At 64.4% G+C, this 98,140-nt stretch carries 112 protein-coding genes and 2 tRNA genes (1 of these 114 running past the window's edge); 77 read left to right on the top strand and 37 right to left on the bottom strand.

The window, feature by feature from the left end; translation table 11 throughout:
* Nucleotides 1-395 precede the first annotated feature (395 nt).
* Genes AC1Q64_RS21350 through AC1Q64_RS21340 form a run of 3 tightly spaced genes read right to left on the bottom strand, consistent with a single transcriptional unit; the run spans nt 396 to nt 2,602 of the window.
* Nucleotides 396-1,259, bottom strand: coding sequence for a hypothetical protein (locus tag AC1Q64_RS21350; RefSeq protein WP_492252736.1), 864 nt, complete (start codon nt 1,257-1,259; stop codon nt 396-398).
* Nucleotides 1,231-2,076, bottom strand: coding sequence for a hypothetical protein (locus AC1Q64_RS21345; RefSeq protein ID WP_492252735.1), 846 nt, complete (start codon nt 2,074-2,076; stop codon nt 1,231-1,233). The genes AC1Q64_RS21350 and AC1Q64_RS21345 overlap by 29 nt, the downstream gene beginning before the upstream one ends.
* Entirely contained in the window at nt 2,027-2,602 is a 576-nt protein-coding gene (locus AC1Q64_RS21340) for a hypothetical protein (RefSeq protein WP_492252734.1), read from the bottom strand. The genes AC1Q64_RS21345 and AC1Q64_RS21340 overlap by 50 nt, the downstream gene beginning before the upstream one ends.
* A 61-nt stretch (nt 2,603-2,663) precedes the next feature.
* Here AC1Q64_RS21340 and AC1Q64_RS21335 point away from each other — a divergent pair, with 61 nt between their 5' ends.
* The 50 genes from AC1Q64_RS21335 to AC1Q64_RS21090 all read left to right on the top strand — a co-directional run bounded on the left by AC1Q64_RS21335 (nt 2,664) and on the right by AC1Q64_RS21090 (nt 36,258).
* Nucleotides 2,664-2,882, top strand: a complete 219-nt coding sequence (locus tag AC1Q64_RS21335; protein WP_492252733.1) for a hypothetical protein — start codon at nt 2,664-2,666, stop codon at nt 2,880-2,882.
* A 5-nt stretch (nt 2,883-2,887) separates the two neighbouring features.
* The gene (locus tag AC1Q64_RS21330; protein WP_492252732.1) at nt 2,888-3,580 is read left to right on the top strand and encodes an antA/AntB antirepressor family protein; all 693 of its coding nucleotides are present in this window, start codon (nt 2,888-2,890) and stop codon (nt 3,578-3,580) included.
* Nucleotides 3,581-3,853: a hypothetical protein gene (locus tag AC1Q64_RS21325; RefSeq protein ID WP_492252731.1), complete on the top strand. Its 273-nt coding sequence runs from the start codon at nt 3,581-3,583 to the stop codon at nt 3,851-3,853.
* Nucleotides 3,854-4,115: 262 nt separating this feature from the next.
* On the top strand, nt 4,116-4,466 hold the full coding sequence (locus AC1Q64_RS21320) for a hypothetical protein (protein ID WP_492252730.1): 351 nt from the start codon (nt 4,116-4,118) through the stop codon (nt 4,464-4,466).
* Nucleotides 4,463-4,729: a hypothetical protein gene (locus AC1Q64_RS21315; protein WP_492252729.1), complete on the top strand. Its 267-nt coding sequence runs from the start codon at nt 4,463-4,465 to the stop codon at nt 4,727-4,729. Before AC1Q64_RS21320 ends, AC1Q64_RS21315 begins: the two co-directional genes overlap by 4 nt.
* Nucleotides 4,729-5,019, top strand: a complete 291-nt coding sequence (locus tag AC1Q64_RS21310; RefSeq protein WP_492252728.1) for a hypothetical protein — start codon at nt 4,729-4,731, stop codon at nt 5,017-5,019. The genes AC1Q64_RS21315 and AC1Q64_RS21310 overlap by 1 nt, the downstream gene beginning before the upstream one ends.
* Nucleotides 5,016-5,966: a DUF1376 domain-containing protein gene (locus AC1Q64_RS21305; protein ID WP_492252727.1), complete on the top strand. Its 951-nt coding sequence runs from the start codon at nt 5,016-5,018 to the stop codon at nt 5,964-5,966. Before AC1Q64_RS21310 ends, AC1Q64_RS21305 begins: the two co-directional genes overlap by 4 nt.
* Nucleotides 5,950-6,810: an ATP-binding protein gene (locus AC1Q64_RS21300; RefSeq protein WP_492252726.1), complete on the top strand. Its 861-nt coding sequence runs from the start codon at nt 5,950-5,952 to the stop codon at nt 6,808-6,810. The genes AC1Q64_RS21305 and AC1Q64_RS21300 overlap by 17 nt, the downstream gene beginning before the upstream one ends.
* Nucleotides 6,807-7,025 (top strand): hypothetical protein, encoded by a 219-nt coding sequence (locus AC1Q64_RS21295; protein ID WP_492252725.1) that lies wholly within the window; start codon nt 6,807-6,809, stop codon nt 7,023-7,025. Before AC1Q64_RS21300 ends, AC1Q64_RS21295 begins: the two co-directional genes overlap by 4 nt.
* Nucleotides 7,022-7,213 (top strand): hypothetical protein, encoded by a 192-nt coding sequence (locus AC1Q64_RS21290; RefSeq protein ID WP_492252724.1) that lies wholly within the window; start codon nt 7,022-7,024, stop codon nt 7,211-7,213. The genes AC1Q64_RS21295 and AC1Q64_RS21290 overlap by 4 nt, the downstream gene beginning before the upstream one ends.
* A 44-nt stretch (nt 7,214-7,257) precedes the next feature.
* A complete protein-coding gene (locus AC1Q64_RS21285) occupies nt 7,258-7,416 on the top strand; it encodes a hypothetical protein (RefSeq protein ID WP_492252723.1) in 159 nt (52 codons plus the stop codon).
* Nucleotides 7,413-7,685: a hypothetical protein gene (locus AC1Q64_RS21280; protein WP_492252722.1), complete on the top strand. Its 273-nt coding sequence runs from the start codon at nt 7,413-7,415 to the stop codon at nt 7,683-7,685. The genes AC1Q64_RS21285 and AC1Q64_RS21280 overlap by 4 nt, the downstream gene beginning before the upstream one ends.
* Nucleotides 7,682-8,029, top strand: a complete 348-nt coding sequence (locus AC1Q64_RS21275) for a RusA family crossover junction endodeoxyribonuclease (protein WP_492252721.1) — start codon at nt 7,682-7,684, stop codon at nt 8,027-8,029. Before AC1Q64_RS21280 ends, AC1Q64_RS21275 begins: the two co-directional genes overlap by 4 nt.
* A 5-nt stretch (nt 8,030-8,034) precedes the next feature.
* The gene (locus AC1Q64_RS21270) at nt 8,035-8,478 is read left to right on the top strand and encodes a DUF1367 family protein (protein WP_488845060.1); all 444 of its coding nucleotides are present in this window, start codon (nt 8,035-8,037) and stop codon (nt 8,476-8,478) included.
* Complete coding sequence (locus AC1Q64_RS21265) at nt 8,475-8,990, top strand: nuclease domain-containing protein (RefSeq protein WP_492252720.1); 516 nt, start codon at nt 8,475-8,477, stop codon at nt 8,988-8,990. Before AC1Q64_RS21270 ends, AC1Q64_RS21265 begins: the two co-directional genes overlap by 4 nt.
* A 57-nt stretch (nt 8,991-9,047) precedes the next feature.
* A complete protein-coding gene (locus AC1Q64_RS21260) occupies nt 9,048-9,491 on the top strand; it encodes a hypothetical protein (RefSeq protein ID WP_492252719.1) in 444 nt (147 codons plus the stop codon).
* 15 nt (nt 9,492-9,506) lie between these two features.
* The gene (locus tag AC1Q64_RS21255) at nt 9,507-10,175 is read left to right on the top strand and encodes a hypothetical protein (protein ID WP_492252718.1); all 669 of its coding nucleotides are present in this window, start codon (nt 9,507-9,509) and stop codon (nt 10,173-10,175) included.
* Nucleotides 10,172-10,792 carry an HNH endonuclease signature motif containing protein gene (locus AC1Q64_RS21250; protein ID WP_492252717.1) on the top strand — a complete coding sequence of 207 codons (621 nt, stop codon included), beginning with the start codon at nt 10,172-10,174 and terminating at the stop codon, nt 10,790-10,792. Before AC1Q64_RS21255 ends, AC1Q64_RS21250 begins: the two co-directional genes overlap by 4 nt.
* Nucleotides 10,793-10,873: 81 nt before the next feature.
* Nucleotides 10,874-10,950 (top strand) — tRNA-Met (locus AC1Q64_RS21245).
* 324 nt (nt 10,951-11,274) lie between these two features.
* On the top strand, nt 11,275-11,481 hold the full coding sequence (locus tag AC1Q64_RS21240) for a hypothetical protein (protein WP_492252716.1): 207 nt from the start codon (nt 11,275-11,277) through the stop codon (nt 11,479-11,481).
* A 2-nt stretch (nt 11,482-11,483) separates the two neighbouring features.
* A complete protein-coding gene (locus tag AC1Q64_RS21235) occupies nt 11,484-11,720 on the top strand; it encodes a hypothetical protein (protein ID WP_492252715.1) in 237 nt (78 codons plus the stop codon).
* Between the two features lie 43 nt (nt 11,721-11,763).
* Entirely contained in the window at nt 11,764-12,042 is a 279-nt protein-coding gene (locus AC1Q64_RS21230; protein WP_492252714.1) for a hypothetical protein, read from the top strand.
* Between the two features lie 61 nt (nt 12,043-12,103).
* Nucleotides 12,104-12,652: a terminase small subunit gene (locus AC1Q64_RS21225; protein WP_492252713.1), complete on the top strand. Its 549-nt coding sequence runs from the start codon at nt 12,104-12,106 to the stop codon at nt 12,650-12,652.
* A complete protein-coding gene (locus AC1Q64_RS21220; RefSeq protein WP_492252712.1) occupies nt 12,621-14,036 on the top strand; it encodes a terminase large subunit domain-containing protein in 1,416 nt (471 codons plus the stop codon). Before AC1Q64_RS21225 ends, AC1Q64_RS21220 begins: the two co-directional genes overlap by 32 nt.
* A gap of 2 nt (nt 14,037-14,038) precedes the next feature.
* Nucleotides 14,039-15,607, top strand: coding sequence for a DUF4055 domain-containing protein (locus AC1Q64_RS21215; RefSeq protein WP_492252711.1), 1,569 nt, complete (start codon nt 14,039-14,041; stop codon nt 15,605-15,607).
* 78 nt (nt 15,608-15,685) lie between these two features.
* Entirely contained in the window at nt 15,686-16,795 is a 1,110-nt protein-coding gene (locus tag AC1Q64_RS21210; protein ID WP_492252710.1) for a phage minor head protein, read from the top strand.
* 198 nt (nt 16,796-16,993) lie between these two features.
* Nucleotides 16,994-17,302, top strand: coding sequence for a hypothetical protein (locus tag AC1Q64_RS21205; RefSeq protein WP_492252709.1), 309 nt, complete (start codon nt 16,994-16,996; stop codon nt 17,300-17,302).
* Between the two features lie 149 nt (nt 17,303-17,451).
* The gene (locus AC1Q64_RS21200; RefSeq protein ID WP_492252708.1) at nt 17,452-18,231 is read left to right on the top strand and encodes a DUF6651 domain-containing protein; all 780 of its coding nucleotides are present in this window, start codon (nt 17,452-17,454) and stop codon (nt 18,229-18,231) included.
* Between the two features lie 65 nt (nt 18,232-18,296).
* Nucleotides 18,297-19,601, top strand: a complete 1,305-nt coding sequence (locus AC1Q64_RS21195; RefSeq protein ID WP_492252707.1) for a major capsid protein — start codon at nt 18,297-18,299, stop codon at nt 19,599-19,601.
* A gap of 54 nt (nt 19,602-19,655) precedes the next feature.
* Entirely contained in the window at nt 19,656-19,979 is a 324-nt protein-coding gene (locus AC1Q64_RS21190; protein WP_492252706.1) for a HeH/LEM domain-containing protein, read from the top strand.
* 3 nt (nt 19,980-19,982) lie between these two features.
* The gene (locus AC1Q64_RS21185; protein WP_492252705.1) at nt 19,983-20,468 is read left to right on the top strand and encodes a DnaT-like ssDNA-binding protein; all 486 of its coding nucleotides are present in this window, start codon (nt 19,983-19,985) and stop codon (nt 20,466-20,468) included.
* Nucleotides 20,465-20,845 carry a hypothetical protein gene (locus AC1Q64_RS21180; protein WP_492252704.1) on the top strand — a complete coding sequence of 127 codons (381 nt, stop codon included), beginning with the start codon at nt 20,465-20,467 and terminating at the stop codon, nt 20,843-20,845. The genes AC1Q64_RS21185 and AC1Q64_RS21180 overlap by 4 nt, the downstream gene beginning before the upstream one ends.
* Entirely contained in the window at nt 20,842-21,201 is a 360-nt protein-coding gene (locus tag AC1Q64_RS21175; protein WP_492252703.1) for a hypothetical protein, read from the top strand. The genes AC1Q64_RS21180 and AC1Q64_RS21175 overlap by 4 nt, the downstream gene beginning before the upstream one ends.
* Before the next feature lies 1 nt (nt 21,202).
* Nucleotides 21,203-21,598 carry an HK97 gp10 family phage protein gene (locus AC1Q64_RS21170; RefSeq protein WP_492252702.1) on the top strand — a complete coding sequence of 132 codons (396 nt, stop codon included), beginning with the start codon at nt 21,203-21,205 and terminating at the stop codon, nt 21,596-21,598.
* Nucleotides 21,595-22,002, top strand: coding sequence for a phage tail terminator-like protein (locus AC1Q64_RS21165; protein ID WP_492252701.1), 408 nt, complete (start codon nt 21,595-21,597; stop codon nt 22,000-22,002). Before AC1Q64_RS21170 ends, AC1Q64_RS21165 begins: the two co-directional genes overlap by 4 nt.
* A gap of 74 nt (nt 22,003-22,076) precedes the next feature.
* On the top strand, nt 22,077-22,589 hold the full coding sequence (locus AC1Q64_RS21160) for a Rha family transcriptional regulator (protein ID WP_492252700.1): 513 nt from the start codon (nt 22,077-22,079) through the stop codon (nt 22,587-22,589).
* A 137-nt stretch (nt 22,590-22,726) separates the two neighbouring features.
* Nucleotides 22,727-23,368: a phage tail protein gene (locus AC1Q64_RS21155; RefSeq protein WP_492252699.1), complete on the top strand. Its 642-nt coding sequence runs from the start codon at nt 22,727-22,729 to the stop codon at nt 23,366-23,368.
* A gap of 118 nt (nt 23,369-23,486) precedes the next feature.
* Nucleotides 23,487-23,981, top strand: coding sequence for a phage tail assembly chaperone (locus AC1Q64_RS21150; protein ID WP_492252698.1), 495 nt, complete (start codon nt 23,487-23,489; stop codon nt 23,979-23,981).
* The gene (locus AC1Q64_RS21145; RefSeq protein WP_492252697.1) at nt 23,900-24,301 is read left to right on the top strand and encodes a DUF1799 domain-containing protein; all 402 of its coding nucleotides are present in this window, start codon (nt 23,900-23,902) and stop codon (nt 24,299-24,301) included. The genes AC1Q64_RS21150 and AC1Q64_RS21145 overlap by 82 nt, the downstream gene beginning before the upstream one ends.
* Before the next feature lie 34 nt (nt 24,302-24,335).
* Nucleotides 24,336-24,824 carry a hypothetical protein gene (locus AC1Q64_RS21140; RefSeq protein ID WP_492252696.1) on the top strand — a complete coding sequence of 163 codons (489 nt, stop codon included), beginning with the start codon at nt 24,336-24,338 and terminating at the stop codon, nt 24,822-24,824.
* Between the two features lie 91 nt (nt 24,825-24,915).
* Nucleotides 24,916-30,792: a tape measure protein gene (locus AC1Q64_RS21135; protein WP_492252695.1), complete on the top strand. Its 5,877-nt coding sequence runs from the start codon at nt 24,916-24,918 to the stop codon at nt 30,790-30,792.
* Nucleotides 30,789-31,742, top strand: a complete 954-nt coding sequence (locus tag AC1Q64_RS21130) for a hypothetical protein (RefSeq protein WP_492252694.1) — start codon at nt 30,789-30,791, stop codon at nt 31,740-31,742. Before AC1Q64_RS21135 ends, AC1Q64_RS21130 begins: the two co-directional genes overlap by 4 nt.
* A complete protein-coding gene (locus AC1Q64_RS21125) occupies nt 31,739-32,407 on the top strand; it encodes a hypothetical protein (RefSeq protein ID WP_492252693.1) in 669 nt (222 codons plus the stop codon). The genes AC1Q64_RS21130 and AC1Q64_RS21125 overlap by 4 nt, the downstream gene beginning before the upstream one ends.
* Entirely contained in the window at nt 32,404-33,543 is a 1,140-nt protein-coding gene (locus AC1Q64_RS21120; protein ID WP_492252692.1) for a hypothetical protein, read from the top strand. Before AC1Q64_RS21125 ends, AC1Q64_RS21120 begins: the two co-directional genes overlap by 4 nt.
* Nucleotides 33,544-33,545: 2 nt before the next feature.
* On the top strand, nt 33,546-34,034 hold the full coding sequence (locus AC1Q64_RS21115) for a hypothetical protein (protein WP_492252691.1): 489 nt from the start codon (nt 33,546-33,548) through the stop codon (nt 34,032-34,034).
* 2 nt (nt 34,035-34,036) lie between these two features.
* Entirely contained in the window at nt 34,037-34,654 is a 618-nt protein-coding gene (locus AC1Q64_RS21110) for a hypothetical protein (protein ID WP_492252690.1), read from the top strand.
* 35 nt (nt 34,655-34,689) lie between these two features.
* A complete protein-coding gene (locus tag AC1Q64_RS21105) occupies nt 34,690-35,076 on the top strand; it encodes a hypothetical protein (RefSeq protein WP_492252689.1) in 387 nt (128 codons plus the stop codon).
* Complete coding sequence (locus tag AC1Q64_RS21100; RefSeq protein ID WP_492252688.1) at nt 35,073-35,357, top strand: hypothetical protein; 285 nt, start codon at nt 35,073-35,075, stop codon at nt 35,355-35,357. The genes AC1Q64_RS21105 and AC1Q64_RS21100 overlap by 4 nt, the downstream gene beginning before the upstream one ends.
* Nucleotides 35,351-35,899, top strand: a complete 549-nt coding sequence (locus tag AC1Q64_RS21095) for a glycoside hydrolase family 19 protein (RefSeq protein WP_492252687.1) — start codon at nt 35,351-35,353, stop codon at nt 35,897-35,899. The genes AC1Q64_RS21100 and AC1Q64_RS21095 overlap by 7 nt, the downstream gene beginning before the upstream one ends.
* A complete protein-coding gene (locus tag AC1Q64_RS21090) occupies nt 35,896-36,258 on the top strand; it encodes a hypothetical protein (protein ID WP_492252686.1) in 363 nt (120 codons plus the stop codon). The genes AC1Q64_RS21095 and AC1Q64_RS21090 overlap by 4 nt, the downstream gene beginning before the upstream one ends.
* Nucleotides 36,259-36,485: 227 nt before the next feature.
* Here AC1Q64_RS21090 and AC1Q64_RS21085 read toward each other — a convergent pair.
* Nucleotides 36,486-36,570: transfer RNA gene (locus tag AC1Q64_RS21085), tRNA-Leu, on the bottom strand.
* A gap of 39 nt (nt 36,571-36,609) precedes the next feature.
* On the opposite strand from AC1Q64_RS21085, the gene cysM reads away from it, so the two are divergent.
* From cysM to AC1Q64_RS21070, 3 genes are all read left to right on the top strand, one after another.
* Nucleotides 36,610-37,512, top strand: a complete 903-nt coding sequence (cysM, locus tag AC1Q64_RS21080) for a cysteine synthase CysM (protein WP_291436889.1) — start codon at nt 36,610-36,612, stop codon at nt 37,510-37,512.
* Nucleotides 37,513-37,635: 123 nt separating this feature from the next.
* Nucleotides 37,636-38,220, top strand: a complete 585-nt coding sequence (locus AC1Q64_RS21075) for an NUDIX hydrolase (RefSeq protein WP_492252685.1) — start codon at nt 37,636-37,638, stop codon at nt 38,218-38,220.
* Between the two features lie 5 nt (nt 38,221-38,225).
* A complete protein-coding gene (locus AC1Q64_RS21070; protein WP_056067086.1) occupies nt 38,226-38,453 on the top strand; it encodes a sulfurtransferase TusA family protein in 228 nt (75 codons plus the stop codon).
* A gap of 84 nt (nt 38,454-38,537) precedes the next feature.
* Here AC1Q64_RS21070 and galU read toward each other — a convergent pair whose 3' ends face one another.
* Together galU and AC1Q64_RS21060 are read right to left on the bottom strand one after the other, a co-directional pair.
* A complete protein-coding gene (galU, locus tag AC1Q64_RS21065) occupies nt 38,538-39,425 on the bottom strand; it encodes a UTP--glucose-1-phosphate uridylyltransferase GalU (protein ID WP_492252684.1) in 888 nt (295 codons plus the stop codon).
* A 133-nt stretch (nt 39,426-39,558) separates the two neighbouring features.
* On the bottom strand, nt 39,559-42,456 hold the full coding sequence (locus tag AC1Q64_RS21060) for a valine--tRNA ligase (RefSeq protein ID WP_492252683.1): 2,898 nt from the start codon (nt 42,454-42,456) through the stop codon (nt 39,559-39,561).
* A 352-nt stretch (nt 42,457-42,808) separates the two neighbouring features.
* Here AC1Q64_RS21060 and AC1Q64_RS21055 point away from each other — a divergent pair, with 352 nt between their 5' ends.
* Entirely contained in the window at nt 42,809-44,668 is a 1,860-nt protein-coding gene (locus AC1Q64_RS21055) for a M48 family metallopeptidase (protein WP_492252682.1), read from the top strand.
* A 246-nt stretch (nt 44,669-44,914) separates the two neighbouring features.
* Here the strand turns inward: AC1Q64_RS21055 and AC1Q64_RS21050 are convergent, their stop codons facing one another.
* The 8 genes from AC1Q64_RS21050 to hemC all read right to left on the bottom strand — a co-directional run bounded on the left by AC1Q64_RS21050 (nt 44,915) and on the right by hemC (nt 52,426).
* A complete protein-coding gene (locus tag AC1Q64_RS21050; protein WP_116747718.1) occupies nt 44,915-45,538 on the bottom strand; it encodes a VOC family protein in 624 nt (207 codons plus the stop codon).
* A 206-nt stretch (nt 45,539-45,744) separates the two neighbouring features.
* Nucleotides 45,745-46,320 (bottom strand): YceI family protein, encoded by a 576-nt coding sequence (locus AC1Q64_RS21045; protein WP_099730932.1) that lies wholly within the window; start codon nt 46,318-46,320, stop codon nt 45,745-45,747.
* A 117-nt stretch (nt 46,321-46,437) separates the two neighbouring features.
* Nucleotides 46,438-47,013, bottom strand: coding sequence for a YceI family protein (locus tag AC1Q64_RS21040; protein WP_492252681.1), 576 nt, complete (start codon nt 47,011-47,013; stop codon nt 46,438-46,440).
* A gap of 162 nt (nt 47,014-47,175) precedes the next feature.
* Entirely contained in the window at nt 47,176-47,748 is a 573-nt protein-coding gene (locus AC1Q64_RS21035; protein ID WP_492252680.1) for a cytochrome b, read from the bottom strand.
* A 373-nt stretch (nt 47,749-48,121) separates the two neighbouring features.
* The gene (locus AC1Q64_RS21030) at nt 48,122-49,399 is read right to left on the bottom strand and encodes a heme biosynthesis protein HemY (RefSeq protein ID WP_492252679.1); all 1,278 of its coding nucleotides are present in this window, start codon (nt 49,397-49,399) and stop codon (nt 48,122-48,124) included.
* Nucleotides 49,400-49,543: 144 nt separating this feature from the next.
* Nucleotides 49,544-50,668, bottom strand: coding sequence for a uroporphyrinogen-III C-methyltransferase (locus AC1Q64_RS21025; RefSeq protein ID WP_291436871.1), 1,125 nt, complete (start codon nt 50,666-50,668; stop codon nt 49,544-49,546).
* On the bottom strand, nt 50,665-51,492 hold the full coding sequence (locus tag AC1Q64_RS21020) for a uroporphyrinogen-III synthase (RefSeq protein WP_492252678.1): 828 nt from the start codon (nt 51,490-51,492) through the stop codon (nt 50,665-50,667). Before AC1Q64_RS21020 ends, AC1Q64_RS21025 begins: the two co-directional genes overlap by 4 nt.
* A 1-nt stretch (nt 51,493) precedes the next feature.
* A complete protein-coding gene (hemC, locus tag AC1Q64_RS21015) occupies nt 51,494-52,426 on the bottom strand; it encodes a hydroxymethylbilane synthase (protein WP_492252677.1) in 933 nt (310 codons plus the stop codon).
* 128 nt (nt 52,427-52,554) lie between these two features.
* Here hemC and ppc point away from each other — a divergent pair, with 128 nt between their 5' ends.
* Nucleotides 52,555-55,344, top strand: coding sequence for a phosphoenolpyruvate carboxylase (gene ppc, locus AC1Q64_RS21010; RefSeq protein ID WP_492252676.1), 2,790 nt, complete (start codon nt 52,555-52,557; stop codon nt 55,342-55,344).
* 209 nt (nt 55,345-55,553) lie between these two features.
* On the opposite strand, the gene AC1Q64_RS21005 is transcribed toward ppc, so the two are convergent.
* From AC1Q64_RS21005 to AC1Q64_RS20995, 3 genes are all read right to left on the bottom strand, one after another.
* A complete protein-coding gene (locus AC1Q64_RS21005; protein WP_492252675.1) occupies nt 55,554-55,847 on the bottom strand; it encodes a DUF4148 domain-containing protein in 294 nt (97 codons plus the stop codon).
* A 302-nt stretch (nt 55,848-56,149) separates the two neighbouring features.
* Complete coding sequence (locus AC1Q64_RS21000; protein ID WP_492252674.1) at nt 56,150-57,247, bottom strand: AI-2E family transporter; 1,098 nt, start codon at nt 57,245-57,247, stop codon at nt 56,150-56,152.
* A 233-nt stretch (nt 57,248-57,480) separates the two neighbouring features.
* A complete protein-coding gene (locus AC1Q64_RS20995; RefSeq protein WP_291433960.1) occupies nt 57,481-58,731 on the bottom strand; it encodes a spherulation-specific family 4 protein in 1,251 nt (416 codons plus the stop codon).
* Nucleotides 58,732-58,871: 140 nt separating this feature from the next.
* On the opposite strand from AC1Q64_RS20995, the gene AC1Q64_RS20990 reads away from it, so the two are divergent.
* On the top strand, nt 58,872-59,606 hold the full coding sequence (locus tag AC1Q64_RS20990; RefSeq protein WP_492252673.1) for a hypothetical protein: 735 nt from the start codon (nt 58,872-58,874) through the stop codon (nt 59,604-59,606).
* On the top strand, nt 59,603-60,184 hold the full coding sequence (locus tag AC1Q64_RS20985; protein WP_492252672.1) for a FlgO family outer membrane protein: 582 nt from the start codon (nt 59,603-59,605) through the stop codon (nt 60,182-60,184). Before AC1Q64_RS20990 ends, AC1Q64_RS20985 begins: the two co-directional genes overlap by 4 nt.
* 211 nt (nt 60,185-60,395) lie before the next feature.
* On the opposite strand, the gene flhC is transcribed toward AC1Q64_RS20985, so the two are convergent.
* From flhC to AC1Q64_RS20960, 5 genes are all read right to left on the bottom strand, one after another.
* Nucleotides 60,396-60,956: a flagellar transcriptional regulator FlhC gene (flhC, locus tag AC1Q64_RS20980; protein WP_056639495.1), complete on the bottom strand. Its 561-nt coding sequence runs from the start codon at nt 60,954-60,956 to the stop codon at nt 60,396-60,398.
* 44 nt (nt 60,957-61,000) lie between these two features.
* Complete coding sequence (gene flhD / locus AC1Q64_RS20975; RefSeq protein WP_015015270.1) at nt 61,001-61,327, bottom strand: flagellar transcriptional regulator FlhD; 327 nt, start codon at nt 61,325-61,327, stop codon at nt 61,001-61,003.
* A gap of 326 nt (nt 61,328-61,653) precedes the next feature.
* Nucleotides 61,654-62,556, bottom strand: coding sequence for a sulfurtransferase (locus AC1Q64_RS20970; RefSeq protein WP_492252671.1), 903 nt, complete (start codon nt 62,554-62,556; stop codon nt 61,654-61,656).
* A 101-nt stretch (nt 62,557-62,657) separates the two neighbouring features.
* Nucleotides 62,658-63,569 (bottom strand): DMT family transporter, encoded by a 912-nt coding sequence (locus tag AC1Q64_RS20965; RefSeq protein ID WP_492252670.1) that lies wholly within the window; start codon nt 63,567-63,569, stop codon nt 62,658-62,660.
* A gap of 140 nt (nt 63,570-63,709) precedes the next feature.
* Complete coding sequence (locus tag AC1Q64_RS20960) at nt 63,710-64,864, bottom strand: aromatic ring-hydroxylating oxygenase subunit alpha (RefSeq protein WP_492252669.1); 1,155 nt, start codon at nt 64,862-64,864, stop codon at nt 63,710-63,712.
* Nucleotides 64,865-65,139: 275 nt separating this feature from the next.
* Here AC1Q64_RS20960 and xseB point away from each other — a divergent pair, with 275 nt between their 5' ends.
* The 4 genes from xseB (at nt 65,140) to AC1Q64_RS20940 (ending at nt 69,669) form a co-directional block, all read left to right on the top strand.
* Entirely contained in the window at nt 65,140-65,382 is a 243-nt protein-coding gene (xseB, locus tag AC1Q64_RS20955) for an exodeoxyribonuclease VII small subunit (protein WP_056639486.1), read from the top strand.
* Nucleotides 65,379-66,353 (top strand): polyprenyl synthetase family protein, encoded by a 975-nt coding sequence (locus tag AC1Q64_RS20950; protein ID WP_492252668.1) that lies wholly within the window; start codon nt 65,379-65,381, stop codon nt 66,351-66,353. Before xseB ends, AC1Q64_RS20950 begins: the two co-directional genes overlap by 4 nt.
* Nucleotides 66,354-66,444: 91 nt before the next feature.
* Nucleotides 66,445-68,340 carry a 1-deoxy-D-xylulose-5-phosphate synthase gene (gene dxs, locus AC1Q64_RS20945; protein ID WP_291433944.1) on the top strand — a complete coding sequence of 632 codons (1,896 nt, stop codon included), beginning with the start codon at nt 66,445-66,447 and terminating at the stop codon, nt 68,338-68,340.
* A gap of 246 nt (nt 68,341-68,586) precedes the next feature.
* Complete coding sequence (locus tag AC1Q64_RS20940) at nt 68,587-69,669, top strand: TRAP transporter substrate-binding protein (RefSeq protein WP_015015263.1); 1,083 nt, start codon at nt 68,587-68,589, stop codon at nt 69,667-69,669.
* Nucleotides 69,670-70,198: 529 nt separating this feature from the next.
* Here AC1Q64_RS20940 and AC1Q64_RS20935 read toward each other — a convergent pair.
* The 3 genes from AC1Q64_RS20935 to AC1Q64_RS20925 all read right to left on the bottom strand — a co-directional run bounded on the left by AC1Q64_RS20935 (nt 70,199) and on the right by AC1Q64_RS20925 (nt 73,931).
* Nucleotides 70,199-71,986 carry a TRAP transporter large permease gene (locus AC1Q64_RS20935; protein WP_492252667.1) on the bottom strand — a complete coding sequence of 596 codons (1,788 nt, stop codon included), beginning with the start codon at nt 71,984-71,986 and terminating at the stop codon, nt 70,199-70,201.
* Between the two features lie 14 nt (nt 71,987-72,000).
* The gene (locus tag AC1Q64_RS20930) at nt 72,001-72,621 is read right to left on the bottom strand and encodes a TRAP transporter small permease subunit (protein ID WP_291433938.1); all 621 of its coding nucleotides are present in this window, start codon (nt 72,619-72,621) and stop codon (nt 72,001-72,003) included.
* A 182-nt stretch (nt 72,622-72,803) separates the two neighbouring features.
* Nucleotides 72,804-73,931, bottom strand: a complete 1,128-nt coding sequence (locus tag AC1Q64_RS20925; protein ID WP_291433936.1) for a substrate-binding domain-containing protein — start codon at nt 73,929-73,931, stop codon at nt 72,804-72,806.
* A 63-nt stretch (nt 73,932-73,994) separates the two neighbouring features.
* On the opposite strand from AC1Q64_RS20925, the gene AC1Q64_RS20920 reads away from it, so the two are divergent.
* The 4 genes from AC1Q64_RS20920 (at nt 73,995) to AC1Q64_RS20905 (ending at nt 77,217) form a co-directional block, all read left to right on the top strand.
* A complete protein-coding gene (locus AC1Q64_RS20920; protein WP_492252666.1) occupies nt 73,995-74,732 on the top strand; it encodes an ABC transporter permease in 738 nt (245 codons plus the stop codon).
* On the top strand, nt 74,729-75,457 hold the full coding sequence (locus AC1Q64_RS20915) for an ABC transporter ATP-binding protein (protein ID WP_492252665.1): 729 nt from the start codon (nt 74,729-74,731) through the stop codon (nt 75,455-75,457). The genes AC1Q64_RS20920 and AC1Q64_RS20915 overlap by 4 nt, the downstream gene beginning before the upstream one ends.
* Before the next feature lie 80 nt (nt 75,458-75,537).
* A complete protein-coding gene (locus tag AC1Q64_RS20910) occupies nt 75,538-76,374 on the top strand; it encodes an ABC transporter substrate-binding protein (RefSeq protein ID WP_492252740.1) in 837 nt (278 codons plus the stop codon).
* 9 nt (nt 76,375-76,383) lie between these two features.
* Nucleotides 76,384-77,217 carry a molybdate ABC transporter substrate-binding protein gene (locus tag AC1Q64_RS20905; protein WP_492252664.1) on the top strand — a complete coding sequence of 278 codons (834 nt, stop codon included), beginning with the start codon at nt 76,384-76,386 and terminating at the stop codon, nt 77,215-77,217.
* An 87-nt stretch (nt 77,218-77,304) separates the two neighbouring features.
* Here the strand turns inward: AC1Q64_RS20905 and AC1Q64_RS20900 are convergent, their stop codons facing one another.
* The 5 genes from AC1Q64_RS20900 to AC1Q64_RS20880 are packed head-to-tail and all read right to left on the bottom strand — an operon-like array spanning nt 77,305 to nt 82,725.
* Nucleotides 77,305-79,002, bottom strand: a complete 1,698-nt coding sequence (locus tag AC1Q64_RS20900) for an ABC1 kinase family protein (protein ID WP_492252663.1) — start codon at nt 79,000-79,002, stop codon at nt 77,305-77,307.
* A gap of 15 nt (nt 79,003-79,017) precedes the next feature.
* Nucleotides 79,018-79,512, bottom strand: coding sequence for a DUF2269 family protein (locus AC1Q64_RS20895; protein WP_492252662.1), 495 nt, complete (start codon nt 79,510-79,512; stop codon nt 79,018-79,020).
* On the bottom strand, nt 79,509-79,898 hold the full coding sequence (locus AC1Q64_RS20890; protein ID WP_291433923.1) for a DoxX-like family protein: 390 nt from the start codon (nt 79,896-79,898) through the stop codon (nt 79,509-79,511). Before AC1Q64_RS20890 ends, AC1Q64_RS20895 begins: the two co-directional genes overlap by 4 nt.
* Entirely contained in the window at nt 79,895-81,022 is a 1,128-nt protein-coding gene (locus AC1Q64_RS20885; protein WP_492252661.1) for a saccharopine dehydrogenase family protein, read from the bottom strand. The genes AC1Q64_RS20890 and AC1Q64_RS20885 overlap by 4 nt, the downstream gene beginning before the upstream one ends.
* A 5-nt stretch (nt 81,023-81,027) precedes the next feature.
* Nucleotides 81,028-82,725 (bottom strand): EAL domain-containing protein, encoded by a 1,698-nt coding sequence (locus AC1Q64_RS20880; RefSeq protein WP_492252660.1) that lies wholly within the window; start codon nt 82,723-82,725, stop codon nt 81,028-81,030.
* A gap of 200 nt (nt 82,726-82,925) precedes the next feature.
* On the opposite strand from AC1Q64_RS20880, the gene AC1Q64_RS20875 reads away from it, so the two are divergent.
* Genes AC1Q64_RS20875 through arsB form a run of 4 tightly spaced genes read left to right on the top strand, consistent with a single transcriptional unit; the run spans nt 82,926 to nt 85,365 of the window.
* Nucleotides 82,926-83,252 (top strand): ArsR/SmtB family transcription factor, encoded by a 327-nt coding sequence (locus tag AC1Q64_RS20875; RefSeq protein ID WP_291433916.1) that lies wholly within the window; start codon nt 82,926-82,928, stop codon nt 83,250-83,252.
* Between the two features lie 32 nt (nt 83,253-83,284).
* Nucleotides 83,285-83,788 (top strand): ArsI/CadI family heavy metal resistance metalloenzyme, encoded by a 504-nt coding sequence (locus tag AC1Q64_RS20870; RefSeq protein ID WP_291433915.1) that lies wholly within the window; start codon nt 83,285-83,287, stop codon nt 83,786-83,788.
* A 9-nt stretch (nt 83,789-83,797) separates the two neighbouring features.
* Entirely contained in the window at nt 83,798-84,304 is a 507-nt protein-coding gene (locus tag AC1Q64_RS20865) for an arsenate reductase ArsC (protein ID WP_291433914.1), read from the top strand.
* Entirely contained in the window at nt 84,301-85,365 is a 1,065-nt protein-coding gene (gene arsB / locus AC1Q64_RS20860) for an ACR3 family arsenite efflux transporter (protein WP_291433913.1), read from the top strand. Before AC1Q64_RS20865 ends, arsB begins: the two co-directional genes overlap by 4 nt.
* Before the next feature lie 4 nt (nt 85,366-85,369).
* Here the strand turns inward: arsB and AC1Q64_RS20855 are convergent, their stop codons facing one another.
* The 3 genes from AC1Q64_RS20855 to AC1Q64_RS20845 are packed head-to-tail and all read right to left on the bottom strand — an operon-like array spanning nt 85,370 to nt 86,712.
* Nucleotides 85,370-85,603 carry a DUF2798 domain-containing protein gene (locus AC1Q64_RS20855; RefSeq protein ID WP_291433912.1) on the bottom strand — a complete coding sequence of 78 codons (234 nt, stop codon included), beginning with the start codon at nt 85,601-85,603 and terminating at the stop codon, nt 85,370-85,372.
* Nucleotides 85,600-86,199 (bottom strand): flavodoxin family protein, encoded by a 600-nt coding sequence (locus AC1Q64_RS20850; RefSeq protein ID WP_492252659.1) that lies wholly within the window; start codon nt 86,197-86,199, stop codon nt 85,600-85,602. The genes AC1Q64_RS20855 and AC1Q64_RS20850 overlap by 4 nt, the downstream gene beginning before the upstream one ends.
* Before the next feature lie 48 nt (nt 86,200-86,247).
* Entirely contained in the window at nt 86,248-86,712 is a 465-nt protein-coding gene (locus tag AC1Q64_RS20845; protein WP_082565140.1) for a DUF2938 domain-containing protein, read from the bottom strand.
* A 115-nt stretch (nt 86,713-86,827) separates the two neighbouring features.
* On the opposite strand from AC1Q64_RS20845, the gene AC1Q64_RS20840 reads away from it, so the two are divergent.
* Nucleotides 86,828-87,274 (top strand): helix-turn-helix domain-containing protein, encoded by a 447-nt coding sequence (locus AC1Q64_RS20840; RefSeq protein ID WP_492252658.1) that lies wholly within the window; start codon nt 86,828-86,830, stop codon nt 87,272-87,274.
* Nucleotides 87,275-87,423: 149 nt separating this feature from the next.
* On the opposite strand, the gene AC1Q64_RS20835 is transcribed toward AC1Q64_RS20840, so the two are convergent.
* Nucleotides 87,424-88,572: a helix-turn-helix domain-containing protein gene (locus AC1Q64_RS20835; RefSeq protein ID WP_492252657.1), complete on the bottom strand. Its 1,149-nt coding sequence runs from the start codon at nt 88,570-88,572 to the stop codon at nt 87,424-87,426.
* A 177-nt stretch (nt 88,573-88,749) separates the two neighbouring features.
* Here AC1Q64_RS20835 and AC1Q64_RS20830 point away from each other — a divergent pair, with 177 nt between their 5' ends.
* From AC1Q64_RS20830 to AC1Q64_RS20800, 7 genes are all read left to right on the top strand, one after another.
* Nucleotides 88,750-89,220: a (2Fe-2S)-binding protein gene (locus AC1Q64_RS20830; RefSeq protein ID WP_056748178.1), complete on the top strand. Its 471-nt coding sequence runs from the start codon at nt 88,750-88,752 to the stop codon at nt 89,218-89,220.
* A gap of 46 nt (nt 89,221-89,266) precedes the next feature.
* Nucleotides 89,267-91,654, top strand: a complete 2,388-nt coding sequence (locus AC1Q64_RS20825) for a xanthine dehydrogenase family protein molybdopterin-binding subunit (protein ID WP_492252656.1) — start codon at nt 89,267-89,269, stop codon at nt 91,652-91,654.
* An 11-nt stretch (nt 91,655-91,665) separates the two neighbouring features.
* Nucleotides 91,666-92,457, top strand: a complete 792-nt coding sequence (locus AC1Q64_RS20820) for an FAD binding domain-containing protein (protein ID WP_291433900.1) — start codon at nt 91,666-91,668, stop codon at nt 92,455-92,457.
* A 109-nt stretch (nt 92,458-92,566) separates the two neighbouring features.
* On the top strand, nt 92,567-93,493 hold the full coding sequence (locus AC1Q64_RS20815; protein WP_492252655.1) for an AAA family ATPase: 927 nt from the start codon (nt 92,567-92,569) through the stop codon (nt 93,491-93,493).
* Nucleotides 93,494-93,503: 10 nt separating this feature from the next.
* A complete protein-coding gene (locus AC1Q64_RS20810) occupies nt 93,504-94,718 on the top strand; it encodes a vWA domain-containing protein (RefSeq protein ID WP_492252739.1) in 1,215 nt (404 codons plus the stop codon).
* Nucleotides 94,719-94,812: 94 nt separating this feature from the next.
* Nucleotides 94,813-95,445, top strand: coding sequence for an SRPBCC family protein (locus tag AC1Q64_RS20805; RefSeq protein WP_492252654.1), 633 nt, complete (start codon nt 94,813-94,815; stop codon nt 95,443-95,445).
* A 29-nt stretch (nt 95,446-95,474) separates the two neighbouring features.
* Nucleotides 95,475-96,548, top strand: a complete 1,074-nt coding sequence (locus AC1Q64_RS20800) for an XdhC family protein (protein WP_291433896.1) — start codon at nt 95,475-95,477, stop codon at nt 96,546-96,548.
* A gap of 18 nt (nt 96,549-96,566) precedes the next feature.
* On the opposite strand, the gene AC1Q64_RS20795 is transcribed toward AC1Q64_RS20800, so the two are convergent.
* The 3 genes from AC1Q64_RS20795 to AC1Q64_RS20785 all read right to left on the bottom strand — a co-directional run.
* Complete coding sequence (locus tag AC1Q64_RS20795) at nt 96,567-97,070, bottom strand: low molecular weight protein-tyrosine-phosphatase (RefSeq protein ID WP_492252653.1); 504 nt, start codon at nt 97,068-97,070, stop codon at nt 96,567-96,569.
* 24 nt (nt 97,071-97,094) lie between these two features.
* Nucleotides 97,095-97,784, bottom strand: coding sequence for a glutathione S-transferase family protein (locus AC1Q64_RS20790; RefSeq protein ID WP_492252652.1), 690 nt, complete (start codon nt 97,782-97,784; stop codon nt 97,095-97,097).
* 73 nt (nt 97,785-97,857) lie between these two features.
* On the bottom strand, nt 97,858-98,140 hold the final stretch of the coding sequence (locus tag AC1Q64_RS20785) for an MHYT domain-containing protein (protein ID WP_291433891.1). The gene runs 485 nt beyond the window's last position; the window shows 283 of its 768 coding nt (coding positions 486-768); its start codon lies beyond the right edge, outside the window — the gene reads right to left on this strand; the stop codon is at nt 97,858-97,860.

Below are 98,140 nucleotides of genomic sequence, written 5' to 3'. Positions count from 1 at the left end.
GCGCCCAGAACAGCGCCCGCTCTTTTTGATCTCGCTGGATACGGCACCCAGCGCGCGACGTTGAAAGCGTCTATGTGCATCAAGGCTGTTGAGGCCAGGGTGGTCCACTGAGTTAGCTCCATCGTCTAGGCCCACGCCTACGATCCCCGGACTCACGCCCACTACACACCGGTTCACCCGGCACCTGCGTTGGTCTGCATGTCGGTGCGCGGCTCGATCACTTGGCACCCGTCGCGGCTTTGGGGCTGCGATGGGTGAATTATTCCCAAATTTGGGAGAAGTGCAACCCAAATTTAGGATGTTTTGAAATTGTTTTATGACCCGTTGGTCAGTAAGTGGTGCGCAGGCGTAAAAAAACCGCCTCGGTGGCGGTTTGGTGGACTGGCGTTGAAGTGCTATGCGGCTTTTGCCATTTCGTAGAGATGGTTCGCTGCTTCCACTGCGTTGATGCAGCGTACTGCGACCACATCGCGGGCTTTGGCTTCTGATTCGATGTAGCGCCATGATTCCGCCAGCGCCTCGACCTGGCGCGCGGTGTATGTGTCTGCGGGGGACTGGTAGCCCACCAGGATTTCGGCCTTGCGGATGGGTAGCAGTTGCTCGCGCCGGAGGGTGTCGAAGTCAAAGAGCTTGAGTTTTAGTGCTCGCACATCTGCCGATACGCTGCGCCCTGGCCGCAGGACGCCGAACTGGGCGACATAGCTGCCGTACTGAAAACCCAGGTTGACCTTTTTCCTGGATGACACCTTCACTGGGATGTTGAACGAAGATTTCAGGGCTTCTTGCCACTCTGCAGTAAGAACCTGGAGGCGAACTTTCTCCGCCCATTCCGCAAAGGCGCGGCGCGCCTCATGATCGGTCTTGTCTTCGAACTGCACACCAAACATAGATAGCGAAAACGCGGAGCTGAGTCGCATCGCTATGTCGAAAACCTCGTTCAAGTCCCGGGCAAGGCAATCTCTCACCGGCCCTATGTTCGAATTGCCAAAGGGCATTTCAAGATGCTGGGCCTCGACCTGGTTCTCAATTTGCCGATGCAAAGATAGCACCGTCTTACCGATCAGAAATTGCATCCCCTTTCCGGCCTGGCCGAAGATGGTCTGAATGGTCGCTGGGGGGATTGCTTGCCGCACTGAAGTTTGCCCGGTTCTACCTCGGACAATGATGGCGATGGTCAGAGATTCACCAGATCCTGGAACAGTCTCTATCTGGACGGGCCACCATTGCGCCTCAAAGGTTGGGATGTCGATGGGTTTCATCGTTTTGAGCGGTGACAGGTGCAGTGTCTATCAGGTATTTCTGGTCGGGAATCACTCTCAGACTGAGCAGCCGGTCTAAGTGCATGAGTCGATTTTGCAGGAACTGTAGCACTTCGTCGTAACAGCCGGTAGCTCCATTCAAAGGCTCTAGCTCAGCGGGGCATCCTCGCAGCTGGAGCTTGTGCACCCTCACTGCAGCTGCGCGAAGAGCTGTCAGCAAAGCGTCTCGGTGATGGGGTTCTGTTTCTTCTCTCAGTCGGTCCCCAAGCCAATTTGTGACAGCTTCATCGGGTGGGATGCCTTTTGCCAATGCAGCCTCATGGTCAATGAGCCACACCGCGCCATAGGGGTCAAACACCACGTCACCCGGCCCGCGCACGTCGTTCACAACAAACTCGTCAAGCACGGCGGCTGCATCCGCTGCCTTTACCTTGCGCAGCATCTCCAGCATCAGGCTGCGGTCGCGAACAGGCGTAGCCATTCCGCGCGGGCCGACCTGTTCGCAGCCAAAGGCCATGATGGCTGGACCCCGTGGCCTACCAACGGTATGCGGTGCTACGCTGACAATGTACGGTTGCGGACAGGGAAGCCCAGAGGCTATCGCCACCTGGGCCACGACCAACTCCGCCACCAGTTGCCGCAGCGTCAGGTTGGGCTTTACGTACAGCATGACATCTGAGGCACCGCTGTATGCAGGGCAAAGCCAAACCTCGTTTCTTGAGCCGTTCAGCCGCTGGCCTGGCGAATGCACAGACCCCGCCTGAATATCAGGCAGAGTGTTTTTTGGGAGGTGAACGACTGTGCTTTTGTTGCTCATGTTGCTCCTGTGCAGCGATCACCCTTGCATCAATCTCTGCTTGGTGGTCTGGAAGAATTTGAGGCGGCATATCCTGCGGGTCTGGCGTCTTCCTGGCTGAATCTGTGGCCTTCCCCAGCAACTCGCCCAGCCGTGCCCGATAGGCCGCAGCATTCGTTTCTACGAGCATAGGCAGCAACTGCTTCAGTTCGGCCTTGGCTGTGGATTGCGCCATCGCATCGAGTACCACCTCCAGCGCCTGGGCAAGGGTGGGGGTGCTTCTTGCGGAGGATTCTGGGTGCAAAAGCTCCCAGACACTGACCCCGAAATAGGCTGCAACGTCTTCCAACTTGTCGAGATGGGCTCCTTCCCCAGTCAGCATGCGCTGAAGCGTGCTGTGTGTTATCGACAAATTTCGACGGGCGGCGTCTTTTTCTATCCGCATCGGCGCACCACGTAGGTTGGACTCCCCGATCAGGCTTTTCAGCCTAACCGAAAGAATTTCACCGGCTGCCTTTGATGTCGTAACCATATTTGGGATTGTCATTGGCAAACAGTCTCAAATTCGGGATTGCAAATTCCCAAATTTGGGCATAACATGCGCTCCTATGAGCAGCATTCTTCAGCCCGTTATTGATCGTCTCCGTGCCGCCGGGCCGGCATCGTGGGAGCAAATCGCAGCGGAGGCTGGTGTTGCCAAGACACTTCCCCGCAAGTTGGTCTATGGCGACCGTGACAACCCAGGTGTTCTGACGATCCAACCTTTGGTGGATTACTTCAGCGCGGTTGATCGTGGCGAGCGTCATTTGCCATCCGTCGCAAAGTAGGCGGCATGACCTCCATCGCCATCCCCCTGGAACTCAACACCATCGGTGCCGAGTCCGTGAAGACCTGCAATGCGCGCAGCGTGTATGCCGAGTTGGGCGTGAAGAAAGACTTCTCCGACTGGATCAAGGTGCAGATCAAGCGCGCCATGCTGGTGGAGAACGTGGACTTCATCACCGTCCCCCAAAAAGGGGAGGGCGGGAAATTCGCCCCGATTGAGTACCACCTGACCATCGAGGCGGGCAAGCACATTGCCATGCTCTCCGGCACGGCCAAAGGCCGCAAGGTGCGCGAGTATTTCCTGGAGTGCGAGCGCCAAGCCAAAGAAGCCGCTGTGGCCCTGACGCCCATGCAGACGCTCCTGCTGGCTGCTCAGCGCCTGGTTGAACTGGAACAGTTGCAGCAGCGCCAAGCCATCGAAATCGCCCAGTTGCAAGAAACCGTGGCCGTGGTTGAGGCCCGCACGCAGCCAGAAAACAAGCACTTCACTGTGCTGGGCTACTGCAACTTGATCGGAAAGCCGGTGGACTTCCGCACCGCATCCGCCTTGGGCCGCAAGTGCGCCGTTCTCTCGCGCGAACAAGGCCTGCAGATTGGCGATGTGCGTGATCCCCGCTTTGGCACGGTGCACAGCTACCACGAGTCTGTACTGCAGGCGGTTCTCGCGTCTGCGCTGCCAGCCTCCAAGGAGGCGGCGTAGATGGCCCCCGACTTCATCTCCCCGCTGCGCCGCGCCTTCGGCTTCAAGTTGCATCCGCTCGTTCTTCCAGACGGTGGCTTGGCATTCGTGCGCTTCCTCCAGTTCGCATCCGGTAACTCGGGCGAAGCCCAGTCCCTGCAAAACGCATGGGCCCGCGAGGTCGGAAAGACCAAGTGGGAGCTGGTCGCCTCCACAGAAGACACCGCAAGTTTCATCGACTGGCTGATCCGCACCCAGTGGGGTGAAGAGTCCACCAACGCTGTTCTGCACTGATTTGTGCAAGCCGCCCACGCCATGGCCCCCGTCCACCCCCTCATCGCCGCTGCAACGGCTTGCTCCTGCACCAGCAGGGGCCTTTTTGATGCATCCCCCCTCATGGCCAAGCGCCAACCGGCTGCCCTCCGTGGCTCTGGTTGTGTGGGTTGGGTGCATCAAAAAGGCGATGTGTTTCGTGTCCTGCATGAAACAAATTTTTGCCCCACCGCAACCGGTAACTCAACCGGTAATCCGTTGATTTCTTTCTATCGAGGCAGCGATGGAACAACTTGCACTCCCTCTCATGGGCCGCTTGGACGGGCCGTCCACTGCTCCCTTTTCGCTAGTGACCATGGCCGGAACGTACCGCGAGGCCGTCAGGCTTGCTTGGCGTCTGCGCCGGGTGCATTACGCGACTCAGCGCCAGCTAGCGGCCGAGGCCGGGCTGTATGCCCCGCATGTGTCGGACTACCTCTGCGCGGACGACAAGCCGTCGCGGCGCAGCTTGCCTGCGGAGCACATCCCGGCATTCGAGGCGTTCGTGGGCAACACGCTGGTGACGCAGTGGATCGCTTCGAAGGCCAAGCTGACCGTGTTGGAGGAACTGCAGGCAACCAAGGCAGCCGCATGAACCACAGCCTCCCCCTCAACGCCTTCCAGTCGGTGCGCCCCCGTGGCCCCGACATGGACATCCCCGCAGCCCCCCCCCGCAAGACCAATCACATCCGCGCACCCATTGAGGGCAATGTGCAGCGTGCTTTGGACTCCAAGGGCCGCCCCACGGTAACCATGCCGCCGCGGGCCACGGGTGCGATTTCGATCAACACCCGCCGCGTCAGCGCCGCCACCTTGGCGAAGCAGGCGCGCACGGATCAAACCGGAGGTGCCGAGTAATGCGCACCAGCCAGCACGACCTCTTCGGCGCGGCACCAGCTCCGCGCAACTTCGACCAGGACGCATTGGGCTTCTTGATCGCCTATGCGCGCAAGCACAAGGGCCAGGCATTCAGCGCTGAGCACGTCACGCTGGCGGCCCAGGAAAAGGGCATTGCGCCCGACGACCTGCGTGCATGGGGCGCTGTGTTCACCCAGGCAGCGCGCGATGGGCATATCCGCCGCAGCGAGGTGCTTTTCTCGCGCTCCATGGGCAATGGCTCGCTGGCGCCCGGGTGGATTGCTGCATGAGCAACATCCCCGAACCGCTGACCCCAGCGGAATGCGACCTGACTGACTTCCAGTACATGGAGTTGGACGTTCGCCGCCTGCGCGATTCCAAGTTCGCAGCCACACCCAAGGGCGATGCCTTCCGCGCCGGAATCATGCTGTGGTGCGCTGCTTGGCACCAGGTCCCGGCCGCATCGCTGCCTGACGACGACGTGGAGCTGGCCAACCTCGCCGGGTATGGACGCATGCCTATTTCCGTGAAGGAATGGAAGAAGGTGCGCACCGATGCCCTGCATGGGTTCGTGAAGTGCACCGACGGGCGCCTCTATCACCCGGTCATCGCAGAGAAGGCGATTGCCGCCTTCGAGTCCAAGCGCAAGTACGCCTACGAGAAGTATTGCGACCGCCTGCGGAAAGAGAACGCCAAGCGCGCCAAAGAAGGCAAGCCGCTGTTTGGAATTCCTTCGCGCGAGCTGTGGAATTCCGGCGCGTACCCACATGGAATTCCGCCAGAACAAGAGCAAATTCCGGCGGAAAACGCTCAAGGTTCCGCAGGAGTTCCAGACGAAAACGCTCTTAGAGGGAACAGAACAGAACAGAACGGAGAGGGAACAGAACCTTATTCCGTTACTGACGTAACGGGCGGCGCCGCCGCCAAGTCCGCCGCCGAGCTGACGAAGGACGAGCTGTGGAAGGCGGGCAAGTCCCTGCTGAGCCAATCCGGCCTGCCGCCTGCGCAGTGCGGCTCGTTCGTCGGAAAGCTGGTCAAGGACTACGGCGACCAGATCGTGGTGGACGCCGTGCGCGCCGCCGTGACCACCCGGCCCGCCGACCCTGTGGAATACCTCAAGGCCACCTGCATGCACGCCGCCAAACAGCGCGGCACCAAATCGAAGCCGTCTGCGCACACCGGACTGGCCAACCTCAACTACTCCGAAGGCGTGAACGAAGATGGAACATTTGCCTGAACCCTCGGCGACGCCCGTTGCCGCGAAACCGAACATCGGTAAGCATGATCTGGGCGAAATCGCCAGCACCTGCGAGAAGCACGGTGAGTACACCTCGACTGGTGTCCGCTACCTGCTTGGCCGGGTCCAGCGCGAGGTGTGGACTCCCTGCCCGGATTGCGAAGAGGCTCGCATTGCTGCCGAGCGCAAGGCGGAGGCGGAGAAGGCTGCGACAGCCGCCCGCCAGCGCCTGGAAGCCATGCTGCATGAGGCCGCGATTCCCGCCCGGTTTGCAGGACGCACCTTGGCGTCATTCAACGCTGAAACGCAGGAGCAACAGCGCGCGCTGCGCGTGGCCACCGACTTCGCGACGAATTTCGATGACCGTTTGCGTCGCGGCGAATCCCTGATCCTGCTGGGCGCACCAGGGACAGGGAAGAGCCACATCGCGGCGGCCATCCTGCAGGCGATCATGCCCGAGCACTGCGGGCTGTACACGACCTGCGCCGGCCTGATCCGCGCCGTGCGCAACACATGGCGCAAGGACTCGGAGCGCTCCGAAGGGCAGGTGTTGGCCATCCTCGCCGAAGTCCCTCTGCTGGTCATCGATGAGGTGGGGGTGCAGTACGGAACCGACAGCGAACAGAACATCCTGTTCGAGGTGCTGGACCGTCGCTACCGCGACATGATGCCCACCATCCTGCTGGCGAACCTGAAGCTCAAGCGGGAGAAGCCCGAAGACCCAGCAGGGCTGCGGGAAGTGCTGGGTGATCGCGTTTATGACCGTCTGACGGAAACAGCGCGCATCGTCACCTTTGAGGGAGAGAGCTACCGGGCGAGGGCTCGCAAGGAGGCCTCATCGTGACCCGCGCCGAAGCCCTCCGCAAGCTTCTGGCCATCGGTGCCCTGTGCCGCCAGGAGATCGAGAACGTCATGGGCGGCGAGCCCGCCGAGGTGGCCGGAGCCATCAGCACCCTGCGTGCCCGTGGTGAGCTGGTCTACGTCCGCGACGGCCGCCAGCAGACGTTCTACCGCCTGACCGACGAGGCCCGCGCCCGTGCGTTCGGGAGCCCGGCATGACTCAGAAATTGCACTGCGCCCGCTGCGGCCGCGTCACCCTGCACCCTGCCGTTGTCATCGGCGCCCAGCCCTTTGGCCGCGTTTGCGCTCGCAAGGCCGGTCTGATCCAGCCCAAGCGCCGGGGCAGGGCATCCGAGGCATGCCGGGACAACCGCACTCTCGATCTGTTTGGAGGTGCCCATGCATGACATGCGCCACCTGTACCCACTGGTCCCCAAAGCAGGCCGGAGCTATGGCAAAGCACCGCATGTGCCCGTGTGCCCTGGGCAAACCGTGGACGTTCTTTGGACCCGAGCACCTGTGCGCCAAGCACAAGGAGGCGGAGCCGGATGTGGTGGCCGCGCGCGTGGCCTGGGTCAACAAATCGACCGCCAAGGGGAGCCGCACATGACGGAAGCCACAAAGCGCTACACATTGCGCCAGCGAAAGGTCATGGACCTGCTCAGCTCAGGCCAGCCGGTCAGCCCCACGGACTTGCGCCGCGCCTGCGGCCTGGGTGTCAACGCACTGCACCGCGTCCTGATCCAGCTCACGGAGGCCGAGCGCATCCATGTGGTGCTGGTGGAAGGGGAGCAGTGGTACGCCAAGTCAGAGGGGCCGCTGCCGACGCTGGCGACGGCGTGGGCCAATGCGCCGGCCAGCGAAGGAGCGAGCGCATGACCACGCTGCAGCTCACCCTGCCATGGCCGCCCACAGCCCTGAGCCCAAACACCCGCCAGCACTGGTCCGCACTCTCGCGCGCCAAGAAGGCCTACCGCCACGCCTGCGCCATCACCGCCCGCCAGCAGGGCGCGGCCCGTTCCGAGGCGAAGAAGCTGCACGTCTCCCTGGTGTTCGTGCCGCCAACGCGCCGCGCCTACGACCTGGACAACCTGCTGGCCCGGATGAAGTCTGGCCTGGATGGGCTCGCCGACGTGCTGGGGGTGGATGACCGCCATTGGAAGCTGGAGATCGACCGGTCCGACGAGATCGGCGGATTCGTGCGCGTGGAGGTCACAGCGTGAAAGCCATGCTCATCAAGTCCCCCAAGGGCCTGGTCGGCAGCACGCCCGCCGATCAGGACGCATGGGCCAAGTTCAAGCGCCGCCTGGAAACCATGAAGCCCGGCACCTGGCTGCGGATGGAGTGGAGCCGGCCGCGCAACGGGGCGCACCACCGCAAGATGTTCGCGCTGCTGCAGCTGGTGGCCGAGAACAGCGAAACCTACAACACGCCCGAAAAGGCGCTGGTGGCCGTGAAGCTGGCTGCGGGCTACTTCGATCCAGTGCCCGACCCGCGCACGGGCGAAATCGTGCCGGTGCTGCACAGCGTCAGCTACGACGCCATGGACCAGGACGCTTTCGAGGCTTTCTACAGCGCTGCCCTGGACGGAGTGCTGCAGGTCATCTTGCCGACGATGCCGCGCGAGATGGCCGACCACCTGATGGAGATGATAGTGGAGGGCTGGGCGTGAAAAGAACCGGCTTCCGCCCCCGCGCTCCCCGCCGCGAGCAGCGCGACCCAGACCGCGTGCGCGCCATGCCAGCCGTTACGCCCGGGGCCTTCCGCGCGCCGCAGCCGGTGGTGGCCGCGCCCGCCGCAGCGCCGAAGTCGGCCGCCCAGCGCAACGCCCACCTCCGCGACATGGCCCGGGGCATGCCCTGCCTGCTTCGCGTTCCCGGCGTGTGCACCCAGGACCGCGCCACAGTGGTGTGCTGCCACAGCAACCTGAGCATCCACGGCAAGGCAGGCGCACGCAAGGCAGACGACCACTACAGCGTGTGGGGCTGTTCCGCTTGCCACCAGTGGCTGGATCAGGGCCCAGCGCCGCGCGCGCAGAAGGCCTCCGCATTTATGGCCGCCCATCTGGCCCAGGTGCTGGAGTGGCGCGCCATCGCGTTCGACAGCCGCAGCCAGGCGCGGGACCGGGCCGCCGCCGAATGGGCGCTGGAGCGGCTGAATGCCACCGCCGTGCAACCAATCTGAACTGGTCGAAAGGGAAACGTGATCTCACAAAGCAAATTCCGGGTAATCCACCAATCCATGAGCGGGATTGCTCAAAAGGTGTACGCCGCAGTGCCGTGCGCAGCGCCTTGGTCGGTTTCCTACATCCACTCCGAAATGCAGCGCCTTGGCAGTTCAACCCGCGATGTGCGCATCGTTCAGGGCTGCCTGAATAGCCTGAAAGACGCGGGCCTGATCCAAGAGGCGTCGAAAGGCCTTTTTGTTCGCACCCAGATCAAACCCAATCCAGCAGCAAATTCAACACCACAGGAGCAGCCAGTGACCCAGCAGCAGCAAATCCCCGCGAAACAGAAGCCTCTTCGGACGCCATTGGCCATCCTCAATGACCTGGCAGCCAAGTGTAAAGCGCTCCAAGACGAAATCGAGATGGCCGCATTGGAGATCGATGAATACGTGACCGCCAAGGATGGTGACGCCGCCAAGCTGAAGCAGCTGCAGACCCTTTTGAAGAGCCTGAGCTGAACTGAAAGGGAGACCATGTACCAAGACGACCGCCGCACCATTGAGGAAAGCTACGCATCGGCCACGGCCAGCTCGGACCTGCGCTGTGACACCCGCGAGGGTGCACCGCGCTCCGATACCGACCTGCTGATCGCCGCCGGTTGGTCACCCAGCCGCATCGGGGCCGCACTGCTGCGCCTGCACACCGAGTGGGATGGCGCCGAGCACCTGCGGCCAACCACCGGCGCCGACTTCGCCCAGGCGGCCCGCGCGCGCCAGCCTGTAGCTCTCTCGCAAACGCCGTCCATGGCCCGTGCAGTGGCCGACAAGCTGGCCGCAGAATTCAACCACCAGCAGGCCAAAGCTCTGATGTCGCACCTGAAGACCATGCCCGTGGTCTGCGAGCAGCTGACCCTGCAGCTCCTGAAGTGGAAGGTGGAAGACGCCGAGCAAGTGGCCGGCGCGCTGCTGCGCTGGTGGCTGGCCCCCAACTGCCACGCTTGCAACGGCCGCAAGTTCGAGGTGATTCCGGACACCGGCCGCCTGTCGAGCAAGCACTGCAAGCCCTGCGGCGCTACGGGAAAGTTACGGATTCCGCACGGGGAGGCGGGGCGCAGGCTGGCGAACTGGATGGATGAAGCTGTTTCGCTGGCGCGGGCTGGCATTTCTCGCCGCCTCAGGGATTCCATGGGGCGTGCGTCATGACTTTGATTTCTCTGGAGCGCTTGAAAGAGCTTCTGCACTATGACCCAGATACCGGCTTGTTCACCAGGAAGGTGAGGAGGGGAAATAACACCAAGGAAGGTGATATCTGCGGGTCTGTTGATGCCGATGGCTATTTGCGGATGATGCTAGACGGTAGGGTTTATCGCCTCCAGCGCCTGGCTTGGTTCTATTGCTATGGAGTCTGGCCGAATGGGGTTGTGGATCACAAAAACAGAATTCGCGATGACAACCGAATTGACAACCTCAGGGACGTCACGCAATCCGTGAACATGGAAAACCAGACCAACTCCCGAAGCGTTCGCGGCACAGGGTTCCTTGGCGTGACCGTTTGCCAATCAAAGTATCAAGCGCGCATTCAGAAGGAGGGAAAGCCATTTTTCATCGGAAGCTTTGCAACGCCCGAAGAAGCAAGCCGGGCCTATTGGGATGCGAAAAAACGGCTTCATGAGATTCCTGCGCAACTCGATCAGAAAGCGCTTGCACACCACAATGGGGCGCAATTAGAATTGCAACCGTCGATTGCAGAGGGCGCTGACCCTCTCGCCCGGCGACTCTCCGCTGAATGTCACCACGCAACAGCCTGGCACCGCCTGTAGCGACGTGGGAAGACCTCGATAGGAGAACTCGCCCTCGATTTTTGAAGCCCGCTGGTTCGCCCTGCGGGCTTTTTCATTTGTCGCGGTGTAGCTCAGCCTGGTAGAGCAGCGGGTTCATACCCCGCGCGTCGTCGGATCGAAGCCGACCACCGCAACCATTTCCGCCGTGTGCCCGAGAGGCCGAAGGGTGACCAAGCTAAAGGGATTGGCGTGGCGCCTGGGCCAATACGCCGGTCTCCCTGGGTTCGAATCCCAGCGCGGCACCACGTTCGCTCAGCCAGGCCCCGCCAGACACATCCTCGATTGCCCTGGATCGTCCTGCGCTGAGCAACCTACACAACCACCCCGGAAGCTGGACGGGAGCGCCCTGACCAGGCGCTGAACTCCTGCGGCTGCCCAGCCGTCACCAGCAGAGGTAGCGAACGGCAAGCCCTGCGGCCCATGCGGGTCGTTGCCCGAAGGGCTCTTAACTGGGGATGTACATGAACGAGGCAAGCATGAACGGCGGTGGAAGCCGTTGCATTGAAGTGGATGGTCCGCAGGGCGTCGAGCGCAGGCCTATCGACCATGTGCGCATTGACGCCCGCGACCGTGCCGCCCAGGTGGTGCCGCAGTTGCGCGCTGGTGAAGAGGTTTTCCAGACGGTTGACGGTCGCTGCGCTGTTGTGCAGACCGGGTATGGGCGTTGACCATGGAACTGGAATACACCCGCGTCGAGTCCTTCGAAGTGAAGGGCATCCGCTTCACATGCGTTTCCAAGTGGAACGGCATGGAGGAATGGAAGGACGACAAGGGCCGCAAGATGATCGTTGCGCGCGGCGTTCAGGCTGGTTTCTTTGGCGCGTTCAATGAATTGTTTGCTCCATCGGCCGGGAAGCTCCAAGTGATTTCTGCAGCGCCTGACCTGGTTGCGCTGCTGAAGGCATGACCATGGGAAGCGACGCAAGCATTGAAGGCTGGGACGACTGACCATGGCATCTACCCGAACAATCCGCAGGCGCGCGCTGAAGAAGGTGCGTGATGGCAACGTCATGAAGTGGACATGCAAGCGGTTTGAAGATGCAACCGACTGGGGTAGATCCATTCGCATGATTGCTGAGGGCTTCCGGATGATCGAAAGCCAACTCAAGGCCATGGCATTGGGCGCCCACCGTGTCAGCCCAGGCGATGGCGACTGCTACGGCAAATGCCGGGGTGGTATTGGCAACGTGCCCGGCACCGCTGAGGCCCTGAGCCGATTGACGGCATGAAACTCCAGCGCATCCCCAACAGGCTGACATCCATAGCCACCACATCAACCTGAGAGAAACCATGGCACTGACCGCAAAGCAGCAACGCTTTGTAGCCGAGTACCTGATTGACCTGAACGCAACCCAGGCCGCAATCCGGGCCGGGTACAGCGAAAAGACGGCAGCCGAGCAGGCGAGCCGCCTGTTAACAAATGTCAAGGTTGCGGAGGCCATCCAAGCAGCGATGAAAGCCCGCAGCGAGCGGACCGAAATCAATGCCGACTGGGTGCTCAAGCGCCTGGCGCGCGATGCAACTGCCGACCTCGCGGACCTGTACACGGAGCACGGAACCCTGAAGCCTGTACACGAATGGCCTATTGCCTGGCGCACCGGGCTGGTGGCCGGCATTGAGACCGTGCAGGAGCGCGATGGCGAGGACGCAGAAGGCAAGCCGGTGTACGCCACCGTGCGCAAGGTTAAGCTGCTGGACCGCACAAAGCTTGTCGAGCTGATCGGCAAGCATGTGGAAGTCGGCGCCTTCAAGGAGAAGGTCGAGCACAGCGGCGAGATCAAGACGCCCGAATTGAAGCTGGTGCTCCATGGAACTAAGCCTTCACCCGCAGCAAACTGAGGCGTTTCTTTCCACTGCGACGGAGATCCTGTACGGCGGCGCGGCCGGAGGGGGCAAGAGCCACCTGATGCGCGTGGCGGCCATCTCCTGGTGCACGGACATTCCCGGGCTGCAGGTGTATATCTTCCGGCGCCTGTCGGACGACCTGGCCAAGAACCACATGGAGGGGCCGACCGGGTTCCCAGCGCTGCTGAGCGAGTGGATCGATGCAGGGTATGTGAAGACGAACGACTCGAAGAACTTCATTGAGTTCTGGAACGGGTCGAAGATCCACCTCTGCCACTGCCAGTACGAGAAGAACGTGACCAAGTACCAGGGTGCCGAGATTCACGTCCTGATGATGGACGAGCTGACCCACTTCACGGACAAGATTTACCGCTACCTGCGCGGCCGGTGCCGACTGGGCGGGCTGAAGCTGCCAAAGAAATACGTTGGCCTGTTTCCCCGCGTAGTGGCCGGCTCGAATCCCGGCGGCGTGGGCCACAACTGGGTGAAGGCGACTTTCATCGACCCTGCGGCCCCGATGCAGATCGTGCAGCAAGCGAAGTCGGAAGGCGGCATGCGGCGGCAGTACATTCCCGCCAAGCTCAGCGACAACCCGACGCTGCAGGAGAACGATCCTGACTATGTTGACCGGCTGGAAGGCCTGGGCAACGCTGCGCTGGTCAAGGCCATGCGTGATGGCGACTGGAACATCGTCGCCGGAGGCATGTTCGATGACGTGTGGGAAGAGGGCCGGCATGTGCTGGTGCCCTTCGCCATCCCCAAGAGCTGGCGCATCGATCGCGCATTCGACTGGGGCAGCAGCAAGCCCTTCAGCGTGGGTTGGTGGGCAGAGTCGGACGGTACAGAAGCCATCATGGCGGACGGCACGAAGCGCACGTTCCCGCGCGGCACGCTGTTCCGCATCGCGGAGTGGTACGGCTGGAACGGTCGCCCGAATGAGGGCCTGAAGCTGAGCGACGCCGGGATTGCCGATGGCATCGTGAAGCACCAGACCGACCTTGGGATTGCCGACCGCGTGCGCCCCGGGCCAGCCGACAGCAGCATTTTTGACGAGACCAACGGCGACAGCCCGGCCAAGATCCAGGAGCGCCACAAGGTGCGGTGGGAGAAGGCCGACAAGTCGCCCGGCAGCCGCAAGCGTGGCTGGCAGCTGATGCGAGGCCGATTGATGGCGTCCAAGGCGCCAAGGATGGAAGAGCCGGGCCTGTTCGTGTTCAACACCTGCAGGCAGTTCATCCGTACTTTTCCCGTCCTGCCACGCAGCGACAAAGACCCCGACGACATCGACACCGATGCAGAAGACCACGTTGCTGACGAATCGCGTTACCGCGTCCTGGCCGTGAAGCGCACGGTTTCTGTTGCTCCACTTCGCATGTAGCCATGGCCCACAAAGTTCAACACCAATCCAGCGAAGTGCAGGCATTGAGCCAAAACTGGCCCATCGCCGAAGCCCTGCTGGGTGGCACGCGGGCCATGCGGGCGGCTGGAACCGCCTTCCTGCCGAAGTGGCCCGGCGAGGATAAGGAAAGCTACGACGCCCGCCTGGCAACCGCCACGCTGTTCCCCGCCTTTGGCCGCACGCTGGGCGTGATGTCCGGGAAGCCCTTCAGCAAGCAGATCACGCTGGGGGAAGACACACCGGCCAAGATCAAGACCTGGTGCGATGACGTGGACATGCAGGGCAACAGCCTGCACACCTTCGCCGCCATGATGATGGACGAGGCCCTGGGCTTCGGGCTGGCGGGCATTCTGGTGGACTACCCCCGCGTGTCGAATGCCCGCACCATGGCCGACGAGCGAGCCATTGGCGCCCGCCCGTACATGGTGGCCATCCGGCACGGCCAGATTCTTGGCTGGAAGGCTCAGCGCAGCAACGGCGCCACGGTGCTGACGCAGCTGCGCCTGGCCGAGAGCAAAGAAGAGGACGACGGCGAATTCGGCGTGAAGCAGGTGCCGCGCGTGCGGGTGCTGACGCCGGGCGCATGGGCCGTCTACATGCCCGGGTCCAAGCAGGAGGACGACTGGGTGCTGGAAGAGCGGGGCACCACGACTCTGAAGGCCATCCCCTTCGCGCCGGTCTACGGCCGCAAGCGCGGGTTCATGGATGGCGTCTCCCCGCTGCTGGACCTGGCCTACCTGAACGTCAAGCACTGGCAGAGCCAGAGCGACCAGGACACCATCCTGCATGTCGCCCGGGTGCCCATCCTGGCGTTGATCGGCGGCGACGACCCAGGGGTGGACGGGACTGGCGGCACCCAACTCACTGTCGGCGCATCTGCTGCAGTTCGGCTGCCAAAGGACGGCGACCTGAAGTTCGTGGAGCACACGGGCGCAGCCATTGATGCCGGCGCCAAGTCCCTGGAAGCGCTGGAAGATCAGATGATCCAGACAGGCGCCGAGCTGCTGGTGCAGAAGCCCGGGCAGCGCAGCGCCACGGAGGCGAGCAACGACGCTGAGGCCAACAAGTCGGAGCTGCAGCGCATCACCGAGGGGTTCGAGGACTCGCTGGACCAGGCGCTGCAGTTCATGGCGGCCTGGGTGAATGAGAAGCAGGGCGGACATACGTCGCTCTACAAGGACTTCTCAGCGTCCACCCTGACCGACGCAAGTGCACAGCTGGTGCTGTCGCTGCAGCAGGGCGGCCTGATCAGCAAAACCACAGCGCTGAAGGAATACCAGCGGCGCGGAACACTCTCGCCAGACTTGGACCCAGCCACTGAGATTGACGCCGTGCAGGAGGAAGGCCCGGCACTTGGATCAATGGAAGGCGGGGCTGATATTGGGAGTGCAATGTCAAAGCTTGATTCGGCAATCGCGCTGCATGAAAAGCACATGAATGGCACTGCACCAACTACCGGGCCTGAAGGCGAAAAGTCACAACAGAAAATGATGGATCAAATGGTTGCTGCTCGCACTGCTCTTGGCGGAAGCCCCATGGCTGGGATGTAAAATGTATGGAGGACTAGCATGAAAAATGGAATGAAAATGCCAAAGAAGCCGAAGCCACCGAAGAAGAAATAATCGCCAGTGGCAAACACAGTCAACGACCTGCTGCAGTCCGAGGCGATCCGCCACCAAGTGGCGCTGCAGGGGCTGAGCAATAACGTGGTGACGCGAATAATCGCCACGCTCAACAGGTCTGATAAGCGCATCTTTGCGGAACTGGCCGACCGGCTGGAGCGCATGGACGCCACCAGCTTCTCCATCGAGCGTCTGGAGTCCATGCTGACCAGCGTGCGCAGCATGAACACCCAGGCATTCGCCGAGGTGGAGCGAGAGCTGACGCAGACGTTGCGGGAATTCGTAGCCTATGAGGCGGCGTACCAGAACCAGGTGCTGGTGGCCCATGTGCCCGTGGTGGTGCAGGTGGCCAGCGTGGCGCCAGAGGCTGTGTATGCGGCGGCCATGGCCCGTCCGTTCCAAGGCGTGATGCTGCGCGAGGTGTGGAAAGAGCTGGACGCCAAGAAGATGCGCCAGGTGCGCCAAGCCATCGCCAGCGGGTTTGTGGAAGGAAAGACCACTGACCAGATCATCCGGGAGCTGCGCGGCACCCGGGCGAAGGGGTTTGCGGACGGCCTGATTGAGGTGACGCGGCGCGATGCGGAGGCCGTGACCCGCACGGCTCTGGGCCACATGGCGCGGTTCGCCCAGGACATGACGGTAGAGGCGAACACCGACCTGATCAAGGCGCTGGTGTGGTCATCGACCATTGACCTGCGGACCTCGCCGCCGTGCCGGGCCCGCGACGGCAAGCAGTACACGACGGCGCACAAGCCCATCGGGCACGCTCTGCCATGGCTGGGTGGCCCAGGTGCGCTGCACTGGCGGTGCCGCAGCCATGCGACCTACGTGCTGAAAAGCTACCGCGAGCTGGGCATAGATGTGCCCGAGGTCGTGGTGGTGGGCAAGACCCGTGCGAGCCTGGACGGCCAGGTGCCGGCAGAGACAACCTATGCTGAGTGGCTGAAAGAGCAGTCGTCGGCGCGGCAGATCGAGGTGCTGGGCCCGACGCGGGCGCGGCTGATGAGCGAAGGCAACCTGCCGCTGGAGCGGATGTACTCGCAGAACGGGCGGTATCTGACGCTGGACCAGCTACGGGAGAAGGACGCGGAGGCTTTCAAGCGGGCGGGGTTGTAGGCAAAATGGCGGTATGACCGTCAATGAACTGATCGCATGGCTATCGCGGCTGAGCGCCGAAGAGCGTGAGTTGCATGTGTACGCAGGGTGCAACTCTCAGGACGACCCGAACCCAGTAGTTGAGCCACAGATTCAGGTTGACGACAGGCCTCGATACGATGGCTGTGGCGACCAGATGGCGAGCAAGTGGATCGCGCTTTGAGTTCGCTTCGCATAGTCCCACCCACAGAACCCGACGCCAAACAGGCCGCCATCGAGCGCGTCAAGGCCATGAAGCGCGCGCCGGGCATGTTGCAGTGTTCGAAGTGCGGCGGCCGGGACACCATGACGGTGGTCACTGGCTCCTACATCGGCCAGGATGGCAAGATCAAGCGCGGCACGGTGACGGCGGACAAGGTCTGCTACCACTGCGACAAGCGCGGCATTCTCAGCTTCATGGTGCAAGACCCGCCGAAGCTGGTGAAGGAGCCGAAGCCCAGGCGGACGAAGCCGAAGGCTGTGAAGTAACGAATTCAGGTCACAAGACCAACCCAACAACCCGCCCAGGCGCAAGTCTCGGCGGGTTTTTTCATGCCCAGACGCCGGATGGCTGAGGGCGCATCGGGTCCGGATGGACTCACCCGTACTGAGGGCGGATGCCCAAGGAAACAGCAACCATGCCATTTAAATTCGACGCCAACGGCGCAATCGTTCTCCAAGAAGTCAACGGCCAGAAGCTGCCTGTGTTCGTGCATGCCGACGGCAAGGAAACGGCCTTCGATGGTGACAGCACCATCGCCACCATTTCCCGCCTCAACGGTGAAGCCAAGAGCCACCGCGAGCGCGCAGAAGCCGCTGAAGGCGCGCTGAAGCCATTCAAGGATGCCGGGATTGAAGACCCCGTGGCAGCCGCGAAGGCTCTGAGCACCATCAAGAACCTGGACGACAAGAAGCTGGTGGATGCCGGCGAAGTCGAAAAGGTGAAGGCCGAAGCCATCAAGGCAGTGGAGGACAAGTACGCCCCAGTGGTGAAGAAAGCGACCGAGCTGGAACAAGCCCTGTACGGCGAAAAGATCGGCGGTGCGTTCGCGCGCTCCAAGGTCATCGCCGACAAGTTCGCCATCCCGGCGGACCTGGTGCAAGCCCGCTTCGGCAACGCTTTCAAGATCGAAGAAGGCAAGACCGTCGCCTACGACGCCCAGGGCAACAAGATTTTCAGCCGTGCTCGCCCCGGTGAGCTGGCCGACTTCGAAGAAGCCCTGGAAACCCTGGTGGACCAGTACCCCTACAAGGACCAGATCCTGAAGGGCACCGGCGCATCCGGCGGTGGCGCCCATGGCGGCAATCAAGGTGCTGGCGGGAAGAAGACCATGACCCGCGCGCAGTTCGATGCTCTGGACCCGACGGCCAAGGCCGCTGCGGTCACCGGCAAGGATGCCGTGCAGATCACCGACTGACCACGTTTCAACCATCCCCCAATCGGGCCGCCATGTGCGGCCTTTTTCATTTCCGAAAGGCCATCATGAAAGCCACTCTCTCCAAATTGCGCTTCGTCGCTCTCGCCCTGGTCGCGGTTGTCGCGGCCATCCTGCCCATGGCAACCGTCGCCGCTGCTGCGGCCCGCGTGTTCGAGTTCACGCACTCCTGGGTGACCCAGAAGAAGCAGGACTTCGCCCTCGGTGCCAACACCTTGACCGGCCTGATTCCCACGCTCTACGAGGCGCTGAATGTGGTTTCCCGTGAAATGGTGGGTTTCATCCCCGCCGTTCGTCGTGACAGCAACGCAGAGCGCGCGGCCGTGGGCCAGACGGTTCGCATTCCCCTGGGTGAATCCGGCGCGCTGGAAGACATCACGCCTGGCGCGACCCCTGCCAACAGCGGCGACACCACCGTGGGCTTTGCCGACATCACGATCAGCAAGTCCAAGGCTGCGCCCATCCGCTGGAACGGTGAAGAGCAGAAGGCCGTGGGTTCCACTGGCACCTACAACCAGATCCTGGCCGACCAGTTCGCTGACGGCATGCGCAAGATTGTGAACGCCATGGAAATCGACCTGGCTGTGTCCGCGAAGACCGGCGCATCCCGCGCCTACGGCACTGCTGGCACCACGCCCCTGGGCACTGCTGGCGACCTGTCCGACCTGGCTGGCGTTGCGAAGATCCTGGACGACAACGGCGCCCCGGTGGTCAACCGCCAGCTGGTGCTGAACTCGGCATCCATCGCCAACCTGCGCGGCAAGCAGTCGGTTCTGTTCAAGGTCAACGAAGCTGGCTCCAGCGACATGCTGCGCACCGGCATGACCGACCTGCTGCAGAACATGGCCGTGCGCTACTCGGCTGGCATCCAGCAGCACGTCAAGGGCACTGGCGCCAGCTACGTGACCAACGGTTCCACTGCTGCTGGCGTGCGCGACATCGCGCTGATCACCGGCACCGGCACGGTGCTGGCTGGTGATGTGGTGACCTTCGCCGCTGACTCTGCCAACAAGTACGTGGTCGGCACTGGTGTGGCTGCTCCCGGAACGATCAGCCTGAACCGCCCTGGCGCGCTGATGACCATCCCGACGGCCAACGCGCTGACCGTGGGCAACAGCTACACCGGCAACTTCGCGTTCAGCCGCAATGCCCTGGTGCTGGCCTGCCGCGCTCCTGCCGTGCCAGAAGGTGGCGACTCTGCCGACGACTCCATGATGATCACGGACCCCGTGACCGGCCTCACCTTCGAGGTGCGCGTGTACCGCCAGTACCGCCAGGTCAAGTTCGAGATCTGCATGGCCTGGGGCACTGGCGTGACCAAGCCTGAGCACATCGCCACTCTGCTGGGCTGATGAGCTGCTGGGGGCTTAGGCCCCCGGCCTATTTCCTGCGAACCGGAGAACACCATGACCGACAACGAACTGATCCCTGTGACCAAGCACGGCGAGTACATCGAAGTGCACCCCGTGGCCCTCTCGCAGCATGAGGCCCTTGGCTGGGTGAAATGCGCCCGCCAGGAGTCTTCCGACAACGAGCCCGACGGCGCCAAGAAGGCCCCCACGGTGCCCGAGATCAAGGCCACCTTGGAAGCCGCTGGCGTGCCGGTGCCCGAAGGCGCCAAGAAGGCCGACCTGCAGGCCCTGCTGACCGCCTTTGAGCGCTCGGGCCTGTCCGGCGCCGAGTGGAACAACCTGGCCGACGAAGACCGCGCCGCCCGCATCGCCCAGTAAGCCATGGCCCTGATCGTCGCCCCCGCCACGGGCGCGGAGTCCTACATCTCCGTCGCCAATGCAGACGCCTGGCACGTAGCCCGTGGCAATGCTGCCTGGGCGCTCCTGACCACCGAGGCCAAGGAGCAGGCCCTGCGCAAGGCCACCGACTACATGGGCCGGTACTCTGGCCGCTGGAAAGGTGAGCGCTTGAACGCTGGGCAGGTGCTGGACTGGCCCCGCGCTGGCGTGGTGGTGGACGGCTACGAAATCAACTGGGAGACGGTCCCGGCTGCCATTGCCAACGCCTGCGCGCTGCTGGCGCTGAAGGCATCGGCCGGCGACATCGCCCCCGACATGGGCCCGCAGAAGCAGAGCGTGAAGGTGGGGCCGATTGAGACCACCTATGCGTCCGGCACTCGGCAGGCTACGCGGTATCAGTCTGCCGAAACCCTTCTGGCTCCGTATCTGGCTGGCAGTGCAGGGCAGGTGAGAGTGGTGCGGTCGTGAAGCCAAAATGGCTTGATCGCCGCGTGGCCGCCCCCGGGCCGTTCCTCTGCCTGGTGCTGAGCCAAGCCGAGTGTGACGCCGCCATGAAGGCCTGCAAGCTGCCCGCGACGCCGTACCTCGCATCACCACGCGCCGACGCCACAACGCACCTGTTGACCAATGGCAAGGGCGAGTCGGTCGCCATCGTGGCTCTGGGCGACACATTGGGCCGCTCCAGCATCGAGATCGCGGGCCTACTGGTCCATGAGGCCGTGCACGTCTGGCAAGAGCACTGCGCGAACATCGGCGAGCGCCGCTGCGGTTCGGAGCAAGAGGCCTACGGCATTCAGGGCATCGCCCAGACGTTGCTGGAAGAGTACGCCCGGAGGATCGCATGACCTTCTACGCCGAAATGGCCCAGGTGGCCGACGAGATCCTGCGCGAGTTCGGCGCCACTGGCACGCTCACCTACAAGACCCGCAGCGGTCAATACGACCCAGACCTAGGCGATTACCCAGAAGTCGAGGTGACGCAGGATTGCACCGCCGCGGTGTTCCCCGTTGACCAGAAGCTGGTGGACGGCACCACGGTGCTGGCTACCGACGAGCAAGCGTACCTGTCGGCCGTCGGCCTGAGCATGCCCGAGCCCACGCACGTCCTGACGCTGGGCGGCGTGGCCCGCACGGTGGTCCGCGCGAAGAACCTTGCCCCGGCTGGCACCTCGGTGCTGGTGGAACTCATCGTGAGGCGCTGATATGGGATTCGCTGCCGACCTGAACAAGCTCTGCGAGCGCGCTGGCGAGAAGGCCGCACTGGTGGTCCGCCGCGCCGCGCTGGAGCTGCAGAGCGGGATGATTGAAAAGAGCCCGGTGGACACGGGGCGCTTCCGCTCAAATTTCCAGTGCGGCATCGGCGCCATGAACACGGACACGTCCGCCGCGCCAGAAAAGAGCGGTTCGTCTGCCCTGGGCCGCACAGAAACCACCCTGCAAGGCTGGAAGCCTGGGCAGACCATCTGGCTCACAAATTCATTGCCCTATGCGGCGCGAATTGAGCGAGGGTGGTCGCAGCAGGCGCCAACCGGAGTTGTCCGCCTCACCGTGCAGGCCTATAGCGACGCCGTGAAGAAGGCTGTGGAGAGCATCAAGTGACCATCGCCCTGATCGAAGCCGCGCTGGAAGAGCGCCTGCTGGCCATCACGCCCGCCATCGCCACCGCGTTCGAGAACAAGACCTACACGCCCGTGGCCGGCACGGAATACCAGCGCATCAACCACCTGACCAATACCCCGGTGGATCACGCCGTCACGCTGGATGTGACCGAGGACCGGGGAATCCTGCAGGTGTCGCTGTTCTACCCACTGGACAATGGCCGGGTGCCCGCCAAGACGCGGGCCCAGTTGATCCGCGACCAGTTCAAGCCTCCGCTGACGCTCACCAAGGGCGCGGTGAAGGTCGAAATCACCAAGACGCCAAGCATTGGCAGCGGCTACCCGGATGGGGACCGCTACATGGTGCCAGTGTCCATTTACTGGCGTTCGTTCCAGACCTCATAACCGGCGCAAGACCGGCCCCAGCAAACCGCCCATTGAGGCGGTTTTTTCATTTGTGCATCACGAAAGGACACACCATGCACACCATTGAAAGCCTCGTTGTCGTTGTGAATGGCGAACCGCTCGCCAGCTCGGATGTCATTGCCAAAGGCATGAAGACCAAGCACAAGAACGTGATGGAGTTGCTGCGCCGCCACGCGGGCACCTTGACGCAATTCGGCCCTTTGGCGTTTGAAACGCGAAAGGGTAAGGCGCTGGCCCATGGTGGTTTTGCGAAGGCGACTGAGGTAGCCATGCTCAACGAGCGCCAGGCCGCGCTGCTGATTTCGCTCATGCGCAACAGCGACGAGGTGGTCGCATTCAAGGCGGGCCTGATTGCTGAGTTCTACCGCATGCGCGATGCGCTGCAGCAGCGCACCAACAACCTCTGGCAACAGATGCACGCGCTGATCGCACAGGAAGTCGAGTCCAAGGTCCGCGCCTCGTTCGGCTCACACCTGATGCTGGAGCGCAAGAAAGAGATTCCCGAATTCCGCGAGCAGTTCGCGCGGCTGGAGAGCGAGATCCAGCCAGCGCTGCCGCTTCACTGAACCCTCCACGGTCCTTTCGTGGTTGCCCGCTTCGGCGGGCTTTTTTATTTCCCCGCCCGAAAGGGCATTCCCAAGCCCGATGAGGGCGCAACCAACCGCTGAAAGGCGGTTTTTTTTCGTCCAAAGAAAGGCCCACCATGTCGGCATTCCTCCCTGACGGCGCAACCGTCGCCCTCGCAACCGCCTACGGCTCTTCGAAGACCGTCTCGGCGGCCACCAATGCAAACCCTGGCGTCTTGACCGCCACCGCTCACGGGATGGCCAACGGCGCGTTCTACGAGCTGAAATCCGGCTGGCAGAAAGTCAACGACCGCATTTTCAAGGCCGCCAACGTGGCCGCGAATGCGGTTGACCTGACTGGTATTGACACCACGGATACCAGCCGCTTTCCGGCAGGCTCCGGCACTGGCAGCCTGCGCGAAATCACGGCATTCACGCAGATCGCGCAGATCCTGGAATTCACAACCAACGGCGGTGACCAGCAGTTCTCCAACTTCTCGTTCCTCGAAGAGGATTACGAGCGCCAACTGCCCACGGTGACCAGTGCCCAGTCGATCCAGATCGGCATTGCCGATGACCCGACGCTGGCCGGCTACATCGCCCTGAAGGCCGCCGGCGAGGCGCGTGCTATCCGTGCGCTGAAGGTCACCCTGCCGAACGGTTCTGTGCTGCTCTACAACGGCTATGTCTCTTTCAACGAGACACCCACCCTGACGAAAGGCAGCGTGATGCAGGTCAACGCGACGATCTCTCTGCAAGGCCGCCCAACCCGCTACTAAGCGGCATCCATCCACGGCCTACGGCCACCCCAGCACCGACGCATCCGGCTTCTTTCCTTCGCAGGGAAGGGCCGGGTGTGCACGGGCATGTTCAAACCTGCGAAGAAAGTAATTCACCATGACAACCAAACTCGTCATCGGCAAGTCCGCCCCCAAGTCGTTTCCCATGAAGGTCGAAGTTCCGACCCCACACGGGCCATGCGAGATCAATTTCGAGGCGAAGTACCTCCCATCCACCGAATGGGCGAAGTTGCGCGAGGCGCATGCTGAAGCGATCAGCAAGGCCACCCAGGAGTTGTTCGACGCCGCCAAAGTTGAGGCTACGCGTGCCTACACCATCGCCTCGCAGAATGCCCCCAAGGTCGCCACCACCGACGAAGAGCGCGAGAAGGAAATCCTGGCGCTGATGAAGCCCATCAAGGACAGCGAGTTTGAATCGCTGAAAGCCAAGTTCAGCGGCGAGCTGATCTCCAAGATCGTGACCCACTGGGACTTGGACGACACCCTCTCCGTTGCCAGTCTCACAGAAATGTGCGACCAATACGCCGGATCGGCGGAAGCGGTGTTCAAGGCCTACAACGAGACGCGCGAGGGCACCCGCACAAAAAACTGAAGGGCATCGGGCGGGCCATCTACGAGAAACCGCCCGATGCCAAGAAGCTGGCAGTCTGGGGGCTGAAGCCCTCGGACTACCCTGACAAGATCGTAGAAATTTGGCCTGAGCACGAAGACGCATACCGGTCGTTCGTGGCGGTTTCCACCCAGTGGCGGGTCGGCGGAATGGGCGGCGCGCCAGGGCTGGACTACCAGGCGGTGTTCGCCACGCTGGCCAGCCTGCACCGCAACAAGACAGAAGCTGAGCGTGACGCCATCTTTGCGGAGCTGCAGGTGATTGAGCGCGCGGCCCTGGACGAGATGAACCGGGAAGACTGATTCGCTACCATGTGGGCTTCTACATGGAGGGGATATGCGCAACCTGATTTTCCTGGGAGTCTTACTTGGCGGCGTTGCCAGCGCGATGGCCCAAACGCCTGCTCAGTTTTCTGAAAACGCAAAGAAAGCTGCGTTGGAGCTGCGCCAGGTGATAGCGGAAACGAAGGAAAGCCCACCTGGCAAGTTCTACAAGGTGACATACAACCTCGATAGTGCCAAGTGGGATGTGAAGAAAACCGACTCGATGCTTCACCCCGTGCAGGCAGTCGTGAGCGCCGAAATCGTCGGGGCCGCATCCAATGCGGCTGCTACGAAAGAGGAAGCCAACATTGCCGAGGTCCAGCCTGCTGGGGCAACCAAAATCGAATTGACTTACGTGCCAACGGCCTCAGGATGGAAATATCTTGAGGGGCGGCTCTATGCAGATGTGATGCGTAAATGGCTTCCTGTCGAGTACGAGAAGTGTCCGGACAAGAAAGCATTTACCTGCACTGTGATTGATGCGTTCAGCGTGAAACGGTAGAGACAGCAGATTTTATGGCCCGCAGATTGCGGGCCTTTTCATTTCAAGGCCTCGCGGCTTATGTCGCGGGGCCTTTTTCTTTGGGCGCTACATGACATCACCAGACGTTGCAGCAATTGGCCTGGCCATGGAGACGGACGGGATTGATCGAGGTATCAATCGCTTGGAAGTCCTGGCCGCAACGGGTCCAAAGGTCGAGCGCGCCATGGGTGGTGTTGAAGGCGCCGCCGCCAAGACCGGCAAGACGCTCGAAAATCTAGGTCAGGGCCGCGCTGCGACCAGCCTCAACAAAGTGGGCGAGGCCGCTGGTGGGGCAGCGCGCGAAATGGGGCGCGTCAACCAGGCGTCCGACCAAGTCTCGCGCGGCCTATCTGGCATGGCCTCCAATGCCGATCTGGCCGCCAAGGCCATTGCGAGCATCGGGATTGCAGCATCTGTGCAGCAGTACCTGCGCGTGGCTGATGCGGTCACTGCACTGAATAACAGTCTCAAGCTCTCCACAGGCAGCGTTCAGTCTGCTTCCGCTGCTTATGAAGACTTGTTCCAGATCGCCCAGCGGTCGCGCGTTGGGTTTCTGCAGTTGGGGGAAACCTACTCCAGCATCTCGCGTGCAACGGGTGAGTTGGGTGTCAGCCAGGCCCGCATGCTCAAGGTCACGGAGAGCATTGCCAACGCAATGACTATTGGCGGCGGCAGTGCGCAGAGCATGAACGCGGCGCTCGTGCAGTTGGGCCAGGGCCTTGCGTCCGGCACCCTGCGCGGCGAAGAACTGAACTCAATCCTTGAACAGGCCCCACGCCTTGCAAAGGCGCTGGCCGATGGATTGGGTGTGCCAATCGGCAAGTTGCGCGAACTTGGCGCCGCTGGAGAAATCACATCGCAGCAGATCGTGAAAGCGCTGGAGTCTCAGTCGGCAGTGTTGGCCAAGGAAGTAGCTGGCGCAACTCTCACACTAGGGCAGGCCTTCACGCAGCTCACCAACTCCGGAAGCAAGGCAGTCGGTGAGTTCGACAAGGCTTCTGGCGCATCTGCAACTCTGGCGCAGGCCATCAGCTCCGTGGCTACGGCAGTTGACTCAATGGGGGCGGCGTTCAAGAACAACGCTGGAACCATTCAAACCGTAATGGGGGCTGTTGCGAGCGTTGCCGCTGTCGCATCGCTCGGGGCCGTGGCCAAGGGAATTGGAACGGTGGGCACTGCAGTCGGCACACTGGGGGCTGTGTTGGCGGCCCATCCAGCCGTGGCTGTGCTCCTGGGGGTAACTGCCGCAGTGGGGGCTGGCGTTGGCGCTGTCAGCGCTTACAAAAAGACCGCTGAAGGCATCAGCGCGACCATTGATGCTCTGGAGCGTGAGAACGCACGGGCTCAAAAGTCGTTGGACTTTACCGCAGGCATGGGCGCTAACTACCAGCGCGGAGACGACGCCACTCGCGTCAAGATCGAAGAGCGAACCAGGGCCATCAAAGATCTCCGGGCAGAACTCGCTCTGATGTCTAGCGCTGGCTTGGACAACCGCGCGGAAGAAGCGCGTCTGGCCGCTGGCACCGAGCAGATGCAGACGCAGAAGCGGGCGGCCGAGGAACTCGCGGGCATTAAACAGAAGCTCAGCGGTGTGGACAAGGACTACCTGCCCACGTTGAACAAACTGTTCAAGCAGTACCAGGACGGCAACATTGAGTTGGGCGAGTACCAGCGTCTTGTTGCCAAGCTGGCCAAGGACAACTACAAGACGGATTCCGGCGCCAGCTCTGCGCTGTCCGACGCACTGGATGCGAAGCTCCAAGCCTACAAGAACAACGACAAGGCCATTCTGGACAGCCGCAAGGCGTTTTACGATGCGCAGGCCTTGCTGGTGAAGCTGGGCGGCAAGTCCGAGCTGGACGCCATCGACGAGAGCCTGGCCAAGGAAGAAGAGGTCTGGGCGAAGCGTAAGGCCAACTTCGAAGCCGAACTGGCCCAGGCTGCCAAAAAGAAGACTTCGCAAGCCGAGGTTGCGCGCATCACCGGCCAGATGCAGGACGCCGAGCGCGACTACGAGCAGAACGTGGCGAAGCTGCGCGCCGAATCAGCGCTTGCTGACGCCAAGGCGCTAGATGCGCTGGAAGCCAAGGTCGCCGGCCAGGAGAAGGCCGCCCGCGCCGCCGTGGAGCAGGTGCGCCTTGCTGGTGTTGAGGGGCAGGCCATCGGCCTCACGGGAGACGCCCTGCGCGCGTTCAACAAGGAGCAGCTGGAAAACAGCATCCCCCTGGCGCTGAAGATGCAAGCCGCGTGGGCAGATCAAGCCGGCGCGCTGGGCGACCTGGGCCGCGCCGCGCGCGATCAGATCCAGGCCATGCGCGACCTTGCCAAAGCGCAGGGTGAGAACCGTGCTGCCCAGATGGTCTACGAATACGCCAAAGGCATCGAGGACAGCAACCGCTTGCTGCAGGCCGAGATCGGCCTCATGGGCATGTCGGAGCAGGCACGCACGACCGCTCTGGAGCAGCTGCGCATTCAGCTCGACATGGAGCAGAAGATTGCATTCGTGAAGGCCAACGTGGCCGATACCGACAAGCAGGCGGCCGACATCGCAAAGCTGCAGGCAAGCGCATCCATCGCCAAGGCCAACGCAGCGAACAAGGCGTTCCTGGACGAATGGAAGACCTCCGTCGGCAAATACGACGACATCTTCCGTCAGGGCTTCGCCGACATGCTGAACAACGGCAAGGATGGATGGAAGAGTTTCACGAAGAGCCTTGCTACCACGTTCAAGACCACGGTTGCCGACCAGCTCTACAAGGCCTTCGCGCAACCATTCGTGGTGAACATCGTCGGTAACCTGCTGGGCCTGGTTGGAGGCGGTGCGGCCCAGGCAGTGGCAGGCGCTGCGTCTGGCGGTTCTGCTCTCGGCACCATCGGTAACGCAGCCAGCGGCCTGTCTGCTCTGACCGGCACATTCGGCATGGGCCTGCGTGCTGGCCTGTCCGGCTTGTTCGGAGAGGCTGGGCTGGCAGGGACGATCAGCGCAGGCACAACCGCTATCGGGGCGGGCAACATCGCTGGCGGCCTTGGCACGCTGGCGGGTCCGCTCGCCTTGGTCGGCGGTGGTTTGCTGGTGCTCAACTCCCTGCTCAAAAGCACCAAGGGCGAAACCCGTACCGGCGGCCAGTTCGGCGTGGCCTTCGACGGCAGCGTGACCAACCAGCGCCGGGGCCAGACCTACACCATCGAGGGCCAGCAGTTCGACCGCGACTTCACGAACGGCCTGCAGACCGCGCTGAAGGACGGCATTGCCTACCGTCTGGAGGGCGACCCCGTGGCGCAGGAATCGGCGATCCGTGAAGCGGTGGCGGGCACGGCCAGCGGTATCAATGGGTTCTTGAAGGCCCTGGGCAGCGCTGCAACCCTCACCGGGTTCTCTGCTGGCCTTGAAACCTCTGGCAAGGGCCGTGGCGGCGTGTTTGCGGGTGGACTGCTGTCCACTGGTCAAGGATTCGGCGAATCCGGCAAGGGCGACAACTACGCAGGCACGCTTTACGAGGCCTTCAGCACCAACAGCCCCGACTTCAAGACCGCTCTCGAGAACTTCACGCTCGACCTGAAACAGGCCACCATTCAGGCGCTGCAAACCGTGTCGGATATCCCCCAGGCGGTGCAAAAGCTGCTCAAGGGCGTGGACGCCGAGGGCCTGACCGAAGACGCAGCCAACAAGCTCCTGGAAACCATCAACGCCCAGATCGTCGGCGTGAACCAGTTCAAGGACGCGCTCAAGGGCATGGGCCTGGACACGCTGGCCACACTGAGCTTTGACGCAGCCGCAGGGCTGGCTGAAGTGTCCGGTGGGTTCGACAAGCTGCTGGGCAACCTGCAGACCTACTACACGAACTTCTTCACAGGCGAAGAGCAGCGCGCCAACCTGCAGCGCTCGCTGGCAGAGCAGTTGTCCACCCTGGGCCTGCAGCTGCCCGACATCAACGCCAGCAACGCGCGCGACCAGTTCAAGGCTCTGGTGTCTGCAGCTGAGAAGGACATGAGCGAGGCGGGCCGCAAGACCTACGCCACCCTGCTGTCGCTGTCCGGTGCCTTCGCGTCCATCACCGATGCCGCGCAGACCACCACGCAGACGCTTGAGCAGCAGCGCCAGGCCTACTACGGCGCCCTGCAAGATGCGGTGTCGGCCCGCAACAAGTCCTTGCAGAACCAGCTCGGTGCCGCGCAGGAGGTAGCCAGCGCGCTGGGAGACATTTTCGACACCCTGCGCAGCAACGTGCGGGAGCTGTACGGAGAGGTGGACGGCACGCGCGGCATGCTCGCCGCACAGGGCAATTCCTTCATCGACCAGGCGCTGGCCACTGCCAAGGCCTCGGGTTACCTGCCCGACCCCGAGAAGCTGGCGGAGGCCATCTCGGCAGCCCGTGGCGGCTTGGACGGTGGCGCCTACACCACCCAGTTCGCGGCCGACCGTGACCGCCTGGTGCTGGCTGGCAAGCTGTCCGGGCTGCAGGAGATTGCGGACAAGCAACTCACCGACGCTCAAAAGACGGTGCGCGCGCTCGAAACACAGATCGAGCAGAACGAGCAGACGCTGGACTACTGGAAGCAGCAGATCGACATCGCCAGCGGCACCTACCAGGGCATCCTGAGTGTGGAGTCCGCTATCCAGCAACTGAGCGGCTTCTTGGGTGGCACTGGCAGCACCCGACCCACCGCCGCCACCGGCAGCCTGGGCGGCGACGTGTCGGGCCCCGCCTATCGCGACCGGGGCACTGTGGCGCGCGCTGAATACGGCGCAGACGTGGCCTTGTCCAGTTTCGACAAGTTCAAGGCCTGGTATCAGGGCCTGGCCACAAACGCCAACGTGGGCGCGCTGCAAAGCGCTGGCTACCAGGTGCCCGACTGGATGCGCGTGGGTGGCATGGCGGGAGACAGCACCGACAAGGAACTGTTCGGGTCTTACCTGTACTTCAAGAACAACCCGCAGTTCGCCAAAGACTTCGAGCAGGTCATGACCACCGGCCGTTCCAGCCTGCCTACGGATGGCAGCACCCTGGTGCGCAGCGACCTCTCGAAGATGCCCGCCGACGTGGCTGCGTATTTTCAGAACGACCGCAACAGCCTGCTCAGCTATGAGAGCTTCGGCCTCGACCCCGTGCTGGCCTACAAGCTCTACAAGGACGGGCCCGAGCAGTTCGGCTTGAACCTCTCGCGCGAAAACTTCACCGAGTGGCTGCGCACCCACAAGTGGACGGATGGCGGTGTCGTCTCGGCCAACAACACGCTGGACACGGCCAAGCCCTACGCAGGCTACAACCTGGCCCGCTACGACAACGGCACCGGCAACATCGTCAACCTGGACGGCTCCATCTACTCGCCAGACGGCAAGTACCTGGGCATGGCCGGGCGCGACCTGATGGCCAGCGTGTATGGCTCGGCCTTCCTGGGAACCTCGGGCGGCAGCTACGGCGACGCCACGCGCTCGGCTCTTTACAACAGCCAGGTGCAGGGCGGGGCCACAGAGGCCGACTACTACGGCGCCATCAAGAGCAATCTTGACTCGGCCATCGCTGGCGGCATGTCTGCCCAAGGCATTGCCGATGCCATCACGCAGACGGGTGCCTCCATGGCCGACGTGGCTGCGGCCTACGGCATCAGCGTGGCCCAGCTCGAAGAAAACCTGCGCGCGGGCGGTGCAACCAACATCCCCAAGTTTGCTGTTGGCACCAACTATGTGCCGCGCGACATGCTGGCCTACATCCATGAGGGTGAAGCCGTAGTGCCAAAGGCCTACAACCCAGCGGCCAATGGCGGCGGGGCTGGAGGAAATGCCGAGCTGGTGGCCGAGGTGCGCGCGCTGCGCGAGGCCGTGGCAGCGCTTGAGGCCGCCGCAAACGAAACCGCTGTCAACACACGGCTGATGCCGCAGATGGGGCGCCAGTTTGACGCGTACAGCAATGGCGGGACGTTCAGCCGCCAGAAGGTCGTCGCATGAACATCCTTCTCCCCAAGACCATTACGACAGCCATGTTCGGCGCCGGGACCAACATCCCGGAGGTGGACTCATCGATCACTCCCGCAGAGGTGCAGTGGGTCTCTGGTGGGTCATTCGCCAAAGGTGCGCGGCGCACCCTGAATGGCTACTGGTATGAGGCAGTCCAGGACATGACCACCAACCCTGCCAATACGATCCAGCCTGGCACAGCCGCAGCGGAGGGGTACTGGTTGAAGGACGAAGGCGCCCCCACCAACCGCATGGCCCCCTTCGACAAGTACCTGTTCACCAAGGCGCGCCGCGCCGGAAATGTCACGTATGAGCTGACGCCAGGGTTCATCAATGGTGTGGCCATCTACGAGATTGAGGCCGACCACCTCAACATCACGGTGAAGGATGGCGCGACCAACCTGATCACGCCCGTGGACATTGAGTTGTGGGAGCAGGCGCCAGGCCTTTGGGAGTACCTGTTCGGCGAACTTGCACGCGGCACTTACTACGCGCTCAAGGACATCCCGATCAACCCGAACGCGAAGGTCACGATCACGATCAGCCGCAACAACCCAGCCGTCGAGGCGGCCGTCGGCTTCATCAGCGTCGGCAACTGGAAGACGCTGCTTGCTCCGCTCACGCAGGCCAGCGGCGTGCAGTACGGCGTCGAGGCCACCACGCGGGATTACTCGTACAGCCAAGAATACAAGGATGGCACGTATATCGATGTTGAGGGCCGCAAGGCTACCGACATCAACCTGTCATGCGTGATTGACGCAGCAGAAGCCCCATCCACAAAGCTGCTGCTTGAACAGATTTTGGGCAAAGCCGTCGCCATCGAGGTGAGCGAGCTTCCCAAGTATTCCCACCTGGCCACGGTGGGCAAAGTCACCGGCTCCGTCCGGTCCGTCAACTGGCCCACCGCTCAGGTGGACCTGCAAATCAAGGGCAATGTATGACCAGTCCTGTCGCGCCAGATACGGCGCCGTCCGTGCCGGAGTTCCCGGCGCTTGGCGATCCTTCATTCAACGCAAAGGCCTACACCTGGGGTAGCTGGGTGCCGACGCTGGTGACATGGATCACTGGCGCGGTGTCGAAGGCGTATCAGAACGCGTTGAGCGCCTTCGAGAGTGCCACGGCATCGGCTGCCAGCGCCGCAGCATCGGAGGCCTCGGCCGTCACCTCACTGGCGGGCTCCAACTTCAAGGGGGACTGGTCCGGGCTGACTGGGACACTGAACAAACCCGCCTCTGCGGCGCATGCAGGCCGCGTCTGGCTGTTGTTGGACAACCTGGCCGATGTGACGGCGGCGGTGCCCGGTGTGTCTGCCAGCTGGCGGGCGTATGACGTAGTGCTGCCGCTGGTGCATGTCACCACGGCCACGTTCACTGCGGTCGCTGGCTACCACTACTCGATTGAGTACGCGGGCCAGTGCACCGGCACCATGCCCGCCTACGTTGAAGGGTCGGTGGTCATGGTGACTGTCGCCAATGACCGATACGACACGGTACTTCTTCGAGCAAATCCGGCCGACTCATTCATGGGCGTCGTTGACGACCTGACGCTCGTACAGCCAACCACTTACAGCCTGCGCGGCATCAAAAATTCTTGGAGGGGCTTATGATTTTTTCCACCCAGTTTGGCGGCGGTGCTGCCCTCGGCACCATCGTCCAAGGCATCGGCTTGGCCGAGCCGCAGTACGTGGCCTGTGACGGCCGCCCACTGGCACGCGCCACCTATCCGCGCCTGTCTACCCTGTTCCCCGTCGGCAGGTTCACGGGCACAGTGCGCACGCTGGCCGTGAGCCCACCGCTGTGCCAGCTTGCTGCCAGCCCCAACTACTTTGTGGCGAGCACGACCAGCGGCGTGTCAACCACGGCCATCCAGTATTCGGCAGACGGTGCTGCCTGGTCGCAAACGTCTGTTGTCACGCCGTCCATGACGGTCAACAGCCTGATCTTTGCAGGCTCACGCTGGGTAGCGTCTGGCGCATCGGGCGGCGCGCTGGCAGTCACTACGGGCGATAGCCCCAACTCCACTTGGGTCGCCACCACGGGCGGCGTGACGGGTGGCGTAAGCCGCTACGGGCTGGCTTACAGCGTAGCTCTTGGACGCGTGATTTCGATCACCACCGGCAGCACTACGGCCCTGCAGGCGCTGGACAACGGATCGACCACGCTGGTGGCAAAGACCGCGCCTACTGCCAAGACGCGCGTTGGCATCTGCCATACGGGCACCAAGTTCATCATCCTCAATACCGACGGCACCATCACCACGTCGTCAGACGCAGCGTCATCAGTCTGGGTGGATGAGCCTCTGCCAGAGGTGGCGGCGAGCACGGGAGGCATCGCAAGCAACGGTGCGGGCGTTGTCGTGATCACTGGTGTCCCTTCTGGCATGCTGGTCAGTACAGACCACGGCGCAACCTTCGTGAGGGTTGCCATCCCCGGCGTGCCCCCGTCCACCACTTGGCTTGTGCAGTATTCGGGCGACCGGTTCTTTGTGCCCACCGCACTGGGCGTGGCCATGTCGCTCGACGGCAAAGCCTGGTTTCTGGAGCCTCAGCTCATCCAGGCGCGGGTGGAGGCATCGGCTTTTGCCAAAAAGGGTGCCACGTTCATGCAGATTCAGGCATCTGCCACGGCGTATTCGTTCACCGAGTCCGCAACCCACTTCAACGCGCCGCTGATCCAGGCCTACGCGCCCGTGGCATCCGGTAACCCCATCCCGCTGGCCCCCAGTTTCATCAAGGCGATGTGATCATGACCACGACCATCCTGCATTACTACGACATCTACGGCTGGTACACGTCCACCGTGATTCCCGACCGCAGCACCGAGGTGGGCCCCAGCAACGTGCCCGCCGAGCGCGTGGTGGGCCAGCCGTGGCCCAACTGGACGGGGGAGGGCTGGGCCATGCTCGACTACATCGAGCCTCCGGCCATTGAGCTGCCCACCCCGCCTGCAGCACCTCGCAAGATCACGCTGGGTGCTCTGCAAAAGCGCCTGGGGCCCATGCGCGTGTTTGCCATCGACACCAGCACGCACCCCGTGTGCGTGGCCCTGCGCAGCTACCTCAGCCGCCTGACGCACATCGATCTGGATGACCCCGATTTGCCGCCCATGCTGGGCATGCTGGTGGCGGCAGAGCAGCCTGCCGCCAACCCGGTGTTTCCCGGGTCTGGGCCGCTGACTGCTGCAGATGCGGCCGAGATCATCGCCGCCCCTGTTCAACCCCAAGAGGTGCCTTAACCATGATCGGACAACTGAGCCTGCAGTCCAACGACCTGGACTTTCGTTACCTGCCCGCCAAGCACCAGAGCGCAGCGCCCAGCTTCGCAGAGCTGCGCGCCGTGGTGGACGTGTCGCGGTACTACTCCAACGGTGGCCACCACGTCGTCTTTGCACTCGACTGCGAAGGCGGGCAGGGGGCCAACAACCCGCACTGCGGGCCCATCTACCGCCACGGCGAGAACCTGTTTGCCACCGCGCGCGGCGTCATCGTGCTGGGCGACGGCACGGTGCTCTATGAGGGCTGGAACGGCACGTTCTCTCCCGATCTGGTGCCCATCATCAACAACGCGCCGGGCGCATTCGACCCCAACGCCCACCAATGTCTCACCGTGCGCGTGCGTTGCCACTACGCGGGCGGTGTGTCGGTGCGCATTCGCAGCGGCATTGGTGGGGCAGTTGTGTTTGATGGCCTGCTGTCCACCGCTCCGTGGCTGTGGCCAGGCCACATGCACGCCTGCATTGCAGCAATCGCCCTGGGCTTCGTGGCCCCGAAGGACACCGGCTGCGTGGAGCAGATCCTGCCGCGCAGCGCACCCGACGCAGTGCTGGGCTTTGCGGCCTTCTCGCGGGTGGTGTGAGGCTTAGAAAACGAAAAGAACAACCGAGGGAGCCCATGCCAGAACCATTGACCACATCCACTTCAGCGGGCATCAGCCTGGCTACTTTGGCCGTAGCGCTGCTCGGACCAATGGCTGGTCCCTATGCACTCATCGTATTTGCCGCGCTGGCCGGTGCGTTGTGGCCGCTCAGCGCTGCCGACACCATGACCCGCACGGCTGGATTCTGGTTGTTGCTGCGGTGCACGCTCACTGCCGTGGCGCTCACGTCGGCCATGTCGCTGGTGCTGCAGAGTCAGTGGCAGATTCCGGCCAATGAGGCGCTGGCGCCTGTGGCTTTTGCCATTGGCGCACTAGGCAACGGATGGCGCCCGGTGTTTGAAGCGGTAGGCGCAGCGCTGCAGGCTGTGCTCACCCGTGTTGGTGGGGGTGCTAAGCCATGAGCCATCTGCTGATCGCGCACGAGGCGGCGTGCCTGCTGCTTTTCATCACCGTTTTTTGCCGAATGCAGAAAACCAACCGACGCACGCGCGCCGCCATCCGCCTTTCGTTCTGGGCCCTGGGCACCGTGGCCGCCCTTGGCATGGCGTGGCCCTTGATGGGCTGGCCGCTGCCATGGTTTGGGGTGCTGCTGGCCCTGGCCATCGTGCAGGTGCAGTGGGTCACATCGCATTACTGGTCGGGCGGTGTGCCCGGGCAGTTCAACAAGGGGAATTCATGCTGACTGCATCCCAACTGCGCGCCGCCACCGGCTGCACCGCCGCCAGGGCCGATGACTGGCTGCCGCACATCACCAAGGCCTGCGAAACCTTCGCCATCAACACGCCCGGCCGGCTGGCTGCCTTCCTGGCCCAGATCGGGCACGAATCTGGCCGCCTGGCTTACGTGCGCGAAATCTGGGGCCCCACGCCCGCCCAGCAGCGGTACGAGGGCAGGGCAGACCTGGGCAACACCCAGCCAGGGGATGGCAAACGCTACATGGGGCGCGGCCTCATCCAGACCACCGGCCGCGCCAACTACTGCGCCACCCGCGACGGCCTGGCCGCCTACGTGCCCAACGTGCCAGACTTCGAGGCCGTGCCCGCACTGCTGGAGCGCCCCGATCTGGCCGCTATGAGCGCCGCCTGGTTCTGGCACAGCAAGGAGCTGAACACCTTGGCCGACTTGGGCGACTTCATCCGCATCACCAAGCGCATCAACGGCGGGACCAACGGGCTGGCCGATCGGCAGGCGCTGTATGAGGCTGCGAAGGCGGTGCTGGTGTGATCGCAGGCCTCTACACCTACGCAGCCACCGCACTTGTGGCCCTTGCTGTTGGCTTCGGCGGCGGGTGGAAGACGCAGGGCTGGCGCTGGGACGCGGCAGAGAAACAGCGCATCGAGCAAGAGGCCAAAGAGCGTCAACGGCAACTGGAACGCGCCCACGAGGCCAGCGCCACTTTCGAGGACAAGAGGACAACCAATGAAACACGATACCGCACTGTCACTGTCACGCTGGAAAAGGTTGTGGAGCGTCCTGTGTATTTGCAGTCTTGCCTTGATGATGACGGCTTGCGCGGCCTCAACGATCAAATCACCCGCGCCGTCGATCCCGGCCAACCTGGCCTCAAGCTGTCCAAACCTTGAGCCCATCCCCGGCACGACAGGCCGGGTTATCGCACCTTGGATTGCTCGTGTGATTCGGCAGTATCAGGACTGCCAGGACAAGGTGCAGGGGCTGCAGCAGGCGTGGCCGAAGTGACAAAGAAAAAAGCCCCGCCACGCGATGTGACAGGGCCTTGATTTTCAGTCTTTGCGGAAACGACTGCGGAAACGATGCGGAAAACGCTATTGTTTCAGTAGCTGCAAAGCCTTGGTGCCCGGGGCCGGAATCGAACCGGCACGCCTTGCGGCGGGGGATTTTGAGTCCCCTGCGTCTACCAATTTCACCACCCGGGCGGAATATGTGAAGCCCTGAATTATGGCACAGTAGGGCGTATGAAATATCCGACGATTGAAGACGCGGTAGGCAACACGCCGCTGGTGGCGCTGCAGCGCATTGGGGCCCAGAGCAACGCGGCGCGGGGCAATGTGGTGCTCGGCAAGCTGGAAGGCAACAACCCGGCGGGGTCCGTCAAGGACCGGCCCGCGCTGTCGATGATCCGCCGCGCCGAAGAGCGTGGCGACATCCGCCCTGGCGACACGCTGATCGAGGCCACGTCGGGCAACACCGGCATCGCTTTGGCGATGGCCGCGGCCATCAAGGGCTACCGCATGGTGCTGGTGATGCCCGAAGATTTGTCCATCGAGCGCGCGCAGACCATGAAGGCCTTTGGGGCCGAACTGGTGCTCACGCCCAAGAGCGGCGGCATGGAACACGCCCGCGACCTGGCCGAGGCCATGCAAAAGCGTGGTGAGGGCAAGGTGCTGGACCAGTTTGGCAACCCCGACAACCCCCGCATTCACTACGAAACCACGGGCCCCGAGATCTGGGAGCAGACCGGCGGGCGCATCACCCACTTTGTGAGCGCCATGGGCACCACGGGCACCATCACGGGCGTGTCGCGGTTCCTCAAGGAGAAGAACCCCGGCATTCAGATCATCGGTGCACAGCCCGAAGAAGGCTCGCGCATCCCGGGCATCCGCAAATGGCCACAGGAGTACCTGCCCAAGATTTATGACGCCAGCACCGTGGATGAGCTGGTGTACGTGAGCCAGGACAGTGCCGAAGACATGTGCCGTCGCCTTGCGCGCGAGGAGGGCATTTTTGCAGGCATCTCGGCCGCCGGAGCCTGCTGGGTGGCACAGCAGATCGCCGCGCGCGACAGCAATGCCACCATCGTCTTCATCGTGTGCGATCGGGGCGACCGGTACTTGTCGACGGGCGTGTTCCCTGCCTGATAGGTGAAGGGGGCGGCGCGAAGGCCTTCACGCTCATCCCGCGCACCCCTGTGTTGATTATTGGTAAAAAATGGCTGCTGGCGCTGGTTAAATAAGCATCGGCAGCTACAAAAAACATAGCATATGCCCTACGAAGTCCGTTTTTGCACCCATTGTGCAACCCCTCTGCAGTCCATCACGCAGGCCGAGGATGGTGGCGACAAGGAGCGGCTGCGCTGTCCCGCCTGTGGCTGGACCCACTGGAACAACCCCACCCCCGTGCTGGCCGCCATCGTGGAGATCGACGGCAAGGTGCTCTTGGCGCGCAACGCGGCTTGGCCGGGCAAGATGTTTGCGCTGATCACCGGCTTCATGGAGGCGGGCGAGTCGCCCCAGGAGGGCATTGCGCGCGAGGTCAAGGAGGAGACCAACCTCGATGTGCAGTCCACAACCCTGGTGGGGGCCTACGAGTTCTTGCGCATGAACCAGGTCATCATTGCCTACCACGTGGTGGCCACCGGGCAGGTGCAACTGTCGCCGGAGCTGGTGGACTACCGGCTGTACGATCTGCCAGACCTCAAATGCTGGCCTGCGGGCACGGGCTACGCGCTGGCCGACTGGCTGCGCTCACGGGGCCACGAGCCCGTGTTTTTCACGGCCGAAGAAAATGCAGAACGCCGCCGTGGGCTGGATGAACAAGCGCCGGCTGCGACGCCGCCAAAGGATTGATGACCATGGACATTCACAAAGAAATCGACACCCGGGGCCTGAACTGCCCCCTGCCCATCCTCAAGGCCAAGAAGGCGCTGTCGGACATGGCCAGCGGCCAGTTGCTCAAGGTGGTAGCCACCGACAACGGATCGCTGCGCGACTTTCAGGCGTTTGCCAAGCAGACTGGCAACGAGCTGGTGGAGCAACAGACCGTGGGCGAGGAGTTCATCCACATCCTGCGCCGCCGTTGAACGTGAAAATAGCTGCCAGCGCTTATTCAATAAGCGCTGGCAGCTATCGATTTTGCAGTTCCAGACGGGCTTTGACGGCTGCAGCTACAGCGTCAGGTTCTTCAAATATTCCCGGAACTGTGCGCCCACCTGCGGGTGTTGCAAGGCCAGTTCCACCGTGGCTTCCAAGAAACCTTCCTTGCTGCCGCAGTCGTAGCGCTTGCCTTCGTACTGAAAGGCGTACACGGCCTCGTTGTGCATCAGACGGGCGATGCCGTCGGTGAGCTGGATTTCGCCGCCCACGCCTCGCGGCTGGTTGCGGATCTCGTCAAACACGCCGGGCGTCAGGATGTAGCGGCCCGCCACACCCATGCGCGAGGGGGCGTCGGCCGCCTTGGGCTTTTCCACAATGCGCTGGATGCGGATCAGCGGGCCACCAGCGGGCTCGCCCGCCACGATGCCGTATTTGTGCACCTGGTCCTCGGGTACCTCTTGCACGGCGATCACCGAGCGGCCCTGCTGGCGGAACGCGGTGGCCATCTGGGCCAGCACGGGCTGACCGCCCTGGGGGCCCACCATCAGGTCATCGGCCAGCAACACGGCAAAGGGCTCCTTGCCCACCAGGGGCTCGGCGCACAACACGGCATGGCCCAGGCCCAGTGAGCGGGGCTGGCGTACAAAGGCGCAGTCCATGTCGCTCGGCTGAATGGAGCGCACCAGCTCCAACAGTTCCTTCTTGCCTGCAGCTTCGAGTTCGGCCTCCAGTTCGTAGGCAGTATCAAAGTGGTCTTCAATCGCGCGCTTGCTGCGGCCGGTCACAAAAATCATGTGGCGGATGCCTGCGGCGTAGGCCTCCTCCACGGCGTACTGGATCAGCGGCTTGTCCACCACGGGCAGCATCTCCTTGGGGCTGGCTTTGGTGGCGGGCAGAAAACGCGTGCCCAGTCCGGCAACGGGGAAAACGGCTTTGCGAACGGTCGTGGCAACAGTCATGGGGCTCCTCTGGACGGATGGGTGACGGTGTGCCCGGGCTGCACTGCAGCCCGCAACCCACACCGGCAGAACATGAAAACGAGGCGGGCAGCCCCTACGGGGCGTGCTGCCATGGCGCAGTATGGCCCGGGTTTTAGCCCAGCCGTGTCAGCTGATCGCGCAATCTGCCCAGCGTGGCGCCGAAGTCGGCAATGCGCTTTTTCTCCTGCTCGATCACCGCCACAGGGGCCTTGGCCACAAAGGCTTCGTTGGACAGCTTGTTGTTGGCCTTGGTGATCTCGCCGTCGATGCGGGCGATTTCCTTGGACAAACGCGCTTTCTCGGCCGCCACGTCAATTTCCATATACAGGCACATGCGGGCTTCGCCCACCACGGCCACGGGCGCTGCCTGCGCGGCGGCGGCCCAGGCGGACTCGTCGTCAAACACCTTGACCTCGCTGAGCTTGGCCAGGGCCTGCAGCACCGGGCCCACGCCACGCATGAACTCGGTGTCGCCCACCACATACAGGGGCAGGCGGGTGGAGGGGGACACGTTCATCTCGCCCCGCAGCGCGCGGCATGCGTCCACCAGGCCCTTCACGCGGCCCATGTGGGCAATCGCGGCCTCGTCGATCTTCTCGGGCTGGGCCTGGGGGTAGCGCGCAATGCTGACCGACTCGCCCGGGATGCCGGCCACAGGTGCCACCACCTGCCACAGGGCTTCGGTGATGAACGGGATGATGGGGTGGGCCAGGCGCAGGATGGCTTCGAGCGTGCGGATCAGCGTGCGTCGCGTGGCGCGTTGCTGGGCTTCGGTCCCGTTCTGGATCTGCACCTTGGCGATCTCCAGGTACCAGTCGCAGTACTCGTTCCAGACAAAGTCATAGATCGTGTTGGCCACGTTGTCCAGGCGGTATTCCTCAAAGCCCTTGGCGACTTCGGCCTCGGTCTTCTGCAGCAGCGAGCTGATCCAGCGGTCGGCCTGGCTGAACTGCATGTAGCCGTGGGCCGGGCCGCCGGGTTGGCACTCTTCCTTGGTGTGCTCCTTCAAGCCACAGTCCTGGCCTTCGCAGTTCATCAGCACAAAGCGGCTGGCGTTCCAGAGCTTGTTGCAGAAGTTGCGGTAGCCCTCGCAGCGCTTGCTGTCGAAGTTGATGCTGCGACCCAGCGATGCCAGCGCGGCAAAGGTAAAGCGCAGCGCGTCAGCGCCATAGGCTGGAATGCCCTCGGGGAATTCCTTTTGCGTGTTCTTGCGCACGGTGGGCGCGGTCTCGGGCTTGCGCAGGCCGGTGGTGCGCTTGTCCAGCAGCGGCTCCAGCGCAATGCCGTCGATCAGGTCCACCGGGTCGAGCACGTTGCCTTCGGACTTGGACATCTTCTTGCCCTGCGCGTCGCGCACCAGGCCGTGGATGTACACGTGCTTGAACGGCACGCGGCCCGTGAAGTGCGTGGTCATCATGATCATCCGGGCGACCCAGAAGAAGATGATGTCGTAGCCCGTGACCAGCACGGTGCTGGGCAGGTACAGGTTGAAGTCGTCGGTGGCGCTGTCGCCCTGGTTGGGCCAGCCCATGGTGCTGAAGGGCACGAGGGCGGACGAGTACCAGGTGTCCAGCACGTCCTCGTCACGGCGCAGCTTTTTGCCGGGCGCCTTGGCCTGGGCCTCGGCTTCGTCGCGGGCCACGATCACGTTGCCCTCTTCGTCGTACCAGGCCGGAATCTGGTGGCCCCACCACAGCTGGCGGCTGATGCACCAGTCCTGGATGTTGTTCATCCACTGGTTGTAGGTGTTCACCCAGTTCTCGGGCACAAAGGTCACCTCGCCGGTGGCCACCGCGTCGATGGCCTTTTGCGCAATGCTCTTGCTCGTGGGGTCCTGGTCGCTGACCTTGCTCATGGCCACGAACCACTGGTCGGTCAGCATGGGCTCAATCACCTGGCCGGTGCGGGTGCAGATCGGCACCATGAGCTTGTGCTTCTTCACCTCGACCAGCGCGCCGATGGCTTCGAGGTCGGCCACCACAGCCTTGCGGGCCACGAAGCGGTCCATGCCCTGGTACTTGGCGGGGGCGTTCTCGTTGATGGTGGACTGCAGCGTCAGCACCACGATCATGGGCAGCTTGTGGCGCTGGCCCACGGCGTAGTCGTTCTGGTCGTGCGCGGGGGTCACCTTGACCACGCCCGTGCCGAATTCCTTGTCCACGTACTCGTCGGCGATCACCGGGATCTGGCGGTCGCACAGCGGCAGGTTGACCATCTTTCCGATCAGGTGCGTGTAGCGGGCATCCTCGGGGTGCACCATCAGCGCCACGTCGCCCAGCATGGTTTCAGGCCGGGTGGTGGCCACCGTCAGGCTGCCCGATCCATCGGCCAGCGGGTAGGCGATGTGCCACAGCGAGCCGTCTTTTTCTTCGCTCTCGACTTCCAGGTCGGACACGGCGGACTGCAGCTTCGGGTCCCAGTTCACCAGGCGCTTGCCGCGGTAGATCAGGCCCTGCTCGTAGAGCTTCACGAAGGTGTCGGTGACCACCTTGGAGAGCTTGTCGTCCATGGTGAAGTATTCACGGCTCCAGTCCACGCTGTCGCCCATGCGGCGCATCTGCGTGGTGATGGTGTTGCCGGACTTTTCCTTCCACTCCCACACCTTGCTCACGAAGTTCTTGCGCGCCTCGGGCGGGGTGGGGCCCATGTCGTAGCGGCTGATGCCTTGCTCCTGCAGCTGGCGCTCCACCACGATCTGCGTGGCGATGCCCGCGTGGTCGGTGCCCGGCACCCACACCGTGTTGAAGCCACGCATGCGGTGGTAGCGCGTGAGGCTGTCCATGATCGTCTGGTTGAACGCATGGCCCATGTGCAGCGTGCCCGTCACGTTGGGGGGCGGCAGCTGGATGGAAAACGCCGGCTCGCCTGCCTGGGGCTGGCCCGTGCCACGGTGGCCTGCGGTGCCATAGCCGCGCTTTTCCCATTCGGGGCCCCAATGGGCTTCCAGCGCGGCAGGTTCAAACGACTTGGACAGGCTTTCGAGGCCGGGTTGTGGTTGGGGCGTGCTCATGGGGTGTCGCAGTGGGGGCAGTGGGGCGGAGCGGCCGCAGGGGGCGCTCCGACGAACAAGAGGGTGAACTACACATTTTAAGGGACCGCCACCCCGGCGCTGGCCCCGCGGGGGCTTGGGCGGTTTGGCAATTGCGCGCCGTCTGTCGGCCGATTCTTTCCAATGGTTACCTTGAGCCTGGGTGCGCGGGTGAATGCGTCCTGATAATCCCGCCCGACAGAGCGAGGAGGGCGCGGCAACGCGGACCAAGTTCTACGGATCACGAATTACAACAAGGACTGGTGCGGTGGCTTGCGGGGGGCGTTCAGCCTTCCGGTGCCACGGTGCCGGGCCGTCACAACCATCCGAACCTATGACGTTTCAATCTGCCTGGCGCCTGGGCCTGGTCAAGGTCTTTGTCTATGCGCTGCTTGCGCTGTTTCTGGTGCCTGCGGTGACCTACGTGTTCACCCGCCATGTCCAGACCGACCAGGACACCCGTTTTGTGGCAGGCATCAGCCAGCGCATCGATGCCGAAAAGGGCCTGCCCGCCGACGAGAAACAGGCGCGCAAGGACTACTACCGCAGCAACCCGCCGTCCACCATCTGCAGCAATGCAGACCCTGAGGCCCGCGAATACCGCGAGGCGCTGTGCGACACCTTCTCCGATGTCTGGCAGTTCCACATGGCGCGCAAGCTGTCGCTGTGGACGCTGGTGGCCAGTGCGGCGCTGCTGCTGGCGGTGCTGGGGCTGGGGGCGCTGGCGTTTGCCGACCGTACGCTGCAGTACGCGAGCTTTGTGGCGGGCTGGCGCCTGACCTCCTGGGCCAGCGCCACGGCGCTGGTGGTGCAAGGGGCGATGGCCGTGTGGCTGTCGTTCTGGGTCACGGCGTTTTTCTTCCATCAGTACTCGCCCAAGCTGGTGCTGTTTGTGGGGTTTGCCGTGGCGGCGGGGGTGCTGGTGGCGGTGGCGGGCATCTTCAAGCGGGTGCAGTCCAGCAACCAGGTGGTGGGCGAGCTGGTGGCCGAGGCCGATGCGCCGCTGCTGTGGCAGCGCATCCGCCACCTGGCGCAGCGCCTGAAGACAGAGCCGCCCCGGCACATCGTGGCGGGCATTGATGCCAACTTCTTCGTGACGGAGGCCCCGATCACCGTGGGCCAACAGACCCTCACGGGCCGCACGCTGTTTGTGAGCCTGCCGCTGCTGCGCATCCTGGACCAGACCGAGGCCGACGCCGTGCTGGGCCATGAACTGGCCCACCTGCGCGGGGGCGATACGCGGCGCAGCGCGCAGCTGGGGCCCAAGCTGGTGCAGTTTGACCACTACCGCCATGCCGTCCGCACGGGCGGGCTGTCGGCCATGGCGTCGCCGCTGCTGGACCTGTACCGCACCATCTTCGAGATCGCCCTGGCCAGTGACAGCCGGGAGCGCGAGTTCAAGGCCGACCGCCTGGCTGCCAAACTGGTGAGCCCTGCAGCGATTGCGCAGTCGCTGGTCAAGATCGCGGCCTACGCCCAGTACCGCTACCGCATCGAGGATGAACTGTTTGGCCGCAACGAGCGGCACGACAACAGCACGCTGGGCATTGCCAGTTTTGTGGCCCAGGGCCTGGCGCCCTACGCGGCATCGCCCGACTTTGTGGATGCGATGAAGACGGCCAATGTGCCGCACCCCTTCGACTCACACCCCGCCATGCCCGAGCGCCTGCGCAACGTGGGCATGGCCCTGAAAGAGCGCGACTACGGCGCGATTGCCCTGCGGGTGCCCGCCACCACCTGGGTGCAGGAGATATTGACCGCCGAGGCGATCGAGCAGCGGCTGTGGAGCGCCTACGAGCAGCAGTTTGCGCAAGACCACGAGCGCAGCCTGGCCTACCGCTATGAGCCCGCCAACGACGAGGAACGGGCCCTGGTGCTGCAGTACTTCCCGCCCGTGGTGTTTGCCCTCAAGGGCAATGCGACGGTGGAGGTGAGCATTGACGGTATCCGCACCTCGGCCGATGAGACCACGGTGTTCTGGGACGCTATCAAGGCGCTGCAATTCAAGGAAAGCAGCTTCGGCAACGCGCTGATCGTGACCCACCCCGAAAAGAACGCCCTGGGCCTGGGCGCCAAGACCAGCAAGATCAAGCTGCCCGGTCTCAAGAAGGACAAGGACCAGTTCAACGCCGTGGTCAGCCACTACTGGCAGCGCCACCAGATCATGCGTGCGCAGCAACAGGCAGCGGGATGATTGCTATATTTTGTATAGCTGCTGAGGCAATAGAATGTAGCGCTTCAGCGCTGTAGGGGCAAAAAATCCCATGCAAGGCGGTGGGATGGCGGTTGGACGGGGCCGCGCACCACCTCAACGGCAGCCAGCCCCGTGGACCGTGGGGTGCCGCACCACCACAGGCTTGGCATGCACCCCCAGGCCCGCCCATAGGCCCCCAAGAGATCCCTGGCCCGTGGGGTGGTGCGTGGGGGTGGGCAGGTCGGCTTACTTGCGCACAAATTCCGGCCGGTCGTTTTGCTGGGGCTTGAGCGGCGCATCCACCTTGCCTTCGGCGCGTTCCTTGCGCCATTGCTCCTTGCGCGCCGTCCACTCGCGCAGGCGGGCATGGGCCACAGTGCTGTCTTTTTCCATTTGCTCGTCGTTGGCCAGCTGGGCCGACAGCTCCAGGCGAATGCCGTTGGGATCGAAGAAATAGATGCTCTTGAAGATGTGGTGGTCCGTCACACCCAGCACTTCCACGCCATGCGCCTCCAGGCGCTGCTTGGTGTTCTCCAGCTCCTGCACGGTGTTCACGCGGAACGCGATGTGGTTGACCCACAGGGGGGTGTTGGGCGAGGGCTCGGCCTTCACGTCGTCGCCCAGGTCGAAAAAGGCGATGAACGAGCCGTCCTGCAGGCGAAAGAAGAAGTGGGTGTAGGGGCAGTACTCGCCGGTGCTGGGCACATAGTCGCTCTGGATGATGTGGTACAGCGGCAAGCCAAGGATGTCTTCGTAGAACTGGCGCGTTTCCTCGGCGTCGCGGGCCTTGTAGGCGTAGTGGTGCAACTGCTGGATGGCGGCGGGTGCCGGCAGGCTGGCCAGGGCGGTCGGGTTCAGAACGGCGTTCATGCAGAGTCTCCTCAAATCGGTGAACGCAATTCTACTATTCGTAATTGATTTACGTTAAGTTAATTTTTAACTCAAGTCTTTCTGGAGTCCGGCAGCCTCGCCGACCGTCCATTGCTAGAGAAGGACCAAAAAAAGCCACCCAGGCTTGGTTGCCGTGGGTGGCTGGCGCAGAGGCCTCACGGCCCCGGCTTGTGTGGCAGCTGTAATTACTGCTTCACGGCTTCAATCTGCACCACCAGGCGCACGTTCTTGGGGAAGCCCCATTCCACGCCGTAGTTCATGCCCCACTGGGTGCGGTCGATGGTGGCTTCAAAGTCGCCGCCGCACACTTCGCGCTTGAGCATGGGGCTGTCGTAGCAGTTGAACTGGTTGGCCTTGAGGGTCAGGGGGGCTGTCTTGCCCAGCAGCGTGAGCTGACCTTCGACGCTGGCCACCTTGTCGCCGTTGAAGACGAACTTGCTGGAGACAAACTTCATCGTGGGGTGCTTGGCAGCGTCGAACAGGTCGGCGCTTTGCAGGTGCTTGTCAAACGCGGGGGTGCCCGTGTTCACCGAGGTCACATCGAACGTGATTTCGGCCTTGCCCGACTTGCCGGCCTTGTCGAGCTGGACGGTGCCTTCCTTCTTGTCGAAGCGGCCGCGGTTCACGGCGGCGCCAAAGTGGCTGATCTCGAACGATGCAAAAGTGTGAGTCGGGTCGATGGCGTAGTTGGCCGATTGGGCTTGGGCAGCACCGGCGAACAGAGTGGCGGCGGCAGCCAGGGCGAAGAGGGACTTGCGCATGGAAACTCCTGATAGATCAAAAAGGAAAGGACAAGGGGAAAGGGGAGGGCACCACCAACGGGGACCGTGCCTGGGTAGCAGGCGTAGACCGGTGGGGCCCGGGCAGAGGGGCTGCGCTCAGAGCTTGCCGACGCCGGTCAGCGCGAGCTTGAACTTGACCTGCACGTCGTCGGCCACCATGGAGGTGTCGGCCCACTCGTTTTCGCCGATCTTGAACGCCAGCCGCTTGATGGGCAGCGCACCTGTGGCCGTGGTGGTGGGGCCGTTATGGGTCAGCGTCACGGGCACCATCACGTTCTGGCTGTTGCCCTTGATGGTGAGCGCACCCGCCACTTCAAACTTGCCGCCGCCCAGCGCCTTGATGCTGGACGACACGAACTGGGCCTGCGGGAACTTGGGCACGTTGAACCACGCGGGCTTGGGCAGCTCCGCATCGGTCTCGCGCGAACCCAGCGTGGCGCTGCCGGTGTCCACCGTGAAGGCGATCTTGCTTGTGGCCAGCTTGGCTGGGTCAAAAGCCACTTGGGCACTGAACTTCTTGAAGTGACCTTCCAGCGGCACGCCCATCTGGCGGGCGGTGAACTGCACCTCGCTCTGCGCGGGCACCAGCTGCTGCTGGGCCAGGGCGACCTGCGCGCCAGCTGCGAGGGCGGCGCCGATCACGATGCGGGACAAGGTAGAAGACAAATTCATGCAGAAACTCCGTTCAAAACACAGAAAGTAGAAGCTGTGGGCATGGTGCCGATGGACGCGCAACGCTTGGGCCCGGCGCAAACCCAACCAGGGGTTGCCCTGACAGGCCATCCCGCAGCGAGGGGGGCGACCCGAGGCACCGCAGGCGACCTGACGGCTGTTTCATTTCCCGGGCAGCATGCGGTTCAGCAGGCCGTCACGGTCCACCAACTGGTGCTTGAGCGCTGCAGCGATGTGCAGCACCGCCAGCGCGGCCAGTGCAAAAGCGGTGTACTGGTGCCAGGGTTTGATGGCTTCGGCCAGGTCCTTGCTCGCGGGCACAAAGTCGGGCAGCTGCCACAGGCCGAGAAACACGATGGGGAACCCTGCCGCCGAGCTGTAGGCCCAGCCAATCAGTGGTACGGCAAAGAAGAGCACATACAGCAGGTGGTGGGTGCCGTGGTGCGCCAGCTTCTGCCAGCCGGGCATGGATTTCTCGACCGCGTTGGGGAGTGCTGGCGGGCGGTGCGTGACGCGCCACAGCAGGCGCAGCGCCGAGAGCACTAGGATGGTCACGCCAGCCCATTTGTGCCAGTTGTAGAGCTTTAGGCGTTGGGGCGAAAAGGGCAGGTCGGCCATGTAGATGCCGACGCCAAACAGAGCGATCAGTGCCAGGCCCAGCACCCAGTGCAACAGCATGGCAGTGCGCGTGTACCGGCGCGGGGTGTCGAGGGTCGTAGTGGCAGTGGCTGTCATCAGCGAATCAGAGGGTCGGTGCAAAAAATGAGGGTGCGCAAAGGCTGCAGGGGCCGCCAGACTTGGCGGCACAACACGCTGAGCGATTGGGCAGTGTAGGAAGCGCTGGCCGTGATCTGCTTCAGGCAGATTGATGCCTCAATTCAAATTAATTGAATCGATAGGCCTTGAGCGCTCAAAGTTCCCCAATGCTGTGCTATTTCTGCGGCGCAGCTATTTGTTGGCACCAGCATTGCCATGGCGTGGCACCCGCATGAAACATGCAGGTGTACATGCGCCCATCCGTTGGCGCATAGGGGAGATGGCCGCAGAAGTTGCAGCGATGGCTGGCTGCACCGGTCGGGAGCGCCACAGCGCCCCCGCGATGCCCGGTCTATCGGGCCAGCGCGGCCTGCTTCCAGGCGCTGGCGGCGGCGCTGTCGTCGCCGCGCTGCTCGGCCAGTTCGGCCAGGTGGCGCCAGGCGCTGGCGCGCAGCTGGGCGTCGGAGAGCTGCTGGGCCGCCTGGGTCAGCAGTTGCTGGGCTTTGCCCCACAGCTGGCGCTTGAGGCAGGCCATGCCCGCCAGGTACTGCAGGCGGGCGTCGCGCGGGTTGGCTTGCTGGGCGGACTCGATGCGGGCCAGCCAGGGCCCGTCGAGCGCATCCAGCCCCGCCTCCAGCGCACGCACCAGCTTGAGGGCGTGTTGCTCGGCCAAGGCATCGGGCAGCTCCACCATGCGGTCCCACACGGGCAGCAACCAGGCACGCACCTGCGTCGCATCGCCGCCCAGTGCGGCCAGCCGCTGGGCAGCATGGATGGCCAGTTCGGGCATGTTGCGCTCGCTGGTCTCCAGCGACAGCCAGATCTGCTGCAGCTGGGCGGTGTCGTGTGCGCTGTTGATGAGTTCGGTGGCCAGGCCGCGCACGATGCTTTGCGCCGCGTTGGGCGAGAAGGCGCGGTGCTTGCCCAGCAGGCGTGCGGTGTCCAGCGCTTCTTGTGTCTGGCGCGCCAGCCGGGTGGCCTTGAGCTTGATGCGAAGCGCCAGAGTGCGCCGCGCGGCCCCCTGGGGCAGGGCTGCCAGGCGGTCGAGCGCCGCGTTGGCATCGCGGTCGTCCAGCGACCAGCGGGCGGCGCGCATCTGGGCGCCTTCGTGCATTTCCTGCTCGTTGATGGAGCCGCGCATGGGGGCTTCCTGCAGCGCGTCCTGAAGGTGGTTTTCGCGGGTGGCGCGGTCTTGCAATGCGTGCGAGGCCTCGGCGGCAATCATGTGGGCCAGTGCGCGCAGCTGCTTGCCGTGGGGCACCGCCTCGCCGTTGGCTTCCAGCGCGTGTTCTTGCGACAGCGCGGCCGCTGCGGCTTTGCGCGAGCGGATGAACCGGCCGCCCAGCATGTGGGTCAACGCGTCGAGCAGTGCGCCGTGCATGGCACGCTCTTTTTGCTGCACGCGCCAGCGGCGTGCCTGGTGCGGCAGCGCCAGCAGCGCTGCCAGGGCCCGCAGCGCCGCGTACACGGTGACAAAGCCGCCCACCAGCAGCAACACCACCATGTTGAGCGACAGGTCGATGCGGTAGGGTGGCCAGTACAGGGTGACGGTGCCCTGGTTGTTGCCCGCAAACAGCGCGGCAGCCACGGCCACGCCAAACAACGCCAAAAGCCAGAGTGCAGCACGCATATTAGTTGTCGTCCATAGCTTCGCGTGCGCCCGCGACCACCGAAACTGGCATGGCACAAGCCAGGGACGCCGAGCAAGGGCCGCACCGCAGCGAGGGCGTCGTCCCTCTCGGGGGAAAGGCGCGAAGCGACTCAGGGGGGCTCATCATCTTCCGGCTGCGGCGGTGGCCAAGGCAGACAGGGTTTCGTCCAGGCGCGGCAGCTCGGCCGCCTTCATGCTGGCCTGTGCCTGCTGCAGGGTGGAGGCCACGTTCTGGGTGCGGCGCGATGCGGGGTCGAAATACTTGTTGAGCGCTGCGGTGGCAGCGGCAAGGTCCGCGCGGGCCGACTCGAACTGGCGTGCCAGGATGCCCAGGCGTGCATTGAGCAGCTTGAACTTGAGGTTTTCGCGCAAAAAGAAGGTCTGCTCGGGGGCCAGCAAGATGGCTTCGGGCTGGTCGATGCGGCTCACGCGCACCAGGCTGCGGGCCTCGTCGCGCACCACCTCCCAGCTGCGCTGCAGGGCCGCTTGCCACCAGGCCAGGCCCTCGGTGGGAGCGGGCGCACTGCCCGGAGCTGCAGGGCCGGTGGACAGGCGCTTGGTAGAAGCTGCCTGGGCCACGGCGTTGAGCACAGGCAGGTCATCCACCTGGCGCACCAGGTCGTCCAGGCGGGCCAGCAGCCCGGCGGTGTCCGTCACGGTGGCGCGGGTCAGGCGGTCCAGGTCGCGGCCGATGGCGCGCTGCACGGGGGCCAGGCGGGGCTGGGCAGAGCGCTCGATGCGCTGGTTGGCACTTTTGAGCGCTGCCACCAGGGGTTCCAGGCTGCCCGTGAGCTGGGCCTGCTGCTGCGCTAGGCGGATGGCGGATTCGATGTCCACCACCAGGTTTTCATCGCGCGAACGCGACAGGCTCTGCATGAGTTCTTCGAGCTGGCTGCGTTGCAGTGCCACCTCGCTCACGCGGGCTTCTGCCACCGACAGGCGAGCCGCTGTGTCGCGCACCAGTTCTTCGGCCTGCCGGGCCATGGTGCGGGCCTCGATGGCCAAGGCGCCCGAATCGGCCGACTGCCGGGCCAGTTGCTCCTGAATGGCGCTGAGCTTTTGCCATAGCAGGCCGCTGCTGACCAGTGCGGCCACCGCCACGGTGCTTAACAGCAATGTCATGGCGCCACCCCGGCCGGTGGCAGCGGCTGGCGTGGGGGCCGGGCTCACTGCTGGCGCGCCCACAGCGGCGGCCACAGGGGCTGCAGGGGGCGTGGAGGGCAGATCGTCGGGGGGCGCAGAACTCATGCGGCCGATTCTATCGAGGCCACCACGTCTTCCAGCGCCGGACGGCATTCCCGCACGGTGCCAAAGCCCGCTGCGCGGGCCGCCTCGGCGATGCGTGGGTGGGTGGCCAGCGCCTGTGCAGCGCCCCAGTGCTGGCCGGGCAGGGCTTCGGCCAGGTGGGCCACCGCCTCGGAACTGCTCAGCAGCCAGACGGAGCCGTCGTGCGCCGCCTGTTGCGCCAGCGCCACCTCCTGCGCCGTGAAGCGGGGCGCGCCGCGTTGGTAGGCCACCACAAACTCCACCTGACCGCCCCGCGCCTCGATCTGTTGGGCCAGCCACTCGCGGCCATTGCCCTGGGGCGATTCGTGTGCGCCCTGCGGCGTGGCGGAGCGACCGCGCACGATCAGCACGCGGTCGCCAGGCCGCACCTGGGGGGCCACCTGGCGCCACAGCGCTTCCGAGTCGAACTGCGGTGCGTCGGGTGCTGGCCCGTCGATGGCGTTGGGCGGCATGCCCGCCTGCTCCAACGCGCGGGCGGTGCCTGGGCCGGGTGCCCATGCTCTTATTTTTGTAGCTGCCAGGGCATGAAAATCCAGCGCTACAGGGTGATTTGGCTCAAAGAAGTACGCTACGGCATTGCCACTGACAAACATCAGGGCGCGGTAGGTGCAGACGTTGGCGCGGGCCGCATCCAGCGCCTGTTGCATGGCAGCGTCCGTGCAAGGGCCAATCGCAATCAGGGGCAGCGCCACGGCCTCAATGCCGTGCGCACCCAGTTGCGTCACCCAATGCGCCGCTTCGCGGGCGGGGCGTGTGACGATGACCCGGGGCGCTGCTGCGGCCATGTCAGGCCGGGGCGACGCCCCGTGCACCACCGGCGCGCAGGCGCTGGGCAATCGCGTCGCCCAGGGCTTCGGCTTGGGCCAGTGTGGCGACCGGGGCGTTGGCCTGCGCGCGCACCAAAGGGGCTTTGTCCTCGGGGTCGCCCCAGGCTGCGTCCAATTGCAGCACGCCACTGGTGAACGTACCATGTGCGGCCAAAGGCATCGAGCAGCTTCCCCCCATGGCGCGGCTCACCGCGCGCTCGGCGGCCACCGTCAGCCAGGTGGTCTGGTGTGCCAGCGGTGCCAGCGCGTCGATCAGGTCTTGCCGGTCGCTTCGCACCTCGATACCCAAGGCGCCCTGGCCCGCAGCGGGAAGCATGGTGGCCGGTTCGAACGTGGTGCGGATGCGGGTCTCAAGCCCCAGGCGCTTGAGGCCTGCGGCCGCCAGCACGATGGCGTCGTACTGGCCTTCGTCCAGCTTGCGCAGGCGGGTGTCGAGGTTGCCGCGCAAGGGCTCAATCTTCAGGTCGGGCCGCAGGGCCTGCAGCAACACCTGGCGGCGCAGGCTCGATGTGCCGACCACGGCGCCTTGGGGAAGGGCGTCCAGGTTCTCATAGCGGGGGGAGACAAAGGCATCGCGCGGGTCTTCGCGCTCCATCACGCAGGCCAGGGCAAAGCCCTCAGGCAGCTCCATGGGCACGTCCTTGAGCGAATGCACGGCAATGTGGGCGCGGCCTTCTTCGAGCGCCACTTCCAGCTCTTTCACAAACAGGCCCTTGCCGCCGACCTTGCTGAGGGACTTGTCCAGAATCTGGTCGCCCTTGGTCGTCATGCCCAGCAGTTGCACGCTGTGGCCACGGGCTTCGAGCAGTGCTTTGACATGCTCTGCCTGCCACAGTGCGAGGCGGCTTTCACGCGTGGCGATGACGATGGTGGGCGTTGGCGAGGGGCTCAAGTTCGTAACCTGTTTGTAATTATTCAGCGGCTCAGGATGCTAGCATGCGCCCGCACTGGGGCTGGTGCGGCCTGCGGCCATGCGGGCTTGCGGCGCCAGGTCATCCCACCCATCCCGGAGACTCCTGCATGAAACGATCCGACAAGGACCAGCCCCTGATTGATGACATCCGCCTGCTGGGCCGCATTCTGGGTGATGTGATCCGTGAACAGGAGGGGGTGGAGGCTTACGAGCTGGTCGAGCAGGTGCGCAAGCTCTCGGTGGCCTTCCGCCGCGACGCCGACCAGGAGGCTGACCGCGCGCTCAAGAAGCTGCTCAAATCCCTGTCGGGCGACCAGACGGTGAGCGTGATCCGCGCGTTCACCTACTTCAGCCACCTTGCCAACCTGGCCGAAGACCGCCACCACATCCGCCGCCGCGCGGTGCACGAGCGCGCTGGCGACACGCAGGAGGGCAGCATCGAAGTCGCCCTGTCGCGTCTGCGCTGGGCCGGCATTGCGCCCAAGACGATTTCGCAGACGCTGGCGGGCAGCTACGTGGCCCCCGTGCTCACGGCCCACCCCACGGAGGTGCAGCGCAAGAGCATTCTGGATGCGGAGCGCGACATCGCCCAGCTGCTGGCCACGCGGGATGACATCCAGGTGCGCGCCCAGCTCTACAACAGTGCCAAGGACGCGCTCACCCCGCGCGAGCTGGCCGCCAACGAAGCCCTGCTGCGCGCCCGCGTGGCCCAGCTGTGGCAAACCCGCCTGCTGCGCTACAGCAAGCTCACCGTGGCCGATGAGATCGAGAACGCGCTGTCGTATTACGAAGCCACCTTTCTGCGCGAGATCCCGAAGATCTACGCCGACCTGGAGAATGAACTGGGCCAGTACCCCGTGCACAGCTTCTTGCGCATGGGCCAGTGGATCGGTGGCGACCGCGACGGCAACCCCAACGTCACTGCCCAGACCTTGCAATACGCGCTGGGCCGCCAGGCCGAAGTGGCCCTGCGCCACTACCTGACCGAGGTGCACTACCTGGGCGGCGAGCTGTCGCTGTCGGCTCGCCTGGTGCAGGTCTCTGCCGAGATGGAGGCCCTGGCCCAACGCTCGCCCGACACCAACGAACACCGGCAGGACGAGCCCTACCGCCGTGCACTCACGGGAATTTACGCGCGCCTGGCTGCGTCTCTGAAGGACCTGACCGGCGGCGAGGCCGCGCGCCACGCCGTAGCGCCGCAAAACGCCTATGCCAGCGCCGAAGAGTTCCTGGCCGACCTGCGGGTGATCGAGGCCTCACTCCAGTCCCACCATGGCCAGGCCTTGGCCGCAGAGCGCCTGCATCCGCTGATCCGCGCCGTGCAGGTGTTCGGCTTCCACCTGGCCACGGTGGACCTGCGCCAAAGCTCCGACAAACACGAAGAAGTCGTGGCCGAGCTGCTGGCCAAGGCCCGCATCGAGCCCAACTATGCCAGCCTGCAAGAGGCCGCCAAGCGCGCACTGCTGATCAAGCTGCTGAACGACGCGCGCCCGCTGCGCGTGGTGGGCGCGGAATATTCGGCCCACGCCCAAGGCGAGCTGGCCATTTTTGAAACCGCCCGCGTGATGCGCGAGCGCTTTGGCCACGAGGCCATCCGCCACTACATCATCAGCCACACCGAAACGGTGAGCGACCTGCTCGAAGTGCTGCTTTTGCAAAAGGAAGTGGGGCTGATGAACGGCACGCTCGATGCCGAGTCGAAGAACCATCTTATCGTGGTGCCCCTGTTCGAAACCATCGAAGACCTGCGCAACGCCGCGCCCATCATGCGCGAGTTCTACAGCCTGCCCGGCGTGGCTGCGCTGGTGCAGCGCAGCGGTGGCGAGCAGGACATTATGCTGGGCTACAGCGACAGCAACAAGGACGGCGGCATCTTCACCAGCAACTGGGAGCTGTACCGCGCCGAGATCGCGCTGGTGGAGCTGTTCGACGAACTCGCCACCACCCATGGCATCCAGCTGCGCATGTTCCACGGCCGCGGCGGCACCGTGGGCCGGGGCGGCGGCCCCAGCTACCAGGCCATCCTGGCCCAACCCCCCGGCACCGTGCGCGGCCAGATCCGCCTGACCGAGCAAGGCGAAGTCATCGCCTCCAAATACGCCAACCCCGAAATCGGCCGCCGCAACCTCGAAACCCTGGTGGCAGCCACGCTCGAAGCCACCCTGCTGCAGCCCACCAAGCCCGCCACCAAGGCGTTTCTGGATGCCGCCGCGCAGCTCTCGCTGGCCAGCATGGGCAGCTACCGCGCGCTGGTATACGAAACCCCCGGTTTTACCGACTACTTCTTCAACTCCACCCCCATCCGCGAAATCGCCGAGCTCAACATCGGCTCGCGCCCCGCCAGCCGCAAGGCCAGCCAGAAGATCGAGGACCTGCGCGCCATCCCCTGGGGCTTCAGCTGGGGCCAGTGCCGCCTCACGCTTCCGGGCTGGTTCGGCTTTGGCTCTGCGGTGGATGCCTTCGTGAACGCGGAGGGCAAGGACCCCAAGACGCAATTGGCCCTGCTGCAGAAGATGTACCGCCAATGGCCGTTCTTCCGTACGCTGCTGTCCAACATGGACATGGTGCTGGCCAAAAGCGACCTGGCCCTGGCCTCGCGCTACAGCGAACTCGTGACCGACGCGCGTCTGCGCAAGAAGGTGTTTACCAGCATCGAGGCCGAGTGGCACCGTACGGCGGATGCGCTCACTCGCATCACGGGCGACAAGCAGCGCCTGACGCACAACACGGCGCTGGCGCGTTCCATCAAGCACCGCTTTCCGTACATCGACCCGCTGCACCACTTGCAGGTTGAGCTGGTGCGCCGCTGGCGCGCGGGGCAGGGGGATGAGCGGGTGCAGACCGGGATCCACATCTCGATCAACGGGATTGCCGCTGGGCTGCGCAATACCGGCTGATTGGCGGGCAGCGCAGCGCGATCCAAACCTGCGCACCGTGGCCTGCGGCAAACGCTGGCGCACACAACAAAAAGGGCTCCCCATGGGAGCCCAGTTTGCTTGGCCAGTGCGGAAGTGTCTTCAAAACACCTCCCATGGCAGCAGCACCCGCACCGCGCGAAGTGCCACCACCATGGGAAGTCCCGCAACTGCGTCAATCCGTCTTGCGATTACATGGCGCTGAATTCGCCGTGGGGGATTTGACCAGTGCGCACAGCTTCAGCAGCCTGGGCACGCACGGCTGCGCGGTCAGCGGTGGACTTGTAGGTCACCACGCGCGAACCTGCGGGCTCGATGGAGCGTGTTTGTGCCACGGTAGCGGCTTCAGCAGCCACTTCAGCGCGGGTGCGGTTCGTGTCGAACTTCAGGGCAAATTGCGAGCCATCGGCTTCGTCAGCATGGGCGCCAAAAGCGGCGAAAGCGGCAACTGCGGCGACGGAGAGGAAACGGGTGGTCTTGTTCATGATGAAAATCCTTGAAAGTTAAAAAGCGTCTCAAAAAAGCCGGTTCAAAAACCATTCCTGAACCGGGTTCGGTGAGTCGCCTTGCGGGTTCGGCTCATCGATGGGATGAACTGTACGCCGATGGTGTTCAGGGACAAACCACTCAGTCGCGAACTAACTGTTCCAGTATTGGGAACAATCTTTAAGTCCGCTTCGGCCACATGGGTGTGCCTTGATGTGCGGATGAAATGGTTTGAACTGAGAGGTCATCGCTCCGCAGCGTGGCGAGGGGCGCAGGTCGATTTCGCGGGCGCAGCGGGTACTCAGTCCCCCAGCAATTCACCCACCGCTTTGAGATCTTCCACGCGGTCGCACACGGCCTTCACGGCCATCATCACCGGGATGCCCAGCAGCAACCCCCACAGCCCCCACAGCCAGCCCCAGGCCAGAACGCTGACGAACACGGCCACGGGGCTCATGCTGCTGGTGCGGCTGGTGAGCCAGGGGGTGAGCAGGTTTCCGATCAGGGTGTGGATGACCAGCGAGGCGCCGCCAATGGCCATGGCCATGTCCAGCGTGCCAAACTGCAAGAACGCCACCAGGGCAGACGCCCCTGTGACCAGCGCTGAGCCGATGTACGGCGCGAGGTTGAGCACGGCGGCCACCACACCCCAAACGGCCGCGTTCTCCAGCCCCAGTGCCCAGTAGGCAGTACCGGTGGCCAGGCCCACCAATACGCTGGTGAACACCTGCAGCAGCAGATACCGCTGAATCTGCTGGGTGATGTCCTGCAGCACATGGATGGTGACCTTGCGCCGCTCCAGGCTGGTGCCGGCGATGCGTAGCAGCTTGTCGCGAAACAGGTTTCCCGAGGCCAGGGCGAAGTAGGTCAGAAACACCACCACCATCAGCTGCCCCAGGGCTGACATCAGGCCCATGGTGCCGCTCCACAAGTAGTCGCGGATGTTGAAGGGGGTGCGCTCAACGATCACCCGCTGGACCCCCCGCCGAGGTGCTGCGCTGCTGGCACTGTTTTCGTTGGCGGCCTGCTCGATCTGGGCGGCCGCTTTTTGTACGGTGTCCAGCGGGCTGCTGCCACCCGCGCGGGCCTTGAGGTTGTCACGGACCTTTTTGGCAGCGACGGGTACCGAGTCCACCAGTTGGGCCGCTCCATCGCTGAGCGACCAGGCCGTGCTGGCCAGCCCGGTAACGATGGCCACCAGCAACACACCTGCCCCCAGCGCCCGCGGCATACGCCAGCGGGCCATCATTTCCACCGCCGGGCGCAGCGCAATGGTCAGGAGGAGGCTGAGCATGATGGGAATGAATACCGCACTGGCCCAATGCAGCAGCGCCACGCTGGCAAACAGTGCCAACAGCGCCAGCGACAGATTGCGCACGTCCACGGGCATGTGGAGCATGAGGGGGGCTGCGTGGGACGCCAGGCCGACTGCTGGAGCGTATCCTGCAGCAGCAGGGGCGTCAGTGCCGTCGCGGGTGGCAGCGTCCCCAACCGGGGTAGCTGTTGATGGTCCCTCCTCCCGGGGAGCTTCCGGGGAGGGCGTAGTGGTGGGCTCAGTCGTCATGCGCCGATTGTGCGGGGGCCTTCAACAAAAGCATGTAGGCGTTCAGCGCTTGGTATGGCCCACGGTCTTCAGCACAGCGGCAAGGTGCGTTCCTTGTTGAGGGCATCCACGGTGCCCAGCAACTGCGGCCAATAGGTGGGCAGGGCCGACCAAGGAGCGCCGATAGCGAGGTTGGTGGCATACACCATGCCCGTGTTCAGGCGTGGGCGGTTCGCATTCTTCACGGCCGCTTGCATCTCCGTGCAAGTGCTGGCCGAGTGCACCAGCATCGCTTGCGCAGTGTTTGCCTTGGCGTAGACCCAGGTGCTCGACGGTTGGGGATCCACGTTCTGGTAGGCGGCTGCATTGCCTGCGTAGGTCACCAGCGTATCGGCGACCGCTGCATACGCCGGGACAGGGTAGGTGCCAGGATTTCCAATCAGGAGAGGGGTGCCCGGAGCGCTGGCGCCGGTACTCATGCCCGAGGTCAATCCCTTGACGTAGTTGTAGATGTCCTGGAAGTAAGCGACCCGCGCGCTGTCGGTGGCCATGCCGTCCAGAAAAAAACCATCGAGCAGTTTGGGATACAGCCTGATGTAGTTGTCGATGGTGGCCTTGACGTCGGAAACAGAGAGCGTGCCGCCGCTGCTCGATGCGGTCGCCACATACCCGATCACGCGGTTGCTGGTGCCCGCCACTGCCCTGAAGGCCTTGACGGCGGTGGTCAGGTCAGTGTCCTCTTTCGTGGTGGCTGTCAGGACGCCACTGCTGGTGCTGGCAATGGCAGTGATCTGCACATCCGGATAGCTGGTCGCGCCGCTCGTGAGGGTAGTCCAAGGGGTCGACGTACCTGTGGCTGTGAAATAGGCAGGGACCAACACCTGCAGCGGTTTGTGAGCAGGGCGCACGTAGTACGTCAGGCTGTCACTGGCTGAGTTTGCGCTGCTGGTGGCGGTCGCCGTCACCTGAAATGTGGCAGTTGGAGGCAGGCTGCTGACCGTCAAGGTGGTGCTGGCGACACCTCCTACCGTTGTGGGTGCCACAGGGGCAAGTGTGCCTGCGGTGGTGGGGTTCACGGCGAAGGTGGCAACGGTGCCGTTCGGCGCGGTACTCCCGTTCGTGGAGACGTTGACGGACAGCGGTTCCGAACTACTGGGTTCCAGCACGTTGTTGGCGGACTGCACGAAGCTCACGCTGACGGGGGTAGCCGCTGGTGGCGGCGGTGGCGGTGAAGGCGGAGCGGGCGTGGCAGTCTTGTCGGACGCGCCACCGCAGCCAGCCAGTGCGGCGGTCAAGGCCAGCAGGGACGCGAGGCGGTGTGTCGTGTTCTTGGTGTGCATGGTCTTCCGGGGTTTGTTGGGTGTACAGCTATTGTGAGTGCTTGTAGTGGCGTCACCAAGCGCTGAAAACGCGGCTTAAGGTGGGGAAAGACGGCTTTGTTGTGGAGATCACGGACGGCTGGCGCCACTAACATGGCTCCATGCGATCTTCCCTCCTGCGCATTTCGACCGTTGTGCCGCTGCTGGCTGCGACGCTGCTGGCTGGCTGCGGCACCCTGGACGTGCCACGCGCCGACAATTATCCCGCCACTGGCCAGAAAAAGGCCCGCGCCGTGCACCACTGGGATGTGCTGGCTGGCGACGTGGCTGCGCGAGTTGCCGAGAAGATCGCGTCCTGGCCTGCAGGCGAGTACCCCATTTACGTGACCGTTGCGGACAAATCCAGCTTCAACGCTGGTTTCCTCAAACTCCTGACAGTGCATCTGTTGAATCGCGGCGTTGTCCTGTCCACGGTTCCCACTGCGGTAGAGCTGGAGGTGCAGACCCAGGTGGTGCAACATCCGGCCGGTGTTCCTTCCAATCTCCCTGTCCCGATTGCCGGGACTCTCCTCGGGACCGGCGTGGGGGTATGGCGCGACTGGAAGGTGCACTATTCAGACCGCACTTTGTTACCAGGCGTTGCAACAGCGCTCGGGGTAGGGGCGGGCTTGGCACTGGATATGGCACATCTCTACACACAAGGCGCTGCCGCGGGCGGGCCTACGCGGACGGAAGTTCTGATCACCACGACGCTCAAGACCCGTGACCGTTACCTGGCTGGTTCAGCAGACCTGTATTACATCGAACGTGAAGATGCAGTGCTGTACCAGCCAGAGGTCCCGGCGGTTGCGCCGGTCCCCACCCCCGTCAAAACCTGGCGGGTGGTAGCACCATGATGCGCCGTCTCCAGACTGGCGGGCTCCGGTCTGCGTGGTGCTTGGGCATGGTCGTGGTGTCGGCCCTGGCATTGCAGGGCTGTGCGACCAACCCGGTCCACAGCTATTACTACGGCGACCGTGCGGGTGGCGTGTCGCGCACCGACCTGATCGACGTGAACGAGCGGGCAACGGATGCCTTGCTGCTTAACGCAGCGCTGGACGCAGGCCAACCTTTGCTGGTGGCCACCTTGGTCAATGTGGACCGGCTCAACGAGTCGTCGCGGCTGGGGCGCATCTTTTCGGAGCAGATCGCGGGACGCATGGTGCAGCGCGGACTGCGCGTGACGGAAGTGAAGCTGCGTGACAACCTGGTGCTGCATCGCGAGCAGGGCGAGCTGCTGCTGTCGCGCGAGGTGCGGGAGGTCAGCCAGGCGCAGAACGCGCAGGCCGTGGTGGTGGGCACGTACGCGGTGTCGGCGTCGGTCGTGTACATCAGCCTCAAGCTGGTGAACCCGGTGGGCAATCATGTGATCGCTGCGCACAACTACGCGGTGCCCGTGGACGAGAACGTGCGCACCTTGCTTGCCGGGCGTTGATGGGGGCTCGGTGTTCTGCCTTGCACTACATTCCATCGGCAGACAGCAGACAGCAGACAGCAGACAGCAGACAGCAGACAGCAGACAGCAGACAGCAGACAGCAAAAAAGGCCCCGAATGGGGCCTTTTTGTTTGCTATCTAATCAATAGCTAGCTGGGCAATATGCACTAGCGCATCGGGCGCTTTTGGCTCAAAAATCACGCCAAGGTGTCAATGCAGCATCAGCGCACCGGCCGTCTTGCTCTTGCCGGCACGTGCGGGTGGGTTGCACAGTCCGCAGGTGAAATGGCGGTTCTCATACAGCTCGGTCACGAACTGGCCGCTGCACTGGCTGCACTTGGTGCGCGTGAGCATGCCGGCGTCCACAAATTTCACCAGGCGCCAGGCGCGGGTGAAGGACAGCAGGGGCTCGATCTCGGCCGTGGCCACCTGTTCGTTGTACAGGCGGTAAGCCTTGGTCAGCAGCTCCACCGAATCCAGGTCCACGCCCTTGGACAGGTATTCGTAGATGTTCAGGAACAGCGAGCTGTGGATGTTCTCTTGCCAGGTCAGAAACCAGTCGGTCGAGAACGGCAGCTGGCCCTTGGACGGGGACTTGCCAGCGATCTCCTTGTACAGCCGGATCAGGCGTTCATACGACAGCGTGGTCTCGGACTCCAGCACCTGCATGCGGGCGCCCATCTGGATCAGCATGGCTGCGCGTTCGATCTGCTTGGACTCGTTCAGAACGCTTTTGACAGGGGCTTTGGCGGCGGTGGTCGTGGAGGACATGGCGGGCTTTCGGTGAAACGGGGATATGGCTGCAGGCAACTGCTTCAGAGCACTTCCGACACGCGGCTGGCCATCAGGATGTTGGCGTGCAGGGTGTTGGTGGCGTCGTTGCCCACCTTCTTGGCCGAGTGGTTGGTCAGCAAGCTCCACACCAGGTTGTCGTCCACGCGGAAGCTGCAAAGTAGCGTGTTGCGGGAGGCCAGTTTCATCACTTGCGCTGCCGACAGCGAAGCGAGAATATCGGCAGACTCTTCGTTCATGCCCAGACGGAAAACCGCTTCGGCCTTGTCCTGACGGATCAGGGTTTGGGCCAGCATCAGGTAGGTGAGGTTGGCTTCGCGGATTTCAGCGAGGATTTGTTCGTTGGTCATGGCAGCTTCCTTTTTTCCAGTACCGGGTCTTGCGTTGCCTGCTGACTGCAGGTTTTGCGTGATCCGTTGAAATGGATTGTGAAACCGCCCCAATCAGAAATTAAGTCGGGGTTTGGCTGTGCCGCGTGTCTGGTTTCGCGGCGGGGCGTGTAGGAATTTGCCCTACACGCGGATCAGGCATTGGCTCGCTTTTCAGGGGGCGCGCCTGCTGCACTGACAGGTGCCGGCCCCTGCATTCTGCTCATGGTTTTGATAGCGCCTGCAAAACCATCTTTTTTGCGCTTTTGCAACCGGCGGCGTTCGTTAGACGCCGCAGTTGGGGTTGTTCAACCCTTTTCGACCGGGCGCGCGGGGTCTGAACACCATTCGCTCCAGCTGCCCGCGAACAGCGCGGTGTGCCCCAGCCCGGCGATCTCCATGGCCAGAAGATTGGGCACCGCGCTCACGCCGCTGCCGCACTGGTGCACCACGGTCGCTGGGTCGCGGCCTGCCAGCAGGGCGTCGAACTCTGCGCGCAGCGTGGCTGCCGGTTTGAAGCGGCCGTCGGCTCCAATGTTTTCGGCGAAGGGTCGGTTGAGTGCGCCGGGAATATGGCCTGCCACGGGGTCCAGAGGCTCCACCTCGCCCCGGTAGCGGGCACCTGCACGGGCGTCGATCACGGTCTGTCCGGGCTGCTGCAGGCGCGCAAGCACCTCGCTGGCCGTGGCCAGCTGGCGCAAGGGGGCGCCCAGTTGGAAGTTGGTCTGGAAGTGGGCGGGCTCTTCGCCGCTGTTCACCGCCCCGCCGGCGGCCTGCCAGGCTTGCAGCCCACCGTCGAGCACGGCCACGGCGTCATGACCGGCCCACTTGAGCATCCACCACAGGCGGCCGCAATAGTTGGCGCCCTGGCGGTCGTACACCACGGCCTGCATGCCGTTGGCAAAACCCACGCTGGACAGCCACATGGCAAAACGTTCGCGGCTGGGCAGCGGGTGGCGGCCGCCGGATGCGGGCTGGTCGGCCTCCTGCGCCGTCAAAGTGCCGGTGGCGCCGGGTGCACCGTGCTTGGCGCTCAGGTCGTTGTCGAGGTTGGCGTACACCGCGCCGGGAATATGGGCTTGCGCATATTGCTGCGCGCCAGCCGTGGGTTGCATGAGTTCGAAGCTGCAGTCAAACACCATCAGCGGCGCACCGCTGGCGATGAGGGCTTGGAGGTCGGGGGCAGAGATGAGCGTGGTGTGGGTGGTCATCGGCAGAGGTGGTGCGAAGCAACCTGTAGGACGGGTAGGCCTCCATTGTGGCCATCCCGATGGGGTCTGTCCTCGCCAGTGCGCATTGGTTTTTGTATCGGTCAATGTTCTTCTGCCGGTGCGCCGGGCGCAGCCCGGGCCCGCAAGATGGTGGCCACGATGCCGCTGCCTACGATGAGGGCCATGCCGATCCAGCCGATGGGCGGGATCTTGTCGCCAAACAACAGTACGCTGTAGACGGCGGCAAACACGATGCCCGAATACTGCAGATTGGCCACCACCAGCGTGCCGCGCTGGGTCTTGGCGCTGGCGTAGGCCCGGGTCATGCACAGCTGCCCGCCTGCAGCCAGCACGCCGATGGGCAGCAGCCACAGCGCCTGCCAGCCCGGCCAGTCCGACATGCCGGTGAACAGCATGGCCACGCCGCCCGCCACCGCGGAGCCCACCGCAAAGTAGAAGACGGTGCGCGACTCAGGCTCGCCCAGGCGCGACAGTGCCACCACCTGCATGTAGGCAAATGCTGCCGACAAGCCGGACATGAGTCCGATCATCCCGGCGAAGGCCTGGTTCTGGTCCAGGCTAGGGCGCAGCATCAGCACCACGCCCACGAACCCTGTGAGCACAGTGAGTACCAGCGGACCTTGCAGGGCAGGCCGGGGCGTTGCCACAGAGGGGCGCCAGGCCAGCAGCGTGCCGCCGACCAGGAAGGCAGCGATCCACACGCTGCTCATGTAGTTGAGCGTCATGGCAGTGGCCAGCGGCAGGTGGGCAATCGCATAGAACCAGGCGCCCAGCGACGCCACCCCCACCAGGCTGCGCCAGGCGTGCATGCCGGGGTATCGGGTGGCTAGCGTCACTTTTTGCGAGCGTGACAGTAGCCAGAGGATGAACATGCCGATCAGCCCCCGGTAGCACACCAGCTCGGCCGAGTTGAAGAAGTCCGAGGCGATCTTGACGCACACGCCCATGCTGGCAAAAAGAAACGCGGCCAACACCATCCAGAGGGCTTGCATCGGGTTGTGATCTTTTGATGAGCACCGGGTGGTGCAGAAACGAAAATAGCTGCCAGCGCTTATTTTTTAAGCGCTGGCAGCTATTGTAATGAGAGCAAGCCCAGGCGGGCCTGCGGATTGGCGGGGTTTTGCCGCGGTATTCAGCGTTTTGACGCAGCTGGGTCGATGGTGTCGCCGCCCATGGTCTGGCGGTACCACTCGTGGAAGTGCTGCATGCCATCTTCCATGGGGCTCTGGTAGGGGCCCACCTCGTTATCGCCGCGTGCCATCAGGGCCTTGCGGCCTGCGTCCATGCGTTCACCGATCTCATCGTCCTCAATGCAGGTCTCCATGTAGGCGGCCTTCTGTGCCTCGACGAACTCGCGCTCGAACGCAGCGATCTCTTCGGGGTAGTAGAACTCCACCATGTTCAGCGTCTTGGTCGGGCTGATGGGGTGCAGCGTGGACACGGTGAGCACATGCGGGTACCACTCCACCATGATGTGTGGGTACAGCGTGAGCCAGATGGCGCCATGCTTGGGCGGCTTGCCCTCGCGGTAGGCCAGTAGGGCTTCGTGCCAGCGTTCGTACACGGGGCTGCCTGCCTTGCCCAGGCGGTTGGCCACGCCCACGGTCTGCACGGAGTAGTTCTTGCCGAACTCCCAGCGCAGGTCGTCGCAGGTCACGAAGCTGCCGAGGCCCGGGTGGAAGGGCCCGACGTGGTAATCCTCCAGATAGACCTCGATGAAGGTCTTCCAGTTGTAGTTGCACTCGTGCAGCTCCACGTGGTCGAGCACGTAGCCGTCAAAGTCCAGATCGGCGCGTGGTCCCATCTGGGCCAGGTCCGCCGCAACGTCGTAGCCGTTGTCTTCAAACAGAAGACCGTTCCACTCGCGCAGCTTGTAGTTGTTGAGGTTCAGGCATGGGTCGTGCGCGAAATGCGGTGCGCCCAGCAGTTCGCCCTTGGTGTTGTACGTCCAGCGGTGCAGCGGACACACGATGTTGCCGCCCGCGCTGCCCTTTTGCTGGGTGTTCAGCGACCCCTTGCCCTTGAGCATGACCGCCTGCCGGTGGCGGCAGACGTTGGAGACCAGCTCGATACCGCCCTGGGCGTTGCGCACCAGCGCGCGGCCCTCGCCCTCCTGGGGCAGTGCGTAGTAGTCGCCCGCGTTGGGCACAGCCAATTGATGCCCCACATAGCGGGGCCCGCGCTGGAAGATGGTCTCCAGCTCGCGCTGGAACAGCGCATCGTCAAAGTAGCTCGAAACTGGTAGTTGGCTTGCGGCCTGCTGCAGTTGAAGACTTAAATCAGACATGGGTGACCTGACCTAAAGACTCCCCACAGAAAGAGTGCGGGAGGTGCGCCAGAGAAGGCACATCTGGAAAAAGAAAACCGGCTAGGGTGGGTAGCCGGCTCGACGGGAATGGGATTATAGGCGGTGGGGTTATTCCCGCACCCCCGCTACGTGAATAGAAAACACTGGTTCCAGAAAAATAGGGGCGCCCCACGGATCGGCCCCTGTCTGACACGGGCGCCACAGCGCTGCGCCTAAAATCATCGGTTTTTCACCCGCGCACTGCCGCCCCCTTCATGCCCAAGGCCCCCGCAACCCCCGCTCTTCCCGCCGAACCTGCCAGCTACGAGGCGGCCCTGGAGGAGCTGGAGCAACTCGTGGCCCGCATCGAGTCGGGCCAGCTGCCGCTGGACCAGATGCTGGCTGGCTACCAGCGCGGCGCCACTTTGCTGGCCTTCTGCCGCCACCGGCTCGATGCCGTGCAGGACCAGATCAAGGTGCTGGACGACGGCCAGCTGCAACCATGGAATCAGGAATGAGCGCGTTGCCAATGATCCCTTCGACGGTGGGGGGGCAGCCCCTGGATACGAACCTCTGGAGCCAGAACCACCTGGCCAATGTGGAACAGGCCCTGTCCCGTTGGGTGGGAGACGGTGCCCCGGCAGGGCTCGGCGACGCCATGCGCTACGCCGTGCTGGATGGCGGCAAGCGCCTGCGGCCGCTGTTGGTACTGGCGGCGTGTGAGGGCGCGCGCAGCGGCGCGTTGGATTCGGTGGCGTCTGATGTTGCGGTGGTTCACGCGGCCTTGGACGAAGCTGCCCTGCGGGCCGCGTGCGCGGTCGAATTGATTCACGCCTACTCGTTGGTCCACGATGACATGCCTTGCATGGACAACGACGTGCTGCGCCGTGGCAAGCCCACGGTGCATGTGCAGTTTGGCGAAGCCCAGGCTTTGCTGGCGGGTGATGCGCTGCAGGCCTTTGCGTTTGAATTGTTGACCCCCGACAACACCCTCATCCCTGCTGCCATGCAGGCGGCCCTGTGCCGGCTGCTAGCGCGGGCTGCGGGCTCGGCCGGCATGGCGGGCGGTCAGGCGATAGACCTGGCCAGCGTGGGCGTGGCGCTGACCGAGGCGCAACTGCGCCAGATGCACCGCCTGAAGACCGGCGCGCTGCTCCAGGGCAGCGTGCTCATGGGGGCACTGTGTGGTCACGCGGCACCCACCGCCTACCAAGCCCTGTCAGACTATGGCGCTGCCATGGGTCTGGCGTTCCAGGTGGTGGACGACATCCTGGATGTGGTGGCCGACTCGGCCACCCTGGGGAAAACGGCGGGCAAGGACGCTGCTGCAGACAAACCCACCTACGTGTCTTTGCTCGGGCTGGCGCGTGCACAGGCCTTTGCGCAGGAGCTGCTGGCCGAGGCCCATGCGGCCCTGGGGCGCAGTGGTTTGCCCGACACCCGTGCCCTGGCAGCCCTGGCGGACATGGTCGTGTGCCGCTCTCACTGAGCCCGGCCCTGGTCCCTGGCGACTCTCTCAATGTCCAAATGCCTGCTGGTGCTTGAATTTCTTGCGCTGGTAGCTATCAAAAGAATAGTCAATGTCCACGACATCCTTTCCTCTGCTGCAGACCATCAATGACCCGGCAGACCTGCGCCGGCTCTCGCGTGCGGACCTCAAGGTGCTGGCGACCGAGTTGCGCGAGTTCGTGCTGCAGAGCGTCTCCCAGACCGGTGGCCACCTCAGTTCCAACCTGGGCACGGTGGAGCTGACCGTGGCCCTGCACCATGTCTTCAACACCCCCGAAGACCGCCTGGTGTGGGATGTGGGCCACCAGACCTATCCCCACAAGATTCTGACGGGCCGTCGCGACCGCATGCACACGCTGCGCCAGATGGGCGGTATCTCGGGCTTTCCGCAGCGGGCCGAGAGCATTTACGACACCTTTGGCACGGCGCATTCCAGCACCAGCATCTCGGCGGCGCTGGGCATGGCTCTGGCCGCCAAGCGCAAGGGCGACAACCGCCATGCGGTGGCCATCATCGGCGACGGCGCGATGAGCGCTGGCATGGCTTTCGAGGCGCTCAACAACGCGGGCGTGGCCGACTGCAACCTGCTGGTGGTGCTGAACGACAACGACATGAGCATCAGCCCGCCCGTAGGCGCGCTCAACCGCTATCTTGCGCAGCTGATGAGCGGTCAGTTCTACGCCGCCGCCAAGAACGTGGGCAAGACCGTGCTGCGCCCCGTGCCGCCCCTGCTCGAATTTGCCAAGCGCTTCGAGCAGCAGGCCAAGGGCATGGTGGTGCCCGCCACGCTGTTCGAGAAATTCGGCTTCAACTACATCGGCCCCATCGACGGGCACGACCTCGATTCGCTGATCCCCACGCTCGAGAACATCAAGAGCTTGAAGGGCCCGCAGTTCCTGCACGTGGTCACCAAGAAGGGCCAGGGCTACAAGCTGGCCGAGGCCGACCCCGTGGCCTACCACGGGCCCGGCAAGTTCGACCCCTCCGTGGGCCTGACCAAGCCCGCCACGCCCCCCAAGCAGACCTTCACCCAGGTGTTCGGCCAGTGGTTGTGCGACATGGCGGCGCAGGACCCGCGCCTGGTGGGCATCACGCCCGCCATGCGCGAAGGCTCGGGCATGGTCGAGTTTGAAAAACGCTTTCCGGACCGCTACTACGACGTGGGCATTGCCGAGCAGCATGCCGTCACGTTTGCCGCAGGCATGGCCTGCGAAGGCGTCAAGCCCGTGGTGGCCATCTACTCCACCTTCTTGCAGCGGGGCTATGACCAATTGATCCACGACGTGGCCCTGCAGAACCTGCCTGTGGTGTTTGCGCTGGACCGTGCTGGCCTGGTGGGTGCCGACGGTGCCACGCACGCAGGCGCTTATGACATCCCGTTCGTGCGCTGCATTCCGAACATGAGCATGGCCTGCCCCGCCGACGAGCGCGAATGCCGCCAGTTGCTCAGCAGTGCGTTTGAACAGGACCACCCAGTGGCCGTGCGTTACCCGCGTGGTAGCGGCGCGGGTGTGGCGCCGCTGGCAGCGCTCGATGGCCTGCCGTTCGGCAAGGGCGAGATCCGCCGCGAGCGCAAGGGTGATGCGGACGGCAAGGCGCCCCGTATTGCCATCCTGGCGTTTGGCACCTTGCTGTATCCCGCGCTGGAGGTGGGCGAGGCGATCGATGCCACCGTGGTCAACATGCGCTGGGCCAAGCCCATCGATGAGGCCTTGCTGCGCGAGGTGGCGGAGCGCCACGACGCTCTCGTGACGGTGGAAGAGGGGGCCATCATGGGCGGCGCGGGCAGCGCAGTGACCGAAGCGCTCAATGCCATGGGCATCGTGCGCCCCTTGCTGCAGCTCGGGCTGGGCGATGTCTTCATCGAGCACGGTGACCCGGCCAAGTTGCTGGCGTTGCAGGGGCTGGATGCAGCGGGTATCCGCGCATCGATTGCAGCGCGGTTTTTGCCTGGCAGCACGGTCTGAAACGGGGCGGGCAGCAGGCGGCGCATCGCGCTGGCCTGTGCGTGCGGTGATGGCTTTTGCGCCGCTGTCGCGCAGATGCTTGCAGAACCCTGAAGGTGTATGTTGGGGTCTGAAATTTCGCGGGAAAACCCGCAAAAGTCCTGGGGGTCATGTTCCTACAATGGTCCCGGCTGAAACATGTCCTTGGTCGGCCGTGCACAACGCGTGCGCACCAAGTTTTGCAATCAATATATCGGAGAGAACCTCATGGATCGTCGTTCAATCATCAAGCATGCTGGCATTGCCGGTGTGCTGGCTGCAGGCGCTGCGCCCGCCGTCCACGCCCAGGCTGCCATTCGCTGGCGTCTGGCCTCCAGCTTCCCCAAGTCGCTGGACACCATCTATGGCGGCGCTGATGTGTTCTCCAAGGCCGTCAAGGCCATGTCGGGCGGCAAGTTTGAAATCTCCGTGCACGCTGGTGGCGAGCTGATGCCTCCCTTCGGCGTGGTGGACGGCGTGCAACAAGGCACCGTGGAAATGGCACACACCGTGCCTTACTACTTCTACGGCAAGAACCCCGCCTTCGCGCTCGGCTCTGCTGTGCCGTTTGGCTTCAATGCCCGCCAGATGAACGCCTGGATGCTGCATGGCAACGGCCGCAAGCTCATGAACGAGTTCTACGGCGGCTTCAACATGATCAGCTTTGCAGGTGGCAACACCGGCACGCAGATGGGTGGCTGGTTCCGCAAGGAAATCAAGTCGCCTGCCGACTTCAAGGGCATGAAGATGCGCCTGGGTGGCGGCCTGATCGGTGAAGTGATGCAGAAGCTGGGTGCTGTGCCCCAGAGCATCCCAGGCGGCGAAATCTACCAAGCCCTCGAAAAGGGCACGCTGGACGCCGCCGAGTGGGTGGGTCCATACGATGACCAGAAGCTGGGCTTCAACAAGGTCGCTCCGTTCTACTACTACCCCGGCTGGTGGGAAGGCGGTCCTGAAGTGGACTTCTTCGTCAACCAGAAGGCGTTTGACGGCCTGTCGGCCGAGAACAAGGCCATCATCGAAGCCGCAACCAACGTGGCCCACGTGGACATGCTGGCCAAGTACGACGCGCTGAACCCCACGGCCTTGAAGCAACTCGTGGCTGCCAAGACCAAGGTGCTGCCTTTCTCGCAAGCCGTGATGGACGCTTCGTTCAAGGCTTCGATGGAAGTATTCGCCGAGAACGACGCCAAGAGCCCCGAGTGGAAGAAGATCTACGCCGACATGCGCGCCTTCCAGCGCGACCAGATCCTCTGGTTCCGCTTTGCCGAAGCCCGCTACGACACCTTCATGTCCGCACAAAAGATCTAATTGCATGGCTGCGGCGCAAGCCGCATGGCATGACCGATCAAATAACCCGCCCGGTTCGCCTGGCGGGTTTTTTTGCGTCCTGTCTCATGGGGCTCGTCGTTGGAGCAGAGGTGGTTGAGGTGCAGAAGGGGTGCTGGACCAAGCGGCGATAAAAGAGTTGCCCCTGGCAGCCCTGAACGGCGCCTGCGGCACGATCCTCCGGCTGGAGCGGGCCCTGATTCCAACGTTGTCGGCACCAGAGCTTCGTGCCATGTTGAGCTCTATGGAGAGCCTGCTGGCGAACTCCCGCAAGGCGATTGAGAGGTTCGTATGGAGTGCCTCCTCAGTGCGGTGCGGTGTACAAGCTATGGGCCAGGTCAATTGCAGTGGCTCTGATCATCGCGCTTGTACAGCAATTCGTTGCCTGTTTGTGTCCGTGGTCTGTGGCGCCACCGTATCCGGAACGCCCATGAAAAAAGCCCCGGCAGAGGGCATCTGCCAGGGCTTCTCGTGCCTCAGAGGCTGGTCAACAGCCCCTGTTGGGTTCAGATCACTTTTTCTCGTTGGCCAGCGAGTCCTGCAGGGCCTTGAGTGGGTCGTCTGCAGCGGGGGCTGCAGCGTCTCCAGGGGCTGCTCCAGCGCCTTCCATACCGGCTGTGGGGTCGGTCGCCTCGGGGGCTCCGGCCGCGTCGGGCATGGTGGCTTCCATTTCCATGCGGACCTTGTCCAGGTCGTAGACCTCTTCCTTGTCCAGACCGCTGGAGACGATGCCAGGGAAGGCGATGATCAGGCCCACCATCATCAGCTGGATGATCAGGAAGGGGATCGCACCCCAGTAGATCTGGGGTGTCGTCACCGGCGCAATCATCTTCTTGGTGACCTTGTCCAGGTACTCCTTCGCCGGGGCCACGCTGCGCAGGTAGAACAGCGCAAAGCCGAACGGGGGGTGCATGAACGAGGTCTGCATGTTCACGGCCAGTAGCACACCGAACCAGATCAGGTCAATGCCCAGCTTGTTCGCCACCGGGGCCAGCAGTGGCACGACGATGAACGACAGCTCAAAGAAGTCCAGGAAGAACGCCAGGAAGAACACCATGATGTTCACGACGATCAGGAAGCCCAGTTGGCCACCGGGCAGGCCGGTCAGCAGGTGTTCCACCCACAGCGGGCCATCCACGCCCTGGAACGTCAGGCCGAACATGGTGGCACCCACCAGGATGAACACCACAAAACACGACAGCTTGGTGGTGGTGGTCACGGCCTGCTTGAGCAGCGAGAGGGTCAGGCGGCCGCGGATGATGGCCATGATGCCCGCGCCCAGTGCGCCCATGGCGCCGCCTTCGGTGGGGGTTGCAACGCCCAGGAAGATGGTGCCCAGCACCAGGAAGATCAGCAGCAGCGGGGGGATCAGCACAAAGGTCACACGCTCTGCAGCGCGGGACAGCAGGCCCAGGCGGGTGATCTTGTTGATGCTGGCGACCACGAAGGCCAGGGCCACGCCAAAGCACATGGCCACCACAATGGTCTCGTCCAGCGCCACGCGTTCCACCGTCTCGCCCGACCACCATGTGTGCAGGGCGGGCATGTTCTTGGCCACATACATCGATGCGGCCACGCAGATGCCGGTCAGGACCAGCAGGGAGGTCACACCGCTCTTGCCGTTGTCGTCACGCAGCGTACGTGCTTCGGGCGGGATGGCAGGCACCCACTGGGGCTTGAAGACCGCCAGCAAGATGACATACAGGGCGTAGAAGCCGGTGAGCATCAGGCCGGGCAGGAAGGCGCCCTTGTACATATCGCCCACGCTGCGGCCCATCTGGTCGGCAATGATGATCAGCACCAGCGATGGAGGAATGATCTGCGCCAGTGTGCCGGATGCGGCAATCACGCCTGCAGCCAGTCGGCGGTCATAGCCGTAGCGCAGCATGATGGGCAGCGAGATCAGGCCCATCGAGATCACCGACGCGGCCACCACGCCCGTGGTGGCTGCCAGCAGCGCGCCCACAAAGATCACGGCCAGTGCCAGGCCACCCCGGATGGGGCCAAACAGCTGACCAATGGTGTCCAGCAGGTCTTCCGCCATCCCGCTTCGCTCCAGTATGAGCCCCATGAGCGTGAAGAACGGAATGGCCAGCAGGGTGTCGTTCTGCATGATGCCGAAAATGCGCAGCGGCACGGCTTGCAGCAGCGCCTCGGGCAATACGCCCAGCTCGATACCAATGAAGGCGAAGAACAGTCCGCAGGCGCCCAGGCTGAAAGCGACCGGGAAACCCACCAGCAAGAAGCAGATGAGCCCCGCGAACATGATGGGGGCGAGGTTGTGAGTGAGAAATTCCATGGTGTGTGCTCCGCTCAGACGGCCTCGGTCTTGTTCTTGCCGTTGCCCTTGGCCGCTTCGGCCAGGTTGCGGATGGATTCAGCCAGTTCTTCCTCGGCCGTCTTTTCGACCTTCTTGACCGTGGGATCTTCGATCAGGCCTTGCAGGAAGCCCAGGCGCTTGATGAGTTCGGAAATACCTTGCAGCCACAGCAGCGTGAAGCCCAGGGGCATCATCAGGTACACGGGCCAGCGGATCAGGCCGCCAGCGTTGTTGGACATTTCACCCGACGCCAGGGCGCGCGTGAAGAACGGAACCCCGTACCAGAGCACGGCCAGGCACATGGGCGTCAGGAAGACGATGTAGCCGAACACGTCGATCCAGATTTGCGTGCGCTTGGAAAAGCGGCTGGAGATCACATCGACCTTGACGTGCTCCCCTTGCAGCAGCGTATAGCCGGCCGCCAGCAGGAACGATGCAGCGAACAGATACCACTGCACTTCCAGGAACGCGTTGGAGCTGATGTTGAACGCCTTGCGCACCACGGCATTCACGCCGCTGATGACCGTGGAGGCCAGGATCAGCCAGACCACGTACTTGCCGACCTGGGTGTTAAGCCAGTCGATCCCTCTTGATAACTTCAATAGAGCCTGCATGGTGTCTCCAATAAAAAGGCTGTGTGTGCGAGATGCCTGTCCCCCGCGCGGGTAGGCGCTCGGGCTGGGCACACGTTGACGACGGCGCGATTCTACGGAGCACTGTAGGCGGAGTCTGACAGCAGCGTGACGGTGTTATCCCGCAGCGTTTGCTCATTCTTTAGCTATCAAAAATGCAGCAATTAGGGTTTCTGCCTAGGCGCTGAAGCGCGTTTTTTTCGCGCAAACTGCCACCAGGGCAGCACCGTGCTCATGGCCAGCACCTCACCGCAGTGCCAGGCGTTGTAACCCGGCAGGGTGGCCATGTGCGCCAGCCACTCGGGCGTCTGCAGCAGGGTGCGCAGCGCCAGCGTTGCCGGCTGGTCCAGGCTGGCTTTCAGGCAGGCCAGGTGGTAACGCTCATGCACCAGGGGCACAAAGTCCAGCCCCCGCGCGCGGGCCGCCAGCTCAATGCCCATGCCGACGTCGGCAGCCCCTGCAGCCACGGCCTGGGCAATGGCGGTGTGTGAGGGTTCGTTGAGGGCGTAGCCCACGATGCTCTGAGGGTCCATGCTGGCCTGGGCCAGCAGGTCGTCCAGCAGCACGCGCGTGCCCGAGCCCAGCGGGCGGTTGATGAAGCGGGCGCCGGTGCGCGCGACATCGGCCAGGCTGTTCAGGTCCAGCGGATTGCCGGGCGCCACGATGAGCCCCTGCGTGCGCTGCGCAAAGCCGATGATCTTGTGCAGCCCCGGCTGCAGCAGTGGCTGGTAGGTGCGTGCGGTGAGCGACTGCGCGGCCGCGTCCGCCACGGTGTGAAAGCCGGCCAGGGTGCAGCGTCCCTCGTTCAGCGCACGGATGGCGTCCACGCTGCCCGTAAATCTGATGTCGAGGTGCAGTGCGCCCACATCGGTCTGCGTTGCCGCATGGGCACGCAGCGCCGCCAGCGCATCGTCATGGCTGGCATACAGGGTGAGCACGTGGGCGTTGGGGTCAAACGCCACGGCAAACGCGCGCTCCAGGTCGGCGTGCAACGCCGCTATCTGCGGTGCCAGACGGGCCTGGGCCTGGCGTTCGGCCCACAGCAGCTTGCTCCCAAATTCGCTGAGCTGCGCTGACTGGCCCTTGCCCCAGATGATCAGTTCGCCGCCCAGTTGGTCTTCCCAGCGTTTGAGGGCGCCCCAGACGTGGCGGTAGGACAGATCCAGCGCGCGCGCTGCGCCCGATATGGAGCCGCGCTCGGCCACGGCCTGCAGCATTTCGGGCAGCGGGTTGCGGATGAGTGCATTGCCCGCATCGCGGCTGAGTGTGTAGTGAAGTTGGACCCTATGCACGGGATTTCATATCGCTGGATATTGGATGGGTGCCTACGATAGCCCAAACCGATCCCCTGGCCCATGTCTACCCTCACCGAAAGCGCGAGCACAGCGCTTGAACTCACCCTCTCAACCGACCCGGTCCTCTGGACCATCGTGGGCCGCTCCTTGTCCGTCAGCGCCACCGCCTGTGTCATGGCCTGTGGCGTGGGCCTGGTGCTGGGCGCCTGGCTGGGTGTGGCCCGCTTCGTTGGTCGCGGCGCAGTGCTGGCCGTGCTCAACACCTTGCTGGCTGTGCCTTCGGTGGTGGTCGGGCTGGTGGTGTACCTGGTGCTGTCACGCAGCGGGCCCCTGGGCTCGCTGGGCTGGCTGTTCAGCTTCAAGGCCATGGTGCTGGCGCAGGCCATTCTGGTGCTGCCCGTGGTCACTGCGCTCACGCGGCAGACGGTGGAAGACGCCGAGCGCGCACATGGCGAGCAACTGCGGTCGATGGGCGCCGGGCCGCTGCTGCGCAGCCTGCTGCTGGCCTGGGATGAGCGCTATGCGCTGCTCACGGTGCTCTTGGCTTCGTTTGGCCGTGCGATCTCCGAGGTGGGCGCGGTGATGATCGTAGGCGGCAACATCGACGGCTTCACACGGGTGATGACCACCGCCATTGCGCTGGAGACCAGCAAGGGCGACCTGCCGCTGGCGCTGGCGCTGGGCATGATCCTGCTGGTCGTGGTGCTTGCTCTCAATGTGCTGATCGCTTTGGTGCGCCGCTGGCGTGAACGGGTGGATGGCTCTGCGTCCAGCACGCCGGTGGGGGTGGCAGCATGAGCGAGCCATTGCAAAACCCCTGGGTTGATCTGCACCAGGTGACGGTGCGCTACGGTCGCGTGCAGGCGCTGGACCAGGTCACACTGCGCATCACGCCCGGCGAGCGCGTGGCGCTGGTGGGGGCCAACGGCAGCGGCAAAAGCACCTTGCTGCGCGTGCTGCATGGCCTGGCCGACACCCACGCGGGTGGTCTGCAATGCGATGCCTTGCTGCGCCAGGCCATGCTGTTCCAGCGCCCGCACATGCTGCGCACCAGCGCCCAGAACAATGTGGCCCTGGCCCTGTGGCTGCGCGGCACACGCTGGCGCGATGCGCGCCCCAAAGCCCTTAATGCCTTGCAGCGGGTAGGCCTGCAGGACATTGCTGCGCAGAATGCGCGCACCCTGTCGGGCGGCCAGCAGCAGCGTGTGGCGCTGGCCCGTGCCTGGGCGCTGCGGCCCGACGTGCTGCTGCTGGATGAGCCCACCGCCAGCCTCGACCCCCACGCCAAACGCGAGGTCGAGGCCCTGATGGCCGACTTTGCAGCCAGCCACGGCGCGGCCGGCCCGGCGCACCCGGTGACCATGGTGTTCAGCAGCCACAACCTGGGCCAGGTCAAGCGCCTGGCCAGCCGCGTGATCTACATGGAGCACGGCCGTCTGGTGGCGGACTTGCCCGTGCACGATTTTTTCAATGGCCCCTTGCCGGAGGCCGCCCGTCTGTTTGTCAAAGGAGAACTGGTATGACGAGAATTGCCCCCCACGCTCCCCGCTTCGTGTGGTCGCTGCCCCCCAAGAGGACTTTTTCCTCCTGGCGCGGCCTGGCGATGAAAAGTTTCAAGCCTTTTTACGCGGTAGCGCTAGTGTCCAAAGCGGTGGCAGCTATTTTTTTGGTAGCGTCTGGCTCTGCGTTCGCGCAGAGCATCACCATGGCGTCCACCACCTCCACCGAGCAGTCTGGCCTGTTTGGCTACCTGTTGCCCGAGTTCAAGAAGGCCAGTGGCCTGGACATCAAGGTGGTGGCGCTGGGCACCGGCCAGGCGCTGGACATGGCGCGCCGGGGTGATGCCGATGTGCTGTTTGTGCACGATCAGGTGGCCGAAGAAAAGTTTGTGGCCGATGGATGGGGCGTGAAGCGCTACCCGGTGATGTACAACGACTTCATCCTCATCGGTCCCAAGAACGACCCGGTGGGCACCAAAGGCAAGGACATCGTGCAGGCCCTGCAGAAGCTGTCTGCCGCCAATGGCAACTTCATCTCGCGCGGCGACAAGAGCGGCACCCACGCGGCCGAGCTGCGCTACTGGAAGCTCGCCGGTGCCGACGCCGCAAATACCTTAAAAGGCAGCGGCTACAAGGAATGCGGCTGCGGCATGGGCCCTGCGCTCAACATTGCGGCATCGAGCGGCGCCTATGTGCTGGCCGACCGTGGCACCTGGCTCAACTTCAAGAACCGTGCGGACCTGGCTGTGCTGGTGGAGGGCGATACCAGGCTCTTCAACCAGTACGGTGTGATGGCGGTCAACCCGGCCAAGCACCCGCATGTGAAGACGCAAGAGGCGCAGAAGTTTGTGGACTGGATCGTGTCGCCCGCTGGCCAGACAGCCATTGCGGGCTACAAGATCGGCGGCGAGCAGCTGTTCTTCCCGAACGCAGCGCAGTGAGCGGCCTCTATGGCAACCCGTTCACAGGCTGCGTTAGCTGCGGCGGCCACCGGTCTGGCCTGGGCCCTGGCCGGTTGTGCGGTGGCGCCCGCCAAGGCTCCCATGGCTGACGCTGCTCCCGTGCAGGTGTACGCCGCCGGCAGCCTGCGTGAGGCTTTCACCGAGATCGCGCGCGACCACGAGGCCCGTACGGGCCAGAAGGTGGCGCTGACCTTTGGCGCCTCGGGCCTGCTGCGCGAGCGCATTGAAAAAGGCGAGCCCGCACAGGTCTTTGCTTCGGCCGACACCGACCACCCGCAGCGCCTGGCGGCCCGGGGCGGTTGGCAAGCGCCTGTGGTTTTCACGCGCAATGCGCTGTGTGCGCTGACCAGCGAGCAGATCCGCGCCACCCCTGACACCTTGCTGGCAACTATGCTGCGCAGCGATGTGCGCCTGGGCACCTCCACGCCCAAGGCCGACCCGTCGGGCGACTACGCCTGGGCGCTGTTCCGCCAGGCCGACCAGCTGCAGCCAGGTGCCTATGCCCAGCTGGATACCAAGGCCCTGAAGCTCACCGGCGGCGCGGATTCGCCCAAGCCGCCTGCGGGCCGGGGTACCTATGCCTGGGTGATGGAACAGCGCCAGGCCGATGTGTTTTTGACCTACTGCACCAACGCAGTGGCCGCCCAGGCCGAGGTGCCGCGCCTGCGCGTGGTGCAGCTGCCTGCGGCGCTGCAGGTGGGCGCTGCGTATGGCCTGACCGTACGCGCCGACGCGCCCGCTGCTGCGCAGGCGTTTGCCAGTGCGCTGCGCCAACCGGCCGCCCAGGCAGTGCTGCAGCGAATGGGGTTTGGGCAGCCCTGACCGCGTTGCAGTCAGTTGACGTAATGCGGGCGCACACACCCGCGACTGCCCACCTGGTGGGGCGGCGCGGCGTGTTTTTTGCAGCGCTCAGTCGTCATCGCGGTGATGGCTGCTGCGCCAGATGGCACGCACCAGCCACAGGCCACACACCACGGCACCAAAGAACCCCAGGAAGCCGAACGCTGGCAGGCCGAACAGCGTGGGCCCGCCTTTCACGGTCATCACGATGGACGAGCCGATGATGAGCGCGGCAATCACCAGCGCCATCGCCAGCCGGTTGGCCGACCGGTCGATCTGGTCGCCCACGCGCTTGAGGTGGGCCAGCTCGATGCCCACCTGCAGGTGCCCGCGCCGCGCATTGCGCAGCAGCCGCCCGATGTCGTCCGGCAACTGCTCCACCGTGGCCAGCGCGCGCCGCAAGGTGCTCCAGGCCCGCCCGGCCAGCACCTTGGGCTCGTAGCGCTCGCGCACCACTTGCTTGAGCAGCGGCAGGGCTTCGGTGGCCATATGGAAGTCCGGGTCCAGGTTGCGGCCCATGCCTTCGAGCGAGATGAAGGCCTTGATGAGCAGCGCCAGGTCGGACGGCAGGCCCAGGTGGTGCTCGCGCAGGATGGCTGTCACGTCGGCCAGCATCTGCCCCAGGCTCAGCTGCGCCAGCGGCACGCCGTGGTACTGGTCCACAAAGGCCTCGATCTCGGTTTCGAGCTGGCCCAGGTTCAGGCCCTGCGCGTCGCCCGTCCAGTCCAGCAGTACGTCGGCCACGGCCTGGGGCTGGTGTTCGACCAGGCCCAGCAGCAGTTGCAGCAGCTCGTCGCGCCGGCGCTGCGACAGGCGGCCCACCATGCCGAAGTCGATGAAGGCAATGCGGTTGCCGGGCAGGTAGAACACGTTACCGGGGTGCGGATCGGCGTGGAAAACGCCGTCCTTCACGATCATCTGCAGCACTGCCTGCGCGCCCCGCTGCGCCAGCACGGTACGGTCAAACCCTGCCTCGGGCGTTAGCGCGGCCAGGACGCCGCCGGGTGTGCCGTCGATGAAATCCTGCACGTTGATGCGCTCGCGCGTGTAGGCCCAGTGCACGCGCGGGATCACGATGTGGGGCAGCGCGGCCATGTTGGTGGCAATGCGCTCGGCCTGGCGGCATTCGCCGGCCAGGTCCAGCTCGCGGCGCAATGAGCGCGCGAACTCGCGCACCAGTTGCTGGGGCCGGTAGGGTTTGAGCGCGGGCAGCTCGGCCTCGGCCATCGCTGCCAGGCGCTGCAGCAGGCGCAGGTCGGCATGGATGGTGTCTGCAATGCCGGGGCGGCGGATCTTGACGATGACCTCGGTGCCGTCGTGCAAGCGGGCGCGGTGCACTTGTGCAATCGAGGCTGCAGCCAGTGGCGTCGTGTCGAACCAGGCAAACACCGCTTCGGGCTCGTCGCCCAGGTCCTCGCGCAGTTGCGGGCGCAATACGTCGATGGGCACGGCGGGCACGTGGCTGTGCAGCTTTTCGAACTCGGCAATCCACTCCGGGCCAAACAGGTCGGCCCGGCCCGCGAGGATCTGGCCAAACTTGACGAACGCGGGGCCCAGCTCTTCGAGTGCCAGCCGCACCTGCACGGGCGGCTCCACGCGGGCCAGGTCTGCCGCGTGGGTCCAGTTCAGCGCCTGGCCCGCGCGCTCCAGCCGGTCGGCCAGGCCCAGGCGGCGCACGGTGTCGCCAAACCCGTGGCGCACCATCACGCCCAGGATTTCCTTCAGGCGCCCCAGGTCGCGGGCAGTGTCCAGGGTCTCGATCAGCATGGGGCGATGATAGGTTCAGAAGTTCAGGGTGGGTTTGTTCACCATCAGGTAGAACACCACGGCCATGGCCGCGAAGGCCGGGTAGCCCAGGGCCTCCCACCAGCGGGCGTAGCGCCAGTACAGGGGCGGCAGCACGCCGTCGCCTTGCGCGGACTGCGCCGCCTCTGCCGTCTCTATCGCCATGTCGCGCATGCGCAGCTGCAACCACACCACAGGCAGCCAGCAGGCACCGGCCACCAGGTACAGCGCGATGGACACCGCGAGCCACGGCGTGCTCCAGGGCAGGCCGGCCATGGCCGCCATGGCCAGCCCCGTGGCGGGTTGGATGAACACCGTGGGCGTGGTGAACCACCAGTCCGCCCGCACCACCAGTCGCGTGACCACCGCCTGTGCCTGCACATTGCCGCTGCGGTTGGTAAAGAACATGTAGAACGCAGAGCCCAGCCCGGTGCCCACCAGCAGCACGCTGGAGATGATGTGCAGCCATTTGAGGGTGAGGTACAGGCTCATGGCTGGGGTGGTGTAGCGGGCGTGTCTTGCAGCAGCGCGAGCAGGATCGCGGCGATGGGCAGGTTTTTAGTCAGCGGACCCAGCGGGTGCAGCCACCAGGACGGATCAACGAAAGTAGCCAACAGCGTCATTGCCCCCATGAGCAGTAACGCCGCCAGGTACACGGCCCTGCCGGGCCGCCAGGCCATCCACAGGCCAACGAGGGCATCGGCGGTGGCGCCCGCAAGAATCAGCACGTGGGCCAGCCCTGGGCTGCTCCACGCGGCGGGCAGGCTGATCAGCAGTGCGCGGCTTTGCCCGTTCAGTTCAACCACGCTGACGATGGCCGTGGCCAGCCATACAAACACCAGGCTCCAACGCAGCAAGGCATGGGTAGCGGGTGTCATGTTTCCTCCACGATGTCTGTCACCATGCCCCACTTCGCAAGCTCGGGGGCAAAGGCCTCCAGAGTAAGCAGGCTGGTGCTGGTGTGCGCGCCTGTGGGCAACGTGTGCCCGGCCGCCAGTTGGCGGGCCAGCAGGATGGCGGCCATGCAGGGGATCTCGGGGCCGTGGTCGTGGTCTGCGGCAATGTGCCATGCGCGGCGGCGGGGCTGGCCCTGTCCATCGGCACCTGCCACGCGCACCACCATGCCGCCCAGTGGCGTGCCCAGAAAGTCCAGCGCGCCGCCCATGTGGTGCATCAGCCAGGCCAGCTTCTCAGGATGGGGTAATACGCCCCAATGGCGCAGCGCTGCAAGCGTGGCGAAGACTCTCTGTGCCAGGCCCACCTCCAGCGCGGCGCGGAAGGTGACGCGGTCGCGGGCTTTGTAATGGGCCGGGAAAATCTCCAGATCCGGGATGTCGCAGACCGCCCCCAGGCGCGGGCGCAGCCGCTGGAACCGGACCGCTGTGGGCTGCGCCCAGCCCCGCTGCAGCTGCCAGCGGCCACCATCCCACACTTCGATGGGCAGGCCACAGTAGCTCAGCACCGCCGCCAGCGTGGCCTGACCCCGTGGCGCCCTTTGCGCGGGGGCGATGCAGATGTCGATGCTGTCGATGCGCTGCCAGCCAGCGCACAGGTGGTCAATGACGGCCGACGACAGCGCGGGCACCGTGCTGGCCCCGGCGACAGCAGTGCGCCCCGCGCTGGCGAATGCCGCCTGCATCGCAGCTGGAAAGTCGCACACAAAGCGTCTGCCGTCGGCCAGGTCGATGTAGTGCGCGCCCGCCTCGGCGGCTGCCTGGGCCACGTTGTAGGCCTGTGCTTGGAATGGGCCGGCCGTGTGGATGACCAGATCCACACCCCAGTGGCGCAAAGTGGTGACCAGGCCCGGCGCCTGGTGGTCCAGGGCGACCCCTTGGGTGCCATGGCCCAGGGAGGCTGCCAGGGCCTCCGCCTGCGAGGCATTGCGGCCAGCCACGAGCAGGGCAATGTGGTGGCGCGTGGCCGTGTCGCCAACCAGTGCGCGGCAGATGCGTGCGCCAAAGTTGCCGTACCCGCCCAGAACCAGGGTTGTGAGGGCTGTCATGTTGGTCAGGTCCCCGGGGCCCATGGCTGGCCGGGCTGCGTGGGCATGAAGGATGTATCGCTGCCCTTGCCGCTGCCGGGTGGGTGCAGCAGTGCCTGAAGGGCTGCGCGCTGCGGCTGTAGTTGTGTGTGGTGCCAGTTGGGTACGTCGGGTGCCGCAATGGGGCGGCTGAACAGGTAGCCCTGGATGTGGTGCAGCCCGGCGGCTGCGAGGGCTCGCAGTTCTTCCGGTGTCTCCACGCCTTCGACCACCACCGACAGGCCCAGGTCTCGCGCCAGGGCGTTGATGTGCCGCAACAGCTTCTGGCGGCGCCGGTCCTGCGGCAGCTTGCGCACAAACAGGCGGTCGCACTTGATACCAGCAATCGGCAGCTCGGCCAGCATGCCCAGGGACGAATACCCTGCGCCAAAGTCGTCCATCAGTACAGCCACTCCCAGGGTGCTCAGCGCGCGGATGGCCTCCACCATCTCGGGGCCGAGCGCAATGATGGCGTGTTCGGTCATTTCAAGTTTGAGGGCACGCGGGGGCAGGGCACGCTGGGCCAGCTGCAGGCTCAGCCAGGGTGCAAAGCTCTCGTGCATGAGCGTGACCGGCGCCACATTGACACTGATGCTCACTGTGTCCAGCCCCCGTGCCCGCCAGCTGCGCAGGTGATCGAGCGCGTTGCACAGGATCATGCGGTCCACCTCTGCCGTCTTGCCTTGCAGCTCGCAAACCAGCAAAAAAGTCTCGGGGTTGATACGGCCCAGGGTGGTGTCGGTCAGGCGCAGCAGGGCCTCCAGCTGCACTCCGCTGCGCTCGGTGTGGACGATGGGCTGGAAGTGCAGCGCCAGGTTGTCGGGGTGCAGCAGGCGGTCCAGGTGGTCTGCAATCAGCGACTGCTGAATGTCGCTGCGGGCGTTGTGGGCTACCGCCGATGTGCGCATCATCGACAGCCCTCGGCGCAGCAGCTGCTGGCGTCCTGCATCCGACCGCAAGTTGCTCAGATGCTCCATGGCCACGGCCATCGCAAACACCAGCACGATGAAGAGCAGCGCAGCACCGTCGGACGCGCCCTCGGGGTCGCCCAGGTGCATGGCAAAGGTGTTGACCAAAAGCCAGTGCAGCACCAGGATCGCGCCGCCACAAAGCAACTTGTCAGCCCAGGTCTGGGATCGGTACCGGGGGGTGAGCACGCTGAGCTTGGCGGCGCGGTGACGGATCGCGCAGTAGCACGAAATACCCGTGGCGATGCCCAGCGACAGCACGGTGGCCAGCCCGTTGATCTGCGCAAAACTCTGCACATGGCTGCTGGTGATGGTGAAGTGCCCCGCCAGCGTGCCCAGCGCCAGCCAGGCGCTGGCCAGCGCGATACGGCGTTTGCTGGCGCTGGTGCTGAGGGTGGGAATGGTGAGCCGCGCACTCACCACCATGATGACCAAACCGCTGAGCGCTGGCACCAGCTCCAGCACATGATGCGACAGCTCGGTGTACATGAACAGGCCCACCACATCCAGCGCCCACACGATGGAGCCAATACACAGTGCCGCATGCGATGCGCTGATGCGGCGGCTGGAGGGGTCCACGGAATACGCTGTGTGTTCCACCAACTGCTGGCACACGTGCACGACCAGTGCCGCAAAAACCCAGAACAGCAAGCTCTGCAGCAGTGGCGGAAACCCCACCACAAACACCTGCATGGCGCCTTGCCAGATTGAAACCATATCGTCCACGTGCTCCCGCCCTTTTTTGATTGCGGGTCATCATACGACTGCGCGGCAGGGCCAAAGAGCAACGGCCTGTAAGGGGGGCGGCGGGTACGTGCTCCGGGGCGCTTCCTGGCCATCGCGGGAGTGTGTGGCCTTTCAGTGCAGTTTTTGGAGTGTTATTTTCAATAATTCAACAATTGTTGTATTATCGATGCATGCAAGAAACCGACGTCGTCCGAGCCCTCGCAGCCTTGGCCCAGGAGGTCCGCCTGCGGGTCTTTCGAGCGCTGGTGGTGGCGGGCCCTGCGGGCCTCACGCCAGGTGACCTGGCCGCTCAGCTGGAGGTGGCGCCCAACACCCTGTCCTTCCACCTCAAGGAGTTGTCGCATGCCGGGCTCATCAGCCAGGAGCGGCAGGGCCGCAACCTGATCTACCGCGCCGCATTCGACACCATGAATGGGCTGCTGGCCTACCTTACCGAAAACTGCTGCGAAGGCCAGACCTGTGCCCCTGCCGGCGCGGCTGCGTCCTGCCACTGCTGACCGTTGCTGACCGTTGCCCCAAGGAGAACCCCATGAAACGCTTCCACGCCCATGTGCATGTCGATGACCTGGCCCAGAGCATCGCCTTTTATTCCAAGCTGTTTGCCGAGGCCCCCACGCGGGTGGAGGCCGACTACGCCAAGTGGATGCTGGAGGACCCGCGCGTCAATTTCGCCATCTCCACCCGGGGTGCCAAACCAGGGCTGGACCACTTTGGCATGCAGACCGACGATGCCGCCGAGCTGGCTGAACTGAAGACCCGCGCCGAGGCCGCCGACATGGCCCTGCTCGATGAAGGCCGCACCACATGCTGCTATGCCCGCAGCGAAAAGCACTGGGTGACCGACCCACAGGGCATTGCGTGGGAACACTTTCACACCTTGGGCGACATCCCCGTCTTCAACGAAGCCCCACCGTCCGCTGTCGTGGGTGCCTGCTGCGCGCCTGCGGCGGTGGCAGCCCCTGCGGCTGCCGCCCCTCGTGCGGCGTGCTGCGGCCCGGCCACAGCCACAACCCCCAAGGCCAGCTGCTGCTGAGGGGGCCCCATGACAGCACTGAACGTTCTTTTCCTGTGCACCCACAACTCGGCCCGCAGCATCCTGGCCGAGGCCTTGCTCAACGACATGGCGCCAGGCCGGTTCCACGCGTACTCGGCGGGCAGCAGCCCGCGCGACAACCAGCAACCCAACCCGCTGGGCCTGGAGGTGCTGCGCGCCGCTGGCATCTCGACCGAAGGTCTGCGCAGCAAGGGCTGGGACGAGTTCGCCGCTCCCGGCGCCCCGGCCATGGACCTCATCATCACCGTCTGCGACAACGCGGCGGGCGAGGTCTGCCCCATCTGGCCCGGCCACCCAGCCACTGCGCACTGGGGCTACGCCGACCCGTCCGAAGGGGAGGGCTCGGACGATGAAAAACGCGAGGCTTTCCGCAAGACACTGCATGCCATCCACCAGCGGCTGGAGTTGCTGATCAACCTGCCCGCCGACAAGCTCGAAAAGACCTTGTTGCAGCACACGGCGCGCGAGCTGTCTCGCGCAGCCGCCACGCCATGACGGTGCAGTGCGAACCGGCCGGTGCGCCCGCCCCGGCCCCCATGAGCGTGTTCGAGCGCTATCTCACCGTGTGGGTGTTGTTGTGCATCGTGGTGGGTATCACGCTGGGGCAGTTCTTCCCCTCGGTGTTCCAGGCCGTGGGCCGTATGGAGATTGCAAAGGTCAACCTGCCCGTGGGCTTGCTGATCTGGGTGATGGTCATCCCCATGCTGGTGAAGGTGGACTTTGGTGCACTGGGCGAGGTGCGCAAACACGCCCGGGGCATTGGCGTGACGCTGGTAGTGAACTGGCTGGTCAAGCCGTTTTCGATGGCGTTTCTGGGCTGGCTATTCATCCGCCACTGGTTTGCGCCTTACCTGCCGGCCGACCAGCTGGACAGCTACATCGCTGGCCTCATCCTGCTGGCGGCCGCACCGTGCACCGCCATGGTTTTTGTATGGAGCCGTCTCACCGGCGGCGACCCGCTGTTCACGCTGTCGCAGGTGGCGCTGAACGACAGCATCATGGTGATCGCGTTTGCGCCGCTGGTGGCGTTTTTGCTGGGCATCTCGGCCATCACCGTGCCGTGGGACACCTTGCTCACCTCGGTGGTGCTGTACATCGTGATTCCGGTGGTGCTGGCCCAGTGGTTGCGTCGGTCGCTGCTGGCCAAGGGGCAGGCGGTGTTCGATGCCGTCATGGCGGGCATGGGGCCCTGGTCCATTGCGGCACTGCTGGCCACGCTGGTGCTGCTGTTTGCCTTTCAGGGCCAGGCCATCCTGCAGCAGCCGCTGGTGATTGCGCTGCTGGCCGTGCCCATCCTGATCCAGGTGTTTTTCAACGCGGGGCTGGCCTACTGGCTCAACCGCGCGGTGGGGGAAAAGCACAGTGTGGCCTGCCCGTCGGCGCTGATCGGTGCCTCCAACTTTTTCGAGCTGGCGGTGGCCGCCGCGATCAGCCTGTTCGGCTTTCACTCCGGCGCCGCGCTGGCCACCGTGGTGGGCGTGCTGATCGAGGTGCCGGCGATGCTGCTGGTGGTGCACATCGTCAACCGCAGCAAGGGCTGGTACGAGCGGGCGTAAGCGCTCAACCCTTGGCGGTGGTGGTGAGCAGCGCCACCACCTTGCGGGCCAGTGGGGCCGCCAGCATCACTGCCGGGAAGGCGAACAGCCATCCGGTGAGCCATGCGCCCGCCCAGAGGCTCACCCAATCCTGCTGGGGCTGCAGAGCGCGAAAGGTGGAGATACCCGCCACCAGCAGCGACATCACCCCGGACAGGATCAGGCTGAACAGTACCGGGCCATAGCGGGCCGGGATCATGCTGCAATTTCCTCTCCGGCCTGGCGCGCAGCCACACCGCCCAGACGCTGCAGCGTCTCGGCGAAATGCTGGCCGAACATGCGGGCGGTCCTGGTGTCGCCGGGCACAAATGCATCGGCTGCCGCCCCGTGGCCCGCCTGCGCCATCAGGCCCGACCAGGAGCCCAGCCGGTTGGCCGCCTCGTCGTAAGGCGCCCCGGCATGCTGCTCGGGCAGGGTGGGGTTGCCCACCCACACCATGCCGTGCTGCATGGCAAACACCCACATCGACATCAGCGTGGACTGCTTGTCGCCCGCCGGCAGCGACGACACGGTGAAGCCCGCCGCCAGCTTGTTCTTGAGCTGCTGCGTTTTCCAGAGGCGGCCGGTGGCATCCATGAAGGTCTTGAACGGCCCGGACACCCCACCCAGGTAGGTGGGCGAGCCGAGGATCAAACCGTCGTAGCGCAGCAGGCGGTCGGGCGCCTGCGCCAGGTCTTCGGCCCGGACCAGTTCAGCGAGGACGCCCGGCACGGCGCGTGCGCCGTCGAGCACATGGTGGGCAATGTGCGCGGTGTGGCCGTGGGCGCTGTGATAAACGATGGCAATGTGTTGCATGGTGTGGGTTCCTTGGGAGTGATTTCGGGGGAGAAGGCGCGGGGCAGGTCAGCGTGAAATCAGTGCGATGACCAGCGCGGAGAGATAGAGGCCCAGGCCAAACACGGTGTGGTTGGCCAAACTGCGCAGGCAGTTTTTGAGCGGGGTGGGCGTGCGCGATGCCGCAAAGCCCGAGCCCATGGCAGGCTGCATGACCAAGAGCGGCGCCGCCACGGTGCCCATGCCCACGGCCAGCGCGGGCCACAGGGTGGGGCTGTGGACCCAGGCAGCGCCCTGCAGGGACAGCAGCACCCCGGCAAAGGCCACGCCCACGGCGTAGTGCGTGAGCCAGCCCCAGGCCAATTCTCCCCGGACCGGGGCCGCCTTGGCGATGGCCGCGTGGGCGACTTGCCCGCGCACCAGGTGACCCACCCAGCGGCCGATGAAAGCGAAGTTGAGCGTGGGCACCCCCAGCCTTTTGAGCAGCAACAGCCAGGCATCCATGACGGCGGTGGCGCCGATGCCCAGGAGCATTGCGAGCGGAATGTCTTGCAGTGAGAGAGTCATCAAAACACCTCGGAAAGTTGACGGGAGAAGGTTTTGAACGGAATATAGAAGTTCAAGTCAACTTGAGGTCAAGAGGTTTTTCATGGACATTGCCGAAGTCGCCAAACGCTCCGGGCTGCGGGCGTCCACGTTGCGGTATTACGAAGAGAAGGGCTTGATCCAGTCGGTGGGGCAACCCGGCGAGCGCCGCCGGTTTGCGCCCGGCGTGATGGACCAGCTGGCGTTGATTGCGCTGGGGCAGTCGGCCGGGTTCTCGCTGGACGACATCCGGTCAATGTTCTTGCCCAGTGGCGAGCCGAACATCGACCGGCAGTTGCTATCGGCCAAGGCGGACGAACTCGACACCATGGTCAAGCGCCTCAAGGCCATGAGCAACGGCCTGCGGCATGCAGCCGCCTGCCCGGCCGAAAGCCATGCCCAGTGCCCGTCCTTCCAGCGCCTGCTGAAAGCCGCCGCCGATGGAGCGCTGGAGCGCCAGCAGCGGCGCAGCGCGCAGCCGGTGGTGAGGCTGCGCCGGCCGCGTGCCTGATCGGCCCAACGCGCCCTGCTTTATGGGTGATTTGATTGCTATTTATTTGATAGCTATTCAGGCATATTGCACTAGCGCTATCGGCCAATAAGGCTTGAAATGGAGTCGCCGGGTGCCGGCACGGCGGTGTGGGCAGCGGCGCGGGCCCGTCACCCGCCTTTGGGGACGCCCAGCTTGCGGTACACCGTGGCGCGGCTGATGCCCAGCGCGCGCGCCGCCTCGGCCACGTTGCCGCGCGCTTCCTGCACCGCGCGGCGGATCATCGCGACTTCGGCCTCGCGCAGCGGGGCGGGCGCCGGTGCAATACCTGGCACCGCCGCCGTGTGGGTGTCGCCCACGTTGCGGGCGTGTGCGGGCAGCTGTGCCAGGGCATGCAGCCGCAGGCCCGACCACAGCGGCAAATCCAGCGGCTCCCTGCGCTGCTGGCGGGCCGCGTCGAACAGCATGGTCCAGGGCATGGCCAGCAGGTCGCTGCAGTGGGTGCGGGCGCCGGGCAGGCCGGGCGCGCGCAGGGGCTGCGGCACCAGTTGGCGGGCCATGCTGTTGGCGCCCACCACGCAGCCATCGGCGTCCAGCGTCAGCAGGCCGTCGCCTTCACCGCCCAGTGGGCAGCCCGGCCAGTTCACGCGCAGCAGCAGGGCGTGCGGCAGCTGCAGCAGCAGTGCGTCTTCCATGGCGCGGGCCGACCGGGCCACCAGGTGGCGCAGCTCGGGCCGTTCGGGCACATCCACGCCCGTCAGGTCCAGCATGCCCACGCATTGGCCCTGGGGATCGAACAGCGGCGCGCCAGCGCAGCTGTAGCTGCTGTTGTCGTCAAAAAAATGCTCGCCCCGATGCAGCCACACCGGCTGCAGCTCCGCCAGGGCTGCGCCGATGGCGGTGGTGCCCACGGCGGCTTCCGACAGGTCAATGCCCACGCGGCCGATGGCACTGGCACGGGGGTCGCTCTGATCACAATGGCCCTGCACATCGACCACGATGCCGCGGGCGTCGGTCAGCATGGCGAAGTAGCGCATGCCCGCAATGGCCCGGGTCAGCTGCTCCAGCACCGGTCGGGCCGCGCGCAGCAGGTGGTGGTTCTGATCCTGGCTGTGCCGTAGCGAGGCGGCACTGACGGCGTCAAAAGCAACCCGCCGTGCGGGCTCCAGCCCGCGCGCCAGGCAGCGCTGCCAGGACCGCGCAATCCAGGGCTCCACCTCGGCGCGCACGGGCGCAGCACCGTCCGTCAGCAGGCTCTGGCGCGCCTGCGCAATCAGCGCGTGGCGGTCAGCAGCGGGGTGGGGCGCGGAGATCAGCATGGTGAATAACTTCTGGAAGTCTGCATGATGCGCCGGTGTGCAGTGCAGCATGTTTCATTTTGAGAATATCCAGCCAGGGGCTCGGAAAATCTAGGGTTGTCCCTAGGGATGGGTGGTGGGGCGCGGCAGATGATGCGCGAGGTCAGTCCAGCCAAAACCATTCCAGGAGACAGCCAGATGCAAGTCCAGTTCACGGTCAACGGGCGCGCTGCCAGTGTTGACGTTCCCCCCAATACCCTGCTTGTGCATGCGCTGCGAGAGCACCTGCTGCTCACCGGCACCCATGTGGGTTGCGACACCAGCCAGTGCGGGGCGTGTACGGTGCATGTGAACGGCCGGGCCGTCAAATCCTGCGCCATGCTGGCGGTGCAGGCTCAAGGGGCCGAGGTGACCACCATTGAGGGCATGGCCACCCCTGACGGCACCATGCACCCCATGCAGGCCGCATTCAAGGAGTGCCATGGCCTGCAGTGCGGCTTCTGCACCCCGGGCATGGTAATGAGCGCCGTGGACCTGTGCAAGAACCACCCCAACGCCAGCGAAGGCGAGATCCGCGAGCTGCTGGAAGGCAACATCTGCCGCTGCACCGGCTACCAGAACATCGTGCGCGCAGTGCAGGTTGGCCAGAAGGCCATGGCCGGCGCCTGAGCGCGTCCGCCTTCCCAACGCCAGAAAAATCCAAGGAGACAAGACCATGGGTGCATCCGACTTTTCCAAGCTGCCGCACATCGGCGAATCGCTCAAGCGCAAGGAAGACTACCGCTTCCTGACCGGCGCGGGCCAATACACCGACGACGTGGTGCTGGCTGCGCAAAGCCATGCCGTGTTTGTGCGCTCGCCGCACGCCCACGCCAAGATCAACAGCATCAACATCGACGCCGCCAAGGCCGCGCCCGGCGTGCTGGGCGTGTTCACCGGGGCCGACGTGGCCGCCGACAACATCAACGGCCTGCCCTGCGGCTGGCTTATCACCAGCACCGACGGCCAGCCCATGAAGGAGCCGCCGCACCCCATCCTGGCCCAGGGCAAGGTGCGCTACGTGGGCGACCACGTGGCCATGGTGGTGGCGCTGACCCAGCAGCAGGCACGCGATGCGGCCGAGCTGGTAGAGGTGGACTACGACGTGCTGCCCGCAGTGGTCAATGTGGCCGATGCCGCGTCGGGCGCCGTGGCGGGCGCGGCGCTGCATGACATCGCCCCAGACAACCATTGCTTCAAGTGGGCCATTGGCGACAAGGGCGGTGTGGACGCAGCGTTTGCCAACGCAGCGCATGTCACCAAGCTCGACCTGATCAACAACCGTCTGATCCCCAATGCCATGGAGCCACGCGCGGCCATCGGCAGCTACAACCGGGCCAGCGATGAGTACACGCTGTACGTCAGCAACCAGAACCCGCACGTCGAGCGCCTGCTCATGACCGCGTTTGTGATGGGCCTGCCCGAGCACAAGGTGCGCGTGATTGCACCCGATGTGGGCGGTGGCTTCGGCTCCAAGATCTATCTGTACGCCGAAGACGTGTGCCTGACCTGGGCCTCCAAAAAGCTCAACCGCAATATCAAGTGGGTGGCCGACCGCAGCGAGGCGTTCCTGAGCGACGCCCACGGCCGCGACCATGTGAGCCACGCCGAAATGGCGATGGACAAGGACGGCAAGTTTCTGGCGCTGCGTGTGCACACCCACGCCAACCTGGGCGCTTATCTCAGCACCTTTGCCAGCGCTGTACCCACCATCCTGTACGCCACGCTGCTGGCCGGCCAGTACAGCACCCCCCAGGTGTATGTGGAGGTGGATTCGTGGTTCACCAACACCGCGCCGGTGGATGCCTACCGGGGCGCGGGTCGCCCCGAGGCGACCTACCTGCTGGAGCGCCTGGTCACGCGTTGTGCGTGGGAGATGGGGCTTGCGCAGGACGAGATCCGCCGCCGCAACTTCATCAAGGCCTTCCCTTACCAGACGCCGGTGGCGCTGCAGTACGACACCGGCGATTTCCAGGCCTGCATGGATGGAGCGAACAAGCTGGCCGACGTGGCGGGCTTCGAGCAACGCAAGGCCGCCAGCGCGGCCAAGGGGCTGCTGCGGGGCGTGGGCTACTCGTCTTACATCGAGGCCTGCGGCATCGCGCCGTCCAACATCGCGGGCGCCCTGGGCGCACGCGCTGGGCTGTTTGAGTGCGGCGAGGTGCGCGTGCACCCCACGGGCAGCGTGACGGTCTTTACCGGCTCGCACAGCCACGGCCAGGGCCATGAGACCACCTTTGCGCAGGTGGTGGCGGCGCGCCTGGGCATCCCGGTGGAGAACGTGGACATCGTGCATGGCGACACGGGCCGCGTGCCTTTTGGCATGGGCACCTATGGCTCGCGTTCCATCAGCGTGGGCGGCGCGGCCATCATGAAGGCGCTGGACAAGATCGAGGCCAAGGCCAAGAAGATTGCCGCGCACCTGATGGAGGCGAGCGACGCCGACATCGACTTTGCCAACGGCGAGTTCACCGTGCGTGGCACCGACAAGAAGATCCCGTTCGGCCAGGTGTCGCTGGCGGCGTATGTGCCCCACAACTACCCGCTGGACGTGTTGGAGCCGGGCCTGAACGAAACCGCGTTCTACGACCCCACCAACTTCACCTTCCCTGCAGGCACCTACATCTGCGAGGTCGAGGTAGACCCCGCCACCGGTAGTACAAGGGTGGACAAGTTCACGGCCGTGGACGACTTTGGCACCATCATCAACCCCATGATCGTGGAAGGTCAGGTGCATGGCGGCCTGGTGCAAGGCATTGGCCAGGCAATGATGGAAAACTGCGTGTATGACCGCGAGACCGGCCAGCTGCTTACCGGCAGCTTCATGGACTACGCGATGCCGCGTGCCGATGACTTCCCTGAGTTCAAGCTGGGTCATGTGTGCACGCCCTGCACCCACAACCCGCTGGGCACCAAGGGCTGCGGCGAGGCGGGGGCCATCGGCTCACCACCGGCCGTCATTAACGCCGTGCTGGATGCACTGCGACCACTGGGCGTGAAGGACTTCGACATGCCCGCTTCACCCCATCGCGTGTGGGAAGCGATTCAAAACGCCAAGGCATAAGGAGACCCACCATGTACGCATTCACCTTTGAGGCTCCTTCCTCCACCGCAGCTGCCGCGCAGCTCATTGCCCAGGGCGGCAAGCTGCTCGCGGGCGGGCAAAGCCTGTTGCCGTCCATGCGGCTGCGCCTGGCCAACCCCGAAAAGATCGTAGACCTGAACAGCATTGCCGAACTGGCGGGCATCCGCCGCGAGGGCAACGCGCTGGTCATCGGCGCCATGACACGCCATGCCGACGTGGCATCCAGTGCGGAAGTGAAATCCGCGATCCCTGCGCTGGCCGATCTGGCCGCACACATCGGTGACCGCCAGGTGCGCGCACGCGGCACGCTGGGGGGCTCGGTGGCCAACAACGACCCTGCCGCCTGCTACCCCAGCGCGGTGTTGGGCCTGGGCGCCACCGTCATCACCAACCAGCGCGAGATCAAGGCCGATGACTTCTTTGTGGGCATGTACACCACGGCGCTGGAGGAGGGCGAGATCATCACCGCCATTCGCTTCCCGATCCCGAAACGCGCTGTGTACATGAAGTTCAAGCAGGCGGCATCGCGCTTCTCGCTGGTGGGGGTGTTTGTGGCGCAGACCGACAGCGGCGTGCGCGTGGCCGTCACCGGTGCGGCCAGCAGCGTGTTCCGCCATGCAGGGCTGGAGGCGGCGCTCAACCAGAGTTTCACGCCGCAGTCGGCTGCCAGCGTGAAGATCGACGCGAACGATCTCAACGCCGACATCCACGCCAGTGCCGCCTACCGCGCCAACCTCATCAGCGTGCAAACGCAGCGCGCTGTACAGCAGATGCTGGGATGAAGTGAAGCCGACCCCACCACCGTGGTGCGGCACCCGGTGGTGGGTTTTTGAGTGAAATTGGCTGCAAGCGCTAGAAAAATATGCGCTAGCAGCTATGAATTGGATAGCAATGAACTCGTTGAACGCCGCGCCGGTTCCGGCTTCCATCGACGCCTTGGTGCAGGCCTTGCAAAGCGTGGGCTACTTTGCCGACCGGCGCCTGGCCACAGCGGTGTTTCTGGCCCTCAAGCTGCAGCGGCCTTTGCTGCTGGAGGGCGAGCCCGGCGTGGGCAAAACGGCGCTGGCCAAAGCCCTCTCGGAAGTGCTGTCGCGCAGCCTGATACGCCTGCAGTGCTACGACGGCTTGGAGCAGCGCGAGGCGCTGTACGAATGGAATTACGCCGCCCAGCTCTTGCACATGCGGGCTGCAGAAGGCAAAGGCAGTGCCGACATGGCGCAGGTGGAGCGCGAGGTGTACCAGGACCGCTACCTCATCCGTCGCCCCTTGCTGCAGGCACTGCAGGCGCCAGCGCCCGGCGCCGTGCTGTTGATTGACGAGGTGGACCGTGCCGACGAGCCCTTCGAGGCCTTTTTGCTCGAGTACCTGGGCGAGTACCAGGTGAGCATCCCCGAGATCGGCACCGTGCGCGCCACGGCCACGCCGGTCACCCTCCTCACCAGCAACCGCACGCGCGACCTGCACGACGCCGTCAAGCGCCGCTGCCTGTACCACTGGCTGGACTACCCCGAGCGTGAGCGCGAGCTGGCCATCGTGCGCGCCCAGGTGCCCGGCGCCAGCGAGGCGCTGGCCCTGCAGGTGGCGGAGTTTGTGGGCCGGCTGCGCAGCCAACCGTTTGCCAACGCGTTTCAGCGCGCACCAGGCATCGCCGAGAGCGTGGAATGGGCCAAGGCGCTGGTGGCGCTCGACACCATCGTGGTGGACCCTGAAGTTGTGTCCGACACGGCAGGCATCCTGTTCAAGCAGCGTGAGGATGTCGCGGCGCTCACCCGCGACATGGCGGTGCAGTTGCTGCAGCCCGCCGACACCGATGCATGAGAACCGCCCGATGGCCGAGGGCGCAATGTTCTCTCAACTCGGCGATGCCCGCGTTGGCAAGTTGGCCGACAACCTGAGCGGTTTTGGCCGCACGCTGCGCCGCGCTGGCGTGCGGGTGGACGCTGCCCGCATGGCGCTGGCCCAGCAGGCGGTGATGTTGGTGGGTTTGCAGCGCGACGACTTCAGCGCCGCACTGGAGGCCGTGCTGGTCAGCCGCGAGCAAGACCGCATGGTGTTCCGAGAGCTGTTCGACGCCTACTTTCGCAACCCCAACGTGGCGCAAAAGCTGCTGGCCCAGATGCTGCCCAGCGCAGAGTCCAAAGCCGAGCCCGTCAAGCGCCGCCCGCGCGTGAGCGAGGCATTGGCGCCCGTGCGTGCAGCCCGCAACGCACCACCCGCGCGCGAAGAAGACAAGATCGAATTCGATGCCGCCATGACGGCCAGTGACCTGCAGCGCCTGCGGCAGGCCGATTTCAACCAGCTCTCGGCCAGCGAATACATCCTGGTGGAGCGCCTGGCGCGCGACGTGTCCTTGCCGTTACCGCGCTACGCGGCCCGCCGCACCCGGCCGGGCGCACGCGGCAGCCGCCCGCACTGGCCTGGCGCCATGCACCATGCGTCGCGCAGTGGGGGCGAGGTGCTGCACATCCCCTTGCTGCAGCGCCGCCAGCAACCGCTGCCGCTACTGGTACTGGTAGACGTGTCGGGCTCCATGGAGCGCTACGCCCGGTTGCTGCTGGCCTTTTTGCACGCCGCCACCGCACCGCGCCACACCGGCGCCGCCGTGCGCCGTGATGTGTTTGCGTTTGGCACTGGCTTGACCGACCTCACGCCCGCCTTCCGGTTGGCCGACACCGACGCCATGCTGGAGACGGCCAGCCATGCCATCACCGACTTTGCGGGCGGCACCCGCATGGGCGACAGCCTGGGCCAGTTGCGCTTGCAGCACGCGCGGCGCCTGGTGGGGCGGCGCACGCTGGTGCTGCTGATCAGCGACGGGCTCGATACGGGCACCCCCGAGGTGCTGGAGCGTGAGCTGGCCTGGCTGCGCCGCCACTGTGGCCGCCTGCTGTGGCTCAACCCGCTGCTGCGCTACGAAGGGTATGCCCCCACGGCACGCGGCGCGTCGGCCTTGCACCGCCAGGCCCACGGCATGGTGGCCGTGCACAACCTGAGCCACCTGAAGGACCTGGCGGCCAGCCTGGCAAGCGTGCTGCGGCAATGAGGACGCGGCCCCGCACCGCATCGAGCCCAGCCATGCAGCGGACCGATTGAACTCCCACAACATCCACACCATTTGAAGACCGAGAGGACCCACCATGGAAATGCAAGCCAGCCGAACCCTTGCCGTCAGCCAGCAACAGGCCTGGGAGGCGCTCAACGACCCCGAGGTGCTCAAGCTGTGCATTCCCGGCTGCGACAAGGTCGAGCCCACCGCCGACAACCAGTATTCGGTGGCCATGGCGCTCAAGATCGGACCCGTGTCGGCCAAGTTCGCGGGCAAGATCACGCTGTCCGACATCGTGCCGCCCGAGAGCTACAACATCGCCTTCGATGGCTCCGGCGGCGTGGCGGGCTTTGGCAAGGGTAACGCCCAGGTCAAGCTGGTGCCGCTGTCCGCCGATGCGGCGGGCCAGGCCAGCTGCGAGTTGCATTACACGGTGCATGCCTCGGTGGGCGGCAAGATCGCCCAGCTGGGCCAGCGCCTGATCGACGGCGCCGCCAAGAGCATGGCCGAGGACTTCTTCAAGCGTTTTGACGACGAGATGCAGCGGCGTTTTCCGCGCGCTGAAGCCCCCCCGGCAGATGGAGCAGCAAGTGCCGATGCCATCACCCAGCCTGGCACAGTGGATGGGGGCAGTGCCACCCAAGGTGCGGGTATCCCTGCGTGGGTGTGGGGTGTTGGAGTGACGGCACTCGTACTGCTGGCCTGGTGGTTCAATCGGGGCTGAGTGCTATGGGTACCGGAAGGAAGTGAGTCATGGAAAATTTGGACGTCGTCGTGCTGCGCACGCTGCAGGGCTGGCGTGCCGCAGGGCGCCGTGCGCTGCTGGCCACGGTGGTGCGCACCTGGGGCTCGTCGCCCCGGCCGGTGGGTTCGATCATGGCGCTGTGCGAAGACGGCGCGGTGGTGGGTTCGGTGTCAGGCGGGTGCATTGAGGACGACCTGATCGACCGCCATACCCGCGCCTATGCCCAGGCGGGCGCTGCGGCAGACGGTGCCGAGCACCGCATCCCCAGCGGGCCGCCATCGTTTGTCAAATACGGTATCAGCGCCGACGAAGCCCACCGCTTTGGCCTGCCCTGTGGCGGCACGCTGGAGCTGCTGCTGGAATACGACCCAGATCCCGCGCTGCTGGCCGATTTGATTGCCCAGCTGGCCGCCGGGCGCCTGGTGCAGCGCACCGTGCGCCTGTCCGATGGCGCCGTGACCTTGGCGCCTACGCAGGCACCCGAGGATCTGAAGGTGGATGCACAGCAGCTCACCAACACCTTCGGGCCCGAGTACCGCATGCTGCTGATCGGGGCGGGGCAGCTCACCGAGTACCTGGCCACCATGGCCTTGTTCAACGGCTTTGCCGTGACGGTGTGCGACCCGCGCGAGGAGTACCGGGGCAGCTGGAGCGTGCCGGGCGCCACGGTGGTGAGCGACATGCCCGACGATGTGGTGCTGGCCTTCAAGCCCGATCGCCGCACCTGCGTGGTGGCCCTCACGCACGACCCCAAGCTGGACGATCTGGCGCTGCTGGAGGCTTTGAGCACCGAGGCGTTCTACGTGGGTGGCATCGGCTCGCGCCGCAACAACGAGGCGCGGCGGGCCCGCATGATCGAGCACTTTGACCAGACCGAAGCCAGCCTGCAACGCCTGCGTGGGCCCATCGGCATCTACATCGGCAGCAAGACGCCCCCCGAAATCGCAGTGAGCGTGATGGCCGAGATCCTGGCCGTCAAAAACGGCGTGACCCTGCCGCGCGACATGGAAGTGGCCCAGGCCAAGAACGACCGCGAGCAGGCGCACAACGACCCCGGCGCCCTGGTGTGCGGCGTGCGGTAGCTCGGGTAGTCCCGGAGGTCAGCGCTTCATCGGTGGCACCTGCGCCTGCAGCTGCCGCTGCACATGCCTGAGCAGCCCTTCGCACGCGTCTTCCACCAGGTCCAGCACCTCCTCAAACCCCTGGCTGCCGCCGTAGTACGGGTCAGGCACCACCGGGCTGTCGAACTGCAGGCAGAACTCCGTCATGCGCCGCAGCTTGTGCGTGTGCGCGGGCGGGCACAGGTCCTGTGCCAGCGCCAGGTTGTCCCAGTCCATGGCCAGGATCAGGTCGTAGTGGGCAAAGTCCGCATCCGTGATCTGCCGGGCCCGCAGGTCCGACAGGTCATAGCCGCGCTGCGATGCATGGCGCTGGGTGCGGGTGTCGGGCGGCTCGCCGGGGTGGTAGTTGTGTGTGCCCGCCGAGTCCACCTGCACGCTGTGCGCCAGGCCGCTGTGAATGAGCTTGTGGCGGAACACGCCGTGGGCCGTGGGGCTGCGGCAGATGTTGCCCATGCACACAAACAGGATCGCGTAGTGGGTCATGTGGCTTGGGTTCGTTGTGTGAGGTCAGGCCTGGATCACCACCGGCCCGCCCTTGGCGATGCCGCGCTGGTAGGCGGGGCGTGCGTGCATGCGCTCCAGGTAAGCCTGCAGGTGTGGACAGCGGCTCGCATCGTTGGCGCGGGACATCAGCGCCTCCACCGCAAAGCTCATCTGAAAGTCCGCCATGGTCAGGTGCTCCCCCGCAAACCAGCGGTGGGTGCCCAGGTGTTGCTCAATGAACGCGAGCGCTGTATCCACGTTGGGGTCGATGAGCTTTTGCTGCACCGTGCCACACAGGGCACGCGCGATAGGCTTCACGAAGAACGGCATGGGCTGGGTGGGGATGGCCTTGAACACCAGCTTCATCACCAGCCAGTTCATCAGCGAGCCCTCGGCATAGTGCATCCAGAAGCGGCACTGGCGGTGCTCTGCAGTGCGGGGTGCGGGCTGCAGGTGGGCCAGGTCACCACGGGCCTGCTCGCCATAGGTTTCGGCCAGGTACTCGATGATGGCGCCCGATTCGGCAATCACTTCGTCACCATCGGTGATGACTGGCGACTTGCCCAGGGGGTGAATGGCCTTGAGCGCAGGCGGTGCCAGCTTGGTGGCCTTGTCGCGCGCGTAGATCTTGAGCTCGTAGGGCAGGCCCAGCTCTTCCAGCAGCCAAAGGATGCGCTGCGAGCGCGAGGTTTCGAGGTGGTGCAGGGTGATCATGGCCGCCATCTTATTGAAGAGTTGGCCGAATCCACCCTGGTACAGCCCTTGTTTCGCGCGAGCTTTGCGTGGTTCAGGTCGTGCGGCGGCGCTGCTGCCCAATGGAGCGTTGCATCCACTGCACATACAGGTCCACCGAAATCAGCACAGCCATGGCAAATGCGCAGGCGGCCACGATGGGGCCGAGGCCCAGCGAGCTCACCAGCCCGATGCCCTGCACGGTGGCAAAGCGGTTGGGGGTGGTGCAAATGAATTCGGCAGCACCCATGCCGGTGTAGTGCATGGCGCAAACTGCGGCAGCCATCAGCAGGGCTGCGCCCACGCGGCTGCCCAGGCGGCGGGTATTGAAAGCCAGC

This window comes from Acidovorax sp. GW835-FHT14G06, assembly GCF_058793595.1.
Note: the sequence above shows the minus strand (reverse complement) of the source record. Positions and strands in the feature narration are given on the sequence as shown.

What these genes read in the sequence shown, in the direction of transcription:
- AC1Q64_RS21350 (WP_492252736.1), bottom strand. Translation starts at nt 1,259, where the DNA reads ATGAAACCCATCGACATCCCAACCTTTGAGGCGCAATGGTGGCCCGTC.
- AC1Q64_RS21345 (WP_492252735.1), bottom strand. Translation starts at nt 2,076, where the DNA reads ATGAGCAACAAAAGCACAGTCGTTCACCTCCCAAAAAACACTCTGCCT.
- AC1Q64_RS21340 (WP_492252734.1), bottom strand. Translation starts at nt 2,602, where the DNA reads ATGACAATCCCAAATATGGTTACGACATCAAAGGCAGCCGGTGAAATT.
- AC1Q64_RS21335 (WP_492252733.1), top strand. Translation starts at nt 2,664, where the DNA reads ATGAGCAGCATTCTTCAGCCCGTTATTGATCGTCTCCGTGCCGCCGGG.
- AC1Q64_RS21330 (WP_492252732.1), top strand. Translation starts at nt 2,888, where the DNA reads ATGACCTCCATCGCCATCCCCCTGGAACTCAACACCATCGGTGCCGAG.
- AC1Q64_RS21325 (WP_492252731.1), top strand. Translation starts at nt 3,581, where the DNA reads ATGGCCCCCGACTTCATCTCCCCGCTGCGCCGCGCCTTCGGCTTCAAG.
- AC1Q64_RS21320 (WP_492252730.1), top strand. Translation starts at nt 4,116, where the DNA reads ATGGAACAACTTGCACTCCCTCTCATGGGCCGCTTGGACGGGCCGTCC.
- AC1Q64_RS21315 (WP_492252729.1), top strand. Translation starts at nt 4,463, where the DNA reads ATGAACCACAGCCTCCCCCTCAACGCCTTCCAGTCGGTGCGCCCCCGT.
- AC1Q64_RS21310 (WP_492252728.1), top strand. Translation starts at nt 4,729, where the DNA reads ATGCGCACCAGCCAGCACGACCTCTTCGGCGCGGCACCAGCTCCGCGC.
- AC1Q64_RS21305 (WP_492252727.1), top strand. Translation starts at nt 5,016, where the DNA reads ATGAGCAACATCCCCGAACCGCTGACCCCAGCGGAATGCGACCTGACT.
- AC1Q64_RS21300 (WP_492252726.1), top strand. Translation starts at nt 5,950, where the DNA reads ATGGAACATTTGCCTGAACCCTCGGCGACGCCCGTTGCCGCGAAACCG.
- AC1Q64_RS21290 (WP_492252724.1), top strand. Translation starts at nt 7,022, where the DNA reads ATGACTCAGAAATTGCACTGCGCCCGCTGCGGCCGCGTCACCCTGCAC.
- AC1Q64_RS21285 (WP_492252723.1), top strand. Translation starts at nt 7,258, where the DNA reads ATGGCAAAGCACCGCATGTGCCCGTGTGCCCTGGGCAAACCGTGGACG.
- AC1Q64_RS21280 (WP_492252722.1), top strand. Translation starts at nt 7,413, where the DNA reads ATGACGGAAGCCACAAAGCGCTACACATTGCGCCAGCGAAAGGTCATG.
- AC1Q64_RS21275 (WP_492252721.1), top strand. Translation starts at nt 7,682, where the DNA reads ATGACCACGCTGCAGCTCACCCTGCCATGGCCGCCCACAGCCCTGAGC.
- AC1Q64_RS21270 (WP_488845060.1), top strand. Translation starts at nt 8,035, where the DNA reads ATGCTCATCAAGTCCCCCAAGGGCCTGGTCGGCAGCACGCCCGCCGAT.
- AC1Q64_RS21260 (WP_492252719.1), top strand. Translation starts at nt 9,048, where the DNA reads ATGAGCGGGATTGCTCAAAAGGTGTACGCCGCAGTGCCGTGCGCAGCG.
- AC1Q64_RS21255 (WP_492252718.1), top strand. Translation starts at nt 9,507, where the DNA reads ATGTACCAAGACGACCGCCGCACCATTGAGGAAAGCTACGCATCGGCC.
- AC1Q64_RS21250 (WP_492252717.1), top strand. Translation starts at nt 10,172, where the DNA reads ATGACTTTGATTTCTCTGGAGCGCTTGAAAGAGCTTCTGCACTATGAC.
- AC1Q64_RS21240 (WP_492252716.1), top strand. Translation starts at nt 11,275, where the DNA reads ATGAACGAGGCAAGCATGAACGGCGGTGGAAGCCGTTGCATTGAAGTG.
- AC1Q64_RS21235 (WP_492252715.1), top strand. Translation starts at nt 11,484, where the DNA reads ATGGAACTGGAATACACCCGCGTCGAGTCCTTCGAAGTGAAGGGCATC.
- AC1Q64_RS21230 (WP_492252714.1), top strand. Translation starts at nt 11,764, where the DNA reads ATGGCATCTACCCGAACAATCCGCAGGCGCGCGCTGAAGAAGGTGCGT.
- AC1Q64_RS21225 (WP_492252713.1), top strand. Translation starts at nt 12,104, where the DNA reads ATGGCACTGACCGCAAAGCAGCAACGCTTTGTAGCCGAGTACCTGATT.
- AC1Q64_RS21220 (WP_492252712.1), top strand. Translation starts at nt 12,621, where the DNA reads ATGGAACTAAGCCTTCACCCGCAGCAAACTGAGGCGTTTCTTTCCACT.
- AC1Q64_RS21215 (WP_492252711.1), top strand. Translation starts at nt 14,039, where the DNA reads ATGGCCCACAAAGTTCAACACCAATCCAGCGAAGTGCAGGCATTGAGC.
- AC1Q64_RS21200 (WP_492252708.1), top strand. Translation starts at nt 17,452, where the DNA reads ATGCCATTTAAATTCGACGCCAACGGCGCAATCGTTCTCCAAGAAGTC.
- AC1Q64_RS21195 (WP_492252707.1), top strand. Translation starts at nt 18,297, where the DNA reads ATGAAAGCCACTCTCTCCAAATTGCGCTTCGTCGCTCTCGCCCTGGTC.
- AC1Q64_RS21190 (WP_492252706.1), top strand. Translation starts at nt 19,656, where the DNA reads ATGACCGACAACGAACTGATCCCTGTGACCAAGCACGGCGAGTACATC.
- AC1Q64_RS21185 (WP_492252705.1), top strand. Translation starts at nt 19,983, where the DNA reads ATGGCCCTGATCGTCGCCCCCGCCACGGGCGCGGAGTCCTACATCTCC.
- AC1Q64_RS21175 (WP_492252703.1), top strand. Translation starts at nt 20,842, where the DNA reads ATGACCTTCTACGCCGAAATGGCCCAGGTGGCCGACGAGATCCTGCGC.
- AC1Q64_RS21170 (WP_492252702.1), top strand. Translation starts at nt 21,203, where the DNA reads ATGGGATTCGCTGCCGACCTGAACAAGCTCTGCGAGCGCGCTGGCGAG.
- AC1Q64_RS21160 (WP_492252700.1), top strand. Translation starts at nt 22,077, where the DNA reads ATGCACACCATTGAAAGCCTCGTTGTCGTTGTGAATGGCGAACCGCTC.
- AC1Q64_RS21155 (WP_492252699.1), top strand. Translation starts at nt 22,727, where the DNA reads ATGTCGGCATTCCTCCCTGACGGCGCAACCGTCGCCCTCGCAACCGCC.
- AC1Q64_RS21150 (WP_492252698.1), top strand. Translation starts at nt 23,487, where the DNA reads ATGACAACCAAACTCGTCATCGGCAAGTCCGCCCCCAAGTCGTTTCCC.
- AC1Q64_RS21140 (WP_492252696.1), top strand. Translation starts at nt 24,336, where the DNA reads ATGCGCAACCTGATTTTCCTGGGAGTCTTACTTGGCGGCGTTGCCAGC.
- AC1Q64_RS21135 (WP_492252695.1), top strand. Translation starts at nt 24,916, where the DNA reads ATGACATCACCAGACGTTGCAGCAATTGGCCTGGCCATGGAGACGGAC.
- AC1Q64_RS21130 (WP_492252694.1), top strand. Translation starts at nt 30,789, where the DNA reads ATGAACATCCTTCTCCCCAAGACCATTACGACAGCCATGTTCGGCGCC.
- AC1Q64_RS21125 (WP_492252693.1), top strand. Translation starts at nt 31,739, where the DNA reads ATGACCAGTCCTGTCGCGCCAGATACGGCGCCGTCCGTGCCGGAGTTC.
- AC1Q64_RS21120 (WP_492252692.1), top strand. Translation starts at nt 32,404, where the DNA reads ATGATTTTTTCCACCCAGTTTGGCGGCGGTGCTGCCCTCGGCACCATC.
- AC1Q64_RS21115 (WP_492252691.1), top strand. Translation starts at nt 33,546, where the DNA reads ATGACCACGACCATCCTGCATTACTACGACATCTACGGCTGGTACACG.
- AC1Q64_RS21110 (WP_492252690.1), top strand. Translation starts at nt 34,037, where the DNA reads ATGATCGGACAACTGAGCCTGCAGTCCAACGACCTGGACTTTCGTTAC.
- AC1Q64_RS21105 (WP_492252689.1), top strand. Translation starts at nt 34,690, where the DNA reads ATGCCAGAACCATTGACCACATCCACTTCAGCGGGCATCAGCCTGGCT.
- AC1Q64_RS21100 (WP_492252688.1), top strand. Translation starts at nt 35,073, where the DNA reads ATGAGCCATCTGCTGATCGCGCACGAGGCGGCGTGCCTGCTGCTTTTC.
- AC1Q64_RS21095 (WP_492252687.1), top strand. Translation starts at nt 35,351, where the DNA reads ATGCTGACTGCATCCCAACTGCGCGCCGCCACCGGCTGCACCGCCGCC.
- cysM (WP_291436889.1), top strand. Translation starts at nt 36,610, where the DNA reads ATGAAATATCCGACGATTGAAGACGCGGTAGGCAACACGCCGCTGGTG.
- AC1Q64_RS21075 (WP_492252685.1), top strand. Translation starts at nt 37,636, where the DNA reads ATGCCCTACGAAGTCCGTTTTTGCACCCATTGTGCAACCCCTCTGCAG.
- AC1Q64_RS21070 (WP_056067086.1), top strand. Translation starts at nt 38,226, where the DNA reads ATGGACATTCACAAAGAAATCGACACCCGGGGCCTGAACTGCCCCCTG.
- galU (WP_492252684.1), bottom strand. Translation starts at nt 39,425, where the DNA reads ATGACTGTTGCCACGACCGTTCGCAAAGCCGTTTTCCCCGTTGCCGGA.
- AC1Q64_RS21060 (WP_492252683.1), bottom strand. Translation starts at nt 42,456, where the DNA reads ATGAGCACGCCCCAACCACAACCCGGCCTCGAAAGCCTGTCCAAGTCG.
- AC1Q64_RS21055 (WP_492252682.1), top strand. Translation starts at nt 42,809, where the DNA reads ATGACGTTTCAATCTGCCTGGCGCCTGGGCCTGGTCAAGGTCTTTGTC.
- AC1Q64_RS21050 (WP_116747718.1), bottom strand. Translation starts at nt 45,538, where the DNA reads ATGAACGCCGTTCTGAACCCGACCGCCCTGGCCAGCCTGCCGGCACCC.
- AC1Q64_RS21045 (WP_099730932.1), bottom strand. Translation starts at nt 46,320, where the DNA reads ATGCGCAAGTCCCTCTTCGCCCTGGCTGCCGCCGCCACTCTGTTCGCC.
- AC1Q64_RS21040 (WP_492252681.1), bottom strand. Translation starts at nt 47,013, where the DNA reads ATGAATTTGTCTTCTACCTTGTCCCGCATCGTGATCGGCGCCGCCCTC.
- AC1Q64_RS21035 (WP_492252680.1), bottom strand. Translation starts at nt 47,748, where the DNA reads ATGACAGCCACTGCCACTACGACCCTCGACACCCCGCGCCGGTACACG.
- AC1Q64_RS21030 (WP_492252679.1), bottom strand. Translation starts at nt 49,399, where the DNA reads ATGCGTGCTGCACTCTGGCTTTTGGCGTTGTTTGGCGTGGCCGTGGCT.
- AC1Q64_RS21025 (WP_291436871.1), bottom strand. Translation starts at nt 50,668, where the DNA reads ATGAGTTCTGCGCCCCCCGACGATCTGCCCTCCACGCCCCCTGCAGCC.
- AC1Q64_RS21020 (WP_492252678.1), bottom strand. Translation starts at nt 51,492, where the DNA reads ATGGCCGCAGCAGCGCCCCGGGTCATCGTCACACGCCCCGCCCGCGAA.
- ppc (WP_492252676.1), top strand. Translation starts at nt 52,555, where the DNA reads ATGAAACGATCCGACAAGGACCAGCCCCTGATTGATGACATCCGCCTG.
- AC1Q64_RS21005 (WP_492252675.1), bottom strand. Translation starts at nt 55,847, where the DNA reads ATGAACAAGACCACCCGTTTCCTCTCCGTCGCCGCAGTTGCCGCTTTC.
- AC1Q64_RS21000 (WP_492252674.1), bottom strand. Translation starts at nt 57,247, where the DNA reads ATGCTCCACATGCCCGTGGACGTGCGCAATCTGTCGCTGGCGCTGTTG.
- AC1Q64_RS20995 (WP_291433960.1), bottom strand. Translation starts at nt 58,731, where the DNA reads ATGCACACCAAGAACACGACACACCGCCTCGCGTCCCTGCTGGCCTTG.
- AC1Q64_RS20990 (WP_492252673.1), top strand. Translation starts at nt 58,872, where the DNA reads ATGCGATCTTCCCTCCTGCGCATTTCGACCGTTGTGCCGCTGCTGGCT.
- AC1Q64_RS20985 (WP_492252672.1), top strand. Translation starts at nt 59,603, where the DNA reads ATGATGCGCCGTCTCCAGACTGGCGGGCTCCGGTCTGCGTGGTGCTTG.
- flhC (WP_056639495.1), bottom strand. Translation starts at nt 60,956, where the DNA reads ATGTCCTCCACGACCACCGCCGCCAAAGCCCCTGTCAAAAGCGTTCTG.
- flhD (WP_015015270.1), bottom strand. Translation starts at nt 61,327, where the DNA reads ATGACCAACGAACAAATCCTCGCTGAAATCCGCGAAGCCAACCTCACC.
- AC1Q64_RS20970 (WP_492252671.1), bottom strand. Translation starts at nt 62,556, where the DNA reads ATGACCACCCACACCACGCTCATCTCTGCCCCCGACCTCCAAGCCCTC.
- AC1Q64_RS20965 (WP_492252670.1), bottom strand. Translation starts at nt 63,569, where the DNA reads ATGCAAGCCCTCTGGATGGTGTTGGCCGCGTTTCTTTTTGCCAGCATG.
- AC1Q64_RS20960 (WP_492252669.1), bottom strand. Translation starts at nt 64,864, where the DNA reads ATGTCTGATTTAAGTCTTCAACTGCAGCAGGCCGCAAGCCAACTACCA.
- xseB (WP_056639486.1), top strand. Translation starts at nt 65,140, where the DNA reads ATGCCCAAGGCCCCCGCAACCCCCGCTCTTCCCGCCGAACCTGCCAGC.
- AC1Q64_RS20950 (WP_492252668.1), top strand. Translation starts at nt 65,379, where the DNA reads ATGAGCGCGTTGCCAATGATCCCTTCGACGGTGGGGGGGCAGCCCCTG.
- dxs (WP_291433944.1), top strand. Translation starts at nt 66,445, where the DNA reads ATGTCCACGACATCCTTTCCTCTGCTGCAGACCATCAATGACCCGGCA.
- AC1Q64_RS20940 (WP_015015263.1), top strand. Translation starts at nt 68,587, where the DNA reads ATGGATCGTCGTTCAATCATCAAGCATGCTGGCATTGCCGGTGTGCTG.
- AC1Q64_RS20935 (WP_492252667.1), bottom strand. Translation starts at nt 71,986, where the DNA reads ATGGAATTTCTCACTCACAACCTCGCCCCCATCATGTTCGCGGGGCTC.
- AC1Q64_RS20930 (WP_291433938.1), bottom strand. Translation starts at nt 72,621, where the DNA reads ATGCAGGCTCTATTGAAGTTATCAAGAGGGATCGACTGGCTTAACACC.
- AC1Q64_RS20920 (WP_492252666.1), top strand. Translation starts at nt 73,995, where the DNA reads ATGTCTACCCTCACCGAAAGCGCGAGCACAGCGCTTGAACTCACCCTC.
- AC1Q64_RS20915 (WP_492252665.1), top strand. Translation starts at nt 74,729, where the DNA reads ATGAGCGAGCCATTGCAAAACCCCTGGGTTGATCTGCACCAGGTGACG.
- AC1Q64_RS20910 (WP_492252740.1), top strand. Translation starts at nt 75,538, where the DNA reads ATGAAAAGTTTCAAGCCTTTTTACGCGGTAGCGCTAGTGTCCAAAGCG.
- AC1Q64_RS20905 (WP_492252664.1), top strand. Translation starts at nt 76,384, where the DNA reads ATGGCAACCCGTTCACAGGCTGCGTTAGCTGCGGCGGCCACCGGTCTG.
- AC1Q64_RS20900 (WP_492252663.1), bottom strand. Translation starts at nt 79,002, where the DNA reads ATGCTGATCGAGACCCTGGACACTGCCCGCGACCTGGGGCGCCTGAAG.
- AC1Q64_RS20895 (WP_492252662.1), bottom strand. Translation starts at nt 79,512, where the DNA reads ATGAGCCTGTACCTCACCCTCAAATGGCTGCACATCATCTCCAGCGTG.
- AC1Q64_RS20890 (WP_291433923.1), bottom strand. Translation starts at nt 79,898, where the DNA reads ATGACACCCGCTACCCATGCCTTGCTGCGTTGGAGCCTGGTGTTTGTA.
- AC1Q64_RS20885 (WP_492252661.1), bottom strand. Translation starts at nt 81,022, where the DNA reads ATGACAGCCCTCACAACCCTGGTTCTGGGCGGGTACGGCAACTTTGGC.
- AC1Q64_RS20880 (WP_492252660.1), bottom strand. Translation starts at nt 82,725, where the DNA reads ATGGTTTCAATCTGGCAAGGCGCCATGCAGGTGTTTGTGGTGGGGTTT.
- AC1Q64_RS20875 (WP_291433916.1), top strand. Translation starts at nt 82,926, where the DNA reads ATGCAAGAAACCGACGTCGTCCGAGCCCTCGCAGCCTTGGCCCAGGAG.
- AC1Q64_RS20870 (WP_291433915.1), top strand. Translation starts at nt 83,285, where the DNA reads ATGAAACGCTTCCACGCCCATGTGCATGTCGATGACCTGGCCCAGAGC.
- AC1Q64_RS20865 (WP_291433914.1), top strand. Translation starts at nt 83,798, where the DNA reads ATGACAGCACTGAACGTTCTTTTCCTGTGCACCCACAACTCGGCCCGC.
- arsB (WP_291433913.1), top strand. Translation starts at nt 84,301, where the DNA reads ATGACGGTGCAGTGCGAACCGGCCGGTGCGCCCGCCCCGGCCCCCATG.
- AC1Q64_RS20855 (WP_291433912.1), bottom strand. Translation starts at nt 85,603, where the DNA reads ATGATCCCGGCCCGCTATGGCCCGGTACTGTTCAGCCTGATCCTGTCC.
- AC1Q64_RS20850 (WP_492252659.1), bottom strand. Translation starts at nt 86,199, where the DNA reads ATGCAACACATTGCCATCGTTTATCACAGCGCCCACGGCCACACCGCG.
- AC1Q64_RS20845 (WP_082565140.1), bottom strand. Translation starts at nt 86,712, where the DNA reads ATGCTCCTGGGCATCGGCGCCACCGCCGTCATGGATGCCTGGCTGTTG.
- AC1Q64_RS20840 (WP_492252658.1), top strand. Translation starts at nt 86,828, where the DNA reads ATGGACATTGCCGAAGTCGCCAAACGCTCCGGGCTGCGGGCGTCCACG.
- AC1Q64_RS20835 (WP_492252657.1), bottom strand. Translation starts at nt 88,572, where the DNA reads ATGCTGATCTCCGCGCCCCACCCCGCTGCTGACCGCCACGCGCTGATT.
- AC1Q64_RS20830 (WP_056748178.1), top strand. Translation starts at nt 88,750, where the DNA reads ATGCAAGTCCAGTTCACGGTCAACGGGCGCGCTGCCAGTGTTGACGTT.
- AC1Q64_RS20825 (WP_492252656.1), top strand. Translation starts at nt 89,267, where the DNA reads ATGGGTGCATCCGACTTTTCCAAGCTGCCGCACATCGGCGAATCGCTC.
- AC1Q64_RS20820 (WP_291433900.1), top strand. Translation starts at nt 91,666, where the DNA reads ATGTACGCATTCACCTTTGAGGCTCCTTCCTCCACCGCAGCTGCCGCG.
- AC1Q64_RS20815 (WP_492252655.1), top strand. Translation starts at nt 92,567, where the DNA reads ATGAACTCGTTGAACGCCGCGCCGGTTCCGGCTTCCATCGACGCCTTG.
- AC1Q64_RS20810 (WP_492252739.1), top strand. Translation starts at nt 93,504, where the DNA reads ATGGCCGAGGGCGCAATGTTCTCTCAACTCGGCGATGCCCGCGTTGGC.
- AC1Q64_RS20805 (WP_492252654.1), top strand. Translation starts at nt 94,813, where the DNA reads ATGGAAATGCAAGCCAGCCGAACCCTTGCCGTCAGCCAGCAACAGGCC.
- AC1Q64_RS20800 (WP_291433896.1), top strand. Translation starts at nt 95,475, where the DNA reads ATGGAAAATTTGGACGTCGTCGTGCTGCGCACGCTGCAGGGCTGGCGT.
- AC1Q64_RS20795 (WP_492252653.1), bottom strand. Translation starts at nt 97,070, where the DNA reads ATGACCCACTACGCGATCCTGTTTGTGTGCATGGGCAACATCTGCCGC.
- AC1Q64_RS20790 (WP_492252652.1), bottom strand. Translation starts at nt 97,784, where the DNA reads ATGATCACCCTGCACCACCTCGAAACCTCGCGCTCGCAGCGCATCCTT.